Genomic DNA, 102,426 nt, shown 5'->3' on the forward strand with positions numbered 1-102,426 from the left:
CTGACAGCGGATGAAGGGCGAGCGACGGGCGGTGCGAACGAAGTGAGCACCGCCGAACGCACGAACGGGGAGGAACGACCCGTGAGCGAACGGAGTGAGCGCGCGCCGAGGGCTTCGGTGGTGTTGTGCAGAGGCGGGGCGGTTACGGAGGCGAGGCGGTTGCGGCGAGCGCCAGGAGTCCTGCCGCGACCAAACGAGCAACGCGAGTGACCGAGTGGAGTGAGGGGGCGCACTCCCCCCCCTTGCAAAAAGGTTCAACGCAAAGGCTATGATCGCGGCGTGCCCGGCTCGAACCATGAAACTCGGGGAGTGGGAGGCTGCGGCCGTCGATCCGGGGGAAGGGCCACCGACCACCGACGAGTGGGTCGCGGTCGATTCGCTGCGTCCGTCACGCTTCGCTGGCGAGCACGCCGTCGCCTACCGGACGTCGTTCGCGGATCCACGCGATGGGGCGGGTCGAGCGCTGCTCGAACTCCACGGACTCTCCCCTCGCGGACGGGTCTGGCTGAACGGCGACTTCTATGGCACGCACGACACCCCCTTCACGCCGTTCCGATCGGTGTTCGAGCCCGCCGACAGGAACGAACTCCTCGTCGAGTGTCGAACTCCCGAAAACCGACTGGACGATGCCGGGGAAACGTCGCCGGCGAACGAGCCAACGATCCCCGGCGTCCGACGAGCGAGCGTCGAACCCACCCCCGAGAACGTCATCACCGACCTCACGATTCGTCACTACGACACCGACGACGGCTCGGGCGTCAACGCGATCGTCACCGTCGATGCGGGCACCGATCTCCGCGATCGAATCGAGCTTTCGCTTCGATCGGCAGACACGGATGGAATGAGTGCGCTGAGCCATGTGGGCGTTACTGCCGACGCGGGCGATCGCGTGACCGTCCGCGGCCAGCTCACCGTCCGCGACCCCGACCGGTGGTGGCCACGCGGGTTCGGCGCGCAGAACCGCTACACCGTCCACGCCGCGCTCGACGAGAGCGAGCGGACCGCCACGACTGGATTTCAAACGGTCGAGAGTCGCTCCGACGGAATCGTCGTCAACGGCACCCGGGTTCCGATCCGGGGACTGTGTGTGCGATCGCCCACCCCCGAAACGGTCGAGCGCGCGCTCGCAGCGAACGCGACTCTCGTCCGTCCCGTGGGTGCGGTTCCGCCGCCCGCGTTCTACGACGCTGCCGACGAGGCGGGGCTGCTCATCTGCCAGGACGTCCCGCTCGATCCCGGCGGACTCGACGTCGAGCGGCCGCGACGAGTCGCCCGCACTCTCGGCGGCGCGTACGGCCACCACCCGAGCCTCGCAGGGTTCGGCGTCCGCGACGACGCCGCACGCTTCGAATCGATCGACGACGAGGGTGATCGCTACGTCCTGCGTGCAACCAGTGGTGGTGATCCTGCAGCGACCGCGACGGCGGCTGCGGAAGCGTTGCCGAACGACGTTCCCGCCTTCGTCTTTCCCGGCTTCGATGCTGGCCCCGAAGAGGTGTCGAGCCCGACTGCGTGGCTGCTCGACGGCTACGCCGGTGCTGACGATCCGCTGGATGCCGGCACACACACCCGCTACGTCGTTCCCGGGGCGGACGCGGACGAACGTGCCGAACGCGCCGGACACGCACTCGAACGACTCCGGGAGTCGGGCCGTCCGATCGTCACGGCGCTCCCGCCAGCGACGGACGATAACGACACCGATCCGATCGAGACCGCCTTCGCGCCGGTGAAAGCGTTTCTCGACGAGTCCACGCCGGGTGAAACCCGCGCCGTCGTGGTGAACGACACTCCCGAACCGGCAACGGGTGACCTCGCGTGGACGGCCGGCGACGCCGATGGGGCGCTGTCGGTCGAAATCGGCCCGCTCTCGCGGGACACGGTCGGCGAGATCGACGTGCCGATCGAGGCACACCGTGTCGAACTGTCCCTGTCGATCGACGATCACGTGGTGACCACAACAGTCGATCGGTAGCGGCGGATCGGCGGTGTGGGGAAGTCGGCGACGCACCACCCATGGTACTTGTTTACAGACTGTCGTGACCGCAACGTTTAAACCCGTTCTGGCAGTACGTGCAGATACCAGAACGCCGCTGGCGTTTCTGTGGGATCGCACGCACACCGAAATGATACGGGCTTCTCCTCACCAGCCGACAGCGACCGACCGGGAGCGGCGACCACGGACGCCAGCGCGACTGGAATCGTAACGAACCATGCCAAGCACAATCGAACAATCAGCGAACGTTGAACTCACCGACGACGACCTCGACAGCGACTCGAAAGGCAAACTGATCAAACTCGCCGGCAAGCTCCGCGACCGGCGCAACGACCTCAATCAGATGGCCTCCGAGCGCGCCTCCAAGCGCGACGACCTCAACGCCAAGACCCGCGAGAAGGTCGACGCCGCCCAAGAGCACCGCGAGCAGCGCGACGAGCTCAACGATCAGGTACAGGAGCACAAGTCCAAACGCAACGAGCTCAACGCCGAGGCCAACGAGCTGTTCGACGAGGTCGACGACATGAAGTCCGACCTCGAACTCGACGAGGGCAAGGACCTCGACGAGCTCGAATCCGAGATCGAGGACCTCGAGTTCAAACAGCAGACCGAAGTGCTCTCCAGCGAGGACGAGCGCGAGCTGATCGAGAAGATCGAGAACAAACGCGAGGAGTACCGACAGCGACAGGAGGCCCTCGACGACACCGACGGGCTCGAAGAGATCAAGGCCGAGGCCGAGGAGGTCCGTGCGGAGGCCTCCGAACACCACGAGAAGGTCACCGAGCTCGCCGACGAGGCCCAGGAGCACCACAACCAGATGATCGAGGCCTACCGCGAGGCCGACGACGTCCGCGACGAGGCCGACGAGTGGCACGAGAAGTTCGTCGAGGCCCAGGAGGCCGCCGACCGCCACCACGAGGACTTCGTCGAGGTCCAGAAGCGCTTGCGCGAGATGGACAAAGAGGAAGAAGAGGAGCGCAAATCCGAGCGCGACAAGAAGCGCGAGGAGGCCGAAGCCGAGGCCGAGGAGATCTACGAGCAGTTCAAGCAGGGCGAGACCCTCGACACCGAGGACCTGATGAAGCTGCAGAAAGCGGGCAAGCTCTAAACCGATTCGACGCGACGTTTTGTGATCGTAGCCGCCGCAGCGACCGCTACACGACGAGCGAACCCTTAATCCCTCCCGCCCTCCGAACGGCGGTATGACGGATCACCGATCCCGACAGCGAGCGCTCGGCGGTATCGTTGCGGGCGCGACCGCGGGTGCCGGCGTGTGGGGGACGATCAAGCGGTTCCGTTCGCAGGTCAGCGACGGCTACGACGTCGCCGAGGTCGCGGTCGAGGGGCCGATCACGCGCGAGGGGAGTCGCCTTCCGAGCAGCGGACAGAGTTCGACTCCCGCGGACAAGGTGGTCGCGGAGATCGAACGCGCCGACGAGGACCCCAACGTCCGGGCGCTGATCGTGAAGCTCAACACGCCCGGCGGCGAGGTGCTCCCGAGCGAGGACATCCGACTCGCTGTCGAGCGGTTCTCAGGCCCGACGATCGCGTACGCGACCGACACCTGCGCGAGCGGTGGATACTGGATCGCGAGCGGCTGTGACGAGCTCTGGGCGCGCGAGGCCAGCATCGTCGGCTCGATCGGCGTCCGTGGCTCGAACGTGAACGCCAAGGGGCTGGGCGACAAGCTCGGCCTCGAATACCAGCCACTCAACGCCGGCGAGTACAAGGACGCCGGCTTCCCGTTGAAAGAGCCCGAGGAAGAGGATCAAGAGTACCTTCAGGGGATCGTCGACGACTACTACGAGACGTTCGTCAAGCGAGTCGCAGAGGGGCGCGGGCTCGACGAGGAGACGGTCCGCGACACCGAAGCACGGGTCTATCTGGGCACCGACGCCAACGAGAACGGGCTCGTCGACGAGCTCGGCACCCGCGAGGACATCGAGGACGAACTCGCCGACCGGCTCGACACCCGCGAGGTCACCGTCGAGGAGTTCGAACCCCAACAGAACTTCCTCGAACGGCTCCGGGCGGAGTCCCAGGGCGTGGCGTATGCCTTCGGCGCGGGCGTCGCGGGCGCGGTCGGCGTCGACGAGGAGTTTCGACTCCGGCTGTAGATCAGCTGCGAACCGTGTTCCGAAACACGGCCGGGTCATGACGCACGTTTTTATTCGACGACGCCATCGAACCGGGCGTGAGCAGCCTGGTCGTCTGCATCGATCGCGGCGCGGTCATCGCCGACGCCGCTGGTGAGACGCCGGTGGTCGGCGAGCGGGCGGTGCGCTCGCTCGTCACCGAGGTCGGGCTCGACGATCCCGAGGACAGTCGGGTGAACTGCCTGCTCGAAGGCCTCCGGATCACTCGCGAGCGCCGCGACGAGGGCGAGGAGCCGGTGCTGGCGGTGGTGTCGGCTCCCGACGAGTCAGTCGATAGCGACCGGGCGATCGCCCAGCAGATCGACGACCTCCTCGCCGATCATCCTGTGGAGTCGGCGGTGGTCGTGACCGACAACGCGGCCGACGAGCGGCTGGTCCACGTGATCGAGAGCCGGGTTCGCGTGGATGGGGTCTCGCGGGTCGTGGTGCGGCAGGCGCGCGATCTCGAATCCACCTACTACCTCCTGAAGCAGTTTCTCGCCGACGAACAGCTCCGGGCCACTGTACTCGTTCCGATCGGCCTCTTCTTGCTCGCGGTGCCCATCCTCGTCGCCGTGCAGAACGTGACGGCCGCGCTCGCGGCGGTCGCCAGCGTCGCCGGCCTGTTCTTGCTCTACAAGGGCCTCGGGGTCGACGACGCGCTCGCGGTGCTCGCGAGCGGGGTTCGCGACGGGCTCTACACCGGTCGGGTTTCGGTGGTGACGAGCGTGGTCGCGGCGGGGCTCGCTCTCGTCGGGATCGTCGCGGGCGTCATCAGTGCCACGCCGCTCGCGGCCGAGGCGAGCGTGCTGACGACCGCGATGGCGTTTCTGTTCGACAGCGTGCCGTGGCTGGCGATCGCCGCGCTGACCGCGAGCATCGGCCGTGCGCTCGACGAGTGGCTCCGAAACACCCAGATAGGAAACGCCGCGCTCAACCTGCCGTTCGTGGTGATCGCGGTCGCGTTCGTGGTCCGCGGGTTCGCGGCGTACTTCCTCGAACGCGCCGGCGTGATCGACCCCTTGACTGTTCCGCCGATGGCGCTCGGGATCGTCTCCATCCGGGGATTCGAGATCGCCGGCGACATCCGACTGGTGGCGTTCGTGGTCGTCGGTGTCTGCATCAGCCTGCTCGGCGTCGGCGTGGCCGCCCGACTCGGCGAGTGGCTCACGGTCGAAGAGCCCGCCGAGTCACCGTAGCGCGTCGAGTAGGTCGGCGAGCGTCGCGAGGTCGTACTGGCCCGGTGCGGTCGCCGCATCCGGGTCGACGGGCGCGTACGCGATCCGCGAGCCGTACAGCGGTGCGATCGCGCGGGAGTGCCGTCCCGTCGCTCCCATTGCCATCGTCGCCACCCGATGTCCGTCGGCGTCGAGATCGCGCGTGACCGAGAGGAGCGCGAGCACGTCGTCGATCGACGTGGCGGTGGTCGCAAACTTTCCGATATCGCCGTGTTCGCAGGCCCGCGAAAGCGTCTCCCGAAGCTCCGACTGCGGTGGCGTTCCCGAGAAGTCGTGAGCCGAGACCACGACGCTCGCATCGTGCTCGCGGGCGTGGGCAACGACATCCGCACCGCCGTCTTCCCCTGCATGCTCGTTCTCCGTGACTGCTGCGAGTTCGATGTCGATGGCTTCGACGCCTGGATGCTCGGCGGCCTGGCGGAGCACGTCGAGTCGTTTCGGCCCCTCGGCGGCCCCACCGCCCTCGACTTCCGTCCGGTTGGTCGCCAGTAGCGGAAGCTCGCCGTCGTAGGCGTCGAGCGCCACGAGTGGATCGGACGCGAGGTCCAGCCGGAACTCGACGGCGTCGGCGTGTTCGCGCGCAGCCGGCTCTTCGGCGAGGTCGGCCGTGGCGGCCGCGAGAACGAGCGACTCGAAGTTCATGTCCTTGAGTCCGGCCGGGCGAACAAAAGTCCCGCTATGGCTCGAACGGCGCGTGCTCGACGGCGTATCCACCGGCGGTCGGGCGGACGTCCTCGACGGCGTAGAGCCGGATTCGTCGTTCTTGCTTCGTGACGACGGGGAAATCGTAGTGTTCGACGTCGTAACCGAGTTCTTCGTCCGCCGCTTCGCGTTCGGCGACGAACTCGCGGTGGTTGTCGAGTCGCCGTTCGACGTACGATCGTGACCGTGCTTCGAGGCCCGCGATCCGGTCGTCGAACCCCGCGAGGAGCGCGCGGTCGCGGTCGAACCCGACCGAGTTGCGACCGGCGAGCATCGCCGCGAGCGTCGTTGTTCCGGTTCCCCAAAAGGGGTCGAGCACGCGATCACCGTAGACCGAGTACATGTTGACGAGCCGGAGCGGGAGCTGGAGCGGGAACGCGCCCGAGCGGTCGCGGCCCTCACCGTCGAGGGCCTGGTCGGTGCCCGTGAGCGTCCAGAGATCGGAGAACCAGTCGTTGCGCTCCTCCCAGAAGTACGCGCTCTCGTAGCGGCGGCGCTCGCCCGGCGGGAACTCGCGCGTCGAGCCGTTCCGGAAGACGAGGATGTACTCGTGTTCGAGGGTGGTGTAGGCGTTCGTCGGCACCATCCCCGAGCCCATGAACTTGGTGAGGCGATTGACGGGCTTTCGCCAGAGGACGTCGGGCAGTGATCGGAACCCGCGCTCGCGCATCGCCTCGACGACGGCCGCGTGGTTCGGGTACTGCTGGAACTCGTCGTCGATCGAGCGGGTGGCGTCGCCGACGTTGATGCAGGCGATCCCGCCCGGTTTGAGCACGCGCGCGAGTTCGTCCCACGCGGGGGCGAGCGCCGCGTGCATCGCCTCGAAGGCCGCGTCGCCGGCACCCCGATCGAGGTGATCGCCGATCGCCGGATCGAGATCGGCGAAGAGATCGTCCCAAAGTTCGATCATCGGGTACGGCGGCGACGTGACCACGAGATCGATCGAATCGTCGGCGAGCGCCAGGTCGCGGGCGTCGCCGACCGCGGTCACGTGCTCGGTCTGCACGTCAGTTCCTTCGTGGATCGCACTAACAACGTTGTGGTTCGTCGCTGTGTGGTATTCTTGCCGTCTGCCGGTTGTTGGCGGTTGCGGTGGCAGTGCGGGCCTGGCGTCTCGACGAGCGCAGCGAGTCGAGGCTCAGGAGAGCGAAGCTCTCCTGGCGGATGAAGGGCGAGCCCGTGAGCGAAGCGAACGGTCGAGGGCTTCGGCGGTGGGGTTCCTCGGTGGATCGAGGGCGAGGGAACGGAGTGACTGAGGGCTCGGGCGGTGCGGTCGTGGAACGCGGTGCGGATGTAGACGGAGACCGTCCGCGTAAGCGAAGCGAGCGCGGTTCGCCGCGAACGCCGACGGCGTTCGCGGGTGTTTTTAGTCCAGGTTTTTGGACGGGGTTCGACTGAGCGACCGCAGGGAGCGAGGGAGGACCCCGTGTAAAAAGTGGGTTTTAGAACTCGTCGATTACCGGAATCCCCATCGTCTCGAAATCGCTCATCGCGGCGAGCTTTGCGGAGACATCGTCGAGACCGACCGTCTCCGAAACCACCACACTCGGATCGAGTTTGCCGTCAGCGACCATCCGGAAGATCTCGTCGTATCGAGTCGGTGGCATCCCGAGCGAGCCGACGAACTCGATCTCCTGCATCACCATCATGTCGGTCGGGAGTTCGACGGATCCCTGCTCGTCGTCGGTGCTGAGTCCGACCTGGACGTGCTGGCCGCGGGTCCCGAGGCTCATGATCGAGTTGCGGCAGGTGGTCGCGATCCCGAGCGCATCGACCGAGACCGCTGCGCCGCCGTCGGTGATGGCTTTCACCTCTTGGGGTACGTTCTCGGTTTCGCTCGCGTTGACCGTCTCGCTCGCGCCGAGGTCCTCGGCCAGCTCGAGCTTCTCCGATTGGAGATCAATCGCGACGACGTTCCCACCGAGTGCGTCGGCGATGTGTACGGCTGAGAGTCCGACGCCGCCGCAGCCGTGGACCGCGACCCAGTCGCCGGCGTCGACATCCGCCTGGTGAGCGAGCGCGTGAAAAGCGGTCATGAACCGACAGCCCAGTCCTGCCATGTCGACTGCCGAGACGCCGTCGGGGAGTTGGACGGCGTTGTGGTCAGCAACGGGAACGTGCATCTCTTCGGCGAACGCGCCCGGAGCCGCTTCGTTCAGCCCGAGCGGCACGATGTTCTCGCAGGTGTTCGAGTGGCCGGTCCGACACTGGTGGCAGGTGCCGTCGCCGAGGTTGAACGGGACCGTGACTTGATCGCCCTCACTTACGTTCTCGACCTCGCTCCCGACGTCGATCACTTTGCCCGCGGGCTCGTGGCCGAGGATCTGGCCTTCGGGTGGCTTGAGCCCGAGCCAGTCCCACTCGCCCTGCCAGCCGTGCCAGTCGCTTCGGCAGATGCCACACGCCTCCAGCTCGATCACCGCGCCGTCGGCGGCGGGATCGGGCGCGTCGACCTCTGTCACGTCGAGCGGTTCGCCGTACTCGCGGAGGACTGCTGCGCGCATACCGTGGCCGACGAGCGGCACCGGCATAGTCGTTCCCCCGAAACCGGCGTCGAAGTTACCGATGTTCAACACTGGGGCGAAGATACTTTTCGATGGAAGCACAGTAACGAGTATGTCGTTTCAGCTATCGGGCGAGCAGGAGGCGATCCGGAGTGCGGTCCGGGAGTTCGCCGAGGAGGAGATCGTACCCGTCGCGCGCGAACACGACGAGTCGGGCGAGTACCCTGAAGAGCTCCGGAAGGAGGCTGCCGAGTACGACTTCGTGGCCCCGAACATCCCGACGGAGTACGGCGGCGCGGGGATGGACACGCTGTCGTCGGCGCTCGTGACCGAGGAACTCTGGCGCGCCGACCCGGGGATCGGGAGCGCGGTCGGATCGGCTGGGTTCGGAAGCAACATGATCGTCAAGTACGGCGACGAGTGGATGAAAGAGGAGTGGCTCCCGCCGATCGCGGCGGGCGAGTCGGCCTCCGCGAGCGCGATCTCCGAGCCCGCCCACGGCTCGAACGTGGCGGGGATCGAAACTCGCGCCGAGAAGGACGGCGACGAGTACGTTCTCAATGGCAACAAGATGTGGATCACGAACGGGACGGTCGCCGACATCGCGGTCGTGATGACGAAAACCGATCCCGGCGCGGGTCACCAGGGGATCACCGCCTTCCTCGTTCCGACCGATTCCGAGGGGTTCTCGACCGAGAAGATCGACAACAAGCTCGGGATCAGGGCCTCGGATCTCGCCGAGGTGATGCTCGACGACGTGCGCGTGCCCGAAGAGAACGTTATCGGCGAGGTGAACAAGGGGTTCTACCAGCTCATGGACTTCTTTGCGTCGGGTCGGACCAGTGTGGCCGCCCAGGCCGTCGGAGCCGCACAGGGTGCGCTCGACGCCGCGCGAGAGTACGCGGGCGAGCGCGAGCAGTTCGATCAACCCATCGCGGAGTTCCAGGCGATCCGGCACAAGCTCGCGGAGATGGCGACGAACGTCGACGCCGCGCGCTCGCTGACCTACCGGGCGGCCACCCACGTCGAGGCGGGCGACGACGACGCGGTGCGCTTTGCGAGCATGGCGAAGCTCTTTGCGAGCGAGCACGCGGTCGACGTGGCCGACGAGGCGATTCAAGTGTTCGGCGGGGCGGGCTACGTCACCGATCACCCCGCCGAGCGGTACTACCGCGACGCGAGGATCACCAAGATCTACGAGGGCACCAGCGAGATCCAGAAGAACATCATCGCCGACCAGTTGTTATGAACCACGACGAGTGGGCTGTCGGCCAGGCAACGACCACCGTGACGGTCGACGGCCACGACCTCTCGGTGGCGTACCGCGACGACGGCCCCGGCAGCCACGACGGCAGCGGGGGTCTCGACAGCGAAGGCGACGAGAGTGGCGACGGCACGAGCGGGACGGACGACCCGCCCGTCGTCTTCCTCCATGGCATTCCGACGTGGTCGTTTCTCTGGCGTGATGTCGTCCCGGCGATCGCCGAGGATCGGCGCGTCATCGTGCCCGACCTCCTTGGGTACGGCAACTCCGCGATGGCCGACGGGTTCGATCGGTCGATCCGCGCCCAGGAGGCGATGCTCGCAGCGTTGCTGGAGGAGTTGGGAATCGAGACGGTTTCGATCGTCTCTCACGACATCGGCGGCGGGGTCGCGCTGCGCTACGCCGCCCACCATCCGGACGCGGTCGCCCAGCTGGTCTGCTCGAACGCGGTGTGTTATGACTCGTGGCCGGTGGAGTTCATCACCGACTTCGAACTCCCCGAAACCACCGAAACGCCGCTCGACGACCTCGAAGAGCAGGTGAGTTCGGCGTTCACGCTCGGCGCGTACGGCGACCCCGATCCGGCGTTCGTCGAGGGACTGACCGCGCCGTGGCTCTCGGAGGAAGGTCGTACCTCGCTCGCGCGGTGTGCGGTGGCGACCAACACGAATCACACGACCGAGATCGACTACGACGCGATCACCGCCGACTTCCTCGGCTTGTGGGGTGCTGGCGACGACTTCCAGCCGATCGAATACGGCGAGCGCCTCGCTGACGATCTCGACGGCGAGGTGGTGGGACTCGACGAGGCTTACCACTGGGTGATGGCGGATCGGCCCGACGCGTACGTCGCGGAACTCCGTGAGTTTCTTACGCCGGGTGCGGGATGATCCCTGTAAGAGCGATTCGATGACCGACGACGCGCCCGAATGGGAGTTCTCGCACCGCGACGTGGTGATCCTGCGCGAGCTCGCGCGCGATCCCCAGGTGTCCTCGCGCGAACTCACCGACATCCTCGCCGAGGAGTACGACATCGACGTCTCGCACGTCACGATCAGCGAGTCGATCCGCCGAATGCGCGAGGAGGGGGTCTTCCGCGAGGCGATCATCCCGAACGAGGAGTACTTCATCTTCGGGCTGTTCGAGTTCAAGTTCGACCCCGAGCATTTCGCTGAGGAGTGGCGCGCGGCGATGGAGTACATCCGCGACTCGCCGAACACCCTCTTCTATTTCCTCTCCGACGGCGAGTACCAGTGGAAGACCGTGATGATGTTCCCCGCCCGCGAGGCCGAGTCCCGGTGGATCCACGAGTTCTACAAACAGCACGGGAAGGTCGTGGCGAACATCCGCAACTCCGTCGTGACGAACGTCCTCAAGTTCGGAACCGACCCCGAACTCCTCGAAAGCTTGAACGACGACTGATCGACGAGTCGCGCGCCGTCGCTTCTGGCTGAGCGGATGCACGTTTTTGTGTACCGCAGTTCGGACTGTGGACATGGAGACTGCCTCGATCGACGACCTCGATCCCGCTCCGTCCGAGAACAATATTGACCGACGAAAACTATCTGGCCCGCTGAACACCGCCGATATCGCGATCAACCGGTACGTCCTCGACCCCGACGAGCGGTTCAGCGGCTCGATCCACGCACATATGGACCAAGAAGAGGTGTTTCTCATCGTCGAAGGAGAGGCGACGTTCGAAACGTACACACCGCGAAGCCGTGCAGAATCGAACTGTTCGGTCGGCGAGATCACTGTCGACGAGAACGAGGCGATCCGGTTCGCGCCTGGCGAGTTCCAGTCCGGCAAGAACGCTGCCGACGAGCCGGTGGTGGCGTTCGCGGTGGGCGCTCCCCGCGACAGCGAGGACGTGCGGGTTCCGCTGCCGTGTCCCGAGTGCGGTCACGAGGACAGACAGCCAGTGATAGTGAATGGCGAAGAGGTCCTCGTTTGTCCCGAGTGTGGTATCGAGTCGGCAGTGGCGTGTCCGGAGTGTGACCGGAGCAATATGCGTGTCAGGCTAGCCGAGGACACCGAATATCTCGTCAACGTCTGTTTCGACTGCGGTGCGGCGTCGGCGGTAGAATGACTGTCGAGAGTGACTGGCAAACCCGTGTACTGCCCTGGTCCCAAGGCGTTGTTCAGCGCACCAGCGAGAGGAGTTCACACCGGAGCACGGTCTCGTCGTCCTGGTTTTTCACCGCAGCGTCGTACCGCACGGTCCCGCTGGCACGCGGATGCTCGCGCTCTTCTTTCGCTACGACCTCGATCTCGACGTGGATGGTGTCGCCGACGTACGTCGGCGCGGTGAAGCGGAGTCCGTCCACCCCGTAGAACGCGATCACGTCCTCGCGCTGTTCGGGCGTGCGCGACTGCCAGAGCAGGCCGGTCATCGCCGAAAAGACGAACGCGCCGTGGGCGATCCGGCCGCCGTACTCGGTGTCGGCCATCCGCTCGGCGTCGGTGTGGTGGTGGTTGAAATCGCCGCTCACGCCCGCGAAGTTCGTCACGTCCGCGCTCGTCACCGTCCGTCCCGCAGTCCGAGCGGTGTCGCCGACCGCGACCGATTCGAAGTAGCTCACAGCGGCTCCTCGCCTGCGATGATCCGGAGCGCGCGGTCGGCGAGTTCGGGAACGCCGGTCTCCATCTTCGGGTACAGCGGGTCGTCGGCGTTGCCCTCCAAGTACCGTCGGAAGAACATCTCGCCGAGGCCCGCGAGTTTGTAGACCGCGAGCGCGCGGTAGAACCGGTCGTGTTCGTACTCGATTCCTGTCTTGGTCTCGTAGCGCTCGACGAGTTCCTTCCGGGTGGGGTAGCCCTCGCGGGTCATGAACGTCGCGTTGAGCGAGTCGGTCGCCGCGGGCGGGTCCGGGTCGCCCGCATCCCACCAGTACGAGAGGAGCCACCCAAGGTCCACGAGCGGGTTTCCGAGCGTGCTCAGTTCCCAGTCGAACACCGCGACGAGCTCCGGCGGTGTGCCAGGCGCGAACATCACGTTATCGAGCTTGTAGTCGCCCTGAACTAGAGTATGGGTCGGCGCGTCGGGCACGTTCGCGGTCAGCCACTCCATCACGTCGTAGAGTGCGGGCACCTCGCGCTCGTCGCTCGTGACATCGAACGCCCATGTCAACTGCTCGGACCACCGCTTCACCTGGCGTTCGGTGAACCCCTCCGGATGGCCGAACTCGCCCAGTCCCACAGTTCCAGGGTCGACGGCGTGGATCTCACAGAGGCCGTCGATCAGCTCTTCGCCGATCCGCTGGCGGTGGGCCGGTGTGGCGAAGCGCTCGGGTTCGGCCTCGCGGAGCACGCTCCCCCCGACGCGCTCCATCACGTAGAACTCACAGTCGAGAATCGACTCGTCCTCGCACGCGAGCACCGTCGGCGGGACTCGTACCGGTGTGTCCTGGAGGTGGTCCATCACCCGGTGCTCTCGGAGGACATCGTGGGCGGTGTCGGCGGTCTCGCCGGGCGGCGGCCGGCGAACCACGAGGTCACGCTCGCCCCACTCCACGAACAGCGTCTCGTTCGAGTGACCTTCTTGATGGTGTTCGATGTGATACTCCTCGACGGAGCCCAGCTCCCGCTCGAAGTAGCTCGCCAACGACTCCTCGTCGACGATCCGGGCGAAGTACGCCCCCTCGGCTTCCTCGGTCCCGTCACCGCCGTTCATGCGTCCCACCACGGCCGCCGCAGTCGTTCGGTTACCATTGGTAGGTCCGTTTGTGGACATCGTATGAATAAATGGGGGTTCGCGGGGGTCGTTCTCGACTGTGCGGCCCGATCGTTTTACAATGGTGTGTGATGATGTATCTGCATGGAGTACGACGACTCGGCGGCCGCACGCGAGGCGACCGACCGCGCCCGCGCGTTCATGGAGGAGGTCGTCCTGCCCGCGGAGCGCTCCCACGCCGGCGGCGAGTCGGTCTCGCGCGAGACCATCGCCGACCTGCGCGAGCAGGCCCGCGAGTACGACATCTACGCGCCCCAGATTCCCGAGGAGCACGGTGGGATGGGGATGGCGTTCCGGGACGTGCTGCCGGTGTTCGAGCAGGCGGGCCGGAGCCTGCTCGGCGCGCCCGCGATGCGTGTCGATGCGCCCGATGAGGGCAACATGCACACCCTCGAACTCGTTGGGACCGACGACCAGAAGGAGAACTGGCTCCGGCCGCTGGTCGCGGGCGAGATCCGATCGGGCTTCGCGATGACCGAGCCCGCCCCCGGTGGTGGATCGGATCCGAAGATGCTCCGGACGACCGCCGAAAAGGACGGCGACGAGTGGGTCATCGACGGCCACAAGTGGTGGACCACGCAGGGCGGCGCGGCCGACGTCCTCCTCGTGATGGCGCGCACCGATCCCGACGCCCATCCCTACGCCGGCTGTTCGATCATCCTCGTGCCGACCGATGTCGAGGGTGTGGAGATCGTCCGCGACATCCCCCACCTCGGCCAGAGCCTCGTGCCGGAGAGCCACGCCGAGATCACGTTCGACGGCGTGCGGGTGCCCGAGGAGAACCTCCTTGGTACTGAGAACGCCGGGTTCGACATCGCCCAGCAGCGACTGGGGCCCGCCCGACTGACCCACTGTATGCGGTTTTCGGGGATGGCCGAGCGCGCGCTCGACGTGGCGAAAGCCTACATGGACGAGCGCGAGGCGTTCGGGTCGTCGCTCGCGGACAAACAGGCCCAGCGTTTTTCGATCGCGGAGGCCGAAACCGAACTCCACGCCGCCCGGACGATGGTCCGCGACGCGGCGGGGAAGATCGCCGCGGGCGAGGAGGCCCGCGTCGAGGTCTCGATGAGCAAGGTGTTCGCCGCGCGCGTCGCCCAGGAGACGATCGATCTCGCGGTCCAGTGCTGTGGCGGAGCGGGAATTGGTCGGGATCTGCCGCTCGCGGACTTCTACGAGGCGGTGCGGGCGTTCCGGATCATCGACGGTGCGGACGAAGTCCACAAGCGCACTATCGCACGCGCGGCCTTCGAGGACGTCGACCCGGCGGAGATCACGGCGATCCCGCAGTTCGGGGACCCGGCCGACTGACTTTTCTCCTGTCTGCCCCGGCCCTCGGCCCTCGGCCCTCGTTCCCGATCGGGACCGTGGCTCGGTGGTGGGGGACCAATCAGAGCCCAGGAGTCGTGCCCACCGAGAATCGAGAGTGTCGCCCGCCGAAAACACTCCGGAGCTACGCGCTCGACTCCGGGGCTGCGAAGGCGGTCGGTCGTTGAAAGTAACGAACGTTTGTTCACGAATCGTTAGCCCATCGACTACCTTATCACGTTTCGGGATATAATATGGGTACAGGAAACGTTTCGTTATGAACGAAGCCCGTGCAGTGATACTTGGCGGTGAGGGAGCGGTTGGGGAGACACTCGCGGTGCAGCTCGCCAACGGTTCGTCAGCAGTGACGCTTCTCGCTGGCGACGCCCATGCGGCCGAACGCGCCGCTGGAGCGGGTGCTGACGCCCGTGTGACCGATCCGAGCTCGACGGCCACGCTCGATCGTGAGGACATCGACGAGGCGGACATCGCCATCGTGACCTCACGTCTGGACAGCCAGAACCTGTTGCTCGCACAGTTTCTCCGTCTCCAGGGGTCCGGGCGCGTTATCGCACTCGTGAACGATCCCGCGAACCTCGAAGCGTTCACCGAGGCCGGTATCGAGACCGTCTGTGCCTCGACGGCGCTTTCGACCGCGCTCGATCGGCAGCGCCGCGGCGTCGAGACAGTCGAGACCGAGCGCTCGTCGAATCGGACGAATCCGGATCGACACACGGAACACGGGGAATCGACGGACGAACCGGAACGTGAACGACTACGATCGGGTGGAGCAGGAGGCGACGCGTAGTGCCGAAGAGTCTCGAACGCGACCTCGGACTGATTTCGGTGCTCGCCATCAGCATCGGGGCGATGATCGGGAGCGGCATCTTCATCCTGCCAGCAGTCGCGGTCGGATACGCGGGCCCGGCGGTCGTGCTCGCGTACGTTCTCGCCGGCATCGTCGTGCTTCCGGCAGCGCTCTCGAAATCCGAGATGGCGACGGCGATGCCCGAATCGGGCGGTACGTACATCTTCATCGAGCGCGGCATGGGGCCGCTCCTGGGGACGGTTGCCGGTATCGGGACGTGGTTTTCGCTGTCGTTCAAGGGCGGACTGGCGTTGGTCGGTGGGGTTCCGTATCTCCTCTATCTGTTCGATGTCTCGCCGACGATCACGACGCCGCTGGCGCTCACGCTTGCCGTCGTTCTCGTTCTCGTGAACCTGCTCGGGGCCAAGCAGACCGGTCGCATACAGGTCGTCATCGTCGCCGTGATGCTCGTCGCGCTCGGCTGGTTCGCGGTCGGTGGGACGCCGTCGGTACAGCCGACGAACTACGCGGGCTTTTTCGACAGCGGTGTCGGGGGGATCCTCACGGCCACCGGACTCGTGTTCGTCTCGTACGCGGGCGTGACGAAGGTGGCGAGCGTCGCCGAGGAGATCGAAAACCCCGAACGGAACATCCCGCTCGGGATCCTCGGCTCGCTCGCGTTCACGACGGCGCTGTACGCGCTGATCGTGGTCGTCATGCTCGGCGTTACCGACACGTCGGCTATCGCCGCCTCGGACGCACCGATGGCGGTCGCCGCGGAGGCTGCACTCGGCCCCGCAGGCGTCGCCGCCGTCGTGGTCGCGGCGCTGCTCGCGCTGGTGAGCACCGCCAACGCCGGTATCCTGTCGTCCTCTCGATACCCGTTTGCGATGAGTCGGGACAACCTCGTTCCCCCGTCGCTCGGGCAGATCAGCGACCGCTTCAACACACCGAGCGCGTCGATCACCCTCACCGGCGTCGTCCTGCTACTGCTCATCGCGTTCGTCCCGCTCGAAAGCATCGCCAAGCTGGCGAGCGCGTTCCAGATCCTCGTGTTCGTCCTCGTCAACTTCGCCGTCGTTGCGTTTCGCCGCGGGTCGATGGAGTACGAGCCCACGTTCGAGGCTCCGCTGTACCCCTGGATGCAGGGCTTCGGCGTCGTCGGTGGACTGCTCTTGCTCACGCAGATGGGGACCATCCCGCTCCTCGGAGCCGTTCTCATCACGGCCGGAAGCGTCGCGTGGTACTTCTGGTACGCCCGCGACCGCGTCGAGCGCGAGGGTGCCGCCGTCGACGCCGTCCGGCGTGAACTCGGCAAGCAGGCTGTCGAGCGCACCCGTGCAGCCGTCAGCCCGACCGGCGAGAGCTACGAAGCGCTCGTGGCGGTCCCCGAGGACGTGGACCCCTCACACGAGGCGGCGCTCGTGGACGTCGCTGTGGATCTCGCAGCCCCGCAGCACGGACGAGTCTCGGTCGTCAGATTCGACGAGGTGGCCGACCAGGTACCCCTGGAAGCGGCTGCCGAGCAATCGCCCGCCGACATCGAGTTCGAGGAACGGACGGACACGCTCGCGACCGATGTGAACGTCCCCGTTCACGTGAGCGAGGTCGTGAGCCACGATACCCGCCACGCGCTAGCCAATCACGTGACCGAGACCGGTGTCGACACGCTGGTGATGGAGCGGGAAGCAGGCGGCCTCCGCGACCGACTGTTCGGCTCCGACGCCGACTGGGTGCTCGAACACACCGACTGCGACGTGGTGCTGGTGGACGACGACGGCGAGGGGTTCGGCACGGTCGATACCGTTGCCGTCATCACCGACGAGGGGCCGTACGATCCGGCGAAGATCGCCATCGCGGACGCGATCGCGACGGCTCACGATGCCGAGGTGACACTCGAGTACGCGGTCGAGGAGTTCGTATCCGAGGAACAGCAGCGGACGATCACCGACTACCACGAGGAGGTCGCACAGCTCTGCTCGGCACCCGTCAGGACCGGCGTCGTCGCCGACGGTGGGACCACGCCGCTCGAAAGTCGGGCGGCCGATGTCCTCGTCGTCAGCACCGACGAACAGCGACTCGCGGCCGATGCCGACTGTCCGGCGCTCGTCGTCCGCCCGCGCGAGGCGACGAACCCCGGATGGCTCGGTCGGGTGCTCGAGCGCTGGCTGTTGTAGCGAACGGTAAACGCTTTCCCGGGAGGGACCGCGTACTCAGTCCATGCCACAGCGCGATTTGGACGAGCTGGATCGGTACGTGATCTACCGGCTTCAGGAGAACGCCTGGGAGACCTCGGCCGCCGAGATCGCCGCGGATTACGGTGTCTCGCCGAGTACGGTCCGCAACCGCATCATTCGTCTCAGAGATGACGACGTCATTCAGGGGAGTCATATCGACGTCGACTACGAACGCGTCGGCTATCAGCTGTTCACCATCATCTTCTGCACCGCTCCGATCCCGAAGCGCGAACAGCTCGCTCGCGACACGCTGGAGATCCCCGGTGTGGTCTCGGCCCGGGAGCTGATGACCGGTGAGGAAAACATCCACGTCGTCGCTGTCGGGCGCGACGGTGACGACCTCAGCCGCATCGGACGGGACCTCGCCTCGCTCGGTCTCGAAATCGTCGAAGAGGAACTGGTACACAACGAGTACTTCTGTCCGTTCCACTGGTTCGGCCCCGACGAAGAGGCGGCTGACGACGCGCCGTCTCAACCTGACCCGAACGAGGAATGATCGACCATCGGGAACGGTTCGTCGGAGGACTGAAACACACACGATCGCAGTCGATGGTCCGGATTCGTGTCTCGCCGTACGGTTGCGTGAAGGATGGCTTTCCCGGCGGTGCAACGGACTCATCTCACTAGCATGAAAACAGAAATAGTTTACACGATCCGGTCGACGAGAACGCAGTGCCGACACCAAACGGAGACACGTCTTCGGGATTGAGGATCGCTACGGAGTCCTTATCCACGTTTCGGGCGTCTGCGAAGGTCTTCGTCGTCGGAATCCTGATGGGGAGTGCCGACGCCGTTCCCGGCATCTCCGGCGGAACAGTCGCGCTTATCGCAGGCATCTACGGACGCCTGATCGCGGCTATCACAGCGATCACCCCGCCACGTGTCCTCGATCTCCTTCGAGCGATACTACCGGTGGGGTTCCGGGAGTTCGAGACACCGCGCCGGTGCGATCCTCGAGGAGTTCGATGCGGTGTTCGTGGCCACCTTGCTCACCGGAGTCGTGACGGCCGTTCTGATCGTGGGGCGAATCGTTGAGTATGCCGCGGCCAGCGCTCCCGTTCTCCTGTTCGGGTTGTTTTTCGGTCTCATCGCCGCCTCCGCAGTGATCCTCTGGCGAGCGCTCACGGTCGATTCGATCGGCCAGTGGCTGGCAGTAGTCCTGGGATTCTCGCTCGCGTTCGCACTCTCTGGTGGTGTGAAGGTGCTCGATAGTGGCGGTCTTGCGGTCGTCTTCGTTGCCGGTGCGATCGCGGTGAGTGCGATGATCCTTCCGGGAATCTCGGGTTCGCTTCTGTTGATCATCCTCGGGCAGTATCTCCCGATGTACGACTCGCTCAATGGGTTCGTCGACGGGATCGGCGGGATGGTTACTGGTGGTGGGTTCGAAGCGGTCGTGGGTCCTGGGCGTGAGGTTTTCACGTTTCTTTTCGGCGGTCTGGTCGGTCTGTTCACCGTTGCACGCCTCATCAGCCACCTGCTCGACAGGAACCGGGACGCAACGCTGGCGTTTCTCGTTGCCCTTGTCTTCGGAGCCCTTCGAGCACCGGTTGCGGAGCTCTCCAACATAGAGGGGGTCGTTTGGACGGTGACGACGGTCAGCGAGTTCGGCGCAGTGGCGCTCGTGGGGGGAGTGCTGGTGCTCGTTCTCGACTGGTACGCGATAGACATCGACTTCGGCAGTCTGTGAGTGACGATCGTCGTCGTGGGTTTTCTGTGCTCTCCAGACCAGTACCGGGGTGCAGACACGATTCGGCTATCTATCAGTGTACGATTCCGTGGAGAAATCTTTTGATCGGTCGGCCCGCAGTGTGCGTATGTCGACGCCGCCCGACACCCGCACGGAACCGGTAACGGAGGTACTACATGGCCATGAGCACGTCGATCCGTATCGCTGGCTGGAAGCCGACGCCGACGATCCCGCGGTCGCCGATTGGACAGAGAGACAGAACGAGTACACCAACACTGTTCTCGACGAGGACCTTCGGGCGGCGTTCACCCCGGCGTTCGAGGCACTCACCGAGATTCCCGATTACGGTGCCGTGACGCCCCGTGGCAACCGATACGTTGCTCTCGACCGCGATACTGACGCTGATCGTCCCTCGCTCCATATCCGAGATACCCCCGGAGGGGAGGCGCGCGTCCTCGCCACGCCCGACGACTTCGAGGGCGAAGCGTCCATCGACTGGTTCGACGTCGATCCGAGCGGCGAGCGGGTCGCCTACGGTGTCGCACGGGGCGGCGACGAGCAGTACGATCTCCACATCGCCGACACGAAGACCGGCGAGGTGCTCGTCGACCGCGGGACGGTCGGCCGCACGAGCTCGCTCATGTTCGCGTGGGCAGGTGAAGGCTTCTACTACGTCGCAACGGGTGATCCGAGTGCGGGCGCACAGATGGACAAGGAGTTCCGGCACTACGCCGACGGCGAAGAGATCGTGCTCGCCACCCACGACGACCAGCACGTCTGGCCGCGGCTCGCGTATCACGAGCCCACGGGGACGCTGCTCGCCTCGTTCGGCGAGATGTCCGGCGGGACACGCGTCACGGCGTGGCGGGAGGACGAGGAGACCTTCGAACCGCTCTTCGATGGCGGTGAGGCGAGCGTCGAGGTCGAACTCACTGACGAGACGGTCTTCCTCCGAACCGACGCCGACGCAGCGCGTGGGCGAGTGCTCACAGCGGACGCAGCGACCTTTCTCGCCGGTGAGGAGGCCCCCGAGACGGTCATCGCTGAAGGAGAAGGCGTCATCAGGGAGATCACAACGACGCCGAACTACCTCGTCGTTCACGCCCACCGCGAGGCCGCGAGTCATCTCGCTGCGTACGATCACGACGGCACGCACGCCTTCGACGTCGAACTCCCCGCCCTCTCGACCGTCCACAGCGTCGCCGGCGATCCGGACGCCGATGACTGCTTCTACGTCGTGCAGTCGATCGAGCGACCCGCGTCGGTCGTCCACGCCGACCTCGAAACCGAGACGACCCGAACCGTCCGCGAGCCCGCCCTCGACGTTGCGGTGGACCTCGAGGTCGAGCGTCGAACCATCACGTCGACGGACGGAACCGATGTCCCGATGTTCGTCGCCCATCGTGCTGACCGCGATCCGAGCGACGCGCCGACGGTGCTGTACGCCTACGGCGGCTTTCGAATCAATCTCACGCCGATGTTCTCGCGGTTTCGTCTGCCGTTTCTCGCCGCGGGTGGCGTCTACGCACAGGTCTGTGCTCGTGGGGGCAGTGAGTTCGGCGAGCCGTGGCACGAAGCCGGGATGCGCGCCGAGAAACAACGGACGTTCGAGGACGTCGAGGCTGCCGCCGATCACCTCGCCGAATCGGGTGTGACGACACACGACCGCATCGGTACGATCGGCGGAAGCAACGGCGGACTCACGGCGGGCGCGGTGCTTACACGCGACCCGGACCGGTGGGGCGCGGCGGTCTGTGCGGTCCCGCTGCTCGATATGCTTCGCTTCCATCGCTTCCTCCTCGGCGAATCGTGGACGCCCGAGTACGGCCATCCGGACACCGAAGCGGAGTACGAATGGATCCGCGAATACTCACCCTATCAACGGATCGGGGATCGCGCGTATCCACCGGTGCTCTGCACGACCGCGATGGGGGATTCACGCGTGCATTCGAGTCACGCCCGGAAAATGACTGCACGGCTACAGAACGAGGCGGCCGGCGGTCCGTTCTGTCTTCGCACGGAGACCGACACCGGTCATGGCCTCGGTAAATCGATCGATATGAAAGTCGACGAAGAACTCGATCGATGGACGTTTCTCGCGGCTTCCCTCGGCGTTTCGTCGGAGGATGTCCCCGACGTGACCTGAGAGTACCGGTCCAGTAATCACCTCGAACACGTCTTCCCTGCAACGGATACCACAGTCGTTCGCGCTCGCGTTGGAGACAGACAGCGAACTTTTGCTCGCTCACCGCCATCAGTTCTCATGACCGTCGACGTCGAGGACCTCCAGTTCGCGGCCCAGGCCATCCACGAGGCCGACACCACGGTGGCGATGACCGGCGCGGGCGTGAGCACCGCCTCGGGAATCCCCGACTTCCGTGGCGAGGACGGCCTCTGGGAGCGACACGATCCCGACGATTTCCACGTCTCGCGACTCGACCGCGATCCTGGGGGGTTCTGGCGCGACCGACTCACACTCCACGACGCAGTCTACGGCGACGACATCGAACCGAACGCAGCCCACGAGGCACTCGCTGCTCTCGAATCCACGAACCACCTCGATCGGGTCGTGACCCAGAACATCGACGGACTCCACGCCGCGGCGGGCTCTGAGGGTGTCGTCACGATCCACGGTTCGGGCGAGCGCGCGGTCTGTCGGGACTGCGGTCGGCGCGTTCCGGCCGAGCCCGTCCGCGAGCGCGCCCGCGATGGCGAACTCCCGCCACGGTGTGAGGAGTGTGGTGGAGTTCTGAAGCCTGGCGTCGTGCTATTCGGTGAGCCCCTCCCCGAGCACGCGCTGTCCGAAGCCCACGCGCTCGCCGAGCGCGCGGATGTCTTCCTCGTCGCCGGCTCGTCGCTCACGGTCGAACCCGCGGCGTCGCTCCCCCGAACGGCGGCCGATCGCGGTGCGACGATGGTGCTCGTCAACCTGGAACGCACGCCGCTATCGGATCGTGCCGAGTACGACTTCCGGGCAGACGTGACTGACGTACTGCCCCGACTGCACGAGGCGGTCGTGACGGGCGATCCGCACGACCCGAAAGATCCTCCGGGGACGGGCCGGCCGTAGATTTCTGCGCCGACCCGCCGTCGCGTGCGCGCAGCGTACAGCCAGTGGCAAGCCCACCGCACAGCCCGTCCGGGGCCTCGATCGTGTCGTGAACGGGCGCGAACGCTTTTAGTCGACCCCGCTCGAAACGGATATGATGGAGCTCGACGATCATGCCGAGGAGCTCGCCTCCACCCTCGGCGTTGACAAAGCGGAGGTCAGAGCGGATCTCGAAAAGCTGGTGAACTACAGCGTCCCGATCGACGAGGCCAAAGACAGCCTCCGGCGGAAGTACGGCGACGGCGGCGGGGGCGGCGAGCCGTCGGCGCTCTCGATCGCGGACGTCTCGACCGCCGATTCCGCGGTCGCCGTTCGCGGGGTGGTGCTCACCGTCGGCAAGCGCTCGATCCGGTATCAGGGCGACGACCTCGTGATCCGGGAGGGCGAGATCGCCGACGAGTCCGGAAAAATCTCCTACACCGCGTGGGAGGAGTTCGACCTCTCGTCCGGCGACACGATCGAGATCGTCGGCGCTGGCGTCCGCGAGTGGGAGGGGAGTCCGGAGCTCAACCTCGGCTCCGAGACCACAGTTAAAATCGACGACGAGCCTCTCGACGTGTCGTACGACATCGGTGGCGACACCCACCTCTCCAAACTCGCGCCCGGCGATCGTGGTGTCGCCCTCGAAGTCGCGGTCGCGGAGGTCGAACGGAAGACCATCGACGGCCGTGACGGGGAGACTGAGATCTTGAGCGGTGTGTTCGCCGACGAGACGGGGCGATTGCCGTTCACCGACTGGGATCCACACGACGAGATCGAGGACGGGGCGTCGGTCGGGATCGAGAACGCTTACGTCCGGGAGTTTCGTGGGGTGCCGTCGGTGAACGTCTCGGAGTTCTCCACAGTAAATGCGCTCGATCGCGCCGTCGAGACTGGCGACGGCGCACCACGGATGTCCGTCCGCGAGGCGGTCGTCACCGAGGGGCTGTTCGACGTCGAAGTCACGGGCAACGTGCTCGCGGTCCGTGACGGATCGGGGCTGATCCAGCGGTGTCCCGAATGTGGCCGTGTCGTCCAGAAAGGTCAATGTCGGTCGCACGGCGACGTCGACGGCGAGGACGACCTCCGGGTGAAGGCGATCGTCGACGACGGCACTGACTCGCTGACCGCAGTACTTGGAACCGACCTCACCGCCGCGGTGTACGGCGGCGGGATCGAGGCGGCGCGCGAGGCCGCCCGTGACGCGATGGATCAGGAGGTGGTTGCCGACGACATCCGCGAGACGGTCGTGGGTCGGGAGTTTCGCGTTCGGGGCACGCTGTCGGTCGACGACTACGGCGCGAACCTCGAAGCGACCGAGTTCGAAGCGTGCGACGACGATCCTGCCGACCGGGCCCACGAGCTGCTCGATTCGGCTGACGCGGTGGCGGCCGACGGAGCAGGCGAACGTGGGCGGGTGGACGAATGAGTACCCGTCCGCAGCGCGAGACCGCCTACCGGGTGTTCGCCGCGGAGTTCGACGACACCACCCACTCGTACGCCGAGAGCGACGAGGAGCGCGCGCCGAACTACGTCGTGACGCCGACCGGCGCGCGGGTCAACCGCCTCTTTGCGGTGGGCGTCCTGACCGAGATCGAGTCGGTGAACGAGGAGCAGCTCCGCGCGCGAGTGGTCGATCCCACCGGCGCGTTCGTGGTCTACGCCGGCCAGTACCAGCCCGAGGCGCTTTCGTTCCTCGAACGTATCGATCCCCCCGCGTTCGTCGCGGTCACCGGGAAGGCCCGGACCTTCCAGCCCGAGGACTCCGATCGGGTGTTCACCTCGATCCGTCCCGAGTCGCTCGCCGCGGTCGACGCCGCGACGCGTGATCGCTGGACGGTCGCCACCGCCGAACGGACCGTCGAGCGGGTGGCGACGATGCGCGGCGCGTTCGACCGCGACGAGCGGGATGACGCGCTCAGTGAGGCGCTCGAAGCGGATGACGTCGAGGCTGGCCTCGCGGCCGGTATCCCACGCGCGATCGAACACTACGGGACGACGCCGACGTACCTCGACGCGGTGCGGGGGACGGCGCTCGACGCGGCACGGGTTGTCGCGGGCGAGCGCGAGGAAGTCGAACCGCTCGATGTCGCTCCCGACGAGGGCGACGCGCCCGAACCCGAGGAGACCGATCGTGGCGAACCGGCCGCCGAGACGTCGGACGACGCTGCTGTCGGGGCAGAGTCGACGCCGACGGCGGACGATTCCGCCGAATCCGCGGCCGATTCGGAGACCGACACGAGAAGCGTATCGGATGACGAAGGCGAGTCCACCGCCGAAACCGACGAGCCGGCCACCGTGGAAGCGACGGCCGAGCCAGGCCAGGCGTCGGAGCCCGACCGCGCGGCCGACACGGATCGAGCAACGGGAGAGGACGAGGCCGACGCCGAAGGGTCGCCAATCGAACCATCCATCGAGGACCGCGAACCGACCGGCGAAACGGACGAAACAGAAGCGAGCGCCGAAGACGCCGACAGCGAGGCGGACGAGGAGGCCGCAGCCGACGTCGACCTCGACGATCCCGAGTCGTTCGAACTCGACGACGAGGTGCGAGAGCAGGTCGAGGACGAGTACGGGACCGCTTTCGAGAGCGCCGCGGAGGTCGACGGCCCGGGCGAAGCCGGTATCGAGACGCCCGACGCTCCGGAGGAGAACGACGAAGAGACCGACAGCTCCGACGAGACTGCAACCGCTGACGCGGCTGCGGCCGACGACGCCAAATCGACAGAAACCGTCGATCCCGCCGATAGCGCCGAAGCCGAGGCGTCCGGAGCGACCGATACCGACGAGACCGAGGGAAGCGACGACGCCGACGCCGACGCCGACGGCGACACCGATCCCGAGGAGGCGGTCGTCGCGGCGATGCAGGACCTCGACGGCGGCGACGGCGCGGATCGCGAGGCGGTCGTCGAGCGTGTGGTCGACGAGCACGGCCTTACCCCCGAGGAAGCCGACGACGGCATCCAGGACGCGCTGATGAGCGGTGAGTGTTACGAACCCGACGACGACACACTCAAATCCATCTGATGGCGCGGGCCGAATCGGCACGCGTCGAGCCCGTGCCCGGCGAACCCGCCGCCGTGATCGAGAGCGAGGACGAGCGCGCTCTCTGTGTGGCCGACTACCACGCCGGACTCGAAGCCGGGCTGGGTCGCCAGGGTGTCGAACTCCCGAGCCAGTCACGCGAACGCCGCGAACACCTGCTTTCGCTGTGCGACGAGACGAGCGCGGAGCGGGTCGTCTTCCTCGGCGATCTCGCCCACGCCATCGGCGGCGCACGGGGAGCCGAGCGCGACGAGCTCGAAACGCTGTTCGCCGCACTCGACGGCCGGGCGTCGGTGACGGTCGTGAAAGGCAATCACGACGGCGCAATCGACTCGCTGGCCGACGAGGTGGGAATCGAGATCAACGTGACACCGACCGACGGCACCACGTTCGGTAACGTGGGACTCGCACACGGCCACACGTGGCCGAGCCGGGAGGTACTGGAGTGTGAGGTGGTCTGTGTCGGCCACGAACATCCGACCGTGCGCCTGGAGGACGACGTGGGCGGGAGCCGGGCCGAGCGCGCGTGGCTCCGCGGCCGGCTCGCACCGGAGCCGTTCGTCGACCACCACGGTGAGGGGCTCGCGATCGACGGAGAGTTGGTGGTGTGTCCGGCGTTCAACGACCTCTCGGGCGGGACGTGGGTGAACGTGCGTGGCCAGGAGTTTCTCGCGCCGTTTCTGCCGGACGGGCTCGCGGAAGGCGAGGCGTACCTGCTCGACGGGACCCGACTCGGGAACTACGAACGAGTCTGACCGACGAACCGCCACGTCGTTCCGATCGCCACCGCCACGAACCCGGCGACGGCGAGCACGGCGGCCGCCATCGGCGGTTCACCACTCGGAATGCCACCAGCATTCAGCGCGCGCACACTCAGACTGATCAGCAGGCCGGTACTGCCGATGAGCATCGCCACGCTGTATCGGAACCGACGACGAGCGAGAACGTCCACGAGCGACTGGGCAAACAGGAGGCCGCCGGTGACGAGATAGGCCAGCCAGGAGACGAGCGCGAGGTTCACGTTTGTGTGATGAATGACGGGAACAAAAACATTAGGCCACGAACACCATCGTTTTGTCTCCGCCGGTCGGCAACGAAAACATACTTCCTATATTCAGACGGTCACTTATCGCATACGCAAACCATTCGAGGACACTAAAATTTAAATTCATGATTGGTACTGGTACAAAATAGCTACTTCCGGGCACAGGAATACTTATCGCGTTTCTAAAACGATCTTCTCTAGTCGATGACTGGCTACAAGAATGCATTCGATAAATTCGCTCGTGTTGAGGCTAGGGGATCATCCCCACTATACGAAACGCTCTCACTTGGAGTCGCAGGCGACGAGGAGCTTCTCGTGCTTGCTGGCGAGGTTCCAAACGACCAACCTGCTCCCAATCTCCTTTTTGCTGCAACCCAGTATCTCCTTTTCGAGCGGCCGGCCGAACCGCTTGCAGACCGTTTTCCAAGCATCCAGACCTCTCGAAAACCTCCCGAAGAAAACACGTACGAGACGTTTCGAAACTTTTGTCTCGACCATCGAGACGAACTCGTCTCACTTTTCCACTCGCGTCGTGTTCAAACGAATGTCGTGCAACGGAGCTCGATTCTTCTCCCTGTCTTCGAGTATGTTTCTCGTCAGTGCAATCGAACACAGATCGGACTCGTCGAGATTGGTTCAAGCGCTGGCCTGAATCTGCTATGGGACAGATACGGTTATCGCTACGGAGGACACGCACAGTGTGGAGACCGCCAGAATCCAGTACAACTGTCGTGTGATGTCCGTGGTGGTAACAGCCTGCCGCTCCCTGACAAACTGCCACCGGTAGGGAAACGACTTGGAATCGACCTCAATACGCTTGACGTTCGAGATGAAGACGATGTACGCTGGCTTCGTGCCCTCATCTGGCCTGAACACGAAGAGCGACGGGACATGATCGAAGGAGCAGTTTCCGTAGCTCGTGAATCACCGCCGGAGCTTGTGGAAGGAAATGCATTGACTGAGCTGCGAAACATCTGCAACAAAGTCCCAAAGGACGAACAACTATGTCTTTTCAACACCCACGTTCTCTACCAATTCACCTCTCAACAACAAGAAACGTTCGCGGAACTCGTCGACGGGATCGGACGGGATCGAGATCTGTTCTGGGCGAACTGTGAGTGGCATGGCGATGAACCCGAAGTACGCTTTGTCGAGTATACTAATGGGGCGAAATCTACTGGTGTTCTGGCGCTTTACGATGCACATGGACGGTGGATAGAGTGGTGTCACTGATTACTAAACATCTTGAAGTTGGCCGGAGAAATCCACCATGGATGATCTGCTGAGATCTGTCTGATGGGACTCGATTCCAGACGAAACCGAACTATTTGTGTCTCAATCACGGGTCGTGTTCGGTAACCCGACAGAACTTATGACACAGAACTCACCGCACCACAAGACGTGATCAAGCGGCTCCGCGGCCTGGGAACTGTCGCGTTCCGGACCGACGGGAGTTCGATGCTGAGCTTCTCCGGAATCCCGAACTACGAGGCGGTCGCCGACGCGGTGCGGGAGCGACAACGCGCGTTCGAAAGCTGACTGCCGGTTCCGGCGAAACGTCGGTGAGACGGAGTTCTTAATCGGCTCGCGCCCCTTCCCTATTCAATGGCAGACAGCGAGGCCGCCGGCCCTGCGGCGGCCTTCACGCATCTCGGGAGTGCGGTCAGGACGGCGCTCTCCGAGCGCGGGTTCGAGACACCCACCGAGCCACAGCGCAAGGCGATCCCGCCGCTCGCCGCCGGCCGGGACGGCCTCGTGATCGCGCCGACGGGAACCGGCAAAACCGAGACCGCGATGTTGCCGGTGTTCGACGCGGTCGCCGGGACGGAGCGGTTCGGTATCTCGGTGCTCTACATCACGCCACTCAGGGCGCTCAACCGCGACATGCGCGACCGACTCGACTGGTGGGGCGACCAGCTCGATCTCGACATCGACGTTCGCCACGGCGACACCACCCAGTACCAGCGACAAAAGCAGGCCAACGATCCGCCCGACGTGCTCGTGACGACGCCCGAGACCCTCCAGGCGATGTTGACTGGCGAGAAACTCCGGAAAGCCCTGTCTGACGTCTCACATATCGTGATCGACGAGGTCCACGAACTCGCGGCATCGAAGCGCGGCGCACAGCTCACGATCGGGCTCGAACGCCTCCGCGAGCTCGCGAACGCGTTCCAGCGGATCGGGCTCTCGGCGACCGTCGGCGACCCCGGCGAAGTAGGCAAATTCCTCACCGGTGATCGGGGCTGCGAGCTGATCGAGGTCGACGTCGGCAGCCGACTCGACGTCCGGGTGCGCGAGCCCCACGTCACCGACGAGGACGAGCGACTCGCGGGCGAACTCGCCACCGAACCCCCGCTTGCGAGCCACGTCCGTGCGATCCGCGATCTCGTCGCCGACAACGAGTCGACGCTGATCTTCGTCAACACCCGCCAGACCGCCGAAGCGCTCGGCTCGCGGTGCAACGCGCTCGATTTACCTATTGGGGTGCATCACGGCTCGCTCTCGAAGGAGGCCCGCATCGAAGTCGAGGACGCGTTCAAAGCCGGCGAGCTCGACGGACTCCTCTGTACGTCCTCGATGGAGCTCGGAATCGACGTGGGGCGAGTCGATCACGTGATCCAGTACCAGAGCCCTCGCGAGGTCGCCCGCCTCCTCCAGCGCGTCGGGCGTGCGGGCCACCGCGCCGATCGCCTTTCGTCGGGGACCGTTCTCACCACGCGGCCGGACGACACCCTCGAAGCGCTCGCGATCTGCCGGCGCGCCCACGAGGGCCTCGTCGAACCCGCGGAAATCCACCACGGCAGTCTCGACACGGTGGCGAACCAGATCGCAGGGCTCGTCATGGACTTCGGTGAGATTGCAGCCGCACGAGCGTACGAGATCGTGACTCGTGCCTATCCGTTTCGCGACCTCTCCCGCGAGCGGTTCAAGGCGGTCGTCCGCGAGCTCTCGGGCAATCGGATCCTCTGGCTCGACGAGGAGGCCGACCGGCTCGAAAAATCGGGCGGCACGTGGCAGTACTTCTACGCGAACCTCTCGATGATCCCGGACGAGGAGACCTACACGGTCGCCGACATGGCCTCGGGACGGACGATCGGGACGCTCGACGAGCGGTTCGTGGTCAACTTCGCGGGGCCAGGCGAGGTGTTCATCCAACGGGGCGAGATGTGGCGGATCGCGGAGGTCGACGACGAGGAGAGCGAGGTGAAGGTGAGCCCGATCGAGGACCCTGCTGGCGAAGTTCCCTCGTGGACCGGCCAGGAGATCCCGGTGCCGCGGCCGGTCGCGGGCGAGGTCGGCGCGATCCAGGGTCGGGCGGGCGAATCGTTCGCCGGCGGTGCGTCGCAGGAGTCGGTGGCGCGCGACCTCGTCGATCGCTACCCAACCGACGAGTACACCGCGAGCGAGGCGCTCGGGCCGATCGAACGCCACGCCGAGACCGACGCGCCGATGCCGACCGACGACCGGATCGTGGTGGAGTACGCAAACCGCGACGCGGTGGTGAACGCCGCGTTCGGCCACACCGTGAACGAGACGTTGGGGCGCGTGCTGTCGGCGCTGCTCGGCCAGCAGACCGGCTCGTCGGTCGGGATGGAGATCGACCCCTACCGGATCGAACTCGACGTTCCTCGCGGCGTGGCGGGTCGGGACATCGTCGAAATCCTCGAAGACACCGACCCCGCACACGTCGAGGGGATCATCGAACTCAGTCTCAAGAACTCCGACGCGCTGAAGTTCAAGCTCGCCCAGGTCGCGGCCACCTTTGGCGCGCTCAAGTCGTGGCAGGGAAACGAGCGCTTCGGCCGGGATCGGCTGCTCGCGGCGCTCGAAGGTACCCCCGTCTACGACGAGGCCGTCCGCGAGGTGTTCCACGAGGATCTGGCTGTCGAGACCGCCGGCGAGATCCTCGCGGCCATCCAGAACGGCGAGATCGCGATCGAAACTCACGGCGGTCGCACGCCCATCGGGATCGACGGGCGGTCGTCCGGAACCGAACTGCTCGCCCCCGAAAACGCCGACGCGAGCGTGATCGAGACGATCCGCGAGCGGATCCGGGAGGACCGGATGCGTCTGCTCTGTCTGCACTGCGAGGAGTGGGAGCGCACCCAGGAGGTGGGCCGAATTCCCGACCAGCCCGAGTGCCCGCTGTGTGGCTCGACTCGGGTCGCGGCGCTCAATCCGTGGGCCGAGGAGGTCGTGGCGGCGGTTCGGGCCGACGAGAAGGACGACGAGCAGGAAAAACAGACCCAGCGCGCCCACCAGGCCGCGACGCTCGTCCAGAGTCACGGCAAGCAGGCCGTGATCGCGCTCGCCGCCCGCGGGGTCGGCCCACACAACGCCGCCCGGATCATCGCGAAGCTCCGCGAGAACGAAGACGATTTCTACCGCGATATTCTGGCCCAGGAACGTCAGTACGCTCGCACCCAGTCGTTCTGGGACTGATGGGGAGGCGGTGTATCCCTGGACGATCCTCCGTGGTCACGTACTGCGACCCCATCCGTTTCGCAACTGTTATTGTTCGATTCGGACATAATCTGGTATGGCCGATCTGCCGCCCCGTCGGTGGCTCGTTCGTGGGCTACTGGGGGTGATCGTGGTCTCGCTGTTGCTGTTCAGCGGTGTGCTGACGCTCTCGTACGAGGAGCCGACGCTCGAAACCAGCGTCACCGAGTCCGCGCCCGAGGGCGATACGGTGGTCGCCAGTCAGGGCTGGAACGCACGCAACGTCTCGCTGCCCGGCCGTCCGGCCCGGCTCGTCTCGGTCAATCAGTCGGGTGCCGTCGAGTGGACACACGGCGGACCGAACGGGACCGACAACTGGTTTTACGACGTCGACCCGCTGCCGAACGGCAATCTGCTGGTCGTGAACCCGGTCCAGGACAACACCGTGGTTTACGAGTTCGATCCCGACACGCAGAAACGGGTCTGGACCGAGCGGTTCGATCTCGTCGACATCCACGACGTCGATCTCATCAACGACGACGAGCTCCTCGTCGCGGGCATCAACTACGACGAGGACCGCCCGAGCCGGGATCGGGTGTTCGTCTACAACCGCACCACCAACGACGTGACGTGGAAGTGGCTGTTCAAGAACCACTACCCCGCCGACGCGGACAAGGGGGTCCGAACCGAGGACTGGACCCACGTCAACGACGTCGATGCGGTCCGCAATGGCGAGTTCCTCGTCTCGGTCCGCAACATGGATCAGGTGATTTCGATCAACCGCTCGACGAAGGACATCGAGCTGCGTCTCGGTCGGGACGACGATCACGAAACGCTGTACGAACAGCACAACCCGACGTATTTCGAGAGCGAGAACGGGACGCCCACGATCCTGGTGGCGGATTCGGAGAACGATCGAATCGTGGAGTACGCCCGCGTCGGCGGACCACCGGGCGAGGGTGAGTGGAAACGCACCTGGACCCTGACTGGCGATCTGAACTGGCCGCGCGACGCCGATCGCCTCCCGAACGGCAACACCCTCGTGGTGGACTCGATGAACCACCGGGTGATCGAGGTCACACCGGCCGGTGAGGTGGTTTGGGAGATGGACGCTCCGTGGGCCACCTACGACGCCGAGCGGGTGGCCCACGGCGACGAGCCAGGCGGACCGACCATCACCGATCAGAACGCTTCGGGGAACGTCACGCTCTACGGCGGGAGCGAGACGGGTGTCTCTGGTGCACCGACGATTCCGAGCGCCGTCAAGGGTGTGGTTGCGAAAACACCGCTGCCGGCCGGAGCGACGGCTCTCGCCGAGAGCTGGCGGCGGGTCTCGCCGTGGTTCAAGCCGACGTGGATGCCGATCTGGGCGTTTTCGATCGTGGTGGTCTCGCTGAGCGTGCTGTTGGTCTGGGGCGTCGGCGAGGGAGTTTATCAGCGCCGGCGCATCCAGCAGCGACTCGCGGGGTCGCTCGGGAGTATCCGCCACCGACTGGAACGCGGTCGGTAACGCTGGGCTGACGCGATACCGACCGTCGACGACAGCATTTCGTCGCCGCCGATCGACTGCCCGAGAAAGTTTTTACCTTCCCTGCCAGTAGTCCGCGTATGAGCAAGCCGGACATCCAGGAGTGTGTCGAGTGCGTCGCACCGGCCGACGCGTTCGCGCTCATCGGGAACGAGACCCGGCTGAGCATCCTCGAAGCGCTCTGGCGCACAGACGAGGAACCCGTGCGGTTCTCGACGCTCAACGATGCGGTCGGCATGCGTGACAGCGCGCAGTTCAACTACCACCTCGGGAAGCTCACCGACCAGTACGTCCGGAAGACCGACGACGGCTACGAGCTCCGGAACGCCGGCGCGAAGGTCGTCCGAGCGGTGATCGCGGGGTCGTTCAACGAACACCCGCACCTCGATTCGTTCGCGATCGACGACGGCTGCACCCGGTGTGGCGAGGCGCTCGTCGCGAGCTACGCCGACGAGATGCTGGCGCTCGACTGTCCCGACTGCGGCCGGGCCCACGGCGAGTACTCCTTCCCGCCCGGCGGGCTCCACGACCGCACGAACGAGGAGGTGCTCGACGCGTTCGACCAGCGGGTGCGCCATCTCCACTGCCTCGCGAAAGACGGCGTCTGTCCCGAGTGCAGCGGCCGAATGGAGACCACGATCTCGAAGGAGGGCGAGTGCTGTCTCGGCGTCGGGCTCCGGGCGGATCACGTCTGCGAGCACTGCGATCACAGCCTCTGCTCGGCGATCGGGCTGAGTCTGCTCGATCGTTCGCCCGTCGTGGCCTTCTACCGCGACCACGGGATCGATCTCGGGGCGCAGCCGTACTGGCAGCTCGGCTGGTGTGTGAGCGACGATTATACTACTGTTCGGTCGGACGAGCCGTGGGAGCTCGAAATCGACATCGTGCTCGACGACGAACGGCTCCGAGCGACCCTCGACGGCGATTTGGCGCTCGTCGATAGCCAGCGCATCGACGCCTAACTCTCACGGCGATTCTCTCGCGGTGTGTTCGGCCCCGGTAGCTACTGAACTCGATTTCAGTAGCCATTGTTACAGAAATGATTTTCAGATTATATTTATTGGAATCGGGGCCGTGTCTCTACCTGTATGAGGCGACGAACCACTCGGCACGGGCGGACTGGGGAACCGCGGCTGGACAGGCAGATCGGATGGGGCGAGCTGGTGGTCGTGAGCGGGATGGCGCTGTGCATCCCGCTGGTGCTGTGGACGATCACCAACCCGCTGCTCGCAGCGGGCGTCGGCGCACTCGCGGTCGGCGCGTACGTGCTGGCGCGAATCGGCGCACGACTCGTCCGGGAATCGGTCGGCAGCAAGACCGACGAAACGAGCGAAGCGGGCGGCACGAGCGGCCAGACAGCCGACTGAATCGGCGAGCCGGCCTCACTCGAAGGTCGGCTCGACGGACTCGCGTGCGGTTTCGAAGTGCTCTTCGGTGATACTGATCTCGTCGGCGTGAGTTTCGGCCTCCTCCGGGTCGTACGCGCCCGCGATCTCGCGGATCGCGCGCATCGAGGCCGCCCGGCAGAGCGCCTCGATGTCTGCCCCTGAGTATCCCGCGGTGTCGGCAGCCAACCGATCGAGATCGATGTCGTCAGCAACCGGCTTCTCGCGGGTGTGGACGTCGAGGATCGCGCGCCTCGCGGCCTCGTCGGGCGCGGGGACTTCGACGTGGGATTCGATCCGGCCCGGACGCAACAAGGCGGGATCGATCGCGTCCCGGCGGTTGGTGGCGGCGAGCACCATCAAATTGGGGTTCTCTGCGAGCCCGTCGATCTCGGTGAGGAGCTGGGAGACCACGCGCTCGGTGACCTCGTGTTTCTCGCCGCGCCCGCCGGCGATCGCGTCGATCTCGTCGAAGAAGACGATCGCGGGCGCGGCCTGGCGCGCCCGATCGAACACCTCACGGACCGCTTTTTCCGATTCGCCGACGTAGCGATCGAGGATCTCGGGCCCCGCGACCGAGATGAAGTTGACGTCGCTCTCGCCGGCGAGCGCGCGGGCGAGCATCGTCTTCCCGGTTCCGGGCGGGCCGTGGAGCAGCACGCCGGCTGGCGGATCGGTCGCGGCCGCTTCGAACAGGGCACCGTATGAGAGCGGCCACTCGACCGCCTCCGTGAGCGTCTGTTTCGCGGCGTCGAGCCCGCCCACGTCGTCGAACCCCACATCGGGCGTCTCGGCGACGTACTCGCGCATCGCCGAGGGGTCGACGGCCGCCATCGCGCGCTCGAAGTCCGCGCGGGTGACGTCGAGTGCGTCGCGTTCGTCGCGGCCCCGGAGCGCCGCCATCGCGGCTTCGACCGCGAGCGATTCGAGGTCAGCACCCACGAACCCGTGAGTGCGGCCAGCGAGCCGATCGAGCGAGACGTCGTCGGCGAGCGGCATCGAACGGGTGTGGACGTCGAGGATTTCGCGCCGTCCCGCCTCGCCCGGCACGCCGATCTCGATTTCCCTATCGAACCGGCCACCCCGCCGGAGTGCGGGATCGATCGCGTCCACTCGGTTGGTCGCGCCGATCACGACCACCCGGCCGCGGTCCTCCAGCCCGTCCATCAGCGTCAGTAGCTGGGCCACGACGCGGGTCTCCATGTCGGCGTCGTCGCCGCGCGCGCCCCCGATCGAGTCGATCTCGTCGATGAAGACGACGGCGGGCTCGTTCGCGGCCGCGGCGTCGAACGCCTCGCGGAGCTTTTCTTCGGACTCGCCCTTGTACTTCGAGACGATTTCTGGTCCCGAGATGGTCGAGAAGTGGGCGTCGACCTCGCCGGCCACCGCCCGCGCGATCAGCGTTTTCCCCGTTCCGGGCGGCCCGTAGAGCAGCACGCCGGAGGGGGGATCGATCCCCAGCTCCTGGAACAGCTCGGGTTCGGAGAGGGGAAGCTCGATCATTTCTCGCACTTGATCGAGTTCGTCGTCGAGCCCGCCGATGTCCTCGTAGGCCACGCGGGGTGTGCCGTCGCCGCCGGTCGCGTCGGTCGCGGGAGCCGATTCCACTCCGCTGGCGGTCCCTGTTTGTGCGGGTTCGCTCGACGCCGCGCTCCCGGCGCGGGTCGTGACTCGTGTCTCCCGAGTCACGCGAACGGTACCCTCTGGGCGGGTCGCGGCGATCGAGAAGGCCGTCGGGCCGAGACGTTCGATCCGGAACTGCTCGCCCGCCTTGATCGGTCGGTCGAGCAGTGCGCGTTTGAGCAGCGCCGCGAGATCGTCGGCTGCGGCGTCGACTGAGCCCGGAACGTCGATCGTGATTCGGTCGGCGTCGGCGACCGAAACGGGGCGGACCCGTACTGTGTCGCCGACGTTCACGCCGGCGTTGGTCCGGGTGTCGGCGTCGACCCGGACCGCGTCGCCAGCGAGATCGCCCCCGGCGGGCCAGACCTTCGCCACGGTGGCGTGTTCGCCGACGATCACGACGGTGTCGCCGCTGAGGACGCCCAGCGAGCGCCGCGCGGATTCGGGGAGCCGCGCCACCCCCCGCCCCGCGTCGCGTTTCTGTGCGCCAGACACCGTGAGTTCGACGCCGTCGTCGTCCGCACCGGACATACTCCGGCTTGTGGGCCGACCGTCTTCAGCGTTCGCAGTCGGAGTAACGTATTTCATTGTCGGCGATCGAAACCCGGACATGGTGGTCGAAACCGAGCGCGACGGCACGACGTGGTACGAGTGCGAGGAGTGCGGGCTCATGTTCGACGACACCGACGACGCGACACAGCACGAGGCGAACTGCGACGCCGAAGACCCGAACTACATCCAGTAACGACGGGGATTCTCGGACCCCTACTGCTCGGCCGGCAGCGTCGTCGGGGCTGTATCGACACGAGTCATCGGACCATCACCATCAACCGGCGGAATATTTAATCGGAATCGTCGCGTAGTCGGAAGTATGGCGGAGAAAAACATCGACGAGGACGAACTCGACCGTGCCGAAGCCGCCGACCGCCTCCGCGAGATCGCGGACGATCTCGAATCTGGCGAGGATTTCGACGTCGATATCCGCAACAAGACGATCTCGCTTCGTCCGCCTTCGGTCATCGGCTTCGAGGTCGGGGCGCGAGAGAGCTCCTCGATCCTCCGTGGCCGGCGTGAGTCGGTGACGATCACGATGGACTGGAGGCCGGACTGATGGCGATTCTCGACAGCGTCGTCATCTTCCTCGTCAGTCTGATCCTCGGGACGGTCGGGATCTACGCCGGGGTTCGACTCGTTGCCGACCGCGACGTCGGATACACCAACGCCGCCATCACGGCCCTGATCGGTGCGCTGGTGTGGGGATTGGTGAGTTTCTTCATCGGCTGGGTCCCGCTTCTCGGACCGCTGCTGATGCTCGTCATCTGGATCGGCGTCATCAACTGGCGCTATCCAGGTGGCTGGGTCGCCGCGGCCGGGATCGGTCTCGTCGCCTGGGTCGTGGTCTTCATCGTGGCGTACGTGCTCGCGACGGTCGGGTTCATCACGCCGGACGCGCTCGGCGTCCCCGGAATCTGAACCGTCCGGTGCTTCGGTTTTCGTGGCCGGCACTCAGTCCTCGGCGACGATCTCGAACGCGCGCTCGCCCATGTCGTCCTCCTCGAAGACGAACACTCGACCACGGGCGGACTGGGGATCGGCGTCGACGATCGTCCGATAGCCCGTCTCGCGGACGCTCACGCCGGGGAACAGCGTGGTCTCCTCGTCCTGATCCAGCAGGACGCGTCCCACGCCGGTGTCCGCGATGATCGAGTCGGCGGTCGTGCGGTCGTTGACGTAGACCAGCACGCCCTCGGTTTCGGTGGGGTCGGTCACGAGGACGTGGACCTCCTTGCCCGGTGCGGTCGTGAGCTCGCCGGTGACCGTCTCTGGAACGCCGCCGTAGAACACTTCGCGGCCGTCGGTGTACTCCACCACGATCCCCGCATCGGTGAGGTCCACTGGAAGGGTGTCCGGCGAGAACTCGCTGCGCTGGCTCATGCGAGCGATAGCGCCGCCACCAGCAAAAGCGACGTGCTCGAACGCCGACCGGCAGCGGTAAGTGCGACTGTCCGAGAGCCTCCCCATGAACGGACGTGCGAGCGCACCGGCAGCGGGCACGATCATCAACGCGCTCGCCACCGGCCGCGGCGCAGCGTTCGCCATCGACCGCGAGACGACCGCGACGGTCGAACTCCACGACGAGGGGGACGTCACCGGTGAGATCGACGGCGCACCCGACGCCGACACCCGACTGATCGAGCGGTGCGTCGAACTCGTCGTCGCGGAGTACGGCGACGGTGAGGGAGCACAGGTGAAAACCGAGAGCGAGGTTCCGATGGCCGCCGGGCTGAAGAGTTCGAGTGCCGCCGCGAACGCCACCGTTCTCGCGACGCTCGATGCGCTCGGGGTGCCGGTCGACGACGGCGAAGGACGCACATCGGAGAGCAGCGCGGCCGCGGTGTCACGCGAGGCGGCCGCCAGGCTCGGCGTGCGCGCCGCCCGCGAGGCTGGCGTTACCGTGACGGGCGCGTTCGACGACGCCAGCGCCTCGATGCTCGGTGGCGTCACCGTCACCGACAACACGGGCGACGAACTCCTCGCGCGCGAGACGGTCGAGTGGGCGGTCGCGGTCTGGACGCCCGACGAGCGTGCGTTCAGCGCCGATGCCGATGTCGCGCGGTGCGAGCGGGTCGTGCCCGTCGTGGAGGTGACGACCGACCTCGCGCTCGCCGGCGAGTACGAGCGCGCGATGACCGTGAATGGGCTGGCGTTCTGTGCGGCGCTCGACTTCCCGACTGAACCCGCGATCGCGGCGCTCGCCCACGTCGAGGGGGTCTCGCTGTCGGGCACCGGGCCGAGCTACGTCGCGGTCGGCGAGCGATCCGAAGTCGAGAAGGTACAAGAGGCGTGGGACGAGTACGAGGGACATACATGGCTGACGACGACCCGGACCGACGGTGCATGGACGGGATGAGCCTCGACGAGCTGCGAGCGGAGATCGAATCCATCGACCAGGAGCTGGTCGAACTCATCGCGCGGCGCACGTACGTCGCCGAGACGGTCGCCGACGTCAAGCGCGAGCGTGACCTTCCGACGACCGACGAGCGCCAGGAGGAGCGAGTGATGGAGCGCGCCGGTGAGAACGCAAAGCGCTTCGGCGTCGACGACAACCTCGTGAAGGCGACCTTTCGACTACTGATCGAACTCAACAAGGTCGAACAGCGCGAGCAGCGCTGAGAACGGCTGCCCCGGACGAGAGAATCTGACTCACCCCTCGTCTTCCGGTTCCTATGGCATTCTCTCGACGTCGATGTTCTCGTAATCGGTTTCTGACGAAAGTACGTCCAGCGAACGTGTTTCCGCCGTCGCTGCGTGGAACGCGTCGAACGGCGTCATGCCCTCGTCGTAGTAGTTGACGGCTTTCAGAACGACTTGTTTCTCTTCTTCGTCACGTACGGGAACGAGTTCGAGGAGGTTCGCCACGAGCGGAACGAAATCGAACTCGTAACGCTCGCGCGCGAGGACGAGTTCGAGATACGAGAACGCCGAGGTTTCGACCTCGTGCTCATCAAGCGCCTCTTCGGCCGAACCCTGCAACCAATCGCTGTCCTTCGCGAGTGCGAGCAGGAAGTCGGTTTCGACGTACACCGTCATCCGTCGTCGTCTCTCCGCCGAGCGTCGGCCTTCGCCGCCGCTTCGATATCCGCTTCGATGGTTTCGATGGCTGCGTCGTCGAGGTCACCTGCTGCCCGACGGACGGCCGCAAGCGGGTCGTCCGCGACTGGAACGAGTTCGATGCGGTCCTCGTACGTGACGAGATGGTACTGCTCGCCGTACTGCTCCCGCACCTCTTTCGGGATGTACAGCCGTCCCTGTGCGTCCGTCTCCGTTGACATGGACGAAGCTACGGTGGTGTCCTGAATGAATCTTCCCACTGATTTGTTGATGAGTTTCGGTTGCCGGCTTCAGGGTCGTCGGACGACGGCGTTCGATCGGTAGAACGAATCGAACAGCGGGACGGTAGGAGTGCCACAGCCGTCACGTCCCGTTCCGCTTCGAGAGGCTCACTCGCCGTCGCGGTACGCCGCACAGACGGTATCGAGCGTGTCGTGGTGTTCGGTGGTGTGGGGCGCGGTCAGCGGCGAGACGCTCACCCGGCCCTCGACCACCGCGCGCCGATCGGTCCCTTCCGGGTCGAGAACGTTCCCCTCGTCCATGCGCTGCCAGATGTGGTCGCTGAGGGTGATGGTCGAACCGTCGCGGACGGCGTCCATCTCGTAGACCGTCGAGGGATGGGTGGTCTCCATCGCGGCGCGTTCGCCGGTCGAGCGTGCGGGGATCGGTGCGTTCACGTTGAGGTAGTCGGCGTGGTCGAACACGCCGTTGCCGGTGGCGTTGTCGACGAGGTGGGTCGTCGCGCGGACCGCTTCGTCGTACTCGGACTCGCGGGCGGCGTACTCCCGGAAGTCGATGTCGCCGCCGGGGATGTAGAGCGAGACCGCGATCGCGGGCACGTCGAAAAAGGTGGCCTCGACTGCGGCGCTGACAGTACCAGAACGGCCGAGGACGTACTCGCCGAGGTTCGCGCCCTGGTTGCAGCCAGAGACCACGAGATCGACATCGGGACAGAGCGAGCCGACCCCCACCACCACGCAGTCGGCGGGCGTCCCGGCGACCGCGTAGCCCAGCTCGTGTTCCTCGACGGTGACGCGGTTCGAGAGCGTGCGCCCGACCGCACTCTGATCGTCGGCGGGCGCGACGACCGTGACCTCGCCGATGTCGTCGAGTGCGTCGTAGAGCACCCGGAGACCCGTGCTCTCGATCCCGTCGTCGTTGGTCAGGAGGACGTGCATGCGCTGCATCCGGACGGGGGTCGCAAAAGCGCACCGCTGAACCATCGCCCACGGCTACACTATCGAACGACCGCCCACGGCCCGCGAGTCGCTCACAGCCCGCGGATCGCGTCGACGATCCGGTCGCGGTGGGCCGACTCGTCGACGTCGAGTGCGATCTGCGCGGTCGGGAGATCGTCGGTCGCCCCCTCGATGTCGGGGGCGATCGCCCCGCGGAAGGGGCCGTCGCCGGCCCCGACCGCGACGGGAACCTCCCGGTAGTCGAGCACGTCGTCGAGGATGTCGACGATCACGGTCGCGTCGTGGATCGCCTGATCGCCGGCGAGCGCGCCGTCCCGGATCGCCTCGACCTCGCTGTATCCGAGCCACGCCGCGAGCGTGCGCTGGGGTTCGTCTTCCTCCGCGAGTTCCTCGATCGTCCTCGCCGGGACCGTCGCTGCCTCCGTGACATCGAGGCCGACCACCTTGGGCGTCGCGCCGCGGAACACCCGAGAGACGGCCTCGGGATCGACATAAAAGTTGAACTCTGCCGCCGGGGTGACGTTGCCGGGACACAGCGCCGCGCCGCCCATCAGGTAGATGTCGTCGACGGTCGCGGGGAGGTCCTCGTCGATGGCAAGCGCGGTTGCGAGGTTGGTCTGGGGACCGATCGCGACGATCGTGAGGTCGTCGCCGTATTCACCTACTCGATCGCGGATGAACTCGACGCCGTGCTGGCTGACGGGCTCGCCCGTCGGTTCGGGCGGGTCGCCCCTGATCCCGCCTGGGCCGTGGATCTCCTCGGCGGTTTCGAGGTCACGACACAGCGGGCCTTCACACCCCCGCGCCACGGGCACGTCGGTTCGATCGAGGTGTTCGAGGATCGAGAGAGCGTTGTGGGTGGTGTTTTCGACGGCGGTGTTGCCGGCGACGGTGCTCACGCCGACGACCTCGATCTCGTCGCTCGCGAGCGCGATCGAGAGCGCGACGGCGTCGTCACAGCCGGGATCGGTGTCGAAGAGGACTTTCTGGGTCATGTCCCGCCCTCGTGGGCGATCGATATATACTGTGGGACGAGGGCTCTGTTTCAGGCCGACCATTCGACGAGCCTCTCTGGATTTCAGCGCACTCGCCGACCACACATCACACGGGAATCCGGTCGACGACCGTCTCGGCGTCGACCACGAGGTTGTAGGCGTCCTCGTCGTCGTTCCAGAGCAGGAGACCGTTCTCGAACCGGAGGAGTGAGCCGTACTCCGCCGCGAGCAGGTCACGATTGAGTGCCGACTCGCGAACACAGACCGCGTAGTGATCGGTTCGCTCGCTGCCGTCGCTGATCTTGAACAGCGGGTTGTCGCCCGCCGCGAGCGAGTGGCTGAGCTTCGCGGCCACGAGATCCACCCGTTCAGAGACGTGGCGTTCGGCGTCCGCCATCTTCGCCGTGCGGCCGGCGTCGGGCGTGAACTCGATCCGTCGCCGGCCGTCGGTGCGGAGGATCGAGTGAGAGTACTGAACGTCGACGTTCACGAACTCGCCTGGTTCAGCGTCGGGACCGCTCGCTGCATCGTCTAGCCGGCGTTGAAACGGCGGCACGGCGAGATCGGGTTTCACATCGAACGACCAACCGCGATCGGTGGGCGCGTGGCCCGGCCACAACCGCACCGTCGGCGCGTAGATCGACGCTGGCCCCTCGTCGGCCACGCTTCGCTCGATCTCCCGAAGACCGATCGACGTCTCGCGGTCGGCGGGGGCGAGCGCGACCACCGAGCCGTCGGCCGCGAGCGAATCGAGCGCGCGCTCGACGATTCCGATTGGTTCGTCGAGCTCGCTCAGGACGTTCGCCGCCAGCACGAGATCGTACTCGTCCTCGAACGTGAACTCCTCTATCGGAGTGCGGTGGATCGTTGGACGGAAGTTTTTCCCTGTGCCGTCGAGCAGCGCGTCGAGCACGTCGGCCGCGGGGCTCGGCTCGACCGCGTGATACTCCACGAGGGCGTCGTCGGGAAGGAGGTCGGCGAGGCCGATGGCCGGGCCACCGACACCAGCGCCGATGTCGAGAACCCGCAACCGGCGAGGAAGCAGTCCGTCGGCGGCGAGGTCGGCGAGCACGTACTGGATCGCGGCGTAGTAATCCGGGAGGTGGTAGATCGCGTACGCGAGCGCCGTCTCGGCGTCGTACTCTACCTGTGCGCCCGCGAAGTACGATTCCTTGAACGTCCGGATGCGCTCACGGAGGCCGTTGCCCGATTCGCCGTCGGGCCATCCAGGACCGCACCGTTCGACCAGCAGGTCTTCGAGCCGTCTGGCGTGGGACTCGGGAAACCGCTCGACACCGTCGAAGTCGAGGGCGATCGGTTCCTCGGAGACGGGGACGAAGATCCCGTCAGCCCGCTCGACGAGTCCGAGATCGACCGCCGACTCCTGGAGGACGGTCCGAACGGCGGCGGGGTGGGGCTGGCCGTCGACGTACTCGTGGATCTCTTCGGGGTCGATCGGGCGGATCTCGCGGAGATACTTCGCGTTCGCGCGGACCGCCTCGCGCTGCTCGTCGTTCATCGCTTGCCCTCACGGCCGCCGGCCGGATCGTCGCTCGGTTCGTCGTCCGATCCCCCAGCGTGGGCGTCGCGTGCCTCTCGATAGAGCCGTTCGAACTCCTCGTCGTCGGCGTTGGCGATTCGCGCTGCGGCGTCGGCGACCGCCTCCGCGCCGTCGAACGCGGTCTGGATCTCGCTGTAGACGTCTGGCGATCCCGAGAGGATCTGGTCGGCGAGCGTATCGAGCGGACCGGAGATCGGGGTGTGAAACTCCTCACGAACGTCCTCGGCGGCGAGTGCGTAGGCGAGCACCGCGGCGTGGGTGCGGGCTTGAACTGTGGCCATCGCCTCGTCGTGCTCGTCGGGCGTGGTCTCGAAGAGATCGTTCTCGGCCGCGAGCGCCGCGCGGATCTCGTCGGTCACCGGACCGGGTGCGTCCGCGACCACGGCGACGGTACCGGGCGAGTTCTCGGGTGCGAACAGCGGGTGGAAGCTCACCCGCTCACGGTCGGGGGCGTGCTCGGCCATCGCCGTCACGGGGTCAGTCATCACTCCAGTGATGTCGAAGATCGCGCGGTCGGCCTGCGTGGCGTGCGCGGCGATGCGTTCCTCGACCGCCGAGATCGGGACCGCCAGACAGACCGCATCGAAGTGCTCGTCGCTGTCGAGTGGTATCGTCCGTCCGTCGATCGCGTCGGCAGCGGCCGTCGCGGCGTCGGGATCGGCGTCGGCGAAGGCGAGTTCCGTGTCGGCCGTCCGTTTCGCGGCGACGGTTCCGGCGAACCACCGGCCCATCGTGCCAGCGCCGACGACGAGTAACTTCATTGGCCGTCGTTTCCCGGCGGGCGGCAAAAGCCTGTCCGACCGCTATTCGAGTCGCTCGCGCAGCATCGATTCGACGGCGTCGGGATCTCGAAGGGTCGCGATCGAACACCGGAACGGTATCGGCCACGGAAGGCGGCGATGAATCGTCAGCGCGTGGTCGGATCGTGCGATCGAGTGGAGCCGTTCGAGCGGGACAAAGGCTTCACCCAGCGCTCCCGAGCGGCGTACCACGAGGCCGGATTCGAAAAGCGCGTACTGTCGCTCGCGGCCCGTGACGAGTGCGTAAGCGACAAACACGCCGCCGAACGAGGCGAGGAACGTCGTTTCCGTCTCGAATTCGAGGGCGGTCACGAAGCTACCGACGATGACCACCACGGCGCCGACGAGCCACGCCGCCCGGACCCCCCATTTGTAGCGGGCGTCGGGTTCGGCGTTCCACTCGACGAGGACCCGCACGTGCGCCACGTAGCAGCGCATCGCCACGACACCCACGACCAGTCCGGCAACTGCGGGCGGAAGCAGGTAGCGGAGCCACCCGAGGGTGGCTGAAAAGGAGATGACGCCGAACGAAGCTCCGACCATGACGGCCAGCAGGGGAGCCGTCGGAGCAAACCCGAGCACGGAATGGAGGCGGCGTTCGACCGGCCACACGTCGGGATCCGTCCGCGACGCTGCGACGCCGGAAACGACGAGCAGGGCGGCGATAGCAGCCACGAACGGCAGCCGGGTGAAGAGACCCCGCCCGGTCGCCGCGGTGGCGGTGACGAGCACGACTGCCCCTGCGTAGACACCGAGCGCGAGATCGAACGCGTCGATCGGCGGGCGGCGCATGTCCTCCCCAAAAGTCACCTGGTTGAAAATGTTGGTGATCGAATCTGATTCGTTACTCGACCCGGAGCGTCTTCGGGTAGTCGGTGAGGTTCTCGTACCCGTCCTCGGTGACGACCACGAAGTCCTCGATCCGCACGCCGCCGACGGCGGGATCGTAGAGGCCAGGCTCGATCGTGACGACGTTGCCGGCTTCGAGTTCCTCGCCTTCGAAGCTCAGGCTCGGCATCTCGTGGACCGCGAGCCCGACGCCGTGGCCCGTGCCGTGGATGAATCCCGTCTCGGTCTCGGGGTCTGCTCTGAGAGTCGGCTCGCCCGAATCCTCGTAGACGTCACAGACCGCGTCGTGGATCTCGGCTCCCGTCGCGCCCGGTTCGACGGCGTCGAGCGCCGCGTCGAATGCATCCTCGGTGAGGTCGTACCACTCTTCGATCGCGTCGCTCGGCTCGCCCTTCACGAACGTTCGGGTCATGTCGGCGTGGTAGCCGGTCTCGTTGTCCCGGGGGAAGATATCGACGATGACCGCCTCGTCCGGCGCGATCGGGCCGCTGCCGCGATCGTGGGGATCGGCGGCGTCCGCACCGCTCGCGACGATGGTCTCCGAGAGCGCACAGCCCTCGCGGATGAGCGTGGTCTCGATTGCGGTCTTGACGCGCTCGGCGGTGAGTGTCTCGCCGTCGTGGACGAGTCGATCGCCATCGATCGTGGCTTCGCGCAGGAGTTCCTCGGCGGCGGCCATCGCGCGCTCGTTGGCGCGCTGGGCACCACGGACGTGGTCGATCTCCTCGTCGGTCTTCACGGCTCGAATGTCGGTGAGAACGCCCGCACCGTCGTCCTCGCTTTGCACCGCGACGTCGCGCTCGCGGAGGTCGTCGGCGACCCCGACCGGGAAGCGCGGCGGGACGAGGACGGACGAGACGTCGTGATCGTTGAGAAAAGCCGCGAGCACTTCGCCGGCGGCCTCACGGCTGCCAGCGCCATCGGTGTAATCGCTGTGGCGCGCGACGGTCTCGGCCCGGCTCGCGGTCGTCGCGCGGCCGTATTCGAGCGCCGAGACCAGGAGGTGCGTGTCGCCGTCGTAGAGCGTCACGAAGGGGTCTGGCGCGTCGAATCCCGAGAGGTAGCGCTGGTCCGGCACGTCGGAGTCGGCGTCGAGGAGGTAGCCGTCGACGCCGGCCGCGTCGAGCGCTTCGTCGAGCGCGGAGAGGTCTGGGTCCATGCACGAACCCTCGTCAGGCGCGAACAAAACGGTAGTGCTTCGGCGACCCTCGGCCTGAGATTGTGACGATCGTCAATACTTTTTCGTCTGGAACATGGTTTGTTGTGGTGACGCACGGCTGCGCGCCGCTACGTCGGCGCGCAACTCCCGTGCGAGGGATGACTGAGCGACGGGCGAAGCCCGAGCGAAGGAATCGGCCGGGGAGGCGTGTGGCCTACGGTTCTCGTTTGCGTCGGGCTTCCAATAGGGCAGGAGAGATTACTAGATCGGCTGGTTGGTCAATCGCTACTGTTGCTGATTTGCGAACTCAACGTAGCCGCTGCGGGTTTCTTCGCGTAACAGCTTAGCCATCTCCACAGGGTCTCTTCCGTCAGTCATCTCGATTTCTTTCTCCACTACCCACCCTGCGTCGCTATACAGCGCGACCTGTACGACGTTATCCTCAGTTCCGAACACGAGTGTTACCGTTGCTGTTTCAGACATGTCCTCATGGGTCAACTCGTCTTCAAATTAGATTGGTTCGAAGTAAACGAACCCACCGTCCCACTCGTCCTGCGTTTCACTCCATTCATCTAGTTCCACATTTTCAACCGGGCGTTCGGGGAGTGATTTTATCACTCGATGATCGGTGAAACAGACCTCGCATTCCTGATCGAGATAATCTAGGGGGTTGTGGTTCTCAATCCGTCGCTTCATGCTTTCTGCGTAAGCACGAAACGAACCGGATTCGAGAGTCTGTTCAGGGTTCTCCAGCATTCGCTCCGCTATTTTTTCTTGACTCTGCTCGGACGCTGTACGCTCTAACACGAGTGTGCCACGTTGAACGAGGAAATTCTCGATGTCGCGTGGGATTCGTTGGGGTGTTCGGATTCGTCCTGATTCCTCTATTTTCGTGTTATTGAATCCGTCGGCGTGAGGGGGTTGAATACACGTCATAAACACTATCTTGGGCAGTTTGATGTAATAGTATGTTCCCGCGCCGCAGACGACTGTGGCGTCTATCGCACGATCCCGATAGAATTCCCATCGGTCAGTGAGTTCGGACGAATCTGCTTTCAACTTTAGATCGTTAAATAAAATCATGTGATGCGTGAATGGGTCTTTGTGAACCGGTTCGTCGTTCAGGATGATGTCGTGCCAGATGTCTCGCGCATCCTTGACGGCTTCTCGTTGATGTCTTGGCAGATTTTTCCACTCTGAAAGATCCGAGTGGATGAGTCGCCAGTTTACGGAAATATGGAATCGGTGGAGCCAGTCGTCGTGACTGAACGAGGTTGAGTCTCCTCGTTGATATGGGTGGTATATGTATCCTGCAACGGGACTCTCGAACTTGTTGAGGTGCTCTTCGCAGTCTGGGCACAGCAACTTCTCGTTGTAGTCTTGTATTCGTTCGTCAGGGTTTTCATATCCCCGAAGGAATGGTGATGCCGAACTGTTTTTGAGTTGTTTGAAGACAAATCTGGGGATGATGTGACTGTCTCTGAGTTCCGCTTCGTCACCACAGAGTGCGCATTCGGAGGGCATCGAATCGTGTCGATGTTAGTAGTTTCAAGACTTATAACAAGAGGGTTAATTCGAGATATCGTTGATGTCTGTCTGATCAACAATATCGACGGAGGAAGCTCTGTCTTACTGTCGCATAAACTCAAATGGAAATTCTGCTGAGTATACGTTCTGTATCTTGCACGCCGTTTCTGACGGCCGCTGGAGAGAGCACACAAATCGGAATACGAATTCTGTTGCCAATCCCTATACCATCCCCGTCCGTGCGGGCGATCATGGACGCCGAAATCCGCGAATCCGCGGTCGGGGGACGGGTCGACGCGCCGCCGTCGAAGAGCTACACCCACCGGGCGATCCTCGCGGCGGGCTACGCCGACGGGGAGACCCTGGTCGAACGCCCGCTCGTGAGCGCCGACACCCGGGCGACGATGCGCGCCGTCGAGGCCTACGGCGGAGACGTCACCGAAACCGACGACGGACTCTCGATCCAGGGGTTCGGCGGGCGACCCGAAACGCCCGCGGACGTGATCGACTGCGCCAACAGCGGCACGACGATCCGACTCGTGACCGCGGCGGCGGCGCTCGGCGACGGTCTCACCGTGCTCACCGGCGACGAATCGCTGCGCTCGCGCCCGCACGGTCCGCTCCTCTCGGCGATCGAGGATCTCGGGGGCCGCGCCGAGAGCACGCGCGCGAACGGCCAGGCACCGCTCGTCGTCGGCGGGCCGATCGAGGGCGGGACGGTCGCGATGCCTGGCGACGTCTCCTCGCAGTTCGTGACCGCGCTCCTGCTGGCCGGCGCACGTACTGAGAAGGGAATCGAGATCGACCTCGAAACCGAACTCAAGTCCGCGCCCTACGTCGAGATCACCCGCGAGGTGCTCGCCGACTTCGGGATCGACACCCGATCGTCGGACGCGGGCTTCGCGGTCGCTGGCGGCCAAGCCTACGCGGCGGCGGACGGCCGGTATCGCGTGCCTGGCGACTTCTCCTCCATGTCCTATCTGCTCGCGGCGGGTGCGCTCGCGGCCGACGAGGAACTCGAAGTCCACGGTGCGTCCCCGAGCGCCCAGGGCGACGCCGCCATCGTCGAAATCCTCGATCGGATGGGCGCTGCTGTGGAGTGGGATCGCGAGGCGGGCGTCATCACGGTCGGCCGATCCGAACTCGCGGGCGTCGAGGTCGACGTGGGCGACACCCCCGACCTCCTGCCGACGCTCGCGGTGCTCGGGGCCGCGGCCGACGGCGAAACCAGGATCGTGAACGCCGAGCACGTCCGATACAAGGAGACCGATCGAGTGAGTGCGATGGCCGAGGAGTTGGAAAAGATGGGCGCACGGGTCGAAGAGACACCCGGTTCGCTCACCGTCCACGGTGGCGACACCGATCTCCGTGGGACGCGCGTCGACGGCCGTGGCGACCACCGGATCGTGATGGCGCTCGCGGTCGCCGGGCTGATTGCGGACGGCGAGACGACGATCGCGGGCGCGGAGCACGTCGACGTTTCCTTCCCCGACTTCTTCAGGGAGTTGGCGGGGCTGGGAGCGGATGTGCAGACCACAGAGTGAGCAGCGAAGGCGGACGGCAGCGATATCTGTCCGATCGGTGTCTTCTTTGTCCACCGAGGTGATTTCGACTCGTGCTCCGAACCGATCTCGCCGCCACCCTCCGCGAGGACGAACTCGCGCCAGGCCTCGTTCGTCCCGCGTGGGAGGACTACTGCTTCGGCAACGTCGCCGACACCGTGCTGTCGCTGTTCGGCGACGACGCGAGGCGGCCGCTCCCTGAGGACGTGTTCGACGGTGTCGATACTGAGGGAGTGGAGCACGTCGTCGTTGCGCTGGTCGACGGGTTCGGCTGGAACCATTTCCGGCGCGCTCAGCCCGATCATCCGTTCCTCGACACGCTCGCCGAGCGGGCGACGGTGACGCCGCTGACGAGCATCTACCCCTCGGAGACGGCGGCGGCGATCACCGCGCACAACACCACGACCCAGCCCTGCGAGCACGGCGTGCTCGGCTGGTGGGCGTATCTCGATGAACTCGGGACGACGGTCCAGACGCTCCCGTTCGCCGACGCGGGCGACGACCCGATCGCGCAGACCCACGACACCGACGCCTCGGTGCTGGTCGACGAGCGACCGGTGTACGACCGACTGTCCGGCGATTCGGTGATCGTCGCCCCGACGGGCCAGGCGGATTCGTCGTACTCTCGCCAGGCGACCCGCGGCGCGCGCCACCGCGACTACCACAACGTCGCCCAGGGTGCCTACCGCGTTCGCGAGGAACTCGAAGCCGCGACCGACCCGACGTACTGCTATCTCTACGTGCCGAGCGTCGACTCGCTGGCCCACCACGCCGGCGTCGCTCACCCCGAAACTGACGCCCAGCTCGGCTCCGTCCTCGACGCACTGGAACGGGAGGTGGTCGAACTGCTTGCTCCTACGGTGGCCGAACGGACGTTGCTCGTCGTGACCGCCGATCACGGCGAGGTCGACGCGACGCCCGAGACGACCGTCGATCTTCGAGACGTCGCCCTCGACGAGCATCTTCGCCGGGACGCGAACGGCGATCCGTTGCGGCCGCTCGGTGGACCCCGCAACCTCCAGTTCCACGCCCGCGAGGGCCACCGCGACGCGCTCGTCGAGGCGATCGAAGCGGGTCTCGATCCGCTGGACCCGGTGGTGATGACCCGCGAGGAGCTGCTCGACGCGGACCTGTTCGGCGACCGTGAGCCGAGCGACCGGTTCGAGCAGCGGTGTCCGGACGTGCTCGCGGTTCCGCGCGACGGGTTCGCCGACGTGACCGACGAGGGGCTGTCCTACGTCGGAATGCACGGCGGGATGCACCCCGACGAGATGCTCGTGCCGTTCGCAGCCGCTACGGTCGATTTGTTGCAGGACTGATGGTGGCGCGCGGGAGCGCGTCGGAGACGCGCGACTCGTGCGAGGGATGAGTGAGCGAGGGCGAAGCCCGAGCGAAGGAATCGGTTGGGGAGGCGTGTGGGCGGTGCGGTCCTTGGTAAACTCGAAGGGTAAAACGAATCGAGTGAAGGCTCCGGCGGTCGCGGCGCGGTGCGGTAACTCCAGCGACTGCGTTCCGCGAACGAGCGCGCAGCGCGAGTGAGCGGGTGTTTTTAGTCCAGGTTTTTGGAAGGGGTTCGAGGGAGCGGAGCGACCGAGGACCCCTTGTAAAAAAGTGGGATTGCAACCTTCAAATCCCTGCGCGCCAACTCCGATCCATGAACGGCAACGAGTTCGGGCGGCTCTTCCGCGTCACCACGTTCGGCGAGAGTCACGGCGAGGCGATGGGAGTCACGGTGTCGGGCTGTCCGGCAGGGTTGGAACTCGACGAGGAAGACATTCAACGCGAACTCGATCGGCGGAAACCAGGCCAGTCACAGATCACGACCAGCCGAGGCGAGCCCGACGCTGTCTCCATCAAATCCGGTCTCCAGGACGGCTACACCACCGGAACACCCATCGGCATGGTGATCCAGAACAAGGACGCTCGCTCGGGGAAGTACGAGCCGTTCATCACCGCCCCCCGACCGAGTCACGGCGACTTCACTTACTCGGCGAAGTTCGGCACCCGCAACTGGGGCGGCGGCGGGCGCTCCTCCGCCCGCGAGACCGCGAACTGGGTCGCCGCCGGCGCAATCGCGAAGCAGATCCTCGCAAGCGAAGGGGTCGAGATCAGAGCGCACGTCAACCAGATCGGCGATATCCAGAGTCCTGAGGTGAGCTTCGAGGCGATGGGCGAACACACGGAGGAAAACGAGGTCCGGTGTGCGCACCCCGAGACCGCCGAGCGGATGCGCGAGCGGATCGCCGAGTATCAGGAGGAAGGCGACTCGATCGGCGGCTCGATCGCCTTCGAGATCCGCGGCACGCCCCGGGGCCTCGGCGCACCACGGTTCGACTCCGTGCCGGCGCGACTCGGCCAGGCAATGTTGAGCGTGCCCGCCGCCACGAGCTTCGAGTTCGGGTTGGGGAAAGAAGCCCGTCAGTATCGGGGAAGCGAGCGCAACGAGGACTGGACCACCGACGAGAACGGTGATCCCATTCCGGTCGGCAACGACCACGGTGGTCTCCAAGGAGGAATCACGACCGGCCAGCCGATCACCGGGGAGGTGACCCTCCACGCCCCGACGTCGATCCCGAAAGAGCAGACCACCGTCGACTGGGAGACCGGCGAGGAGAAGACCGCTCAGGTCATCGGCCGGCACGATCCCGTCCTCCCGCCGCGGGGCGTCCCCGTGGTCGAGGCGATGTGCGCGCTCACGATGGTGGACTTCATGCTCCTGGGGGGACGGATCAACCCCGATCGACTCGACGGGAAGGCCGGCGAGTACGACACCGACTACCACCCAAGCAGCCCGGAGAACGACCCCGCCGATGCGCCGACGAGCGCCGAGTCGACCGAGGACTGAGATCGGTATCGACCGCCGGCCGGGTTCGGTATCGACTGCCGACGACATTCTCCGGAGAACGGTTCGTTCTGGTCACAGTCGCCAAAACTGTCGGCCGTCAGCGGCGTCGATCGCGCTGCGATCGTGGGTTAACATGTTAATGCGCATCTTTAACACGCTATCCGTTGACGAACGGCCGTGTCACGTAATACAGTCATGACGGCGGTCGGCGTCCTCGCGCTCGGGGCGCTGGTGGCCACGATCCTGGGGTCGTTCCGTGCCCTCTCGTACATCGCCGCGCTCCTCATCGTCGGTGTCGTCGCGAGTTCGTCGATCGAACGCGGATCTCGCGAACTCGATCTCGCCCCGTACAGGGGGCTGATAGCACTGCTTGCGACGACGCTCCTCGCCGGCGTGACGGCGATCTGGCTGCTCTGGTCGCCTGGCCAGACCGAGTACACCTACGTGTTCGGGATCCCGCAGGCGACGCTCGCGTATCTCGTACTGATCTGGCTCGTCCCGCTCGCCGGGGCGATCCTCTACTCGCTACGATTTCCCGCGATCGGCGGCGACGAGATCGTCGACGGGATCATGGAGCGGGCGCGGTCGGCCCAGGAGGGACGGCGGCTCCCGTTGGTGCCCGACCGGACCGCTCGGGAGGGTGACGACTAATGCTGCCCCTCCAGGCAGAAATCCCGGTCGCCGACGATCCGTTCGTGTTGCTGTTCGGCTCGGTGTATCTCCTGATGGTGCTCGCCATCGGGGCGTGGGGGTATCTCCAAACCGAATCGACGAAGGATTTCCTCATCACCGGGAAGTCGATCGGGACGTGGGTGCTCGCGCTGACGGCCTTTTCGGTCATCCAGTCGGGCTTCGGGTTCGTCGGCGGGCCGGAGCTGATCTACGCCTACGGGACCACCTCCTTCTGGATCTTCCTGACCGCTCCACTCGGATTCCTCGTCACGTGGGTCGTCCTCGCGAAGCGGATGCGGATCCTTGCGGACGTCAGAGACGTGCTCACGCTCGCCGACGGGATGTACGTCCGCTACGAGAGCGCGTGGGTCCGGGGACTGACCGCGATCGCGGTCGTCGTCGGCGTGATCGCGTATCTCGCTACCAATCTCGCCGCGCTCCAGTACGTGATGCGCGCCATCTTCGGGATCCCCGTCATCTACGGGCTGTTCGGCGGCGCACTCATCCTCCTGCTGTACAGCGCGCTCGGCGGGATGATCGCGGGCGTCTGGACCGACTTCGTCCAGGCGATCACGATGATCGTTGGCGCGGTCATCGTCTTTTTCTTCGCGATCTCCTTCGGCGGCGGGATCGGGAACATCTCGCGGAACCTCGCGACCGCCGATCCGTCGTTGATCTCGCCCTTTGGCTCCCTCGGCGTCGACGCGGCGCTCGCAGCGCCGATCTTCGGTGCGTTCGGCTGGTGGATCATGTTCTCGATCGGGGCGGCCGGCCAGCCCCACCTCATCACGAAGTTCTACATGAGTCGGAACCTCAAGATACTCCGATGGGGTGCGCCGATCGCCGCCATCTCGTATGCGATTTCGAGCCTGCTTGCGCTCTCCACAGGACTATCGCTGCGCGCGATGGTCGAGGCGGGCGAGACCTCCGCCCCCGCGAGCGCCTCGATCGCTGGCCCGGTGTTCGTCCTCGAACACACACCCGGTGTCGTCGCCGGCCTGATCCTCGCCGCGCTGCTCGCCGCGATTATGTCGACTAGCGACTCGTTCCTCAACATCGGCGCGGCGGCGATCTCCCGAGACATCCCGCGCGCGCTGGGCCGCACCATCGACGACGACCGGACCGAGCTCCGAGTCACCCAGGGCGCGCTCGCCGGGCTCACCGTGATGGCCACGCTCGTGGTCTTCTTCTCCGACGAACTCGTCGGCATCCTTGGCACCATCGGCTGGGGCTTCTTCGCCGCCGCCATCTTCCCGATCGCGGCGCTCGGGATGAACTGGAAGGGCGCGACGAAGCAGGGAGCCATCGCCGCGGCCGTCGTCGGGATGGCGATCAACATCGTGTTCAGTGCGGTGCCGCGGATCGGCCAGGCCGCGGGAGCCGAGGCGTTCGGGGGCGCGATCACCGACTTTTACGACGGGCTGTTCACCGGTCTGCCGGTCGGCGCGGCCGCGCTGCTCGCGGCCATCGTCGCGTTCGTCGGCGTCTCGCTCGCCACCCAGTCCGACTCGTCCGTTCCGGAGGACGTCGCCGCCATCATGGAGCGATGAGCCAGCGCGAGATGCAGCCATCGACAGGCATCGAGGGACGGTTCACCGAGTGGTTCCGGAACCGGCCGACCTCGCTGGAGTTCTGGGAGGTGCTGATCGGCGAGGATCGACTCGCCTGCTGTTTCGCCGGCGAGTCGTTCAGTTCCCATCTCCTCCGGGCCGACATGGGCGAGTCGACCCGTCGCGCACTCGACGACTGCTCGACGATCGAGGCGGCCGTCGGGCTCGACGAACGGAACTTCGTCGTCCCGCTGTCGTCGGTGACGGTACTCCGACTCCGCAAGGGCACTCGGACCAGACGGGCACGGCTGACGCTCGCGTGGGACGACGCTGAGGGCGAAACGTCGTGGACGCTCTCGAACACGAACCGTGGCGACGAACAGGCCGATCTCGTCGAGATCCTCGCCGAGCGCGACGCGCTGGCCGAGGCCGAAGTCGAGATCGAATCACCACGGCTCGCCTTTCTCTGAGGCGAACCGTTTTCTGGACCCCAACTGACGTTACCAACGACCAATGACCTGGACACTCACCCTCGACGACGACAGCTACGAGACGGCGCGCGAGCGGTTCGCGTGGGGACTGCCCGACGACTACAACCTCGCATACGATCTCGTCGGGAAGCACGACCCCGATCGGCCGGCACTCTATCAAGCCTATCCCGACGGCCGCCGCGAGACGTACACGTTCGGCGACCTCGACGCGCTCTCGGATCGCCTCGCGAACGGGCTCGCCGAGCGCGGGATCGAACGTGGCGATCGCGTGGCGGTCGTTCTCCCCCAGCGCCCCGCAAACGTCCTGACCCACCTCGCGTGCTGGAAGCTCGGCGCGATCTCGCTCCCGCTGTCGGTCCTCTTTGGTACTGATGCGCTGCGCTATCGCCTCGACGACAGCGGTGCGCGGGTCGTCGTCACCGACCCTGACGTGACGGAGACCGCGCTCGACGTGGCCCCCGACTGCGATGCGCTGGAACACGTCGTCGAGGCCACGCCCGGTGACGTTGCGGACGCCGGAACGCCGACCGAGGGTGCGATCGCGTTCGCCGATTTCCTCGCTGACGAGGGGTTCGAGACCGCCGAAACGGACGCCGATACGCCCGCGGTCATCCTCTATACCAGCGGCTCGACCGGCCCACCCAAAGGAGTGCTCCACGGTCACGGCGTCTGGGTCGGGCACTGTCCGGCCTTTGCGATGTACTTCGAGCACGATCTCGATGGTGTCTACTGGACGCCCGCCGACTGGGCGTGGATCGGTGCGCTCGGCGACCTCGTGTTCCCCGCATGGCACTACGGCCAGCCTGTCGTCGGCTACCCGATGGAAGGGTTCGACGCCGAGACCGCGTTCTCGCTGCTGGCGGAGTTCGACGTGACCGGGGCGTTCGTGCCGCCGACGGCGATCCGGATGCTGATGGGGATCGACCATCCGGCCGAGCGGTACGATCTCTCGCTCGAAGCGATCTGCTCGGGCGGCGAGCCGCTCACACCCGAGATCCTCGATTGGGCCGACGAGACACTCGCTGGCGTGGTCGTCAACGAACTCTACGGCCAGACCGAGGCGAACCTGCTCGTGACCAACAGTCAAGAGTGGTTTCCAGCCCAGCCAGGCAGCATGGGCAAACCGGTGCCGGGTCACGACGTGGCGATCGTCGATCCCGAAACCGGCCAGCAGCATCCACGCGGCGAGACCGGCGAGATCGCCGTCCGGCGTGGCGACGACCCGGTGATCTTTCAGGAATACTGGAACGAACCCGAGAAGACTGCGGCCGCCGCCGTCGAAAACTGGCATCTGACCGGCGACCTCGGAACACGCGACGAGGACGGGTATCTCTGGTTCAAGTCCCGCGACGACGACCTCATCATCACGAGCGGCTACCGCGTCGGGCCGGGCGAGGTCGAGGCGGCGATCCTCGACCACGCCTCCGTCGAGCAGGTCGGCGTCATCGGCGTCCCCGACGAGACCCGCGGCGAGATCATCAAGGCGTTCGTCCAGCCCGTTGCGGGTGTGTCGGGTTCCGACGGGCTGCGTGAAGAAATCCAACAACACGTCCGTGATCGTCTCGCGAAGTACGAGTACCCGCGGGCGATCGCGTTCGTCGAGGATCTTCCCCAGACGACGACCGGCAAGATACAGCGCCGAAAACTTCGCGAGCAGGAATCCAGGGACGGGGACGCGACGACGAAAACCGACTGAGGCGAACCGGCGGAGTTGGCGAAAGCAGGCGTTCGGTTCGCCCGTCGCCGCCTCACTCCGTGATCGTGAGCACGCCGTTGTTGGCGGCGACCTCGCTCGCCTCGGCGGGGAGTTCGAACTCGAACTGCTCGTCGCCGGCGATCACGATCGCCGTGTCGTCGAGGATGTCGACCGCGAGATCGCCGCGAGCGGTCCCGAAATCCACGGCGACGAGGCTGCCGTCGTCGTAGTCGTGTTCAGTGACCACGGTACCCCGATCGTCGGCAGTCCGCAGTTCTTGGGGTGTCCTCACAGGTGTGTGTTGGTTCTCGGTACGGGTAAGCACTCTGCTCGCGGATGCCGGGCGGTCCGGATCGGCCGTTCTCCGCGTCGAGTCACCAGTACGGGTTCGCGAGCCACCGCCGCGAACGGCTGCCGACTGCGCTCGCGGCCACGACGTACAGGGCGGCGAGCGCCACGACGATCACGGTCGTAAGCTGGAGCGCCGAGAGCGCGAGCGTTACGAGCGCACCGATCCCCGCAAGAAGCGTCGCGGCAACCACGACGGCGGCGGCGAGTTGTGAAGCGTGCATCGGAGATGCTGTTGGGGGTCGATCAGGCGACCGGTTCGTGTTCGCGTTCTGGCTCGCAGGCGTGTTCGATCGACTCGACCAGCGCCGCCAGTTCGTCGACGGACTGGCCGTGGGCGATGTCGCCCGAACGGTCGTTCCAGTCGACCACGCTGGCCGAATCGAGCTTCGGGAGGTGGTTCTGAAGCAGGGAGACGTAGACGGTCTTTCGCTGTTCGGCCGAGACCGCCGTGGGCGCGATGTCGTTTTCTTCGCCGGCGATCGTTCGTGCGAGATCGCCCATCTGGACGCTCTCGTCGCGATCGAGCGCCGAGATGTGGCGGATGACCGCGCGTCGGCGGGCGTTGCTGATCAGCTCGCAGACGGTCTCGGTCGAGAGCGGGATCGACCCGGTCGGCCGATCGGTCTCGTCGGCGGCGCTGAGTCCCGAGAGGAGCCACTGTGGGACGCCCCACGACGAACCGGCCGCGTTGTCGGAGACCATTGTTCTCACGCGTTCGGACACGGCCATCGTTGATAAGATTCGCGGTCCGCCGAAACCGCCACCAGTCGCACCGATAGCGACTGCAGCCACAGTTCGGCCCCACCGCGCCCGAGCCGCGTCGTTGAAGGGACCACGACGCCGATACCGACCATGCCCACCACCGCCGTGCTCTGTGATCCGCCGCACGAAGGACTCGTCCTCACCGAACTGGCGGCGACGACACCGCTCTCGAAAGCCGAGACCGCCGATCTCTACGCCGCAATGTATGCCGACACCCTTCGGGCGGTCGAAGCCAGCGCGAGCGAACTGCTCGTCAACTACCGATCCGACGAAGATTTGCCAGGGGAGCCTGACGGCGAGGACGCTGACGACGCCGAGAGTGCGGTGCGCAACCTCGCGGACGTGGCGCTCGACGATCCAGGGGCAGCGCGCTACGAGGTCCAGATCGGCTCGACGTTCGCGGCCCGGATGGGTAACACTGTGAGCCATCTGCTCGACACCGAGGACGCGGGCTCGGTGGCGGTGATCGAACCCACCGTCCCCTTCCTGACGCGCAGCGCCCTCGACGGGATGGCGATGAAACTTCGCCGGAGCGACGTCGTGCTCGGGCCGGCGTCGGCAGGTCGGGTTCACTACGCCGGCTTCGCGTCGCCCATCGATTTCGAGGACGCCGACGCACCGCCCGCGATCGAGACACTGACCGATCGTGCGCACGACGCCGGCCACGAGGTCGACTTCGGCCCAATGGCCCCTCTCATCGAGACCCGCGAAGACATGATCGGCGCGCTCTCGCTGATCCGGGCGCGCCGGCGTGCCGGCCGCGAAGTGCCGGCGCGAACCGCCGCGTGTCTCGACGATCTCGGTCTGGAAGTCGTCGAAAACGAGGGCGACCTCGCGCTTTCGAAACCGGACACCGACAGCGATTAGGTGCGTGGGTCGATAGACCCGATCGCGGTGGGGTGGCAGAGTGGACTATCGCGCCTGTCTTGAAAACAGGTGGCCTATGGCCTCATGGGTTCGAATCCCATCCCCACCGATGGCTTGCGAACATCCTGTGAGCGCCTCGTGCGCGAGCAAACCACGTGAGCAAGCAATCGAGACGTTGGGATTCGAAGTAGACCAGTCGCAGCCCGCACAGCGAACGAAGTGAGCGAGCAGGAACGTCTGGCCGTCGTTCGAATCCCATCCCCACCGCGTTTCTCGTGACCACGCACGACGAGCAGCAACCCTTTTGCGCCGACCGATCCATCGACCGGTATGGCTGACTGGCCGCACGATCCCGACGGCGAGGAGGGCAGCGAGGGAATGCGCAAGTACGGACAGGCGATCGTGGCGAAGAAAGTCGACGACGAAGAGGACTTCCCGCTCGACGTCGCCGCGTTCGTCGATGCACACGGCGACGATCCGATCCGGCTCAACCACGAACGGGTCGTGAGCCTCCGCGAGGTCTTCGACGGCGTCGAGGACGAGGAGATCGACGACATTCAGACGATGCACCGGCGGGTCGGCAAGGCGATGCGCGCGAACGGGTTGTGGGAGTACACGCCCGGCTCCGACGCGGCAAGTCGCGGCGGAGCCTAACGACGGACGGGTTTTCCGTCCCTGAGTCACGGGCGGGCCGCACCGTTCGATCGATCGTGTTTGCGGCGAGACGGAAGTGCCTAAACCCCATCGATCGGAGGGGTGGACATGGCTGGCGGCACCGATTCCAGGTCGCGCCCGGGACTGTTCTCGTTCCGTGAGATCCTCGTCGCGGGCTGGGTGACGGTCACGTCACTGATCTTTTTCAACGTCTTCGTCCGGTTTTTCTACCGCACGATCCTCGACAACGACGTCGGGGTGCCGATCCACTGGCCGATCAGCAAGTTCGCGGTTCGGCTCGGTCGTCTCGATATCTCGCGTGTCGGGGTGCTGGTCGTACTCGCAGTCGTCGTTTTCGCGGTGGCGACCGCGTATCTCCTCTGGTTCGATCGCACCAGCCTCTGGCCGGTCGTCGTCGCCGGGGCGGTGTTGCTCGTACTCACCACGCTCACGCAGGGCCATCAGGCCGGACTCATCAGACCCATTGCCAACGGCGGGTCGTACTACCGCGCGGCGGTCACGGTCACCGATCCGGTCGCGTTCGTCACGACGTTCGAGGCGAACCAGTTGGGGCTCCCGCTCCACGCGCGGACTCATCCGCCGGGGGCCGTACTCTCGTTTTGGGTGCTCGATACGCTTCTCCCGTCGACCCGCGCCGTCTCGCTCACCGTTGGGATCGGTTCGCTCGCGCTCTCGGCACTTCTCCTCCATCGACTGCTCGTGACGTACTACCCCCGCGACGTCGCCCAATACACCACGTATCTGTTCGTCCTTCTGCCCGCGGTTCAGATCTACTCCCTCACGACCCTCGATGCGCTCATCACCGTCGCGGCGCTCGGCGCGATCTACTGCTTCACCCGTGAGTCGCCGATCGTGGCGACGTTCGGCACGCTCGTCTGCCTGTTCGTCGCCGCCTCCCAGACGTTCATGACCGTATTTTTGGGGCCTGTACTCGTCGGGCTCGCACTCTTGCGCCGCGACCGCATCGCACCGCTCGTCGTGATCGGCCTCTCGTCGCTCGGAATTTATGTCCTCGTGAACGTCGTCCTCGGCTACGACTACATCGCCTCGTTTCTGACCGCCTCCCATCAGCAGAACCCGAACGGCTTTTTCCCGCTCGCCGAGCCGCTGCGCTATCTCACCACGCGAGTCGAGAACGTCGCCGAGATCGCGCTCTTTTTCACGCCGATGCTCGCGGTGCTCGCGGTTCGCGGGGTGGGTGTGCTGTGGCGGTCCGCACGTGGTCTCAGCAGGCTCGACCGCGAGCCGCTCGTCATCTTCGGGCTCGCGGCCGGATCGCTACTCGGGCTGTTCGCCGTCGGTGTCTATCACACCGGCGAAACCGCTCGCGGCGCGATGTTCATCTATCCGTTTTTGATGATTCCAGTCGCCGCCGCGATCCGAGCTGCCGACCCCACGAGACGGCGTGAGGCGCTGCTCGCGGCCGCAGTGTTCGGACAGGCACTCCTGATGCAGCTCGTCGGGGACTACCTCTGGTGAGGGGTGCGATAGCAAGGTTTGTCGCCGTCACCACGTCGCTCATGCGTCGGGACTCGGCTCGTCGGCGAGATACTTGTGCGCCGAGAACACGATGAACCCGAGGATCGCCGCGTACCAGAGCGTGCCGACCCGGATCACCATCGTCGCGCCCGCCGCGACGGATTGGGAGATCCCGAAGGTGAGCAGGAGACCGGCCATGCTCGCCTCGGCCGCGCCGAGCCCCCCCGGAAGCATGCTGACCGCGCCGATCACGGAGCCGAGCGCGAAGACGAACACTCCCACGAGGAGCGCGGACTCAACGCCGAATCCCGCGAGTACGATCCAGAGCGCGACGCCTTCGAGCCCCCACGCGATGATCCCTAACAGAGTGGCCACCGAAAGCGGCCGGAGTCGGAAGAGCGCGTAGGTGCTCTCGTAGAACCGTTCGAGCGACGCGGCGTAGTCGCCGACGACCGGGAGCGACTCGGCGGCATCGAGCAGTCGGAGGCAGCCCGCGCGCCACTGGAGCAGCCCGATTCCGGCGGCGAAGGCGACTGCGAGCGCCACGAGAACCGTGGGCGAGCGGCCGTAGGCCACGACGCCGACCCCGGCGAGCATGGCGAGCGAGACCAGATCGGTCACGCGCTCGGCCCCGACCACCGAGGTCGTGAGGCTCGCTGGGGTTCCCTCCATGTCGCGCAGCAGCCACGCCTTCCAGACCTCGCCGGCCTTGCCAGGGGTGACGACCATCATCAGCCCGCTGAAAAACACCGTGAGGCTGGTTTTCAGCGGGATGTCGACCCCGAGTTCCCGGAGGTAGAACTCCCACTTCCCGAACCGGAAGGCGTAGCCGACGGTAGTGAGGCCGATCACCGCGGCGAATGCGGGCCACTCGAACCGGGAGAAAGCCTCGACGACCCTCCCGGCGTCGGCGTAGAGGAAGAGCGCGCCGAACACCACGAGCGTGAGCACCGCGGTGGCCTGGACGCCGTGCTCGCTCACCCACCGCCGAAGCCGTCCGGGCTGATCGTCAGCTTCGTCGCTGGGGTCCGCGCCACCCGGCTGATCGGATGAGCCGCCCGTTTCGCGGTACTCCGCCATCACCGCCACCCCGCGGCCGCGCGGCGCGCCTGGTGAAGTTTGGTGGCGACGTGGCCCGAGAGATATCGCCCGCGACCGCGCGGGACGGTCGTGCCGGATCGGATGGCCTCGCGGAGCGATCCCTCACACTCGGTGTACGCGCGGCCGACCTCCATCGGGAAGTGGGCGTCGCTCCCGCCGGTCGTCGCGAGGTCGTGGTGGGCGGCGAACGCGCGCGCTTCGCGGTTGAACGACTCGCGGACGCACCGCGCGTTGACCGCCTCGACGCCGTCGACCGCCGCCGCGAGTTCGGCGAGATCGGTGTCGTAGACCTGGCGGAGCGCGTCGAACGGATGGGAGAGCACCGCGAGTCCGCCCTGGTCGTGGATGTCGTCGATCACCGAAAGCGGGTCGGTTTGCGGGGGCGCGCGCTCGACATCGATCCCGAGGAGATGGCCTTGTGTGGTCGTGACCTCGACGCCCGAGACGACATCGATATCGTCGGGCGCACACGACCCAACGCGCTCGACGTTTTCGAGCGTGTCGTGATCGGTGACGACGATCCCATCGAGGTCCGCTTTCTCGGCAGCGCGGGCGACCGCTGCGGGCGATGTCGCCGAGCACGGCGAGGCGTCGGTGTGGACCTGAAGATCGTACCGCGAGCGCGACCGACTCATCCGACCAGCCCGACGAGCCACGCCCGCGGGCGTCCATAGAGCACGACGACCGCGACGACCCCCCAGAGCGCGAGGTTGAGCAGCGACTGACGGTCGAACAGGAGCGTGCCCGGCGATGCGGCCATCCCGCTCGTGGTGTGAACGAGATGGTGGTATCGAAAGACGCCGAAAAAGGCAAAGGGGAGCGTGAGCATCATCGCGAGCTTCGCCCCCGTGAACGTGTAGATCGAGTACGAAATGAGGAGCGTGGAGATGACCACCACGAGCAGCTGATCGAGCGTCTCGGGGGTGTACTCGTCGAGCGTTGCGCGGGTCTCGGCCGGGTTCGCGCTCGCCGCGAACTCGTGGCGGCGCTTGCCGAGCGCGAGCAGGAGTGCGGCGAGGAACGTACAGACCACGAGCCACGGGCTAAGTGCGACGCCGATCGCCACCACGCCCGCGACCGCCCGCAGCACGAACCCGAAGGCGATCAGGAGGACGTCGACGAGGACGACGTCCTTCAGATACAGTGAGTACGCGGCGTTCTGGACGAGATAGGTCGCCACGATCACCACGAACAACCCTCCAAGGGTGTACGACAGCGCGAACCCGAACAGGAGGAGGCCGACGCCGAACGCGGCCGCGGTTGGCACACTCACCTGGCCGCTGGCGATCGGCCGCTTTCGCTTTTCGGGATGGCGGCGGTCGGCCTCGACGTCGCTGATGTCGTTGAAGATGTACGTCGCGCCGGCGACCGCACAGAACGCCGCGACGCCGATCGCGACCTGCCCCCACGCGACGGGATCGAACAGCCGGCCCGAGAACACGATCGCGATCAGGAGTACCGCCTGCTTGTACCACTGCCACGGGCGGATCTCGCGGGCGAGCCCGGCGGCGGTCCGTGCGAGGCTCGCCTGATGTGTCTGCGCCTCGGCCATTGTCCCTCGTGTGTCGTCGCGAGCCATAAACCTGACCGATCGATACGCACCGTTCCGGATCGTTTCGTCCCTCCGTCGGGCGGTCGAACGGGTGAAATCACCGAACGAGTGCTCGAAGTCGTATCGGTAGATAGTTGAAACCGGGTCGTCAACGCCGACATAATGTCATCTCCCTCCGAAGGCGACGAGCGACTCGCGGAGCCAGGATCGATGCTGGTCACCGGCGGTACCGGCTTCCTGGGACTCCACACCTGCCAGTATTTCAAAGAGCGTGGCTGGGACGTGACCGCGCTCGATCTCAAGCCGTTCAAAGACGAGGACGAGATCGAGGGCGTCGAGTACGTCGAAGGCGATGTCCGCGACGAGGAAAGCGTCCGCGAGGCGATCGCGTCGACCGGCGCGGACGCGGTGGTCCACACCGCCGCCGCGCTCCCGCTGTGGGACGACCAGCGCATCCGCGAGACCACCATCGACGGCACCCGGAACGTGCTCTGGGCCGCGAAGGAGGAGGGCGTCGATCGCGTTGTCTATGTCTCCTCGACGGCGGTCTACGGCACCCACGACTCCCACCCGATCACCGAGGAGTCGCCGCTCGACGGCGTCGGGGCGTACGGCGAGGCGAAGATCGAGGCCGAGAAGATCTGTGAAGACTTCCGCCGGATGGGGATGTGCGTGCCGATCCTCCGCCCGAAGACGTTCATCGGCCCTCAGCGTCTCGGCGTCTTTCAGGTCCTCTTCGACTGGATCGAATCGGGCGCGAACGTCCCGATGGTTGGCTGGGGCAACAACAAGTACCAGCTCATGCACGTCTACGACCTCGTCCGTGCGATGGAGTTCATGATCGCGAAGGACGAAGCGGACGTGAACACCGTCTTCAACGTCGGTGCCGACGAGTTCGGCACGATGAAAGAGGACTTCCAGGCCCCGATCGACTATGCGGGAACCGGCAAACGCACGATCGGGACACCCACGCCCCTCACCGTGTTCGCGCTCCGTGTCCTCGAAAAGCTGAATCTCTCGCCGCTGTATCCGTGGGTGTACGAGACCGCCCACGAGGACTCCTATGTGTCGGTCGAGAAGCTGAAATCGCTCGGCTGGGAGCCCAACTACTCGAACAAGGAGGCGCTCGTCGAGACCTACGAGTGGTACCTCGACAACTACGAGGAGCCCGAACGCGAGGACGACGCCACGGGACTGGATCACCGCGTCGCGTGGGATCAGGGCGCGCTCGCGCTCGTGAAGGGCGTGTTCAAACGGATCTGATAACCGAAAATCCAACAGAGCTATGCATCTCGTTGTCGATTACGGCGGTGTCATCGTCGAGCACGGCGACGAGCGCGAACACGCCCACGTTCTGGGCGTCGACCCCGAAACCGACCCGTATCCCGGATGGCTCGCCTACTTCGCGTTTCGTGACGGCTTCGTCCAGAGCACCCCGGAGTACATCGAACTCCTCTCGACGCTCACCGAGGCGTCCCACGAAGCGTGTCGTGAGTACGTCGAGAAAACGTGGCTCGACCCCGAGTTTCCCGAAGAACACGTTGACGTCCTCCGGGAGCTCGCACGCGATCACACGCTCGTCCTCTTCGGCAACATGGCGCGCCCATGGATCGAGACGGTTCTCTCGGAGCACGACGTGCACGAGTGTTTCGACGATCTCGTGGTCTCTTCGGACCTGCGACGGTCGAAACCCCATCCAAAGGGGTACTTCGAGTGTCTTCCCGAGGGCGACGAACCAGTCGCCTTCGTCAGCGACGAGTACAACGAGGACCTCATGATGGGCGAAACGCTCGGGATGACGTCAGTGTGGGTCGAAAACGACGCGGAGACGCCGTACCGAGAGCCCGACGTTCGGATTTCGACGCTCAGTGACCTTCCGGACGTCCTCTCGACCGACGGACGTCTGCCGTTCCAATGATTCGTCGTTTTGACGTAGTTCTGACTTCGGTGTTGTGGGCGTTTAATCGTCCGTTCTTCCGACACACACAGATACTTCCTATCGTGTGACGTGATGACGCACATGGGCAACCCCAGCGTGAGACGAAGCGCCGGACCCAGGCCGCTCGATGGCTCGTCACGCGGCCAGGCGGTCGGCCGTGGCTGGGGACGCCGATGACCGCGCGCTCGCTGTTTTTCACCGGCCAGACCGAGATCGCGCTCCGCGAGATGCCGATCACGGAACCGGCCGACGGGGAGGTGCGGGTCCGCACGACGGCGTCGGCCATCAGTGCCGGCACGGAACTGCTGGTGTACCGCGGCCAGGTGCCCGAATCGATGGCGGCCGACGAGTCGATCGACGCCCTCGACGGTGACTTCGAGTACCCGCTCCAGTACGGCTACGCGGCCGTCGGCCGCGTGACGGCGGTCGGGAACGACGTCGACGACGCGTGGCTCGATCGCCGGGTGTTCGGGTTCAACCCCCACGAGAGCCACTTCGTCACCACGCCGGCGGCGCTTCGCGAAGTTCCGGAAACGCTCTCCGACGCCGAGGCCGCGCTGCTGGCGAACGCCGAGGCCGCGGTCAACTTCCTTCTCGACGGGCGGCCCGCACTCGGCGAGCGCGTCGCGGTGTTCGGCCAGGGCGTCGTCGGCCTCCTGACGACGGCGTTGCTCGCCGACCTCCCGCTCGAAACGCTGGTCACCGTCGACGGCTACGAGCGCCGACGCGACCTCTCGATCTCGCTCGGAGCTGACGTCGCGATCGATCCGGACGACGACCTCGACGCGCGTCTCGACGGCCACGAGCCGCCCCGTGGCGCGGATCTCGCCTACGAGCTCTCGGGCCAGCCCGACGCGCTCGACGACGCTATCGACGTCGTGGGCACCGCCGGCCAGGTGATCATCGGCTCGTGGTACGGCACGAAACCCATGCACCTCGATCTCGGGGGGACCTTCCACCGGAGTCGCATCCGCCTCCAGAGCAGTCAGGTCAGCACCATCGACCCCGTCGACCGCGGCCGGTGGTCGAAGGAACGCCGCTTAGGCGAGGCCTGCCGGCTCCTCGAACGGATCGACGCTGAACGACTCGTGACCCATCGCGTGCCGATCGAACGGGCCGACGACGCCTATCGCCTTCTCGACGAACGCCCGCGGGAGGCGATTGGGGTTCTCCTCACCTACTAGAAGCCCACTTTTTTTACAAGGAGCCCTCAGTCACGCGCTTCGCGCGCTCCCTCGAACCCCTTCCAAAAACCTGTTTCCGTGAGTAGCGCGGGACCGGAGGTCCCGCGGACCGTTCGCGCGGCGGAGCCGCGCGAAGACGAAGGCGAACGGAGGCTCGGAAGACGAGCGGCACGAGGTGCGAGCGTAGTGAGCACCTCGATGCGAACGGCGAGGAACGAGCCGTGAGCGAAGCGAATCTTCCGGTGGACTAAAAACACCCGCTCGCTCACTTCGTTCGCTCACGGCGAACCGTGCTCGCTTCGCTCGCACGGACGTTCTCTATTCGCACCGCTGAAGCCCTCGGCGCGCTCGCTGTGCTCGCGCGCCTCGCCCTTCATCCGCTGTCAGAGAAACCTCCGACAAGCCTCGTGTTCGTTTCACTCACACGAGACGCCAGGAGAACTCTGTTCTCCTGAGCCTCGACTCGCTGCGTTCTCGTGAGCCGAAGGTGAACGAGGGTTCGGAGTCGTTCGAAAGGCGCTTCGCGCCTTTCGTGATGACGAGGGAGCTTCGCTCCCTCGAACCACGCGCGAAGCGTGCTCCGGCATTCGTCGGGACACCAGGCCCGCGCCACCGTCGTCGCTTGTCTCGGGCTATTTCACTTTCACTCCGGGGATGGCATCGGTTGATACCCGTTGGGGACTGTTCGACAGCCATGTTCGAGAATCTCGCCGCGAGGTGTGAGGCGGCCGAGTGCGACCGCGACCTTCCGGACGAGCCGTCGCTCGTCTTCCGTGATCCGTCGGGAGAGCGCCGCGCTTACGAGTGTCCGTGCGGTGCGGTCACGGTGACGGTCGCGAAGGCACACGCCTAACCGCCGACGGGGCCGACGGAACGCATGAAGGAAGTCGTCCACGCGCGCGGCCACGAACACGTCACCGCACAGCACGCGAGCACGCTCGAACTCACGAGCGACGACTACCTCACGCCCGCCGGCGACTGCATCATCGGGATCGAAGCCGATCGCACGCCCGCCGACTTCGATCAAGAGTTCGTCGCGGCCTGTCGCGACGCCGACGCGACGATCACCGCGACGTTCGAGGCAGGCGATCACACCCAAACGGTCCGCGGGCGAGGCCATCCAGAACTCGAATTCACGAACGACCGGAGCCTGGTCTGTCGGACGAGCGAGTACGTCGACGATCGGACGGTGATGGTGGATGCGGACGCGGCGGCCGCCGATCTCGATCGGAACCTCGTGGCGGCGCTCGCCGATGGTGCGGATCTCCAGGCTACCTTCCGGGTCGAATAGCGTTTTGTGGCCGGCACTCGTCCCATCGTCATGAGCAACGACGCGGAGCCGTCCGAGAACATCAGCGGGGGTCCCGATGGCGGTGGACTCGAAACGGCGTTCGAGGAGCGCGAAGCCGACACACGCACCGAGGCCGTGGTGGACCGGCTCGGCGAACGCTACTGGCAGAAGACCTACGGCGGCCAGGACGCCTTCGAGTGTCTCGTCCGCACGATTCTGAGCCAGAACACGAGCGACAAGGCGAGCCAACCAGCCCACGACGTGCTGATGGATCGGTACTGCGAGGAGGACGGCGATCTCGCCGCCACGCTCGCCGACGCCGACCAACCCACGCTCGCCGAAACCATCGAGTCGGCGGGCCTCTACAACCAGAAATCGGCGACGATGATCGCCATCGCCGAGCGCATCGTCGATGAATACGGTGGGGCGGAGGAGTTCAACGGGTTCGTTGCCGAGGGAGATCCCGAAACCGTGCGCGACGCGCTCCTCGATTTTTCGGGCGTGGGTCCCAAAACTGCCGACTGCGTGCTCCTGTTTTCGGGCGGGCGTGCGGGCGTCTTTCCAGTCGACACCCACGTCCACCGCATTTACCGCCGGCTCGGGATCGCGCCGCCCGAGGCCGACCACGAAGAAGTCAGGGCGGTCGTCGAAGACCAGGTACCGGCCGAGAAATGTGGGTTCGGCCACACCGCCTCGATCCAGTTCGGGCGGGAGTACTGCACCGCGCGCAAACCGGCGTGTCTCGATGATCCCGACGCCTGTCCGATGGCTGATCTCTGCGATCAGGTCGGTGTCTATCCCGAAACGGGCGAGGTGGTCGATCCCGCCGACGCGCCGGCGGAGTAGGGATCACCGGCGAGCGACGGCGACGACCAGCGCGAGCGAAACGAGGACGAACGCGATCAGCGAGAGGTTTGGCACTGTCAGGCCAAGAATTTGGTACTGGACGGTGCCGCAGCTTCCGACCGAGCAGGTCGCGGAGTCGGCCGTGGCCTGGAACCACGAGTGGTAGGCCGCCACGCCAGCCCCGAGAACCGACAGCGGCAGCGCGCTGCGGTAGACGCCGGGGCGGTTTTCGAGCGCGGCCACGCCGAGGATCACAGTCAGGGGGTACATCAGGATGCGTTGGTACCAGCAGAGCTCGCAGGGGATCAGCCCGAGACCGAGGCTGAGATAGAGGCTCCAGATCGTGGCGATCGCCGCGACGAGCGTGGCAACCGCAAGCCAGAGTCGAGAATTGATACGGCGCATTTGCTGACCTCTCGCACAAGTGGAACGTAGTGGTTGCGGTACGAGTCGCCGCCCGTGAGCAGAGGCTACGCTCCCGGCGCGCGCAACTGCGGTGCGGCGCAGCCTGGTGTCCTGACGAGCGAAGTCGTTCGAAACGGCGATAACGAGGCGCTACGCGCCTCGAACCGTTGGCGCGGCGAAGCCGCGCCAAGAAGCCGTTTCGTGATGTCGTCAGATTCCGACGGAATCTGACTGCTTGCAGGAAATCACCGATTTCCTGCAATGACGAAAGACGCGAAGCGTCTTTCGGACCACGAGGCAGGGCTTGGAAGAGTTCCGCTCTTCCAGTGGACATGAAAAGGGCGAGGCGCGCCGTCGTTTCGCTTCGTCTGCTCGCGGGCCTACGGCCCGCTCGCACGGTCCGCGGGACGCGGAGCGTCCCTCGCTACTCGCGCGAGACGCCGAGGGCTTTCACTTGAATCGGAAGGTTTCGAGGTTCTTCGGCGCGAACGTCCGCATGTTGTAGTTGTGATACAGCGCCGAGGAGAGATCCTGGACGCTCGACTCGTCGCCGTGGACGCAGAGCACTTTTTCAGGCCTGGGATTCATCGTCTTCACGAAGTTTTCCAGCCCCTGGCGGTCGGCGTGGCCCGAGAACCCGTCGACGGTCTCGACGTCGAAATCGAGGTTGAGCGTGTCCGAACGGCCGCGGCCGTTGCGCGGGATCTCGTCCCAGCCGTTTTGGATGCGGCGGCCGAGGGTGCCCTGGGCCTGGTAGCCAACGAAGACCATCGTGGTGTCGGTGTCGGCTCCGAGATGATCGAGCCACGACATGATCGGGCCGCCGGTGACCATCCCCGAGGTCGAGAGGATGATCGCGGGATCGCCCGCGGCGACCTCCTCGCGCTCGTCGTCGCCCTCGTCGATGTGGTTGAACTGGGGTGCGAGGAACGGGTTCTCGTCGTCGTGGAAGATGCGATCCCGGAGATCGTCCCGAAGGTACTCGGGATAGGTGGTGTGGATCGCGGTCGCCTCCCAGATCATCCCGTCGAGGTGGACGGGCATTTCGGGGATCTTCCCGGTGCGCATCGCCTCTTCGAGGACGAGCATGATCTCCTGAGAGCGCCCTACCGCAAAGGCCGGAATCAGAATTTTGCCACCCTGATCGTGGGTTTCGTTGATGACCTCGATCAGGTTCTCTTCGGAGTCGGCCTGATCGGTCTGGTAGTCGTTCCGGCCCCCGTAGGTGGACTCCATCACGAGCGTCTCGACCCGCGGGAAGTCGTTGACTGCGCCGTTGAACAGTCTGGTATCGTCGTAGTGGATGTCGCCCGAGAAGGCCACGTTATAAAATCCGTCGCCGATGTGGAAGTGGGCGACCGACGACCCGAGGATGTGGCCGGCGTTGTGGAGCGTGAGCTTCACGTCGGGCGCGATGTCGGTGACGTCGCCGTACTCGATCGGGATGGCGTGTTTGACCGCTTCCCGGACCATCGCGCTGTCGTAGGGCGGGCTGCGGCCCTCTTTCGCCGCGACGTCGAGGTAGTCGAGCTGGAGCAGTCCCATCAGGTCGCGGGTCGGCTCGGTGGTGTAGATCGGCCCGTCGTAGCCGTACTTGAACAGGAGGGGAATCAGCGCGGAGTGATCGAGGTGGGCGTGAGTGAGGACGACGGCGTCGAGCGAATTCAGGGGGTTCGCCTCGGGAACTTGGAGGTACGGCGCGTCGTCCGAACCCGGTTTGTCGCCACAGTCGATCAGGATTCTCGTCTCGGGCGTCGAGAGGATAAAGCTCGCGCGGCCGACCTCCCGACAGCAGCCGAGCGTCGAGATCCGAACCCACTCGTCGTCGGCCATCTCCTCGCGGTGGATCTGGCGGCCGACCCGCTCCAAGATGTCGCGGCGCTCCTCGCGCTCCTGTTTGAGGAAGCTTCTAACGTTGGAAACCGTGGAGGACTCGATCGGCGGCGTCCGGACGACTTCGGGCGTCCAGCCGACTTCCTGGGTGATCTCCCGGAGCGTCGAGCCGTGCCGGCCGATCACCATGCCTGGTTTGGCGGCCTCGATCACGACCTCGCCGGTGTCGGCGTGGAAGTCGAGGTCGGAGACATCGGCCTTCTCGGGGATCACGTTCATGACCTGCTCGCGTGCAGTCGTTGGATCGGTGAGCGCGTCGGGGACCGGCCGCACGGTGATGCGCTTGCGGAGCTGACCCGCGAGGTTGCGGATCAGGTCGCCGTTGCGCGCGAACTTCTTCGGGTCGCGCGTGTAGATCACGAGTTCCGGTCCCTCGTAGGTCACGTCCGACACGGAGATGTCGTTCGGGAGTTCGTCGACTATCGTTGCCTGTAGCTCGTCGAGCTGCTTGTCAACCGTACTCATAGTAAGACTCGGGTCATGTGCTGAGAGACCACGCGTGTGCCGGTCCGGCGTCGCCCCCGGCTCCCGGTCGGACCGATCCCTGATCGCCGGTGTGGGTCGGTCCGTTCGGTGGACGGGAACCGTTCGCGAGAGGCACGGACTGTGGCATACAATACTCTCTGGAGGTCGTTCGGTCCGCACGACGCGTGGGTCCGGACTCGTGACAGTGGACTGCTGAGAGCCCGGAGAACCCGCGTGTATCTGCTCCTATCGGGTGACGGTAATAAAACCTTTCGCAAAGCGTACCCCGCCAGCACTCCGTTCTGCCGTATGCGCCTCACCCCGGCCACCGTCGCCGACGAGCGCGAGTGGATCACAGAGCGCGCCCCGACCGTGGTGCCGCTGCTCAACGACGTCCGGACCGACCTCGCTGCCGCCTTCGATACCGAGGTCGACAGCGTCTCGCCGGAAACGTACCGTGCGGAAGTCGACGTGGTGTTCGCCGACGTCGACCTCGCGGTGAACGTCGCCGCGCTCTCGCGCCTGCTGCGCGAACTCGACGTCGAGGGCGACTATCCGGGCTTCGTCGTCGACGAGCTGCTGGGCCGCGAGCTTGCCGGGGCCATCGCTGGGAATCAGCCGCTTCGACTGCTCGGCGAGGCCACCTTCCACTACGCCGACGTCACGACCCACACCGAGGGTACGGCGGGGCTCGACGACCTCGACGCCGCGCTCGCGGCCGGCTTTCAGACACGCTTGCCGGGGTGGGACTGGACCACGAGCGAAAGTCCGTTCGCGGTCGCTTTCGACGACTCCCGCTCGTGATCGTGTTTGCACGGTGCGCACGATGCGTTCGGTAGTGAAGCCGAAAGTATCGGTCAGACACGCGGGCTTCCCCAACCGGTTTCACCGACGGCAGCCAACCGCGCAGAGCCACCCGTGAGCTCGGACCACACTCTCGACGCCGAGTACATCGAACAGCAACGCGAGACGATCGATCACCCGCTGCTCCGACTGTTCGTCGAGTTCGGTCGGGGGAGCCGCCGCTGGTTCGCCGTCGGCGTGCTGTCGAGCACGATTGCACGCTTTCTCTCGCTGATCCCGCCGGTACTCCTCGGGGTCGCGATCGACTCGCTCTTCGAGAACACCAAGGCGTTCACGCTGCCGTACGTTCCGACGGTGTGGCTGCCGGAGTCCACAGCGGCACAGTTCTGGTTCGCGGTCGCCGTGATGGCGGTCGCGATGGTCGGGGCCGCCGTTCTGAACTTCGTCCGGCAGTCCACGCTCAACCTCTTTTCGCACCGAGTCAAACACGAGGTCCGGACCGCGAGCTACCAGCGGATGCAGCGTCTCGACATGGAGTTTTTCAACGAGATGCAGACTGGCGAGCTCATGAGCATTCTCTCGAACGACACCAATCGATTGGAACAGTTCCTCGATTCGATGATGGGCGAGGCGATCCAGCTCGGGGTACTGATTCTCGGAACGGCCGCGATCCTGACCGCGATCAACCCCCAGCTCGCGGCAGTCACGCTCGCCGTGATCCCGGTCGCCGGGGCGTTCACCTACTGGTTCATGCGGGTCGCGGAGGAGCGCTACGCCGATGTCCGCTCGTCGGTCGGCAGTTTAAATAGCCGCCTCGAAAACAACCTCGGCGGGATCGAGGTCATCAAGTCCTCGAACACCGAAGAGTACGAGGACGAGCGCGTGCGCGAGCACTCGTACAACTACTTCCGCCTCGACTGGCTCGCGCTCCGACTCAACTTCATCTATCGTCCCGGGCTGGAGGCGTTGATCTCGATCTCGTTCGTCCTCACGTTCGTCGTCGGCGGTCTTTGGGTCGTTACCGGCACGGCCCCCGGGCCCCTCACGGGAACCCTCTCCACGGGCGATCTCGTCATCTTTCTCCTCCTAACCCAGCGCCTCGTCGAACCCCTCTCACAGATGGGAACCATCGTCGACCGCTACGAGGACGCCAAAGCCTCCACCAAGCGCATCCTCGGGCTGATGTCCATTCCCGTTTCGATCGAGAACGCCCCCGGCGCGACCGGGCTCGATACCGTCGAAGGCCAAGTGGAGTACGACGACGTTACCTTCGGCTACGACGACGAGCACGTGCTCCGCGACATCGATTTCACCGTCGAACCTGGCGACACCGTCGGCCTCGTCGGCCCGACCGGCGCGGGCAAGACGACAGTTCTGAAACTGCTTCTGCGTCTCTACGACGTGGACGAAGGTTCGATTCGGCTCGACGGCCACGACGTCCGGGATCTCACGCTCGAAAGCCTCCGCGGGTCGATCGGCTACGTCGGCCAGGAGAACTTCCTGTTCGACGGCACGGTTCGGGAGAACATCCGGTATGGGAAATTCGACGCCGACGACGCGGCAGTCGTCGAGGCCGCACAGCGCGCGGAAGCCCACGAGTTCATTTCGAATCTTCCCGAGGGGTATGATACCGACATCGGCGAGCGCGGCGTGAAACTCTCCGGTGGCCAGCGCCAGCGGGTCGCGATCGCACGGACCATCCTCCAAGACCCCGCCATCCTGATCTTCGACGAGGCCACCTCGGCGGTCGACACCGAAACTGAGCTCCTGATCCAGCGATCGATCGACGACCTCGCCGCCGACCGGACCACCTTTGCGATCGCCCACCGGCTCTCGACGGTGCGCGACGCCGACACGGTCCTCGTGCTCGACGACGGCCGGATCGCCGAACGCGGCTCCCACGACGAGTTGATCGCGGCCGATGGGCTGTACGCCAACCTCTGGCGGGTTCAGGCCGGCGAGATCGGCGACCTCCCAGAGGAGTTCGTCGCGCGGGCGAGTGAACGCATCGCCCAGCAGACCCCAGATAGCGCCGGGACGGACTGAGTAAGCAAGACCGCGACTGCCACGTCCGCGAGCTGATTCAGGCTTCCGACGCGCCTGGCTCCGTCTGCTCGGTCGGTTCGGCACCCGATCCCGATCGTCGCCGGTTAGCGAGCGCGAGCGCGCCGAACAGCACTCCGCCGACGGTGCGCAGTGCGAGATCGAGCACGATCGTCCCGAACCCGACGTTCATTTCGACCAACCCGAGCAGGCTCTCGACGCTGTTGAACAGCAGCCCGGGAGCCATCAGGAGGAGTGCGGCGAGCGCGAACAGCGCACGTTCGAACCGGGAGACGTCAGTGTAGAGGAAGCCGATGACTGTCGCTCCGAGCGCGATGACACCGAGGAACACCCCCACGATCGGGATGAGTACCTCGGGAACGAAGTAACCCAGATCGAGCACGTCGCTGAATCCGACGACCCGATAGACCTGGTCGGCGTCCGGATCCACACCCGGGATCCGTCGGAGCATCACGATCCCCGGCACCAGGACGAACGCGAACGGCACGATGACCTTGTTGAGTGAGAGCGAGAACGCCTCGATACCGGTCTGGAACGGATCGGATTTCGCGACCCCGGATGCCGCGTACGCCGCGACCGCCACCGGCGGCGTGATGTCGGCGATCACGCCGAAGTAGAGGATGAACAGGTGTGCGGCCAACAGCGGCACCTCGAACGCCGCGATCGCGGGCCCGAGCAGCGCGACGAGGATGATGTACGTCACGGTGGTCGGCATCCCCATCCCGAGAATGATCGAGGAGATCGCAGTGATCAGGAGCAGCAAGACGAGCGAGCCGCCCGCGACGTTGAGGATCAGCGTGGTGAGGTTCGGTCCGAGGCCGGTGGTGCTGATGACGCCGGGAATGACGCCGGCGGCGGCGACCGCGATCACGACCGGGGTCGCGGTGCGCGCACCCGCCTCCATCGACCGCACGACGAACGAGAAGTAACCGACAGCCCGGTTGTCGGCGAGCTGCGGGCGGCCGAGAGTCCCAGTTGCTGTCTCCGTAGCTTCGTCGACCTGATCATCGTAGTCGAGTAACGGTGCGTCGGCGTGTGGACGCGCGAGCAGCGTGAAGAAGCTCACCGCGAGCACGATCCAGCCGAGTTCGCCAACGACGGCCGCGGCGGCCGCCGCCGGGGCCATCCCCGCGCCACTCGCACCGGTGAGTGCGCCGACCACGGTCGTCCCAGCGACGAGGTAGGAGACGAACTCGACCGCCGCGAGACCGGCGATCGTGCCAAGCAGCGGCCACTGGGTCCGGTCGTTGTACGCCGCGACGAGGGCGATCAGCGCGGCGATCGCGACCAGCGTGAACCACGCCGAACGTGCAACCGTCAGTCGTGCCCCGATCAGGTAGTAGAGCAAGAGCCCGATCGGGAGGAGGTAGAACCATCCCCGACGGAGATGCGAACGGAGCGTGACGAGCTCGGACGCGTCGACGCCGCCGATCCCCGCTCGCGAGGCTTCGAGGTGGACCATCACCCACACCCCGAAGAAGAAGACGAGCGCGGGAACGGTCGCCGCGACGATGACGTCGGCGAAGGGGACGCCGATGAACTCCACGATCAGGAACGCCGCTGCGCCCATCACCGGCGGGAGGATCTGTCCGCCCGAGGAGGCAGACGCCTCCACGCCACCGGCGAACTCGGCACGATAGCCCGTCCGCTTCATCAACGGGATGGTGAACGCCCCCGTAGTGACGGTGTTCGCGATCGAGGAGCCCGAAATGGTGCCCATGAACCCCGACGCGAGGATCGACGCCTTCGCCGGCCCGCCCTTCCGCCGGCCGGTCGCGCTGTAGGCGAGATCGATGAACCACCGGCCCGCACCGCTCATCTCGAGGAACGCGCCGAAGAGGATGAAAATATAGATGAACTGAACACTCACCCGGACCGGAACGCCGAAGACGCCGTTCGCGGTGTTGTACCAGAGGTTCTGAACGACGTCGCTCCACGCGGTCTGTTGAATCTGGCCGAGCACGCCGATCAGCGGCGCGTCGCGTGGGATCAAGAAGCCATACCGGGCGTAGACGATGAACATCCCGACGATCCCCATGAGATACACCCCCAGCGTTCGTCGGGTGGCTTCGAGCACGAGCAGGACGCCGAGCGCGCCGAGCACGAACGCATACGACGACTCGGCGAACGGGATATCGAGTGCGGCCACCGCCTTCACGACGAACTCGAGATCGAGATAAGGGACGAACTCCGCAATCGTGCGCCATGCGTCGAGATAGACTTCAGAGGTCGTACGCCCGCCATCGAGCCCGAGCGCACGGAGCTGTTGAATCTCGTCGAACTCGGTGAGCATGTAGAGCGACGAGAGCGCCGCAACGACCATCAACACGACATCGATCGGCGTCACGCGGTCGCGGTCGGGATCGAGCAGTAGCCAGCGAACACCACCACGGACGCCGCGTGCACCGCGCGTCACGGGGTTCGTCTCCCCGAAACGGGTTTCGAGCGCGGGCACGATCCGCGACAGCCGTCGTGAGAGCGCGCCGTCACCCTGTGTCGCTGGGAAGAGCAGGAAGGTGAGCAGGAGGGCGAACGTGACGTGGAGGCTGTTGACCTGCAACGACTGGAGCGAGCCGAGGCTGACCTCACCGACGAGCGGGAGCGAGAGCTGGAAGATGAACCCGTGTGCGGCGAGCCACATCTGGAACGCCGAGAACGTGACCCCGATGAGGAGCACGGCGACGGCGGCGGGTCCGCGGAGCGAGCGCCGGCGTTCGAGTTCCTCCACGAGTTCGTCCGCGTCCTGCTCCGGCGAGGTGTCTGCGGTCGCCGGAGCGGTGGATGGCGTGGCGGTCGCCGTGTCGGGGGTCGATACGTCGGAATCGTCGGTCGGTGGTGGATCGGAGGTCATCAGTTGATTCTATCGAGTGCAGTCCGCAGAACGGAGCGTTCGGCGACGTGAAGCCGAACGCCCTCCGCGTTCGAGAGCGCCACGAGATCATACGTCCGGTCGCCGACGCGGAGTCGGTGGCCCGCGACCCGTCCCGGTTCGACGTACAGCTCCTCGTAGTCGCCCGGCGGGTCGAAGACGTACCACCCGTTCTCACGTGTCACGTTCGCCCGCGATGGCAGGCCCCAGCCGTACGACTGGAACTCCATTCGTGTCATTTCGAGGCTACCGTTGTGGACGGTGTAGATGTCGTGAACCGGGGTTTTCTCGACGCTGTGAGTGTAGTTGAGCGCGACCGTCGTCCCTTCGTCGACCGGGGTGGCGAGCAGTCGTTCGCCACTGTTCGCGTTTTCGACGACGAGCGCGCTGCTGGCGGGCGTCGCCGCGGCGACGGCAGTGATCACGACGATGAACGCCAACAGCACGACGAGAACGCGGACGCCACGCTGGAGCCGTCGCCGTCGTGTCATCGATGAAGACGTTCGGTCGTCATTCTCGGAGCGATCGTGTTCGGATGATGGTCATCGCGTCGGTTCGAGAGCCGGGCGGACCGGTGAAGCTCACGGCCCGTCCGGCGGCCGCGTCAGCAGACTACGAGGCGTTGGTGTCGGTCGTGTTTCCGGCGTCCGATGCGGTCGTTTCGGCCATCGACGTGCTGTCTTCCGTCGTATTGCCGGACGCGTTGCCGCCGGTCATGTTTCCATCCGACGTGGTCATCCCGCCGTCGGTCGTGTTCCCATCCGAGGCGTTGGTCGCGTTGCCAGCGCCACCGGCCGACTCGAAGTACGCCGCCGCACCGGGGTGGAGTTCGATCGACATCCCCTCCTGGGCGGAGCCGGCGCTGATGAACTCCGTCTTGATCGTGAGATCGGAGACGTTGTCGAAGATCGCGGCGGTCACGGTCTCGACGGTGGCCTCGGGGACTTCGGTGGTCGTGGCGATCATCGCCTGCACTGCGACCGTCGGCTTCGCCTCATCGATGCCCGCGTAGGTGCCGCCGGGGATCTCGTCGTCGGCGAAGAAGCTGGCGGCCTCCTTGACCTGCTGGCGTTCCTCGCCCTCGATGGGGACGATCCCGATCGAACTCGTCTCGGCGAGTTCGGCGATCGCGCCGACCGGCCAGCCGCCGACGATGAACGCGGCGTCGATGTCGCCGTTCTGGATCTGCTCGGCCGCCTGCGAGAAGTCGGTGTTCTGCTCGGTGAAATCCGAGACGCCGATCGCTTCGAGGATCGTGAGCGCGTCGACCTGCGTCCCGCTACCGAGGTCACCGGTGTTGATCGTCGCGCCGCTCAGATCCGCAATCGACGCGATATCGCTGTCGCCCGGCGTGACGACGGTGATGGTTTCGGGGTACAGCGTCCCCACACCCCGTAGGCTCTCGATGGCGTTGCCTTCGAAGGCCTCGATCCCCTCGCCGTTCTTCGCGAACGAGGCGATGTCGTTCTGGATCAGCGCGAAGTCGGCGGAGCCGTCCGAGAGGCTGCCGACGTTCTCGACCGATGCACCCGTCGAGCGAACCTGGAGGCTGAAGTCGGTGTTGTCCTCGACGACCTGCTTGATCTCGTTCGAGAGCGGGAAGTACGTCCCGCCGGTGCCGCCAGCGTCCCAGACGAGGTTGCTGCTGCCGCCCCCGCCACCGCCGGACTCGTTTCCGCTCTCGTTGCCCCCGCCGCTTTCCGTGCCGCTTCCGGATGTGGTGTCCGCCCCACCGGAGGCGGTCTCACCGCCACCGGAACCGTTGTCGCCCGAGCCGTTCTCGCCGCCGCCACCGCCGCTACAGCCCGCGAGACCTGTCGCACCCACGACGCCGACCGCGCCGGCCGTTTGCAGGAACCGCCGCCGCGAGGTGTTCCGAGTTCGATCGATCGTGTCTCGTCGGTCGTTGGCGTCTTTCTCTGCCATTCGTGATGGATTCGTCCGCGCACAAATCAACTTACCGGATAAATAGTGCAAGACGTATGAGGACGACGATCGACTGTCGCGCGTCTCGATCCAGCGTTCGCCGCGTTCGACCGAACCACACCGCGTTTAAGCCGCCCCGGAAACAGCAGTACGTATGAGCGAGCCGGAAACACAGGAACTCGGCATCACCGAGTCGAAGGAGCACAGCCCCGGCGAGTGGTACGCCGAAGTCGTCCAGAAGGCGGGTCTCGCGGACTACGCCCCGATGGGCGGGTTCATCGTCACGCGCCCTCGCGGGTACGCGCTCTGGGAACGCATTCAGGACCATCTCGACGGCTGGTTCAAAGAGACGGGGGTGGAGAACACCTACTTCCCCATGTTCATCCCTGAGAGCTACCTCGAACGCGAGAAGGAGATCGTCGAGGGGTTCGACCCCGAGGTGGCGTGGGTGACCCAGGCCGGCAGCGACGAACTCGACGAGCGCCTCGCGGTCCGCCCCACCAGCGAGTCGATCATCACGCCGTTCATGAGCCAGTGGATCAGGAGCCACCGCGATCTCCCGATGCGGCTGAATCAGTGGTGTTCGGTGGTCCGCTGGGAAGCAACGGATACGAAGCCGTTCATCCGGACCAAGGAGTTCCTCTGGCAGGAGGGCCACACCGCCCATCGCGACGAGGAGAGCGCGTGGGAGGAGACGATGCTCCGCCTCGACCAGTACCGTCGGGTCCACGAGGAAGTACTCGCGCTCCCCGTCCTCGAAGGTCGAAAGCCCGAACACGACAAGTTCCCCGGCGCGCACACCACCGCGGCGATCGAATCGCTGATGCCCGACGGCAAGGCACTCCAGTCCGCGACCAGTCACTACCTGGGTGATGGGTTCGCCGAGGCGTTCGACGTGACCTACGTCGACGAGGACGAGAACGAGCACGTCGCCCACACCGCCTCGTGGGGGCTGTCGTGGCGCGCACTCGGCGGGATGATCATGACCCACTCGGACGATCAGGGACTCAGCCTCCCCCCGACGCTCGCGCCCGAACAGGTCGTCATCGTCCCGATCTGGCAGGAAGACACCCGTGACGAGGTGCTCGAATACGCCGCCGACCTCGCCGCCGAACTCGACGAGGCGGACGTTCGAGTGGAGCTCGACGATCGCGACGAGCGCAATCCCGGCTTCAAGTTCAACGAGTGGGAGCTGAAGGGCGTCCCGCTCCGGATCGAGATCGGGCCGAACGAGGTCCAGAGTGATGAGGCGACCGTCGTCCACCGCCCCGACGGTGAGTCCGCGGTCGAGGACCGTGAGGGGATCGTCGAGGCGGTCAGCGACCACCTCGACACGATTCACGCGAAGCTCTACGCCGCCGCCGAGCAGGACCTCGAAGAGAACGTTCGCGAGGCAGAGAGCCGCGACGAGCTGCTGGGAACCATCGGTCGCCACGGCGGGATCGTGAAGACCGGCTGGTGTGGCGACGAGGACTGCGAGGCCGCGATCAAAGACGAGATCGCCGCCGAGATAGTGATGGTGCCGCTGGAGCGCGACACCGACCCCGTTCACGAGGAGTGTGTCGTCTGTGACGATACGGCAGTCGAGACGGCGTACTTCGCCAAGTCGTACTGACTTCGTCACTACTCCCTCATGTTTCGAATTTTCTGAGAGAGTTTGACAGCCGTCCGTCAGAAATACAAACTACCTTATTTGGTACAGGCACACATATAGTCTTTCAGGGACAACCTCTTATTTGCCAGTGGGGTAGCGGGCCGCATATGACCGATCAACCGTTCTCCGGAGAGCGTTCGGCGGCCACTGCAGGCCTCGCCGATCCCACGGACGTACGGGCGAACTGTGGTGTTGGCGTCGTGATGGACCTCGATGGCGGGGCCGATCGTTCGGTCGTCGCCGACGGGCTCGAACTCCTCACGAACCTCGAACACCGCGGGACGACCGGAGCCGAGGAGTCGACCGGCGACGGCGCGGGAATCATGGTCCAGACCCCACACGACTTCTTCGCCGACGAACTCGATATTTCACTTCCCGATACCTACGCGGTCGGTTCGCTGTTCTTCCCGCAGGACGACGGAGCACGCGAGGAGCTACAGACCCTCGTCGCCGACACGCTCGCCGAGCACGATCTTGCAGTGCGTCACTGGCGGGCGGTCCCGACCGACAACAGCGATCTCGGACAGACGGCGCTCGACTCCGAACCCGCCGTCTATCAGGCGTTCGTCGTTCCTGAGAACTCGATCGACGACGAAACGTTCGGCCATCGGCTGTACGTCGGTCGGCGCGCCATCGAGAAGCGAATCACGGAGCGCGATCTCGACGGAAGCGAGCGCTTCTACGTCTGCTCGCTCGATCGACAGACGCTGGTCTACAAGGGCCTGCTGAAGGGCGACCAGGTCGCCGGCTACTACCCCGACCTCACCGACTCTCGACTCCACTCGACGTTCGTCCTCGTCCATGCGCGCTTCTCGACCAACACGCTCGGCGCGTGGCATCTCGCCCATCCGTACCGGGGCATCATCCATAACGGCGAGATCAACACCATCCAAGGGAACGTCAACTGGATGCGCGCGCGCGAGACCGACGTCAGCACGGAGGCGTTCGACGTAGACGCCGTGAAACCCGTCATCGCCGACGAGAACCAATCGGACACCGCGAGCGTCGACAACGCCTTGGAACTCCTCATGCAGTCGGGCCGGGATCTGCCCCACGCGCTGCGACTCCTGATCCCGGAGGCGTTCCGCGGCGAGGATCACGAGATGAGCGACGACCGCGAGGCGTTCTACGACTTCCACGCCTCGCTCTCGGAACCGTGGGACGGCCCCGCGCTGGTGGCAGCCACCGACGGCACCCGAGTCGGGGCGGTGCTTGACCGCAACGGGTTCCGACCCTGTCGGTACGAGGTCACGACCGACGACCGGCTGGTGATGGCAAGCGAGACCGGCGCGCTCGATCTCGATCCGGCCGAGGTCAAGGAGCGCGGCCGGCTCGAACCAGGCCAGCTGTTCCTCGCCGATCCCGAAGAGGGTCGGGTCGTCCCCGACGCGGAGGTGTTCGACGACCTCGCCGATCCGAAGTACGCCGAGTGGATCGAGCAGGAGCAGGTCCAGCTCGACGGCATCGCCGGCGAGGCGGCGCACGAGCACGCCGATCGCGAGCCACACGAGACGGTCGACGGGCTGCGCGCCCACCAGGCGCTCTACGGCTACACCCACGACGAGCTCGACAACCTGCTCGAACCGATGGCGACCAAAGGGAAAGACCCCGTGGGGTCGATGGGCGACGACACTCCACTCTCAGTTCTCTCGCAGTTCAACCGCCCCCTCTTCACCTACTTCAAACAGCTGTTCGCGCAGGTCACCAACCCGCCGCTGGATTACATCCGCGAGGAGCTCGTCACCTCGCTCGAAACCAGGCTCGGCCACCAGCGCAACCTCCTCGACGAGTCGCCCGCTCACGCTTGCCAGCTCGTGTGTGACTCGCCAGTGCTCTCGGACGCCGCAACGGCCGCGATCAAGGGAATGGACGGCGACGGCGCGAACGGCCTCACCACGAAAACGATCGACATCACGTACGAGCCCGCGGACGGGACCGACGGGGCCGGCGACCTCGAAACCGCGGTCGAACGCGTCCGCGAGGCGGCCACCGCCGCGGCCGAGGCGGGCCACGACGTGCTCGTGCTCTCCGATCGGGCGGCGAGCGACGAGCGGGTGCCGATCCCGAGCCTGCTCGCGACCGGCGGGGTCCATCACCACCTCGTCCGGAACGGACTCCGGAACCACGTCGGTCTCGTGGTCGAGTCCGGTGATCCCCGGGCAGTCCACCATCTCGCGACGCTCGTGGGCTACGGCGCTGGCGCGGTCAACCCCTACCTCGCCTATCAGACCATCGCGGACCTCACGGCTGGCGCGGATGGCGCGGCGCGTGAGGAGGCGGTCGCGTCGTACGTCGACGCGCTCGAAGACGGCCTGCTAAAGATCATGTCGAAGATGGGGATTTCCACCGTCCAGAGCTACCAGGGCGCGCAGATCTTCGAGGCCGTCGGGCTGGATTCGGATTTCGTCGTGGAGTACTTCGAGGGCACGGCCGCCCGGACGGAGGGGATCGGGCTCGACGAGATCGAGGCCGATCTCCACGACCGCCACGCGGTCGCGTTCGGCGACGACCCCGACATCGAGCGCCAGGGCGAGTACGAACACCGATCGGACGGCATCTTCCACGAGTGGAATCCAAAAAGTGTCGGCGCGCTCCAGCAAGCCGTCCGGCGGGGCGACTACGAGCAGTACCAGGAGTTCGCCCAGCTGATGAACGACCAGAACGAGGAGCTCCAGACGCTCCGGGGCCTCCTCGAGTTCGACAGTTCCCGAGAGCCGATTCCGATCGAGGAAGTCGAACCGGTCCACGAGATCGTCGAGCGGTTCTCGACGGCGGCGATGAGCCTCGGGAGTCTCTCGCCCGAGATGCACGAGACCAATGCAATCGCGATGAACAGGCTGGGCGCGAAATCGAACACCGGCGAGGGCGGCGAGCCACCCGAACGGTTCGGCACCGAGAAGGAGTGCAACGTCAAACAGGTCGCGTCGGGGCGGTTCGGCGTCACCTCGGAGTATCTCTCCTCGGCCGACGAGCTCCAGATCAAGATGGCCCAGGGGAGCAAGCCAGGCGAGGGCGGCCACCTGCCAGGCAAGAAGGTCAACGAGATGATCGCGCACGTTCGGTACGCTACTCCCGGAGTCGGGTTGATCTCGCCGCCGCCGCTCCACGACATCTACTCGATCGAGGACCTCAAACAGCTCATCCACGACCTGAAGGCCGCGAACCCCGACGCCGACATCAACGTCAAACTCGTGAGTGAGGCGGGGATCGGGACGATCGCGGCCGGGGTGGCGAAGGCGAACGCTGATGTCGTCCACATTTCGGGCCACTCCGGAGGCACGGGTGCGAGCCCCCGCACCTCGATCAAGAACGCGGGACTGCCGTGGGAGCTCGGACTCGCCGAGGCGAACCAGCTGCTTCGGGAAACCAAGCTCCGCTCTCGTATCCGGGTGTCTGCCGACGGCGGGATGAAGACCGGTCGCGATGTCGCGGTTGCGGCGCTGTTGGGCGCGGAGGAGTACATCTTCGGGACCGCATCGCTCGTGACCTCGGGCTGTGTGATGGCCCGACAGTGCCACGAGAACACTTGCCCGGTGGGGGTAGCGACCCAGCGCGAGGAGCTCCGCGACCGATTTCCTGGCGAGCCCGAACACGTCGTGAACTACATGACGTTCATCGCCCAGGAGCTCCGCGAGATCATGGCCGATCTCGGCTTTCGTACTGTGGAGGAGATGGTCGGCCGGCCCAGCCACCTCCGCCAGCGCGACGACGTCACCCAAGAGAAGGCGAAGAAGCTGGATCTCTCCGCGGTGCTCGCCGAGCCGTGGGCCGATGGCGACGCAGATAGGGACGGAGATGAAAGTGGTGACGAGCAGCGGACCAAGACCAGGGAGCAGAACCACGAGATCGACGGCCAGCTCGACCACGACCTGATCGCCGACGCCGAGCCCGCCATCGAGCGCGGCGAACCCGTCCATCTCGACCGGGAGATTTCGAACGTCGACCGTGCGGTCGGCGCGACCCTCTCGAACCGGATTTCGAACGCTCACGGCGGCGATGGGCTCGACGAGGACTCCATCACCATCGACTTCGACGGCGTCGCGGGCCAGAGCTTCGGGGCCTTCCTCGCGGCGGGCGTCACGATGAACCTGACTGGGACCGCGAACGACTACGTCGGGAAGGGGCTCTCGGGCGGGAAGCTCGTCGTCAACACGCCCGAGCGAGCGCCGTACGAGCCCGAGAAGAACGTTCTGATCGGCAACGTTGCACTCTACGGCGCGACCGAGGGCGAGGTGTACGTCAATGGGAAAGCCGGTGAGCGCTTCGCAGTCCGGAACTCCGGCGTGAAGGGCGTCGTGGAGTCGGTCGGCGACCACGGCTGCGAGTACATGACCGGCGGGGCGATCGCGGTGCTCGGCGAGACAGGCAAAAACTTCGCTGCCGGAATGTCCGGCGGGGTCGCGTACGTCCTCGACCGCGAGGGCGACTTCGAGTCGTCGGTCAACCACGGCATGGTGAGCACCACTCGGGAACTGGAGGACAAAGACGAGGAAATGCTCCGTCGACTGGTCGAGAACCACGTCGCCTACACCGGCTCGGATCGGGGCGAGTACGTCCTCGACAACTGGGAGTCGGAGCTAGAACACGTCGTGAAAGTGATGCCCGACGCCTACGCCGAGGTCATCGCCGAGCGCGAGAGCGCCGACGTGCGAACGCAGCCGCCCGCCCACGCGACGACCGCGGGCGGCGAGCGGCCGGTCGTCGAGGGCGGCGCGGACTGAGACGGCCAGCGACGATCGACTTTGCAGCCGGCGCGCGGGAGCGCGTGGCCTGCGGTTCTCAGTTGTACCGTGATTCGTAGCGGACGTGTTTCGCGCGACTGATTCCGTGTGAAAGTGATGGATCGGTTGTCCGAACGCCCCGAAATCGACTGTCGCTCAGGACGATCGCTCGTCCAGAACGGCATCGCGCTCGCGGGCGGCGGTGGCGTCGTCGACCGATTCGTTCGCCACCAGGCGGTCAAGCTTGCGCTCGAACGTCGTCTCGTCGATCTCGCCCGCGACGTACCGGCGTTTCAGGTCGTCGAGGGCGTCCTCGGCCGACGGCTCCGGCGGCGAAACCACTCCCGACAGCCCGACTCCGTCGATCGCCGGGTACTTGCGTTCGACGCGCTCGGCCGCCGACTGGAGCCGCTTGCTCCGTGGGATCGACAGCCGGCGCAGCAGCGACCAACTGAATCCGAGCCCCGAGATCACCGTGGTCACCACCAGCACGGCCACGATGGGGAGATAGGGAAACGCGAGCCCGGACAGAACGCCGACGGCTCCCGCCCCGCTGCCGAGTGCGGTCGAGACCACGAGTCCGACGTACCCGAGCACGACGGTCAGAAGAATACCGGAGACGAGCAACACCCCCAGCCAGACGGCGAGCGCGTTGTCCCGAAGCCAGTCCATATGGTGATCGGCGTCGGCCAGCTATCTATATCTCACGCTCGTCGCCGTTCGATGGCGGCGTCGGCTAGCGGTGCTTCGGTCGGACGACGCGCCGGAGACCGCCACGACGGCGGAACAGCCGCGTCAGGAACCGCTCGATTCGAGTCGGCTCGGCGGACGCCTGGGGCATCGCCGGAAGATATGGTCTGAACTCGTTTCGGTCGTTCTTCTGCGTGGATCGCTTCTCCATACACCTGGTTAGCTCCGGAGGGATTTAACTTCTGTTAGATAAAGTTTGCCATTGGCAAAATAGTGGGTTACATAGTGAGTTTCGCACACGGTGAACAGTAGACCGAGGGCGACCCCCGATCACCGGAACCGTGAGCACGACGAGCCGTTCACACCGAGTGAAACCAGTCGTCGCGACCGACAACTGTTATCTCGCGGCCGCCCGCAGGGTCGTCGATGTCTCACGCCATGATCATCGGCGGCACGCGCTTCATCGGCCGCCACACGGTCCGGGAGCTACTCGACGACGGATACGACGTCACCGTCTTCAACCGCGGGAACCACGAGAACCCGTTCGCCGACGACGAGGCCGTCGCGCACGTCGCGGGCGACCGGACGAACGAGAACGCGGTCGAACGCGCCGCCCGCGAGGTCGATCCAGACATCGTGATCGACTGCGTGGCCTACCATCCGGGCGAGGTGCGCCACGCGACCGACGTGTTCGCCGACTGTGAGGCCTACGTCGTGATTTCGAGCGGGTCGGCCTACGACGACGAAGAGATCCCGAAACGCGAGGACACGACCGCGCTCCACGGCTGCACCGACGAGCAGGCGGCCGACGACTCGATGGACAGCTACGGCCCCCGAAAAGCCGAGATCGATCGCGCGGTCGCCGCGGCCGCCGACGAGGGCGTGAACGCGATGAGCGTCCGCCCGCCCGTGGTCTACGGACCACACGACTACACCGAGCGGTTCGACTACTGGATCGATCGAGTAGTCAATCACGACCGCGTGATCGTCCCCGGCGACGGCGACTCCCTCTGGCATCTCGTGTTCGCACCGGACGTGGCGAGCGCCCTCCGAACGGTGGCCGAGGAAGGCACGCCTGGTGAGACCTACAACACCGGCGACCGCCGACTGCCGGTGCTCTCGGAGTGGGTCGAGCTGATCGCCGACACCCTCGACACCGAGATCGAGATCGTGACGGCGAACGAGCGCGAACTCGGTGCGGCCGACCTCGCGCCCGACGACTTCCCGCTCTACCGGTCGTATCCCCACGTCCTCTCGACCGCGAAACTCGCGGAGCTGGGCTGGGAAGCGACGCCGATCGGGACGGCGCTCGAACGGACGGTCGAGGACCACCAGGCGAGCGATCGCACCGGCCGTGAGAACGGCCCCGATCGAGAGGCCGAGGAGCGCGTGCTCTCGGTGTTGGATACGCTCTGAACGACGGGCTCGTCCAATCAGTCGGTGTCGACGACCGCCAGTTCGTCGTCGAGAACTAGCCGAAGCACGTCTCCGCTGAGTTCGAACTCGATGGCGATCCGGATCGGATCCTCAGTGAGAACGGTGCCGGTTGAACTGTCCTGAAAGCTGATTTCGAGCGTGCTACGCTTCCGGATGTCGATGCCGTGCTCGTGGTAAAACGAGACCACTGCCGGGTGGTCGAGGACGGCGATCGAGACCGGACTCCATGCATCCATTCCGCACCGAGCGCAGGAAAACCGCGCGAACAGTACCTCGGTGGTCTCCCCCTCGGCGAGTCGCGGCGACGGCGTAGAGGGAACGGTTGTCTCCATCGGTCCCCAACAGTGCGGACAGGACCCTTCACGGATCTTTTCGACCATGCGCCGCGTGTCTCGGTCTGCGAGCGCGAGGAGATCGTCCATCGTGCGTCCGAGCGCCGCACCGGGCGGCAGCGCGTTCGCACTGATCATCCCGTGCTCGGGACATTCGAGCCGGAAGAACCCATCCTCGTAGACCGCTTCGATGGCCGCCTCGTGTTCCGGACACTCCTGATCGGTCTCCGTCCGACGTGGTTCGATGCGTTCGGTGTAGGTTCCCGCGCGGATCGCGCCGGCGAGGTAAAAGCCCGCGTTCCGGAGGACGTACTCGCCGTCGAGTTTCCCGACGAAGTGGTCCTGAAGCGCCTGCAGATGGTAGTTGAACGTTCCGGCGTCCTCGACACCGACCGCCTTGCGGAGTTCGGCGAACGGAAGGCCCGCAACGCGCCACTCGGTCCGCCGGGGCTTCGCTAACTCCTCGATGATAGCCAGCCGTGTCTCGTGGCCTAGCACCTCGAAGGCCTCCGTCGGCGTGGGTCGCCGCTCCGCTTGAGCGCTCATACCTGAACTGGCGGGGCGTCGTGCAAAACCTTTCTGCGCATACAGTTCAAATCCGTAACTGGAGTGCTCTCCCGGAAAGCGATAAGTGACGAACCAACGACGTGCTGATCGAATGAATCAATGTGGATCGTTCGCACGAACAGACGCGAGGCTGGACGAACCGACTGACACGGACGACACCGCCGTTTCGGTCGTCTGTCCTGGGCCCAACCGATAACGATGGCGACGGACACCGAACCCACCACGACCGTCCAGGACCGATACGAACCGACGACGGCCGTCCCGTGGCTTCACCAGGTGAAGGCGTTCGCGCTCCGGACGCTCCGGGAACTGTTCCGCAACCGGAGCGCCCTGTTCTGGGGCCTCGTCTCGCCCGTATTCTTCTACGTGTTGTTCGGCGTCATCGTTCCACAGGGCCCGTCTTCGGGCGCATACAAGGCGTCGAACGCCGTCGCGTTCGGGGTGTTCGGAGCGTTCAGCGTCACACTCGTCATCTTCGCTGCCACGTTGAGCGCCGATCTCACCAACAAGCGCTATCGGAAGCTTCGTTCGCTGCCGATCGCGCCGTCAGCCGACGTTCTCGGCCGATTCGTGGGTGGGTTCGCCCTTGCTGTGGTATCGTTTTCGCTCGTACTGGCGGTGGGGCTCGTCACCGGAGCGTCGTTCGCGCTCCGGGGACTGCTATCGATACCGATCGTGCTGACGAGCCTGTTTCTGTTCTGTCTGCTCTCGGTGGCGGCCGCCGTGCTGGTCGCGGCGGTGATCGACGAGGGCGAGTACATTGTCGGCGTGACGAACATGCTCGTGCTCGGCCTCTTTTTCGTGACGGGCTACAACGGCCTCGTCCCGGGACTGATGCCCGAACCGCTGCCCGGACTCGTCAACTACGTCCCGAACGCGCTCGCGGCGCGGCTCGGGATCTATCACCTCACGACGATCGGGCCGAACGGACCGCTCTCGCCGCCCCCGCTGCCGACCGGGCCGGAGTATCTCGCGCTGCTCGCTGGGTACACCGTCGTCATCGGAGCGGTCGCATCGGTGGTCATGCGCCGCTACATCTATGCAGGCGACGGGGGTGAATGAACGTGACTGACGATCGAACGACGGCTGCCACGGACGCCGGGGATCACGAGATCGACCGAACCGATTCCGAGGCCGTCATCGAGGCTCGCGGCGTGACGAAACGTTTCGACGGTGACGGCGGAGGGGTTCTCAGCGGGATCGATCTCGACGTCCGGAACGGCGAGACCACGGTACTGATGGGACCGAACGGTGTCGGCAAGACGGTGCTCCTGGCGTGTCTCGCGGGCGGCCTCCATCCGTCGGCGGGCGAGATACGAGTGTTCGGCAAGCAACCTTCGTTCGCCGGCGCGCAGCTCTCTTTCATGCTCCAGAACGCCCTCGCCATCCCCGAACTCTCCGGTCGGGAGAACCTCGAATACTACGCCGACCTCCATCCCGCCGCAACCGGTGAATGGCGAGCGATCGCGGAGCGACTCGATCTCGCCGACGATCTCGACCGCAAGGTGCGGGACTACTCCAGCGGAATGGTTCGCAAGCTCGAACTCGCGGCCACGCTGAGCGTCGACGTGCCGCTCTATCTACTCGACGAGCCGACCGCGGCACTCGATCTCACGACGGTCGATCGGTTCCACGCGCTGCTCGAAGAACGGGCGGACGATGGAGCGACGGTCGTCATGACGAGTCACACACCCCGGGACGCCCGCGCAGCCGACCGAGTGGTCTTCGTCGCGGACGGTCGGATCGTCGCGGACGACGGCTCGGAGGCGCTGCTTGATGGTGTACCGCCGATCGTACGGACGACGGCCCGTGCTGACATTGAGAAAGTCCGTGAGTTGGTTCGCACCGGGCGATTTTTCGAGGGTGACGCCGGCCGCCGCGGATTCCTCGGACCCGATGTCGAGGCCGAGCGGGCCGCAGCCGACGACGGGATACACATCGAGGAGCCGTCGTGGACGGATCTCTTCAACTACTACGCCCACGTCGTGTCGGACGAACGAACCTGATGGTTGTGTGATCCGGCAGGTGATTCTCGCTCACTGTGGACGGTACCGAGAGGGAGTCCGGGAGACGATTTGTGTGGTGAATTCCCGATCCGGAGAGAAAACGGTTTGGCTCGTGCCACCGAGAACGCGTCATGTTCGACAAATCGACGTGGATCCGTCTCCCACGAAACGTCGTGGTTGGCCACGGCGTCCTCTCGCAAACCACTGAGGCCGTGGCCGAGCTCCATCTCGCCGGACGACCCCTGATCGTCACCAGCCCCACAGCTCAGGAAGTGGCCGGCGAGCGTGTCGTCGAGGGGTTCGCCGCCACGGGAACGGAGCCCGCGACGGTCGTGGTCGAGGAGGCGAGCTTCGGGGCAGTCGAGCGGGTGATCGAGACCGCCGAGGCGGAGGAGGCGGGCTTTCTCGTTGGCGTCGGCGGCGGCAAGCCGATCGACATCGCGAAGATGGCGAGTGACTCGCTGAGCATGGGGTTCGTCTCGGTGCCGACCGCCGCGAGCCACGACGGGATCGTCTCGGGGCGTGGCTCGGTTCCCGAGGGCGACACCCGCCACTCGGTCGCCGCCGAGCCGCCCTTGGCGGTGATCGCCGACACCGAGATCATCGCCGACGCGCCGTGGGAGCTGACGACGGCGGGCTGTGCCGACATCATCTCGAACTACACCGCGGTCCGGGACTGGCGACTCGCAAACCGTCTCCAGAACGTCGAATACTCGGAGTACGCGGGTGCACTCAGCCGGATGACCGCCGAGATGCTCGTCGACAACGCCGACTCGATCAAGCAGGGGTTGGAGGAGTCGGCGTGGGTCGTCGTGAAAGCGCTGGTCTCCTCGGGGGTCGCGATGAGTATCGCGGACTCCTCGCGGCCGGCCAGCGGCGCTGAACACCTCTTCAGCCACCAGCTCGACCGAATCGCGCCGGGCGCGGCGCTCCACGGCCACCAGGTCGGTGTGGGTTCGATCTTGACTGAGTATCTCCACACCGGCGACGAGGGCCAGTGGCGGAACGTCCGCGACGCGCTCGCCAGGATCGGCGCACCCACCACCGCCGAGGATCTCGGCATCGACGAGGCCGACGTGATCGAGGCGCTCACGACCGCCCACGGGATCCGGGATCGCTACACCATTCTCGGCAACGGGATGAACGAGGCCGCCGCGCGCGAGGTTGCGAGCGTGACCGGCGTCGTCTGAGCCACCGAAAACGACGTCGGCCGACGCGACGTTTCGAGCGACGCGACGACTACGACTACGACTCCTTCTCCCCGGCGGCGTAGTCGGCGTACACGCCCCACGAGGAATCGACGGCCGGGCGCTCGATCCGTTCGCCGTCGACGTGCGCGCCGGCTCCCTCGGCAACGGTGCCGACGACGGCCGCAGTCGTCTCCCGATCGTCGAGCGCCGCAAGAACGCTTTCGACGTTTTCCGAATCGACCGCGATCAGGAGAGAGCCGGAGCTGGTCGCCGTCCACGGATCGATGTCGAGGTACTCACAGACGGGCTCGACGCCGGGCCTCATTGGCACTGCCTCGCGGTCGACATCGAGGCGGACGCCCGCGCTCCCGGCGACCTCACAGAGCGCGTTGGCAAGCCCGCCTTCCGTGACGTCGTGCATCGCGGTGACCGGCCCAGCGGCCGCGGCGGCGAGCGCGTCCCGAACGGTGTCGGTGTCGTCAAGTCGTTTCCTGGCGGTTTCGAGTGTCGTTGCAGGGAGGTCCATTCGATCGCCGAACAGCGTCGTCAGGAGGCCGACCGCCTCGACGGCGGGGCCGGTCGTGAGCACGAGTCGGTCACCTGGTTGCGCGCCGTCGGGCCTGACGATTTCGTCGGGATCGCCGACCGCGAGCGCGGTCGCGCCGCCGACCCACGGGAACGAACAGCCCTCATACCGCGCCGTGTGTCCCGCCACGACGCTCGTCCCGAGATCGGTGGCTTCGCGGTCGATCGCCGCCCAGAGCGTCGCGAACTCCTCGTCGGTTATCTCCGGGGGTAAGCTGAAGTTGATCGAGAGAAACGAGGGTGGAAGGCCGCTGACGGCCACGTCGGCGAGCACCACGTCGAGCGCGAACCGGCCGGCCCGTTCGAACCCCAACTGAGGAAGGATCGAAATCGGATCGGTCGCGACCACGACGCCCCGTTCACCGATCTCCAGAACTCCGAAATCGACCCCGTGCTGCGGTCCGAGTGCGACATCTGCCCGATCAGCGCCGAGGCGCGGATAGATGTGCTCGTCGAAGAAGTCGGCGTCCACCTTTCCGTAGTCGGCCATGCGGAAACGGGGGCGAGTACCGACAAAACCGTGTCCATCGATGCGCCAGCACCGGGCCTCCGTTCGGGACAGAAGGGCGCGAACCGTCACGCCGAACAGCGGTGGCCGTTTCGCGGACCGACAGTCTATAACGGATGCCGCCGGAATCCAGACTACGATCGATGAGCGGCGACGAACGTCGAGACGAGACAGCCGTCACGGGCGATGGGACCGCCAGCCACGCTGCCGAGGGCGATCGTGAGAGCGAACACGACTGGCACGGGTTCTTCGGCTACGAGGAGCCGTACGCGAACCAGGCCGACGCGATCGAGGCCGCGATCGACGCCGGCGAGGAGGGGGGCTACCTCGTCATGGAGGGTGCCTGCGGCACCGGGAAGACGATGGCCGCGCTCGCGGCTGCCGGCCACCTCCTCCGGAACACCGACCGCTACGACAACGTCGTGGTGGCGACGCCGGTCAAACAGCAACGCCGACAGTTCATCCAGGACCTCCGCGCGATCAACGCCGACCTCGACGAGCCGTTTGCGGGACTCGCACTCGTCGGCAAGCCCGCGCTCTGTCCGTACGAGCGCGCGGACGCGTTCGACCGCGGGGTGCAGGACGCCTGCGAGGACCTTCGGGAGACCACCGCGGGGCTCGTCGCGGGCGACGACGGCGGCGAGGCGTGGTGGGACGCCGGCCGCGCGGCCGAACTCGTCGACTCGGCCAAGATCGACGCCGACTCGTGGCGCACGCTCGACGAGGGGCTCTCGACGGCGGGCGTCGACGCACCGTACTCGACGGGCCGGCCAGCAGCCCCCGAGGCGATGACCGAGAGCGACCGCGAGCAGGTGTTCTGCCCGTTCGAGGCGGACTGGTACGCCCGCGAGAAGGGCTCGCCAGTGAGCTTCGCCGACGGTGAGAGCGGCGTCGTCACGACCGAAGAGTTGCTCGCCGGCGCAGTCCCCGCAGGAACCTGCCCCCATCGGGCGATGGGGGCGCTGCTCGAAGATGCGGACGTCGTCGTCGGCAACTACAACCATCTGTTCGACCCCCGGACACGCGTTCTGACCGACGGCGTGGTCGACGAGCGGACGTTCGTGATCGTCGACGAGGCTCACAGGCTAGAAGGGCGGGTTCGGGACCTCCTGAGCGACCGGATCGGTAGCGTGTCGCTCCGGCGCGCGCGAAACGACGTCGCCCAGCTCGCCTCGTACGCGCGCCAGTCGCGAGAGAATCGCGAGGCGATCGCCAGCCAGCTCGCGAGCTGGGAACTCTCGACCGACGCGCTCGCACAGACGAGAGAGTTCTACGACGACGCCATCGACTGGCTCGATCGCCGAGTCGAGTCCCACCTCGACGAGGAGTTCGATGACCTCGACCGGGCGGCCGAACGCGGCGACCTCCCCGAGCGAACCGAGATCCCGCTCCGCGATCCCGCGGTCGACGAGCCCGACGACTTCACCGAGTGGGCGGCCGAGGCGGGCTACTCCGAGGCGTTCTGTGAATCGCTTCATACTGTGGGTGCGGCAGTCGAGGACGTGCTCGAAACGGTCGATCCGGATCGGAGCTGTGTCTGCGGCAGCGTCGGCCGGTTGATGAGAAACTGGTGGACCAACGACCACGCTGCGTACTTTCGGGAGGTGACACTCGAACGCACCGACCGCGAACACAGTGACAAATGGCGACGCCACTACACCGCGGCGCTCGAATGCTACGACTGCCTGCCGGCGGCGGATCTCCGCGAGCGCTTTGCGGACCTCGGTGGTGGAGTGTTGATGAGCGCCACACTCGAACCGATGGACGTCTTTCGGGAGTGTGTCGGGCTCGACCGACTCGTGACCGACTCGGCCGATGGAGCCGACGCCCCGGACGCCCCGGACATCCCGGACGTTCCCGATGGCGTCGATCTCCAGGGTCCGAAATCGGGCGACGGTGACGGCGGGGCGGCGAACGCTGACGGCGAGGCTGCCGGGGCCGAGTCGGCCAGCGACGAACACTCAGAAGTCGAGCGACCGATCACCGAGCGGACGTACGATCTGACCTTCCCCGCCGCAAACCGCGCGAGCTGGATCGTCGACGTGCCGGCGTTCACCGCACGAAATCGCGGCCCGCCCGACTCCGAAAGCGAGGTCCGCGAGACCTACGCCTACGCGCTCCGGGAGATCGCGCAGAGTCCGGGCAACGTGCTCGTCTGCATGCCGAGCTACCGCGAGGCAGCGTGGGCAGCCGAGCGCCTCGCGGAGTCGGTCGCAAAACCCGTCCTCGTCGACGAACCGTCGAGCGCCGAGACCACCGAAGCCCTCAAACGCGATTTCTTCGCCGACGATGGGAAGGTGCTCGTCACCTCGACACGCGGGACGCTGACCGAGGGCGTGGACTACGACGGCGCGAAACTAAGCGCCTGCGCGGTCGTCGGCGTCCCGCTCGTGAACGTCGCCTCGCCGCGGATTCGCGCCGTGCGGCGGGCTTACGGCGCGGCGTTCGGGGAGGACAAGGCCTTCGAGTACGCGCTCACCGTGCCCGCGGTCCGGCGCGCACGCCAGGCCATCGGCCGGGTCATCCGAGGGCCCGAGGAGGTCGGCGTTCGGGCGTTTCTCGACGAGCGCTACACCCTCGATGCGCCACGGTCGGTCCACGAGTATCTCCCGTCCGAGGAGCGTGAGGAGTGGACCACGATGACGCCGATGTTTCTAGAACAGCTAGTAGAAGAATTCGCTGAAGAACATCCAGAGTGGGGATATGAGTGAGTTTCCATCTCCCCGCTGATTCCTCTCTGAGAAATCTCATGGCCCAATAGTAGAAGATCAGAACAATTGGATGCTCACCCCAGTTAATGCGTGCTGTCCACTACCTCTTCGTTCAGTTTCTCTGTTAACTTCCGAGCCGCTGTCAAGCCCTTTTCTCCGATTTCCTGAATCTCATTAGGGGATGCAAACACCATAGCAGGCGCAAGAGGATCATGCACAATTTCATTCCTCATTCCTCTAATCGCTGCCAAATTTCCGTGCAGACCCTCATCAATGACTCCGGTTCGAAGTAGCCATCGTTCTCTTTGGGATTCATTTAGGCCGCTAACACCACGAATCAGTTCCCATGTCTCTGAGTTATTGGAGTCCTTTGGGTCCTCTTTGTATTCGTCATCAATGAACCTTTCATGGATGATCCAACTGGTACGGTGTTCAATCACTCCCACTACCGTCGCAAAATACGTCAGAATCGGCTCTGAACCGACAGATCCTATAAAAGTCGCATCATACGACGTAGACTCTCTCAATGATTGGATGTTCGCTCATCTCGATAGATCGTAACGCCAATTCCGTTGGAGGATCAAACATCGGCTAACGATGGACGAGGAGTCAGCTCAGGTCTTCCTTCCACCGCGTGAGCGATGCTTCGAGCGTCTCCGTCTCGCCCGCTTCGGCGAGACGGTGACGTGTGTCCATTGCGGAGATGACGCCGTCATCAAACGCGGAACGACCGACAAGGACGCCCAGCAGTACTGGTGCAAGCACTGCGAGACCTACTTCAGCGACCTCACGAAGACGATCTTCTGGCAGCATCGGTTCGGACTCGAAGAGATGTTCTACATCGTCAAGGAGATGCGATCTGAGCCGACCGCTCAGATCGCTCGGGACCTTGACCGAGACTACGAAGCCGTCCTTAACTTCGTCCACAAAGTCCAGGACGTCAGCGGTGATATCGACGAATTCGACCTCTACAACGTGTGTGAAGCCGATGAGGTCTACGTCACGGCTGGTGAGAAAGGACTCGAAGACGAGAACGGGAGTCCGCGCTCGCGCGGACTCTCAAAAAAGGACGCGGAACCTTCGGATCAGACAAACCGCCAGTCCTGACACTCGTCCGTCGGGATGACGGACGAGTTCGGTTTCTGGTCTGTGAGAACCTACAAGATGCTGACGAAGATATCGCCGAGTACGGCGATGGAAGCGTCATCCTCTGCACCGATGGCTACACGATTTACGACGACATCGAGGACAAGGAGGGGGTGGACGGCCATCTGGCCGTCACCCACTCCGAGACCTACGTGATCGGTGACGCTCACACGAACACCTGCGAGAACCGCCATAGCTTCCTCCGCCAGTGGCTGGCGAAGTTCCGAGGTGTCTCGAAACATCACCTCCAGAAATACCTCGGCTTCCTCGAACTGAAGCTCAACTCACCGAACGATTGGTTCGAGAAACTGCTGTGTTACGATGTATCGGGATGAGCGTGGATGTTTTCCCGCAATGAATTTTGGATGTTATCTACTGATACCTCTTCCCTGGGTTTATCGGTTACACTCTTCGAAATTTCATTTACGACTTCGTTCTGCTCTTTCGGAAGTCGTTCCTCGTAGGCATCTATTTCAGAGGCATACACATCAGAGACTAACCCCTCTCTCATGAGTCGGAGCAAAAATTCATCAAGATCCGCCTCATCCCCAGTACTGTCTAATTCAGCAATGATGCGGTTATACTGACCTATTGTATCCGCGTGTGCATCGGTAGCGTATTCTTGACCCTCCAATACATTCGTCATATTGTCATATAATTCCTCCAGTTGCTGTATGGGACTTAGGGCAATTTGGCCATAAATATCGGTTGTCTGTCCAAACGGCATTGCAACCGTCTCGTCTAATGCGTCGACTTGAATTGAATCCGGGTGGTTTTCGGGATCCCAATCATCCAATGGCATACGCTTCCAGCAATCGTCTGCAATCTGTTAATAGTTTCTGTGGAACCAGAATGTCACCTCACACCCCATCCAGAGCACCAGTCTCCGCGCTTGCTATGAACCATATAGAAGACGTATCTAAAACACACCAGTTGGTGTATTGAGTTTTTGTGGTGTTCTACTAGCGGATGTTGGAATAAGAGCCCCCGCTGCTCGACTCGCAGTTCGCGGCGTCTTGGAACAATCGCGAACTGCCTGGCGATGGCGGCGTGTGACTCAACAGAAGTTCTGGGTGGCGTACACCCGGGTCCGGCCGTCAGTCTGTTGGACGTACACGCCGATCGCCTCCTGTCGCCAGTAGGGCTTGAGGAGGTTCTCCCGATGGCTCGTGGAGTTCATCCAGCCGTTCACGATCCCCTGGGCGAGCGCCTCGGGCGTGTCGTAGTTGACCGACCGGTCGTCCATCCTGACAGGTGCGTCGTAGTAGGTGTAAAGGATGTTCTCGCCGCCGGTCGCGTACTTGAACCCGCTCGTGGGGACGCGACACTGGTAGTTGAATTTCGCGTAGCGATCGCCGAGCGTCTCGCCCTCCGGACCGACGTGGGCGAAGTAGCTCCGGTTCGCCATGTCGGCGCTGTGGTACCGGGCGACCGGACGGAGTTCGGTGTCGAACGTGAGTTTCGAACGGTTGTGCTCGACGCGCTCCTCGTTGACCTCCTGATGGACGAGATACTCGACCCGCGTTCCGTTGAGTTCGCTCGCGTCCGAATCCGGGATCTGTGGGACGCTCGCGTTGCCGGCGACATCGCCACTTTCGACGCCGCTCACGCCGCCGACGCCACCGAGTTCGCCGACACTGTCGGCGGCAGCGTCGCCGAGCCCGCGCACGTCCTCGCTCAGCTCGTCGACCGAAGTCGGGAGATCGCCCCCACCGAACGCGAATCCGGCGGCGAGGCCGATTATGACGACCACGAACGCGAGCCGCAACACGACCGAGACCACCCACGCGAGCAGCCCGGCGACCGATCGAAGCATCGGTTCGGGGTTCGCGCCCCGCGAGTATGTATCTGTCCGTCGGTTCGCCGTCCCCCGCCGCCGGTCCAGCTATGGAAAAAACGAATCGTTTGCGGTCAGATCGCGAGCACGCCGGGATCGAGGCCGTCGGTTGGCCGGCTCCGCCGCCACCGCACGGGCGTCTCGGCGGGATCGACGCGTTCGTCGGGGCCACACGAGCCGGCGAACAGCACCACGAGGCAGTAGATCGAGGAGCGGTCGCGGTCGCGGTCGGTCTCGTCGCCGACGCCCACGATCGAGATCCGTTCGACGTCCTCGATCGCACACTCGACGCCGGTCGCCTCGCGCACGTTCCGAATGGCTCCGGTTTCGAGCGATTCGTCGGGCTCGACTCGTCCCCGCGGGGCGGCCCATTCGTCGCGCCGATCCTGAACGAGAAGCACCTCGCTGTCCTCGTTCGTGACGCGCACCCCTGCCGCGGCGCGCTCGTCGGCCGCGACGCCCGCGATCCGCTCGTAGCGCTCCGCCGGCACCGCCCAGCTCGTCTGGTGGACCGACGACGAGTCGTACTCGTCGGTCAGCCTCCCGAGCTGATCTTCGACCCACTGCTCCGAACGACCGGCGGCATCCATACTACGGACGATTTCCCGCCAGCGGAATAAACCCGCCGTATCTTTCATCGCCGTCCCGTCTGGTGGTGTCAGATCGCTCTGACGTTTTCGTTCGTTTCACATGATTTTATGTCGATGAAACCACTATCGCCCGCGACCATTGGGGCTATCGGGGCTATCACGGTCAGGGCGAGCGAGTCAGACGTGCTCGTCGAGGAATCCCGCGATGGCGGTGTAGGCCTCGATCCGATTCTCGCGCTTCGAGATTCCGTGGCCCTCGTCTTCGAAGAGGAGTTTCTCGACGGGTACACCCTGCTCGCGGACGCGCTCGGCGATCTGTTCTGCCTCGCCGACCGGAACGCGCGGGTCGTTCTCGCCGTGGAGCACGAACAGCGGCGCGTCGATCCGGTCGGCGCGGTGGATCGGGCTGATGGATTCGAGGAGATCGCGGTCCTCCTCCAGCGACCCGTACTCGGCCTCACGGAGTTCGCGCCGCCACGAACCGGTGTTTTCGAGGAAGGTGACGAAGTTCGCGATCCCCACGATGTCGACCCCGGCGGCGAACAGATCGGGATACTCGGTGAGCGCCGCGAGCGTCATGAACCCGCCGTAGGAGCCACCCATCACTGCGATCCGGTTGGGGTCCACGGGTGAGAGCTCGGCGAGCCACTCGACGCCCGCCTCGATGTCGGCGACCGAGTCCATCCGCTTTTCGACGTCGTCGAGGTGGGTGTACGCCGTCCCGTAGCCCGACGAGCCCCGGACGTTCGGCTCGAAGACCGCGTACCCCTGATCGAGGAGGTACTGGGTGACGGGGCTGAATCGTGGCCGGCGCTGGCTCTCGGGGCCGCCGTGGATGTCGACGACGACCGGTGTGTCGCCCGCAGCGGGATCGGTGGGCAGCGAGAAAAACGCCGGAATCTCCCGGCCGTCGAAGCTCTCGAACTGCACGAGCTCCGAGTCGTGAAACCGATCCTCGGCGAGGCCGGCGGTCGAGGCGTGCGTCCAGCGGTCGCTTTCGCCGGACGCGATGTCGACGACGTGGACGTTCGCGTTCTCGCACGGACCCGTCACCGTGATCGCGAAGCGCTCGGCGTCGTCGTCGAACTCGATCGCGCCCGCGAGGCCGTCGGGGAGATCGGGCGTCGGAAACGTCTCGATCGTCGTCTCGTCCGTGAGTCGCCCGACCGTGAGATCGGTATAACCGTCGACGTTGCGCCCGTAGACCAGCCGGCCGGTGTCTCCGTCGAGCACGAATCGATCGACGTTCCACTCCGGATCGTCGACGATCGGTTCGATTTCCAGGCTACTGAGATCGAGCCGTGCGAGCGAGAGGGTGTCGCTGTCGCGGTCGGTCAGGCAGTAGAGCGCGTCGCCGTCGGGCCCCCATTCGACACCCATGAAGCGCACGTCGTCCTCGTGGGGCGTGACGTGTTCGAGTGCTCCAGTATCGAGATCGAGTACGGAGAGGTCCTGATCGAAGCTCGAATGCGCCTCGCTCACGACGAGGCGATCGTCGTCGGGGCCGAAGCCGGCGACGGTGAGCCAGCCGTCGCCCTCGTGGACGAGTTCGGCGTTGTCGCCCGTCGCGTCGCGTGCCTGGGTGTAGACGTCGAACACCGACTCGTCGCGCCGGTTGGCGGTGAACGCAAACCGGTCGCCGTCGTGGCTCCAGCCGCCCCATCGGTGTTTGGCTGCGGGACGGTCGGTGAGCGGCGTCACCGAGCCGTCGGGATCGAGTCGAGAGAGCTGGACGCGCTCGTTACCGCCCTCGTCCCGCCCGAAGATCAGTTCGTCGCGTGTCGGCGAAAACGACCCAAAGGTGACGCGCTCGTCGGCGAACGTTCGCTGGTCGGGCCAGCCGCCGGATTCGGGAAGGGTCCAGATCTGGGGCGTGCCGGTGGTGTCGAGCAGGAAAGCGAGGTCACCCGAGGGCGCGAACGACCCGGTCGATGCGCTGCGGACGTTGAGGTAGCGCTCGATGTCAGAGAGCACGACCGGTGTTCACGGACCACTTACAAACCGTTTCGGTTGGGGGAAAACCGAACGACGGGAACCATCGATCGAGAGGTGCACCGAGAGCTGTTTCCAGCGATCGGGCCTTCGTACGCCACGACAAGGCAGATAAGGTCGAGCGACGTACGTCCTTCAAGTGATCGAACCGGGCCCAGAATCGGAGCTGCTCGATCAGGACGACCTGTCCGCCATCGAGCGGTGGCTGGCACCCGCGGTCGGTGTCCTCGTGATCGTCGTTCTCCTCGCAAGCGTCGGGTTTCTCCTCACGAGCGTGCTCGACGATCCCGGCGGGAGTGAAACCGACCCGGCCGCAGCTGGTCCGATCGTCGACGGCGCGAACGCCACGACCACGCCGGCCGTGACGACGGAACCAACGGCACGGTCCACGAACGAAACCACCACGACACCGGGACCAACCACGACGGAACGACCGTCGCAGACACCGTCGCCAACGCCGACAGTCACCGCATCGTCCACGCCCTCACAGACGACATCGATTGCGACAGCAACGGCAACTGCCACACCGACATCCACCGACACGCCGACACCTACCGATACGGCGACCGCCACAGCCACCGCATCCTCGACGGCGACGACCACACCGACGCCGACCGCCACCGCTACACCGACACCCACGCCGTCACCGACGCCAACAGCAACACCGACAGCGACCCAAACGACCGCACCCACGCCGTCACCAACCGCGACGCCAACACCCAGCGACACCCCGGCGACAGCCTCGTCGACGACTACCGACACACTGACAGCGACCGAGACACCAACGGCAACGGAAACCCCGACGCCGACGGAAACCCCGACGCCGACGGAAACCCCGACGCCGACAGCGACACCAACACCAACGCAGACGGCTACGGCGACATCGGAGACCGAGGATACCGACACACCGACGGATACAGGTACACCGAGCGCTACGGAAACGGCCACAGCGAGTCAGACGACGAGTACGCCGACCGCAACGACAACCGCCTCGTCGACAACCACGACGTCAGCAGCGACGGCAACGACCACGGCGACGACGAACACGGTGACAGCGAGTCAAACCACTACGTCGCCACTGTCATCGACGAGTAGCGAACGGAGTGGGGAGGCGGCCACGACCACGGAGCGCGATGATACCGACGAAGCCGAAGACGAGGAATCGACTGACGAGGAGGAGACGACTGGCGAAGAGGAAACGACCGACGAAACGGGGACGACGGGAGAGATCGATGGAGAGTGAGTCGAGCAGGTCACGCACCGTCCGTGAGCACTAACGGCCCACCCGACGGTAGTGTTCAGATACGGCTGAACAGTGCGGCACGGTGTGATTTCAGTGATCCATGCGGAAATCCACTGACCTCGACGGTTGTTTGGACGAAATACACGTGGATGTTGTGGAGCGAGAAGCAACGCCGCGACTGTTGATGAAGCCTGGACAGCGACAGTGGTTTCTGCGATATCTCGATCGTAGTAGTTTATGGCTTCACGCGTAATGAGAGCAACTGAGCGGCCGGGGGCTCCCTCACGACCGTGCGAGCCGCCGATAACGGGAGGCTTTCCGGTAACCACACCCGGCGTCGTCTCACCTTACTGCATCGAGTACGCATCCATGAACCACGCCATCGTTTGGTCGCGTCGCAGAATCCTTTAGAATCGGGACGATACCCGTCGGCAAGAAGCCGTAGCTGATACCTGAAAGGAAG

The 102,426-nt window shown here is 65.5% G+C and carries 94 protein-coding genes, 1 tRNA gene and 3 pseudogenes; 59 read left to right on the forward strand and 39 right to left on the reverse strand.

Features of this window, described 5'->3' with window-relative positions; genetic code table 11:
• Window positions 1–295: 295 nt before the first annotated feature.
• From PHA81_RS14375 to PHA81_RS14390, 4 genes are all read left to right on the forward strand, one after another.
• Window positions 296–1,972 (forward strand): glycoside hydrolase family 2, encoded by a 1,677-nt coding sequence (locus tag PHA81_RS14375; protein ID WP_005042545.1) that lies wholly within the window; start codon window positions 296–298, stop codon window positions 1,970–1,972.
• Between the two features lie 238 nt (window positions 1,973–2,210).
• Window positions 2,211–3,101: a coiled-coil protein gene (locus tag PHA81_RS14380; RefSeq protein WP_005042547.1), complete on the forward strand. Its 891-nt coding sequence runs from the start codon at window positions 2,211–2,213 to the stop codon at window positions 3,099–3,101.
• Between the two features lie 94 nt (window positions 3,102–3,195).
• Window positions 3,196–4,110 carry a signal peptide peptidase SppA gene (gene sppA, locus PHA81_RS14385; RefSeq protein WP_005042549.1) on the forward strand — a complete coding sequence of 305 codons (915 nt, stop codon included), beginning with the start codon at window positions 3,196–3,198 and terminating at the stop codon, window positions 4,108–4,110.
• Window positions 4,111–4,187: 77 nt separating this feature from the next.
• Complete coding sequence (locus tag PHA81_RS14390; protein ID WP_005042552.1) at window positions 4,188–5,327, forward strand: DUF373 family protein; 1,140 nt, start codon at window positions 4,188–4,190, stop codon at window positions 5,325–5,327.
• Here PHA81_RS14390 and PHA81_RS14395 read toward each other — a convergent pair.
• The 3 genes from PHA81_RS14395 to PHA81_RS14405 all read right to left on the reverse strand — a co-directional run bounded on the left by PHA81_RS14395 (window position 5,319) and on the right by PHA81_RS14405 (window position 8,572).
• Window positions 5,319–6,008 carry a type I 3-dehydroquinate dehydratase gene (locus PHA81_RS14395; protein ID WP_005042554.1) on the reverse strand — a complete coding sequence of 230 codons (690 nt, stop codon included), beginning with the start codon at window positions 6,006–6,008 and terminating at the stop codon, window positions 5,319–5,321. The genes PHA81_RS14390 and PHA81_RS14395 overlap by 9 nt on opposite strands.
• Before the next feature lie 34 nt (window positions 6,009–6,042).
• Entirely contained in the window at window positions 6,043–7,074 is a 1,032-nt protein-coding gene (locus PHA81_RS14400; protein ID WP_005042556.1) for a site-specific DNA-methyltransferase, read from the reverse strand.
• Between the two features lie 436 nt (window positions 7,075–7,510).
• Window positions 7,511–8,572, reverse strand: a complete 1,062-nt coding sequence (locus PHA81_RS14405; RefSeq protein WP_193790509.1) for a zinc-dependent alcohol dehydrogenase family protein — start codon at window positions 8,570–8,572, stop codon at window positions 7,511–7,513.
• 112 nt (window positions 8,573–8,684) lie between these two features.
• Here PHA81_RS14405 and PHA81_RS14410 point away from each other — a divergent pair, with 112 nt between their 5' ends.
• The 4 genes from PHA81_RS14410 to PHA81_RS14425 all read left to right on the forward strand — a co-directional run bounded on the left by PHA81_RS14410 (window position 8,685) and on the right by PHA81_RS14425 (window position 11,925).
• Window positions 8,685–9,821 (forward strand): acyl-CoA dehydrogenase family protein, encoded by a 1,137-nt coding sequence (locus PHA81_RS14410; RefSeq protein WP_005042561.1) that lies wholly within the window; start codon window positions 8,685–8,687, stop codon window positions 9,819–9,821.
• Window positions 9,818–10,726, forward strand: coding sequence for an alpha/beta hydrolase (locus PHA81_RS14415; RefSeq protein ID WP_005042563.1), 909 nt, complete (start codon window positions 9,818–9,820; stop codon window positions 10,724–10,726). Before PHA81_RS14410 ends, PHA81_RS14415 begins: the two co-directional genes overlap by 4 nt.
• Window positions 10,727–10,745: 19 nt before the next feature.
• Window positions 10,746–11,258, forward strand: coding sequence for a hypothetical protein (locus PHA81_RS14420; RefSeq protein WP_005042566.1), 513 nt, complete (start codon window positions 10,746–10,748; stop codon window positions 11,256–11,258).
• Window positions 11,259–11,331: 73 nt separating this feature from the next.
• Entirely contained in the window at window positions 11,332–11,925 is a 594-nt protein-coding gene (locus tag PHA81_RS14425) for a hypothetical protein (protein ID WP_005042569.1), read from the forward strand.
• A 52-nt stretch (window positions 11,926–11,977) separates the two neighbouring features.
• Here the strand turns inward: PHA81_RS14425 and PHA81_RS14430 are convergent, their stop codons facing one another.
• A complete protein-coding gene (locus tag PHA81_RS14430; protein WP_005042571.1) occupies window positions 11,978–12,418 on the reverse strand; it encodes a MaoC/PaaZ C-terminal domain-containing protein in 441 nt (146 codons plus the stop codon).
• Window positions 12,415–13,509, reverse strand: coding sequence for a phosphotransferase family protein (locus tag PHA81_RS14435; RefSeq protein WP_005042573.1), 1,095 nt, complete (start codon window positions 13,507–13,509; stop codon window positions 12,415–12,417). The genes PHA81_RS14430 and PHA81_RS14435 overlap by 4 nt, the downstream gene beginning before the upstream one ends.
• A 144-nt stretch (window positions 13,510–13,653) precedes the next feature.
• Between PHA81_RS14435 and PHA81_RS14440 the strand changes: the two genes are divergently transcribed.
• The 11 genes and pseudogenes from PHA81_RS14440 to PHA81_RS14490 all read left to right on the forward strand — a co-directional run bounded on the left by PHA81_RS14440 (window position 13,654) and on the right by PHA81_RS14490 (window position 26,494).
• Window positions 13,654–14,877: an acyl-CoA dehydrogenase family protein gene (locus PHA81_RS14440; RefSeq protein WP_005042575.1), complete on the forward strand. Its 1,224-nt coding sequence runs from the start codon at window positions 13,654–13,656 to the stop codon at window positions 14,875–14,877.
• Window positions 14,878–15,151: 274 nt separating this feature from the next.
• Entirely contained in the window at window positions 15,152–15,682 is a 531-nt protein-coding gene (locus PHA81_RS14445) for an NAD-binding protein (protein WP_005042577.1), read from the forward strand.
• The gene (locus tag PHA81_RS14450; RefSeq protein WP_273837338.1) at window positions 15,682–17,859 is read left to right on the forward strand and encodes an amino acid permease; all 2,178 of its coding nucleotides are present in this window, start codon (window positions 15,682–15,684) and stop codon (window positions 17,857–17,859) included. Before PHA81_RS14445 ends, PHA81_RS14450 begins: the two co-directional genes overlap by 1 nt.
• Before the next feature lie 43 nt (window positions 17,860–17,902).
• Window positions 17,903–18,415: an Lrp/AsnC family transcriptional regulator gene (locus PHA81_RS14455; RefSeq protein ID WP_005042579.1), complete on the forward strand. Its 513-nt coding sequence runs from the start codon at window positions 17,903–17,905 to the stop codon at window positions 18,413–18,415.
• A 278-nt stretch (window positions 18,416–18,693) separates the two neighbouring features.
• Window positions 18,694–18,758 (forward strand): annotated as a pseudogene (locus tag PHA81_RS14460) (DUF368 domain-containing protein); the annotation flags it as partial.
• 41 nt (window positions 18,759–18,799) lie between these two features.
• On the forward strand, window positions 18,800–19,606 hold the full coding sequence (locus PHA81_RS14465) for a DUF368 domain-containing protein (protein ID WP_005042581.1): 807 nt from the start codon (window positions 18,800–18,802) through the stop codon (window positions 19,604–19,606).
• Between the two features lie 127 nt (window positions 19,607–19,733).
• Complete coding sequence (locus PHA81_RS14470) at window positions 19,734–21,752, forward strand: prolyl oligopeptidase family serine peptidase (RefSeq protein WP_273837339.1); 2,019 nt, start codon at window positions 19,734–19,736, stop codon at window positions 21,750–21,752.
• Between the two features lie 117 nt (window positions 21,753–21,869).
• Window positions 21,870–22,676, forward strand: a complete 807-nt coding sequence (locus PHA81_RS14475; protein WP_005042585.1) for a Sir2 family NAD-dependent protein deacetylase — start codon at window positions 21,870–21,872, stop codon at window positions 22,674–22,676.
• 136 nt (window positions 22,677–22,812) lie between these two features.
• Entirely contained in the window at window positions 22,813–24,123 is a 1,311-nt protein-coding gene (locus tag PHA81_RS14480) for a Single-stranded DNA binding protein (protein WP_005042587.1), read from the forward strand.
• Entirely contained in the window at window positions 24,120–25,721 is a 1,602-nt protein-coding gene (locus PHA81_RS14485; protein WP_005042590.1) for a hypothetical protein, read from the forward strand. The genes PHA81_RS14480 and PHA81_RS14485 overlap by 4 nt, the downstream gene beginning before the upstream one ends.
• Complete coding sequence (locus PHA81_RS14490; RefSeq protein ID WP_005042592.1) at window positions 25,721–26,494, forward strand: metallophosphoesterase; 774 nt, start codon at window positions 25,721–25,723, stop codon at window positions 26,492–26,494. Before PHA81_RS14485 ends, PHA81_RS14490 begins: the two co-directional genes overlap by 1 nt.
• On the opposite strand, the gene PHA81_RS14495 is transcribed toward PHA81_RS14490, so the two are convergent.
• Window positions 26,479–26,760 carry a hypothetical protein gene (locus PHA81_RS14495; RefSeq protein ID WP_005042594.1) on the reverse strand — a complete coding sequence of 94 codons (282 nt, stop codon included), beginning with the start codon at window positions 26,758–26,760 and terminating at the stop codon, window positions 26,479–26,481. The genes PHA81_RS14490 and PHA81_RS14495 overlap by 16 nt on opposite strands.
• Before the next feature lie 228 nt (window positions 26,761–26,988).
• Here PHA81_RS14495 and PHA81_RS14500 point away from each other — a divergent pair, with 228 nt between their 5' ends.
• From PHA81_RS14500 to PHA81_RS14525, 6 genes are all read left to right on the forward strand, one after another.
• Complete coding sequence (locus PHA81_RS14500; RefSeq protein WP_005042596.1) at window positions 26,989–28,017, forward strand: DUF2332 domain-containing protein; 1,029 nt, start codon at window positions 26,989–26,991, stop codon at window positions 28,015–28,017.
• Between the two features lie 168 nt (window positions 28,018–28,185).
• Window positions 28,186–28,323 (forward strand): hypothetical protein, encoded by a 138-nt coding sequence (locus PHA81_RS14505; RefSeq protein ID WP_161606948.1) that lies wholly within the window; start codon window positions 28,186–28,188, stop codon window positions 28,321–28,323.
• 66 nt (window positions 28,324–28,389) lie between these two features.
• The gene (locus PHA81_RS14510) at window positions 28,390–31,227 is read left to right on the forward strand and encodes a DEAD/DEAH box helicase (RefSeq protein ID WP_005042598.1); all 2,838 of its coding nucleotides are present in this window, start codon (window positions 28,390–28,392) and stop codon (window positions 31,225–31,227) included.
• Between the two features lie 97 nt (window positions 31,228–31,324).
• On the forward strand, window positions 31,325–32,737 hold the full coding sequence (locus tag PHA81_RS14515) for an aryl-sulfate sulfotransferase (RefSeq protein WP_005042600.1): 1,413 nt from the start codon (window positions 31,325–31,327) through the stop codon (window positions 32,735–32,737).
• Window positions 32,738–32,835: 98 nt separating this feature from the next.
• The gene (locus tag PHA81_RS14520; RefSeq protein WP_005042602.1) at window positions 32,836–33,717 is read left to right on the forward strand and encodes a helix-turn-helix transcriptional regulator; all 882 of its coding nucleotides are present in this window, start codon (window positions 32,836–32,838) and stop codon (window positions 33,715–33,717) included.
• Window positions 33,718–33,843: 126 nt separating this feature from the next.
• Window positions 33,844–34,122: a hypothetical protein gene (locus PHA81_RS14525; protein ID WP_241430290.1), complete on the forward strand. Its 279-nt coding sequence runs from the start codon at window positions 33,844–33,846 to the stop codon at window positions 34,120–34,122.
• Window positions 34,123–34,137: 15 nt separating this feature from the next.
• Here the strand turns inward: PHA81_RS14525 and PHA81_RS14530 are convergent, their stop codons facing one another.
• A complete protein-coding gene (locus tag PHA81_RS14530) occupies window positions 34,138–36,294 on the reverse strand; it encodes an AAA family ATPase (protein ID WP_005042606.1) in 2,157 nt (718 codons plus the stop codon).
• Between the two features lie 79 nt (window positions 36,295–36,373).
• Here PHA81_RS14530 and PHA81_RS14535 point away from each other — a divergent pair, with 79 nt between their 5' ends.
• The 3 genes from PHA81_RS14535 to PHA81_RS14545 all read left to right on the forward strand — a co-directional run bounded on the left by PHA81_RS14535 (window position 36,374) and on the right by PHA81_RS14545 (window position 37,236).
• Entirely contained in the window at window positions 36,374–36,508 is a 135-nt protein-coding gene (locus PHA81_RS14535) for a hypothetical protein (RefSeq protein ID WP_005042607.1), read from the forward strand.
• A 126-nt stretch (window positions 36,509–36,634) separates the two neighbouring features.
• Entirely contained in the window at window positions 36,635–36,874 is a 240-nt protein-coding gene (locus PHA81_RS14540) for an amphi-Trp domain-containing protein (RefSeq protein ID WP_005042608.1), read from the forward strand.
• Window positions 36,874–37,236, forward strand: coding sequence for a hypothetical protein (locus tag PHA81_RS14545; RefSeq protein WP_005042609.1), 363 nt, complete (start codon window positions 36,874–36,876; stop codon window positions 37,234–37,236). Before PHA81_RS14540 ends, PHA81_RS14545 begins: the two co-directional genes overlap by 1 nt.
• A gap of 33 nt (window positions 37,237–37,269) precedes the next feature.
• Here the strand turns inward: PHA81_RS14545 and PHA81_RS14550 are convergent, their stop codons facing one another.
• The gene (locus PHA81_RS14550) at window positions 37,270–37,698 is read right to left on the reverse strand and encodes a DUF5796 family protein (protein WP_005042611.1); all 429 of its coding nucleotides are present in this window, start codon (window positions 37,696–37,698) and stop codon (window positions 37,270–37,272) included.
• An 85-nt stretch (window positions 37,699–37,783) separates the two neighbouring features.
• Between PHA81_RS14550 and PHA81_RS14555 the strand changes: the two genes are divergently transcribed.
• A complete protein-coding gene (locus tag PHA81_RS14555; protein ID WP_005042612.1) occupies window positions 37,784–38,674 on the forward strand; it encodes a shikimate kinase in 891 nt (296 codons plus the stop codon).
• Window positions 38,671–38,937 carry a chorismate mutase gene (locus PHA81_RS14560; protein ID WP_206536847.1) on the forward strand — a complete coding sequence of 89 codons (267 nt, stop codon included), beginning with the start codon at window positions 38,671–38,673 and terminating at the stop codon, window positions 38,935–38,937. The genes PHA81_RS14555 and PHA81_RS14560 overlap by 4 nt, the downstream gene beginning before the upstream one ends.
• A 51-nt stretch (window positions 38,938–38,988) precedes the next feature.
• Here the strand turns inward: PHA81_RS14560 and PHA81_RS14565 are convergent, their stop codons facing one another.
• The 10 genes from PHA81_RS14565 to PHA81_RS14610 form a co-directional block, all read right to left on the reverse strand.
• Window positions 38,989–39,354 carry a PIN domain-containing protein gene (locus PHA81_RS14565; RefSeq protein WP_005042614.1) on the reverse strand — a complete coding sequence of 122 codons (366 nt, stop codon included), beginning with the start codon at window positions 39,352–39,354 and terminating at the stop codon, window positions 38,989–38,991.
• Window positions 39,351–39,596 carry an AbrB/MazE/SpoVT family DNA-binding domain-containing protein gene (locus PHA81_RS14570; protein ID WP_005042615.1) on the reverse strand — a complete coding sequence of 82 codons (246 nt, stop codon included), beginning with the start codon at window positions 39,594–39,596 and terminating at the stop codon, window positions 39,351–39,353. Before PHA81_RS14570 ends, PHA81_RS14565 begins: the two co-directional genes overlap by 4 nt.
• 168 nt (window positions 39,597–39,764) lie before the next feature.
• On the reverse strand, window positions 39,765–40,553 hold the full coding sequence (surE, locus tag PHA81_RS14575) for a 5'/3'-nucleotidase SurE (RefSeq protein ID WP_080510281.1): 789 nt from the start codon (window positions 40,551–40,553) through the stop codon (window positions 39,765–39,767).
• A 92-nt stretch (window positions 40,554–40,645) separates the two neighbouring features.
• Window positions 40,646–41,569, reverse strand: coding sequence for a nucleoside hydrolase (locus PHA81_RS14580; RefSeq protein WP_005042617.1), 924 nt, complete (start codon window positions 41,567–41,569; stop codon window positions 40,646–40,648).
• Window positions 41,570–41,675: 106 nt separating this feature from the next.
• Window positions 41,676–43,088: a class I SAM-dependent methyltransferase gene (locus PHA81_RS14585; RefSeq protein ID WP_005042618.1), complete on the reverse strand. Its 1,413-nt coding sequence runs from the start codon at window positions 43,086–43,088 to the stop codon at window positions 41,676–41,678.
• Window positions 43,085–43,891 carry a prephenate dehydrogenase/arogenate dehydrogenase family protein gene (locus PHA81_RS14590; RefSeq protein WP_005042619.1) on the reverse strand — a complete coding sequence of 269 codons (807 nt, stop codon included), beginning with the start codon at window positions 43,889–43,891 and terminating at the stop codon, window positions 43,085–43,087. Before PHA81_RS14590 ends, PHA81_RS14585 begins: the two co-directional genes overlap by 4 nt.
• 42 nt (window positions 43,892–43,933) lie before the next feature.
• On the reverse strand, window positions 43,934–44,722 hold the full coding sequence (locus PHA81_RS14595; protein ID WP_005042621.1) for a hypothetical protein: 789 nt from the start codon (window positions 44,720–44,722) through the stop codon (window positions 43,934–43,936).
• A 52-nt stretch (window positions 44,723–44,774) separates the two neighbouring features.
• On the reverse strand, window positions 44,775–45,938 hold the full coding sequence (locus PHA81_RS14600) for a Xaa-Pro peptidase family protein (RefSeq protein ID WP_005042622.1): 1,164 nt from the start codon (window positions 45,936–45,938) through the stop codon (window positions 44,775–44,777).
• A 285-nt stretch (window positions 45,939–46,223) separates the two neighbouring features.
• Window positions 46,224–46,421 carry a hypothetical protein gene (locus PHA81_RS14605; protein ID WP_005042624.1) on the reverse strand — a complete coding sequence of 66 codons (198 nt, stop codon included), beginning with the start codon at window positions 46,419–46,421 and terminating at the stop codon, window positions 46,224–46,226.
• Between the two features lie 27 nt (window positions 46,422–46,448).
• On the reverse strand, window positions 46,449–47,462 hold the full coding sequence (locus PHA81_RS14610; protein WP_005042625.1) for a hypothetical protein: 1,014 nt from the start codon (window positions 47,460–47,462) through the stop codon (window positions 46,449–46,451).
• A 254-nt stretch (window positions 47,463–47,716) separates the two neighbouring features.
• Between PHA81_RS14610 and aroA the strand changes: the two genes are divergently transcribed.
• The 7 genes from aroA (at window position 47,717) to PHA81_RS14645 (ending at window position 56,281) form a co-directional block, all read left to right on the forward strand.
• Window positions 47,717–49,009 (forward strand): 3-phosphoshikimate 1-carboxyvinyltransferase, encoded by a 1,293-nt coding sequence (aroA, locus tag PHA81_RS14615; protein ID WP_005042626.1) that lies wholly within the window; start codon window positions 47,717–47,719, stop codon window positions 49,007–49,009.
• 71 nt (window positions 49,010–49,080) lie between these two features.
• A complete protein-coding gene (locus tag PHA81_RS14620; protein WP_005042627.1) occupies window positions 49,081–50,346 on the forward strand; it encodes an alkaline phosphatase family protein in 1,266 nt (421 codons plus the stop codon).
• Between the two features lie 335 nt (window positions 50,347–50,681).
• The gene (aroC, locus tag PHA81_RS14625; protein ID WP_005042629.1) at window positions 50,682–51,872 is read left to right on the forward strand and encodes a chorismate synthase; all 1,191 of its coding nucleotides are present in this window, start codon (window positions 50,682–50,684) and stop codon (window positions 51,870–51,872) included.
• Window positions 51,873–52,049: 177 nt separating this feature from the next.
• On the forward strand, window positions 52,050–52,523 hold the full coding sequence (locus tag PHA81_RS14630) for a hypothetical protein (protein WP_241430291.1): 474 nt from the start codon (window positions 52,050–52,052) through the stop codon (window positions 52,521–52,523).
• A complete protein-coding gene (locus PHA81_RS14635; protein ID WP_005042632.1) occupies window positions 52,523–54,094 on the forward strand; it encodes a Na+/proline symporter in 1,572 nt (523 codons plus the stop codon). The genes PHA81_RS14630 and PHA81_RS14635 overlap by 1 nt, the downstream gene beginning before the upstream one ends.
• Complete coding sequence (locus PHA81_RS14640) at window positions 54,091–54,564, forward strand: hypothetical protein (protein ID WP_005042634.1); 474 nt, start codon at window positions 54,091–54,093, stop codon at window positions 54,562–54,564. The genes PHA81_RS14635 and PHA81_RS14640 overlap by 4 nt, the downstream gene beginning before the upstream one ends.
• Window positions 54,565–54,607: 43 nt before the next feature.
• Complete coding sequence (locus PHA81_RS14645; protein ID WP_005042636.1) at window positions 54,608–56,281, forward strand: AMP-binding protein; 1,674 nt, start codon at window positions 54,608–54,610, stop codon at window positions 56,279–56,281.
• A gap of 52 nt (window positions 56,282–56,333) precedes the next feature.
• Here the strand turns inward: PHA81_RS14645 and PHA81_RS14650 are convergent, their stop codons facing one another.
• The 3 genes from PHA81_RS14650 to PHA81_RS14660 form a co-directional block, all read right to left on the reverse strand.
• Window positions 56,334–56,573 carry a hypothetical protein gene (locus tag PHA81_RS14650; protein WP_049909967.1) on the reverse strand — a complete coding sequence of 80 codons (240 nt, stop codon included), beginning with the start codon at window positions 56,571–56,573 and terminating at the stop codon, window positions 56,334–56,336.
• A gap of 82 nt (window positions 56,574–56,655) precedes the next feature.
• Window positions 56,656–56,853, reverse strand: a complete 198-nt coding sequence (locus PHA81_RS14655; protein WP_005042642.1) for a hypothetical protein — start codon at window positions 56,851–56,853, stop codon at window positions 56,656–56,658.
• A 22-nt stretch (window positions 56,854–56,875) separates the two neighbouring features.
• Window positions 56,876–57,334 carry a hypothetical protein gene (locus tag PHA81_RS14660; RefSeq protein WP_005042644.1) on the reverse strand — a complete coding sequence of 153 codons (459 nt, stop codon included), beginning with the start codon at window positions 57,332–57,334 and terminating at the stop codon, window positions 56,876–56,878.
• A 150-nt stretch (window positions 57,335–57,484) separates the two neighbouring features.
• Here PHA81_RS14660 and PHA81_RS14665 point away from each other — a divergent pair, with 150 nt between their 5' ends.
• The 4 genes from PHA81_RS14665 to PHA81_RS14680 all read left to right on the forward strand — a co-directional run bounded on the left by PHA81_RS14665 (window position 57,485) and on the right by PHA81_RS14680 (window position 60,415).
• Window positions 57,485–58,261: a DUF2064 domain-containing protein gene (locus PHA81_RS14665; protein ID WP_005042647.1), complete on the forward strand. Its 777-nt coding sequence runs from the start codon at window positions 57,485–57,487 to the stop codon at window positions 58,259–58,261.
• Between the two features lie 26 nt (window positions 58,262–58,287).
• A tRNA-Ser gene (locus PHA81_RS14670) sits at window positions 58,288–58,370 on the forward strand.
• Window positions 58,371–58,591: 221 nt separating this feature from the next.
• Window positions 58,592–58,915, forward strand: a complete 324-nt coding sequence (locus PHA81_RS14675) for a DUF5785 family protein (RefSeq protein WP_005042650.1) — start codon at window positions 58,592–58,594, stop codon at window positions 58,913–58,915.
• 108 nt (window positions 58,916–59,023) lie between these two features.
• Window positions 59,024–60,415 carry a hypothetical protein gene (locus PHA81_RS14680; RefSeq protein WP_005042651.1) on the forward strand — a complete coding sequence of 464 codons (1,392 nt, stop codon included), beginning with the start codon at window positions 59,024–59,026 and terminating at the stop codon, window positions 60,413–60,415.
• Window positions 60,416–60,454: 39 nt separating this feature from the next.
• Here the strand turns inward: PHA81_RS14680 and PHA81_RS14685 are convergent, their stop codons facing one another.
• Genes PHA81_RS14685 through PHA81_RS14695 form a run of 3 tightly spaced genes read right to left on the reverse strand, consistent with a single transcriptional unit; the run spans window position 60,455 to window position 63,068 of the window.
• Window positions 60,455–61,495 carry a lysylphosphatidylglycerol synthase transmembrane domain-containing protein gene (locus tag PHA81_RS14685; RefSeq protein WP_049909968.1) on the reverse strand — a complete coding sequence of 347 codons (1,041 nt, stop codon included), beginning with the start codon at window positions 61,493–61,495 and terminating at the stop codon, window positions 60,455–60,457.
• On the reverse strand, window positions 61,495–62,151 hold the full coding sequence (locus PHA81_RS14690) for a PHP domain-containing protein (protein ID WP_005042657.1): 657 nt from the start codon (window positions 62,149–62,151) through the stop codon (window positions 61,495–61,497). The genes PHA81_RS14685 and PHA81_RS14690 overlap by 1 nt, the downstream gene beginning before the upstream one ends.
• Window positions 62,148–63,068 (reverse strand): phosphoribose diphosphate--decaprenyl-phosphate phosphoribosyltransferase, encoded by a 921-nt coding sequence (locus PHA81_RS14695; protein WP_049910015.1) that lies wholly within the window; start codon window positions 63,066–63,068, stop codon window positions 62,148–62,150. The genes PHA81_RS14690 and PHA81_RS14695 overlap by 4 nt, the downstream gene beginning before the upstream one ends.
• A 162-nt stretch (window positions 63,069–63,230) precedes the next feature.
• Between PHA81_RS14695 and PHA81_RS14700 the strand changes: the two genes are divergently transcribed.
• The 6 genes from PHA81_RS14700 to nth all read left to right on the forward strand — a co-directional run bounded on the left by PHA81_RS14700 (window position 63,231) and on the right by nth (window position 68,328).
• On the forward strand, window positions 63,231–64,331 hold the full coding sequence (locus tag PHA81_RS14700; RefSeq protein ID WP_005042661.1) for an NAD(P)-dependent oxidoreductase: 1,101 nt from the start codon (window positions 63,231–63,233) through the stop codon (window positions 64,329–64,331).
• Window positions 64,332–64,353: 22 nt separating this feature from the next.
• Window positions 64,354–64,986 (forward strand): HAD family hydrolase, encoded by a 633-nt coding sequence (locus tag PHA81_RS14705; protein WP_005042663.1) that lies wholly within the window; start codon window positions 64,354–64,356, stop codon window positions 64,984–64,986.
• A gap of 194 nt (window positions 64,987–65,180) precedes the next feature.
• Window positions 65,181–66,191, forward strand: a complete 1,011-nt coding sequence (locus PHA81_RS14710; RefSeq protein WP_005042664.1) for a zinc-binding alcohol dehydrogenase — start codon at window positions 65,181–65,183, stop codon at window positions 66,189–66,191.
• 694 nt (window positions 66,192–66,885) lie between these two features.
• Window positions 66,886–67,044, forward strand: a complete 159-nt coding sequence (locus PHA81_RS14715; protein ID WP_005042666.1) for a hypothetical protein — start codon at window positions 66,886–66,888, stop codon at window positions 67,042–67,044.
• A 24-nt stretch (window positions 67,045–67,068) separates the two neighbouring features.
• Window positions 67,069–67,482, forward strand: a complete 414-nt coding sequence (locus PHA81_RS14720) for a DUF371 domain-containing protein (protein WP_005042668.1) — start codon at window positions 67,069–67,071, stop codon at window positions 67,480–67,482.
• Window positions 67,483–67,512: 30 nt separating this feature from the next.
• Complete coding sequence (nth, locus tag PHA81_RS14725) at window positions 67,513–68,328, forward strand: endonuclease III (protein WP_049909970.1); 816 nt, start codon at window positions 67,513–67,515, stop codon at window positions 68,326–68,328.
• A gap of 3 nt (window positions 68,329–68,331) precedes the next feature.
• Here nth and PHA81_RS14730 read toward each other — a convergent pair whose 3' ends face one another.
• On the reverse strand, window positions 68,332–68,733 hold the full coding sequence (locus tag PHA81_RS14730) for a disulfide bond formation protein B (protein ID WP_005042673.1): 402 nt from the start codon (window positions 68,731–68,733) through the stop codon (window positions 68,332–68,334).
• 450 nt (window positions 68,734–69,183) lie between these two features.
• Window positions 69,184–71,091 carry a beta-CASP ribonuclease aCPSF1 gene (locus PHA81_RS14735; protein ID WP_005042676.1) on the reverse strand — a complete coding sequence of 636 codons (1,908 nt, stop codon included), beginning with the start codon at window positions 71,089–71,091 and terminating at the stop codon, window positions 69,184–69,186.
• Window positions 71,092–71,400: 309 nt separating this feature from the next.
• On the opposite strand from PHA81_RS14735, the gene PHA81_RS14740 reads away from it, so the two are divergent.
• Together PHA81_RS14740 and PHA81_RS14745 are read left to right on the forward strand one after the other, a co-directional pair.
• Window positions 71,401–71,895, forward strand: coding sequence for a hypothetical protein (locus PHA81_RS14740; protein WP_005042678.1), 495 nt, complete (start codon window positions 71,401–71,403; stop codon window positions 71,893–71,895).
• A 114-nt stretch (window positions 71,896–72,009) separates the two neighbouring features.
• Entirely contained in the window at window positions 72,010–73,941 is a 1,932-nt protein-coding gene (locus PHA81_RS14745) for an ABC transporter ATP-binding protein (RefSeq protein WP_049909972.1), read from the forward strand.
• Window positions 73,942–73,978: 37 nt separating this feature from the next.
• Here the strand turns inward: PHA81_RS14745 and PHA81_RS14750 are convergent, their stop codons facing one another.
• The 3 genes from PHA81_RS14750 to PHA81_RS14760 all read right to left on the reverse strand — a co-directional run bounded on the left by PHA81_RS14750 (window position 73,979) and on the right by PHA81_RS14760 (window position 78,754).
• Entirely contained in the window at window positions 73,979–76,810 is a 2,832-nt protein-coding gene (locus PHA81_RS14750; RefSeq protein WP_005042682.1) for a TRAP transporter fused permease subunit, read from the reverse strand.
• Window positions 76,810–77,319: a DUF1850 domain-containing protein gene (locus PHA81_RS14755; RefSeq protein WP_005042684.1), complete on the reverse strand. Its 510-nt coding sequence runs from the start codon at window positions 77,317–77,319 to the stop codon at window positions 76,810–76,812. Before PHA81_RS14755 ends, PHA81_RS14750 begins: the two co-directional genes overlap by 1 nt.
• 121 nt (window positions 77,320–77,440) lie before the next feature.
• Window positions 77,441–78,754, reverse strand: coding sequence for a TAXI family TRAP transporter solute-binding subunit (locus PHA81_RS14760; RefSeq protein ID WP_005042686.1), 1,314 nt, complete (start codon window positions 78,752–78,754; stop codon window positions 77,441–77,443).
• Between the two features lie 154 nt (window positions 78,755–78,908).
• Between PHA81_RS14760 and proS the strand changes: the two genes are divergently transcribed.
• Window positions 78,909–80,369, forward strand: coding sequence for a proline--tRNA ligase (gene proS, locus PHA81_RS14765; protein ID WP_005042690.1), 1,461 nt, complete (start codon window positions 78,909–78,911; stop codon window positions 80,367–80,369).
• 146 nt (window positions 80,370–80,515) lie between these two features.
• Complete coding sequence (gene gltB / locus PHA81_RS14770; protein WP_005042692.1) at window positions 80,516–85,129, forward strand: glutamate synthase large subunit; 4,614 nt, start codon at window positions 80,516–80,518, stop codon at window positions 85,127–85,129.
• 156 nt (window positions 85,130–85,285) lie between these two features.
• Here the strand turns inward: gltB and PHA81_RS14775 are convergent, their stop codons facing one another.
• Both PHA81_RS14775 and PHA81_RS14780 read right to left on the reverse strand, forming a co-directional pair.
• On the reverse strand, window positions 85,286–85,801 hold the full coding sequence (locus PHA81_RS14775; protein WP_005042694.1) for an SHOCT domain-containing protein: 516 nt from the start codon (window positions 85,799–85,801) through the stop codon (window positions 85,286–85,288).
• 64 nt (window positions 85,802–85,865) lie between these two features.
• Entirely contained in the window at window positions 85,866–86,030 is a 165-nt protein-coding gene (locus PHA81_RS14780; protein ID WP_161606949.1) for a hypothetical protein, read from the reverse strand.
• A 215-nt stretch (window positions 86,031–86,245) separates the two neighbouring features.
• Here PHA81_RS14780 and PHA81_RS14785 point away from each other — a divergent pair, with 215 nt between their 5' ends.
• Window positions 86,246–87,235: an NAD-dependent epimerase/dehydratase family protein gene (locus PHA81_RS14785; RefSeq protein ID WP_005042697.1), complete on the forward strand. Its 990-nt coding sequence runs from the start codon at window positions 86,246–86,248 to the stop codon at window positions 87,233–87,235.
• A gap of 17 nt (window positions 87,236–87,252) precedes the next feature.
• On the opposite strand, the gene PHA81_RS14790 is transcribed toward PHA81_RS14785, so the two are convergent.
• Entirely contained in the window at window positions 87,253–88,134 is an 882-nt protein-coding gene (locus tag PHA81_RS14790; protein ID WP_005042700.1) for a helix-turn-helix domain-containing protein, read from the reverse strand.
• A gap of 219 nt (window positions 88,135–88,353) precedes the next feature.
• On the opposite strand from PHA81_RS14790, the gene PHA81_RS14795 reads away from it, so the two are divergent.
• The 3 genes from PHA81_RS14795 (at window position 88,354) to PHA81_RS14805 (ending at window position 91,351) form a co-directional block, all read left to right on the forward strand.
• A complete protein-coding gene (locus PHA81_RS14795; RefSeq protein WP_005042703.1) occupies window positions 88,354–89,217 on the forward strand; it encodes an ABC transporter permease in 864 nt (287 codons plus the stop codon).
• Entirely contained in the window at window positions 89,214–90,161 is a 948-nt protein-coding gene (locus PHA81_RS14800) for an ABC transporter ATP-binding protein (protein ID WP_005042705.1), read from the forward strand. The genes PHA81_RS14795 and PHA81_RS14800 overlap by 4 nt, the downstream gene beginning before the upstream one ends.
• Window positions 90,162–90,292: 131 nt before the next feature.
• A complete protein-coding gene (locus PHA81_RS14805) occupies window positions 90,293–91,351 on the forward strand; it encodes an NAD(P)-dependent glycerol-1-phosphate dehydrogenase (protein ID WP_005042707.1) in 1,059 nt (352 codons plus the stop codon).
• A 55-nt stretch (window positions 91,352–91,406) separates the two neighbouring features.
• Here the strand turns inward: PHA81_RS14805 and PHA81_RS14810 are convergent, their stop codons facing one another.
• On the reverse strand, window positions 91,407–92,426 hold the full coding sequence (locus tag PHA81_RS14810; RefSeq protein WP_005042710.1) for an AIR synthase family protein: 1,020 nt from the start codon (window positions 92,424–92,426) through the stop codon (window positions 91,407–91,409).
• A gap of 161 nt (window positions 92,427–92,587) precedes the next feature.
• On the opposite strand from PHA81_RS14810, the gene PHA81_RS14815 reads away from it, so the two are divergent.
• Window positions 92,588–95,155 carry an ATP-dependent DNA helicase gene (locus PHA81_RS14815; protein WP_005042711.1) on the forward strand — a complete coding sequence of 856 codons (2,568 nt, stop codon included), beginning with the start codon at window positions 92,588–92,590 and terminating at the stop codon, window positions 95,153–95,155.
• A 597-nt stretch (window positions 95,156–95,752) separates the two neighbouring features.
• A protein-coding gene (locus PHA81_RS14820; protein ID WP_273837350.1) for an IS1595 family transposase occupies window positions 95,753–96,636 on the forward strand; the annotation gives its coding sequence in 2 pieces (ribosomal slippage) (window positions 95,753–96,215 and window positions 96,215–96,636; 885 coding nt in all).
• Here the strand turns inward: PHA81_RS14820 and PHA81_RS14825 are convergent.
• The 5 genes from PHA81_RS14825 to PHA81_RS14845 form a co-directional block, all read right to left on the reverse strand.
• Entirely contained in the window at window positions 96,618–97,103 is a 486-nt protein-coding gene (locus tag PHA81_RS14825; protein ID WP_005042714.1) for a hypothetical protein, read from the reverse strand. The two genes, PHA81_RS14820 and PHA81_RS14825, sit on opposite strands and share 19 nt — an antisense overlap.
• A 255-nt stretch (window positions 97,104–97,358) precedes the next feature.
• Window positions 97,359–98,117 carry a CAP domain-containing protein gene (locus PHA81_RS14830; protein WP_005042716.1) on the reverse strand — a complete coding sequence of 253 codons (759 nt, stop codon included), beginning with the start codon at window positions 98,115–98,117 and terminating at the stop codon, window positions 97,359–97,361.
• 95 nt (window positions 98,118–98,212) lie between these two features.
• Window positions 98,213–98,728, reverse strand: coding sequence for an NUDIX domain-containing protein (locus PHA81_RS14835; RefSeq protein ID WP_005042717.1), 516 nt, complete (start codon window positions 98,726–98,728; stop codon window positions 98,213–98,215).
• Between the two features lie 177 nt (window positions 98,729–98,905).
• Window positions 98,906–100,702: a S9 family peptidase gene (locus PHA81_RS14840; RefSeq protein ID WP_005042719.1), complete on the reverse strand. Its 1,797-nt coding sequence runs from the start codon at window positions 100,700–100,702 to the stop codon at window positions 98,906–98,908.
• 192 nt (window positions 100,703–100,894) lie between these two features.
• Window positions 100,895–101,668, reverse strand: a complete 774-nt coding sequence (locus PHA81_RS14845) for a hypothetical protein (RefSeq protein WP_273837351.1) — start codon at window positions 101,666–101,668, stop codon at window positions 100,895–100,897.
• A 100-nt stretch (window positions 101,669–101,768) separates the two neighbouring features.
• On the opposite strand from PHA81_RS14845, the gene PHA81_RS14850 reads away from it, so the two are divergent.
• The gene (locus tag PHA81_RS14850; RefSeq protein WP_049909980.1) at window positions 101,769–101,963 is read left to right on the forward strand and encodes a hypothetical protein; all 195 of its coding nucleotides are present in this window, start codon (window positions 101,769–101,771) and stop codon (window positions 101,961–101,963) included.
• A gap of 100 nt (window positions 101,964–102,063) precedes the next feature.
• A pseudogene (locus tag PHA81_RS14855) lies at window positions 102,064–102,156 on the forward strand (IS6 family transposase); the annotation flags it as partial.
• Here the strand turns inward: PHA81_RS14855 and PHA81_RS14860 are convergent.
• Window positions 102,155–102,352, reverse strand: a pseudogene (locus tag PHA81_RS14860) (Glu/Leu/Phe/Val dehydrogenase); the annotation flags it as partial. The pseudogenes PHA81_RS14855 and PHA81_RS14860 sit on opposite strands and share 2 nt — an antisense overlap.
• Window positions 102,353–102,426 lie beyond the last annotated feature (74 nt).

Origin of the sequence: Halococcus sp. PRR34, assembly GCF_028617175.1 — an archaeon.
GTDB lineage: Archaea > Halobacteriota > Halobacteria > Halobacteriales > Halococcaceae > Halococcus > Halococcus salifodinae.

What these genes read in the sequence shown, in the direction of transcription:
- PHA81_RS14570 (WP_005042615.1), bottom strand. Translation starts at nt 39,596, where the DNA reads ATGTCAACGGAGACGGACGCACAGGGACGGCTGTACATCCCGAAAGAG.
- PHA81_RS14420 (WP_005042566.1), top strand. Translation starts at nt 10,746, where the DNA reads ATGACCGACGACGCGCCCGAATGGGAGTTCTCGCACCGCGACGTGGTG.
- PHA81_RS14675 (WP_005042650.1), top strand. Translation starts at nt 58,592, where the DNA reads ATGGCTGACTGGCCGCACGATCCCGACGGCGAGGAGGGCAGCGAGGGA.
- PHA81_RS14445 (WP_005042577.1), top strand. Translation starts at nt 15,152, where the DNA reads ATGAACGAAGCCCGTGCAGTGATACTTGGCGGTGAGGGAGCGGTTGGG.
- proS (WP_005042690.1), top strand. Translation starts at nt 78,909, where the DNA reads ATGAGCGAGCCGGAAACACAGGAACTCGGCATCACCGAGTCGAAGGAG.
- PHA81_RS14760 (WP_005042686.1), bottom strand. Translation starts at nt 78,754, where the DNA reads ATGGCAGAGAAAGACGCCAACGACCGACGAGACACGATCGATCGAACT.
- nth (WP_049909970.1), top strand. Translation starts at nt 67,513, where the DNA reads ATGAGCAACGACGCGGAGCCGTCCGAGAACATCAGCGGGGGTCCCGAT.
- PHA81_RS14825 (WP_005042714.1), bottom strand. Translation starts at nt 97,103, where the DNA reads ATGCCATTGGATGATTGGGATCCCGAAAACCACCCGGATTCAATTCAA.
- PHA81_RS14640 (WP_005042634.1), top strand. Translation starts at nt 54,091, where the DNA reads ATGAGCCAGCGCGAGATGCAGCCATCGACAGGCATCGAGGGACGGTTC.
- PHA81_RS14560 (WP_206536847.1), top strand. Translation starts at nt 38,671, where the DNA reads ATGAGCCTCGACGAGCTGCGAGCGGAGATCGAATCCATCGACCAGGAG.
- PHA81_RS14660 (WP_005042644.1), bottom strand. Translation starts at nt 57,334, where the DNA reads ATGGTCTCCGACAACGCGGCCGGTTCGTCGTGGGGCGTCCCACAGTGG.
- PHA81_RS14395 (WP_005042554.1), bottom strand. Translation starts at nt 6,008, where the DNA reads ATGAACTTCGAGTCGCTCGTTCTCGCGGCCGCCACGGCCGACCTCGCC.
- PHA81_RS14665 (WP_005042647.1), top strand. Translation starts at nt 57,485, where the DNA reads ATGCCCACCACCGCCGTGCTCTGTGATCCGCCGCACGAAGGACTCGTC.
- PHA81_RS14530 (WP_005042606.1), bottom strand. Translation starts at nt 36,294, where the DNA reads ATGTCCGGTGCGGACGACGACGGCGTCGAACTCACGGTGTCTGGCGCA.
- PHA81_RS14520 (WP_005042602.1), top strand. Translation starts at nt 32,836, where the DNA reads ATGAGCAAGCCGGACATCCAGGAGTGTGTCGAGTGCGTCGCACCGGCC.
- PHA81_RS14590 (WP_005042619.1), bottom strand. Translation starts at nt 43,891, where the DNA reads ATGAAGTTACTCGTCGTCGGCGCTGGCACGATGGGCCGGTGGTTCGCC.
- PHA81_RS14815 (WP_005042711.1), top strand. Translation starts at nt 92,588, where the DNA reads ATGAGCGGCGACGAACGTCGAGACGAGACAGCCGTCACGGGCGATGGG.
- PHA81_RS14380 (WP_005042547.1), top strand. Translation starts at nt 2,211, where the DNA reads ATGCCAAGCACAATCGAACAATCAGCGAACGTTGAACTCACCGACGAC.
- PHA81_RS14405 (WP_193790509.1), bottom strand. Translation starts at nt 8,572, where the DNA reads ATGCGCGCAGCAGTCCTCCGCGAGTACGGCGAACCGCTCGACGTGACA.
- PHA81_RS14550 (WP_005042611.1), bottom strand. Translation starts at nt 37,698, where the DNA reads ATGAGCCAGCGCAGCGAGTTCTCGCCGGACACCCTTCCAGTGGACCTC.
- PHA81_RS14585 (WP_005042618.1), bottom strand. Translation starts at nt 43,088, where the DNA reads ATGAACGACGAGCAGCGCGAGGCGGTCCGCGCGAACGCGAAGTATCTC.
- PHA81_RS14680 (WP_005042651.1), top strand. Translation starts at nt 59,024, where the DNA reads ATGGCTGGCGGCACCGATTCCAGGTCGCGCCCGGGACTGTTCTCGTTC.
- PHA81_RS14515 (WP_005042600.1), top strand. Translation starts at nt 31,325, where the DNA reads ATGGCCGATCTGCCGCCCCGTCGGTGGCTCGTTCGTGGGCTACTGGGG.
- PHA81_RS14755 (WP_005042684.1), bottom strand. Translation starts at nt 77,319, where the DNA reads ATGACACGACGGCGACGGCTCCAGCGTGGCGTCCGCGTTCTCGTCGTG.
- PHA81_RS14510 (WP_005042598.1), top strand. Translation starts at nt 28,390, where the DNA reads ATGGCAGACAGCGAGGCCGCCGGCCCTGCGGCGGCCTTCACGCATCTC.
- PHA81_RS14375 (WP_005042545.1), top strand. Translation starts at nt 296, where the DNA reads ATGAAACTCGGGGAGTGGGAGGCTGCGGCCGTCGATCCGGGGGAAGGG.
- PHA81_RS14410 (WP_005042561.1), top strand. Translation starts at nt 8,685, where the DNA reads ATGTCGTTTCAGCTATCGGGCGAGCAGGAGGCGATCCGGAGTGCGGTC.
- surE (WP_080510281.1), bottom strand. Translation starts at nt 40,553, where the DNA reads ATGCACGTCCTCCTGACCAACGACGACGGGATCGAGAGCACGGGTCTC.
- PHA81_RS14690 (WP_005042657.1), bottom strand. Translation starts at nt 62,151, where the DNA reads ATGAGTCGGTCGCGCTCGCGGTACGATCTTCAGGTCCACACCGACGCC.
- PHA81_RS14715 (WP_005042666.1), top strand. Translation starts at nt 66,886, where the DNA reads ATGTTCGAGAATCTCGCCGCGAGGTGTGAGGCGGCCGAGTGCGACCGC.
- PHA81_RS14610 (WP_005042625.1), bottom strand. Translation starts at nt 47,462, where the DNA reads ATGCCCTCCGAATGCGCACTCTGTGGTGACGAAGCGGAACTCAGAGAC.
- PHA81_RS14540 (WP_005042608.1), top strand. Translation starts at nt 36,635, where the DNA reads ATGGCGGAGAAAAACATCGACGAGGACGAACTCGACCGTGCCGAAGCC.
- PHA81_RS14805 (WP_005042707.1), top strand. Translation starts at nt 90,293, where the DNA reads ATGTTCGACAAATCGACGTGGATCCGTCTCCCACGAAACGTCGTGGTT.
- PHA81_RS14480 (WP_005042587.1), top strand. Translation starts at nt 22,813, where the DNA reads ATGGAGCTCGACGATCATGCCGAGGAGCTCGCCTCCACCCTCGGCGTT.
- gltB (WP_005042692.1), top strand. Translation starts at nt 80,516, where the DNA reads ATGACCGATCAACCGTTCTCCGGAGAGCGTTCGGCGGCCACTGCAGGC.
- PHA81_RS14425 (WP_005042569.1), top strand. Translation starts at nt 11,332, where the DNA reads ATGGAGACTGCCTCGATCGACGACCTCGATCCCGCTCCGTCCGAGAAC.
- PHA81_RS14645 (WP_005042636.1), top strand. Translation starts at nt 54,608, where the DNA reads ATGACCTGGACACTCACCCTCGACGACGACAGCTACGAGACGGCGCGC.
- PHA81_RS14535 (WP_005042607.1), top strand. Translation starts at nt 36,374, where the DNA reads ATGGTGGTCGAAACCGAGCGCGACGGCACGACGTGGTACGAGTGCGAG.
- PHA81_RS14490 (WP_005042592.1), top strand. Translation starts at nt 25,721, where the DNA reads ATGGCGCGGGCCGAATCGGCACGCGTCGAGCCCGTGCCCGGCGAACCC.
- PHA81_RS14790 (WP_005042700.1), bottom strand. Translation starts at nt 88,134, where the DNA reads ATGAGCGCTCAAGCGGAGCGGCGACCCACGCCGACGGAGGCCTTCGAG.
- PHA81_RS14700 (WP_005042661.1), top strand. Translation starts at nt 63,231, where the DNA reads ATGTCATCTCCCTCCGAAGGCGACGAGCGACTCGCGGAGCCAGGATCG.
- PHA81_RS14655 (WP_005042642.1), bottom strand. Translation starts at nt 56,853, where the DNA reads ATGCACGCTTCACAACTCGCCGCCGCCGTCGTGGTTGCCGCGACGCTT.
- PHA81_RS14600 (WP_005042622.1), bottom strand. Translation starts at nt 45,938, where the DNA reads ATGGACCCAGACCTCTCCGCGCTCGACGAAGCGCTCGACGCGGCCGGC.
- PHA81_RS14500 (WP_005042596.1), top strand. Translation starts at nt 26,989, where the DNA reads ATGACTGGCTACAAGAATGCATTCGATAAATTCGCTCGTGTTGAGGCT.
- PHA81_RS14785 (WP_005042697.1), top strand. Translation starts at nt 86,246, where the DNA reads ATGTCTCACGCCATGATCATCGGCGGCACGCGCTTCATCGGCCGCCAC.
- PHA81_RS14810 (WP_005042710.1), bottom strand. Translation starts at nt 92,426, where the DNA reads ATGGCCGACTACGGAAAGGTGGACGCCGACTTCTTCGACGAGCACATC.
- PHA81_RS14780 (WP_161606949.1), bottom strand. Translation starts at nt 86,030, where the DNA reads ATGGAGAAGCGATCCACGCAGAAGAACGACCGAAACGAGTTCAGACCA.
- PHA81_RS14440 (WP_005042575.1), top strand. Translation starts at nt 13,654, where the DNA reads ATGGAGTACGACGACTCGGCGGCCGCACGCGAGGCGACCGACCGCGCC.
- PHA81_RS14720 (WP_005042668.1), top strand. Translation starts at nt 67,069, where the DNA reads ATGAAGGAAGTCGTCCACGCGCGCGGCCACGAACACGTCACCGCACAG.
- aroC (WP_005042629.1), top strand. Translation starts at nt 50,682, where the DNA reads ATGAACGGCAACGAGTTCGGGCGGCTCTTCCGCGTCACCACGTTCGGC.
- PHA81_RS14830 (WP_005042716.1), bottom strand. Translation starts at nt 98,117, where the DNA reads ATGCTTCGATCGGTCGCCGGGCTGCTCGCGTGGGTGGTCTCGGTCGTG.
- PHA81_RS14455 (WP_005042579.1), top strand. Translation starts at nt 17,903, where the DNA reads ATGCCACAGCGCGATTTGGACGAGCTGGATCGGTACGTGATCTACCGG.
- PHA81_RS14740 (WP_005042678.1), top strand. Translation starts at nt 71,401, where the DNA reads ATGCGCCTCACCCCGGCCACCGTCGCCGACGAGCGCGAGTGGATCACA.
- PHA81_RS14735 (WP_005042676.1), bottom strand. Translation starts at nt 71,091, where the DNA reads ATGAGTACGGTTGACAAGCAGCTCGACGAGCTACAGGCAACGATAGTC.
- PHA81_RS14635 (WP_005042632.1), top strand. Translation starts at nt 52,523, where the DNA reads ATGCTGCCCCTCCAGGCAGAAATCCCGGTCGCCGACGATCCGTTCGTG.
- PHA81_RS14415 (WP_005042563.1), top strand. Translation starts at nt 9,818, where the DNA reads ATGAACCACGACGAGTGGGCTGTCGGCCAGGCAACGACCACCGTGACG.
- aroA (WP_005042626.1), top strand. Translation starts at nt 47,717, where the DNA reads ATGGACGCCGAAATCCGCGAATCCGCGGTCGGGGGACGGGTCGACGCG.
- PHA81_RS14525 (WP_241430290.1), top strand. Translation starts at nt 33,844, where the DNA reads ATGAGGCGACGAACCACTCGGCACGGGCGGACTGGGGAACCGCGGCTG.
- PHA81_RS14595 (WP_005042621.1), bottom strand. Translation starts at nt 44,722, where the DNA reads ATGCGCCGCCCGCCGATCGACGCGTTCGATCTCGCGCTCGGTGTCTAC.
- PHA81_RS14795 (WP_005042703.1), top strand. Translation starts at nt 88,354, where the DNA reads ATGGCGACGGACACCGAACCCACCACGACCGTCCAGGACCGATACGAA.
- PHA81_RS14565 (WP_005042614.1), bottom strand. Translation starts at nt 39,354, where the DNA reads ATGACGGTGTACGTCGAAACCGACTTCCTGCTCGCACTCGCGAAGGAC.
- PHA81_RS14750 (WP_005042682.1), bottom strand. Translation starts at nt 76,810, where the DNA reads ATGACCTCCGATCCACCACCGACCGACGATTCCGACGTATCGACCCCC.
- sppA (WP_005042549.1), top strand. Translation starts at nt 3,196, where the DNA reads ATGACGGATCACCGATCCCGACAGCGAGCGCTCGGCGGTATCGTTGCG.
- PHA81_RS14685 (WP_049909968.1), bottom strand. Translation starts at nt 61,495, where the DNA reads ATGGCGGAGTACCGCGAAACGGGCGGCTCATCCGATCAGCCGGGTGGC.
- PHA81_RS14605 (WP_005042624.1), bottom strand. Translation starts at nt 46,421, where the DNA reads ATGTCTGAAACAGCAACGGTAACACTCGTGTTCGGAACTGAGGATAAC.
- PHA81_RS14800 (WP_005042705.1), top strand. Translation starts at nt 89,214, where the DNA reads ATGAACGTGACTGACGATCGAACGACGGCTGCCACGGACGCCGGGGAT.
- PHA81_RS14775 (WP_005042694.1), bottom strand. Translation starts at nt 85,801, where the DNA reads ATGGACTGGCTTCGGGACAACGCGCTCGCCGTCTGGCTGGGGGTGTTG.
- PHA81_RS14730 (WP_005042673.1), bottom strand. Translation starts at nt 68,733, where the DNA reads ATGCGCCGTATCAATTCTCGACTCTGGCTTGCGGTTGCCACGCTCGTC.
- PHA81_RS14475 (WP_005042585.1), top strand. Translation starts at nt 21,870, where the DNA reads ATGACCGTCGACGTCGAGGACCTCCAGTTCGCGGCCCAGGCCATCCAC.
- PHA81_RS14695 (WP_049910015.1), bottom strand. Translation starts at nt 63,068, where the DNA reads ATGGCCGAGGCGCAGACACATCAGGCGAGCCTCGCACGGACCGCCGCC.
- PHA81_RS14545 (WP_005042609.1), top strand. Translation starts at nt 36,874, where the DNA reads ATGGCGATTCTCGACAGCGTCGTCATCTTCCTCGTCAGTCTGATCCTC.
- PHA81_RS14710 (WP_005042664.1), top strand. Translation starts at nt 65,181, where the DNA reads ATGACCGCGCGCTCGCTGTTTTTCACCGGCCAGACCGAGATCGCGCTC.
- PHA81_RS14470 (WP_273837339.1), top strand. Translation starts at nt 19,734, where the DNA reads ATGTCGACGCCGCCCGACACCCGCACGGAACCGGTAACGGAGGTACTA.
- PHA81_RS14485 (WP_005042590.1), top strand. Translation starts at nt 24,120, where the DNA reads ATGAGTACCCGTCCGCAGCGCGAGACCGCCTACCGGGTGTTCGCCGCG.
- PHA81_RS14435 (WP_005042573.1), bottom strand. Translation starts at nt 13,509, where the DNA reads ATGAACGGCGGTGACGGGACCGAGGAAGCCGAGGGGGCGTACTTCGCC.
- PHA81_RS14580 (WP_005042617.1), bottom strand. Translation starts at nt 41,569, where the DNA reads ATGACCCAGAAAGTCCTCTTCGACACCGATCCCGGCTGTGACGACGCC.
- PHA81_RS14705 (WP_005042663.1), top strand. Translation starts at nt 64,354, where the DNA reads ATGCATCTCGTTGTCGATTACGGCGGTGTCATCGTCGAGCACGGCGAC.
- PHA81_RS14555 (WP_005042612.1), top strand. Translation starts at nt 37,784, where the DNA reads ATGAACGGACGTGCGAGCGCACCGGCAGCGGGCACGATCATCAACGCG.
- PHA81_RS14835 (WP_005042717.1), bottom strand. Translation starts at nt 98,728, where the DNA reads ATGGATGCCGCCGGTCGTTCGGAGCAGTGGGTCGAAGATCAGCTCGGG.